A 96,309-nucleotide genomic window follows, 5' to 3' on the forward strand; every position below is an offset into this window, starting at 1 on the left:
CGTCGAGTGTGGAAAACGATGTGTCCTTGGCCGTCAGCAAAAAATCGCGCATGTACGGCGCGTCGAGCATGTCGGTGCGCACCGCCGCGTACAGCGTGGCGAACAGACCTTTCTCCCCCAGCCGCTTGGCCTTCACGTAGCCCCGCGAGCTGTATTCATGCAGCGCCCAGTGCGGCATGCCGCAGACGCCACGGCCGCTGGCCACCAGTTGCATCATCATCACCGTCAGCTCGGACGTGCGCACCTGGGCCGGTTCGATGTCGGCCGGTTCCAGGAAACGGGTGAAGATGTCCAGCCGGTCGCGCTCCACCGGGTAGGTGATCAGGGTTTCGCTGATCAGGTCCTCGGGCACGATGTAGGGCTTGCCCGTCAACCGATGCTGGTTGGCCACGGCGAGCATCGCTTCGTAGGTGAACAGCGGCACGTACGTGATGCCGGCCAGTTCCAGCGGGTCGGAGGTCACCACCAAATCGAGGTCGCCCCGGGCCAGGGCCGGCAAGGGGGCGAAGGCGAAACCCGAGGCCAGGTCCAGCTCGACTTCCGGCCAGGCATCGCGGAACTGGTCGATGGTCGGCATCAGCCACTGGAAGCAGCTGTGGCACTCGATGGCCATGTGCAGGCGCCCGGCGGTGCCGCCCGCCAAGCGGGCGATGTCCCGTTCAGCGCTGCGCAGTAACGGCAGGGCGGCATCGGCCAGTTGCAACAGGCGCAGGCCGGCGCTGGTGAAGCGTACGGGCTTGGTCTTGCGCACGAACAACTGCATGCCCAGGCGCTCTTCCAGTTCCTTGAACTGGTGGGAGAGGGCGGACTGGGTCAGGTGCAGGCGTTCGGCGGCTTCGACCAGGCTGTCGGCTTCACGCAGGGCGTGCAGGGTCTTGAGGTGACGGAGTTCAAGCACCGGAGTGGCTCCATGAGTAAAACTTGTGATCAACACGAAAAGGTTGAGTTTGTCTCATGTGGGTCGAGCTGTCGACAATGGCGCCATCTTTTACAGGAGGACGCACACCATGGCACTGGCCCACACCCTCGGTTTTCCCCGCATCGGCGCCGACCGCGAACTGAAGAAAGCCCTCGAAGCCTACTGGAAGGGCGACCTGGCCCCGGCTGCGTTGCAAGCCGTGGGTCGTGAACTGCGGGCCCGGCACTGGCAACTGCAAAAAGACGCCGGCATCGACCTGCTGCCCGTCGGCGACTTTGCCTGGTACGACCAGGTGCTCAGCCACACCTTGACCCTGGGCGCCGTCCCGCAACGTTTCCACGGCACCTTGAATGCCCAGGGTCGGCCGACCCTCGACACCCTGTTCGCCATGGCCCGTGGCGCTACGGCCAGTTGCTGCGGTGCCGAGCACGGCCAGGCGCAATACGCCCAGGAACTGACCAAGTGGTTCGACACCAACTACCACTACCTGGTCCCGGAGTTTTCCGCCGACCAGACCTTCGCCCTGAGCTGGGAACAGTTGTTCGACGAAGTGGACGAGGCCCATGCCTTGGGCCACCAGGTCAAACCGGTGATCATCGGCCCGTTGACCTACTTGTGGCTGGGCAAGGCCAAGGGCGAGGCGTTCGACAAGCTCGGCCTGCTGGAGCGCCTGCTGCCGGTCTACGGTGAAATCCTCAACCGCCTCAAGGCCCAGGGCGTGGAATGGGTGCAGATCGACGAGCCGATCCTCACCCTGGACCTGCCCCTGGCCTGGAGGAGCGCCTTTGAGCGGGCTTATCACATCCTCCAGTACTCGCCGTTGAAAAAACTCGTGGCCACCTATTTCAGTGGCCTGCAAGACAACCTCGGCCTGGCGGTGAGCCTGCCGGTGGACGGCTTGCACATCGACGCGGTACGTGACCCGGAACAACTGGGCCAGGTGCTGGACCGCCTGCCGACCTACAAGATTCTCTCGGTAGGCCTGGTCAACGGTCGCAACGTCTGGCGCTGCGAACTGGAGCAGGCGCTGGCGCAATTGCAAGCGGCCCAGGAGCGCTTTGGCGACAACCTTTGGGTCAGCACCTCATGCTCGTTGTTGCACAGCCCGGTGGACCTGGAACGTGAAGACCGGCTCGACCCCGAACTCAAGAGCTGGCTCGCCTTCGCCGTGCAGAAGTGCGGTGAAGTCGCGGTGCTGCGCGATGCGCTGAACGATCCACAGGCCCCCGCCGTGCTGCAGGCGTTGAGCGACAGCCGCGAGGTGCAGGCCCGTCGCGCCGGCTCGGCGCGCATTCACAAAGCCGAGGTCCAGGCGCGTCTGGCGGCGATCGGGCCGCAGGACAGCCAGCGGCATTCGCCGTTTGCCCAGCGCATCGAACGCCAGCGCGCACGTTTGGCGTTGCCGGCCTTTCCTACCACCACCATCGGCTCCTTCCCGCAGACCCCGGCCATACGCCTGGCCCGTCAGGCCTACAAGCAGGGCAAGTTGTCGGCCAACGATTATCAAGACGCCATGCACACCGAGATCCGCCATGCCGTGCAGATCCAGGAACGCCTGGGCCTGGACGTGTTGGTGCACGGTGAAGCCGAGCGCAACGACATGGTGGAATACTTTGCCGAGCAACTGGACGGCTACGCCTTCACCCGTTTCGGCTGGGTACAGAGTTACGGCTCGCGGTGCGTGAAGCCGGCGATCATCTACGGCGACATCAGCCGCCCGAAAGCCATGACCGTCGACTGGATCCGTTATGCGCAAAGCCTGACCGACAAGGTCATGAAAGGCATGCTCACCGGCCCCGTGACCATGCTGATGTGGTCGTTCCCCCGCGAAGACGTGTCGCGCCAGGTCCAGGCCCGACAACTGGCCCTGGCCCTGCGCGACGAGGTGCTGGACCTGGAAAAGGCCGGGATCAGAATCGTGCAGATCGACGAGGCGGCGTTCCGCGAAGGGCTGCCACTGCGTCGCGGGCAATGGCAGCACTACCTGGACTGGGCCGTGGAGGCGTTCCGCTTGTGCGCATCGGGCGTGGGTGATGACACCCAGATCCATACCCACATGTGCTACAGCGAGTTCAATGACGTGATCAAGGCCATCGCCGACATGGACGCCGATGTCATCACCATCGAGACCTCCCGTTCGGACATGGAGTTGCTGGAAGCGTTCGAGGCGTTCGACTACCCGAACGACATCGGCCCGGGCGTCTACGACATCCACTCGCCACGGGTGCCGGACACTGCAGAGATGGTTGCGCTGATGAGCAAGGCGGTGAAACGCATCGCCGCCGAGCGGCTGTGGATCAACCCCGACTGCGGGCTGAAGACCCGGGGCTGGCCAGAAACGGAAGCGGCACTGGTGAACATGGTGGCGGCGGCGCGGCAGTTGCGTAGCGAGTTGGCCTGAGGCCCGGATGTTGTGGGCGAGCCCCCTGGCTCTGGCAAGGGGAGCTTTTTTGTGGCGAGGGAGCTTGCTCCCGCTGGGCTGCGCAGCAGCCCCAAATGTCATGCCTTGATCATATTTTGAGGTCGAAGCCTTTTGGGACCGCTTCGCGGTCCAGCGGGAGCAAGCTCCCTCGCCACAGGGTGCCCACATGACTTCAGGTCACCACTCGACAATCTTCATCAAACTGTCACGCAACTGTGGCAGCGCGCTTGAACAAACTTCATCAGACTCGCGCTCTACTGGGGTTCTGCGTTTCGGTGTTTCTTCATGCGTGTACTTATTTTCCTGGCCGCGTTGTTTTTCGGCCTGCCGTCGATGGCGGCATCTCGTTGTGATGTCAATGTTGCGACCCAACGGGTCGATCTGGATCAGGTCAGCCTGGCCTACCAGAGCATTGGCCGTGCCTCGGATCCTGCATTGCTGTTGGTGATGGGCCTGGGTGGGCAGTTGATCCATTGGCCGGACGAAGTGGTGGTCGCCCTGTGCGAGCAGGGTTTCCGGGTGATTCGCTACGATAACCGCGATGTCGGCCTGAGCACTTGGCGCCAGGCGCCCGGCAGCGCCAACCTGACCTTTGAAGCCCTGCGCTACAAGCTCGGCTTGCCCGTGGCTGCGCCCTATACCCTCACCGATATGGCCGACGACGGGCTCGGACTGATGGACGCGTTGCATGTACAAAGCTTCCACGTACTGGGCGCGAGCATGGGCGGGATGATCGCCCAGCACATGGCGGCCATGGCGCCTGAGCGGGTTGAAAGCCTGACCCTGATCATGACCAGTTCCAGTGCTGCAGGCTTGCCCGCACCCAGCGAAAGACTGGTGCAACTGTTGTCCCGGCGCGGTGCTCCGAATCGCGAAATGGCCCTTGAACAGCAGGCCGACCTGCTGGCCGCGTTGGGCAGCCCGATGGTGGTGGATGATCGTCAGGCCTTGTTGCATCAGGCTGCACTGGCCTATGACCGGGCCTTCAACCCCGAAGGCGTGAAGCGCCAGATCATGGCGATCATGGCCGAGCCGAGTCGGGTAGCACTTCTCAATCAACTGCGGGTACCGACCCTGGTCGTCCACGGCACCGCCGACCCGTTGCTGCCGGTGATGCACGGCGTGCACCTGGCGGCGCACATCCAAGGCAGCCAACTGAAACTGATCCCGGGCCTGGCCCATCGCTTCCAGGACGCGTTCAAGGCGCCGTTGCTGGGGGCGGTGTTGCCGTACCTGCAGCAGCACCGCGAAGACACGTCCCATTGGGCGCAGATCGAGCCGGTGCAGGCGCCGAATCTGCTCTGATAACCCTGATGGCTGGCTTTTGTGGCAATGGGATGTGTGGGAGCAAAGCTTGCTCGCGAAACAGCCACCTCAATCTCTGAGGGACCGCGTCGCCTTCATCGCGGGCAAGCCTTGCTCCCACAGGGGGCTCGCTGTGACGTTGCTACCGCACCTGCGCCTGCGCCACCAACCAGTCCATCAACTCCAGCAACGGCCCCGAAGCCTGGGGTTTGCGCGGGTGCACCAGGTGATAGCCCAGCCCGGTCTTGACCTTCAACTCGAACGGCATCACCAGACGGCCGGCGCTCAGGTCGTCGCCGATCAGCGACCAGTCGCCAATCGCCACGCCGGTGCCCTGGGAGGCCATGGACATCGCCAGGTCCAGGGTTTCGAAATGCTGGCCCTTGCTGACGTGGTTCAAATGCACATCGGCCGCCGCCAGCCAGGCGTTCCAGTCGCGCTCGTCAAGGGCCGGGTGCAACAGCAAGTGGTGCTGCAGGTCGGCGGGTTCATGCAGTGGCACCGGTCCTTCCAGGATCGGGCGGGAGCAGACAGGCGTCAGCTGTTCATCGAACAGGTGCAGGCACGCCAGCGAGGCATCCGGTGGTGGGCCATAGACCACCGCGGCGTCGAAGGCTTCGCGCTGGAAGTCCACGCCGTGCCTGACCGTGGTGGTCAGTTCCACCGGCACGTCCGGTCGTTCCTTCTGCCACTGCAACAGGCGCGGCAGCAACCATCGCATCACACAGGTCGGGGCCTTGAGCTGTAGGGTCTGGCGTTTTTCGCCGATCTGCTGGACCGCATCGCCGATCAGGCTGAACACCTGCTGCACCCGTGGCAGCCACGCCTGGCCCTCGGCGGTCAGGCTCAGGCCGCGTGCCTGGCGCTGGAACAACGCATAACCCAAATGATCTTCCAGCCCGGCGATCTGCCGGCTCACCGCGCCCTGGGTGATGTGCAGTTGTTCGGCGGCCCGGGTGAAGTTGCAGCATTGGGCCGTGATCAGAAATGTGTGCAGCGCCGGCAACGGGGGGAGTCGTTTCATTTCGATCCAAGCCATGACGTGAGGACATGGCTAGTATGACTTTTTATCCATTGTTGTCGCCATGCCCCGCCCGTTCCAATAACGCCATTCCCAAGACAAAAGGGGCCCGCCGCATGCGCTGCGTGGCCCTTTACCCGACCAGAAAAAGGCAATGGCAATGGCGACGTGCGGCGAAGTATTGGTCAAGTTACTCGAAGGTTATGGCGTGGAGCAGGTGTTCGGCATTCCCGGCGTGCACACCGTCGAGCTGTACCGCGGGCTGGCCCGTTCCAGTATCCGCCATGTGACGCCGCGTCATGAACAGGGCGCAGGTTTCATGGCCGACGGTTACGCCCGGGTCAGCGGCAAGCCCGGCGTGTGTTTCATCATCACCGGTCCCGGCATGACCAACATCACCACCGCCATGGGCCAGGCCTACGCCGATTCGATCCCGATGCTGGTGATCTCCAGCGTGCAGTCGCGCAGTCAGTTGGGCGGTGGACGCGGCAAGCTGCATGAACTGCCGAACCAGTCTGCGTTGGTGGGCGGTGTCGCGGCGTTTTCCCACACGCTGATGTCCGCCGCCGAATTGCCCGGCGTGCTGGCCCGGGCGTTCGCGGTGTTCCAGGCCGGGCGCCCGCGGCCGGTGCACATTGAAATCCCGCTGGACGTTTTGGTCGAAGACGCCGATGCCTTGCTCGCCAGCGTGCCGGTGAACATCAGCCGCGCCGGTGCCGCACCGGGTGCGGTAAAACAAATGGCCGACCTGCTGGCGACGGCTCGGCGGCCTCTGATCCTGGTCGGTGGCGGGGCCATCGACGCGAGGGCCGAATTGACCGAACTGGCCGAACGTCTCGGCGCGCCAGTGGCGTTGACCATCAATGCCAAAGGCCTGCTGCCTGCGCGCCATCCGTTGCTGATCGGCTCCACCCAGAGCCTGGTGGCCACCCGTGCGTTGGTGGCCGAGGCGGACGTGGTGCTGGCCATCGGCACCGAACTGGCCGAGACCGATTACGACATTACCTTTGCCGGCGGCTTCGAGATTCCCGGCGCGCTGCTGCGCATCGACATCGACCCGGACCAGACCGTGCGCAACTACCCGCCGCACCTGGCGCTGGTGGCCGACGCCGGTGTCGCCGCCCGGGCCTTGCTCGACGAATTGGACCAGCGACCCTTGGCCGAACGCCAAGCCGATTGGGGACCGGCCCGTGCCGCCCGGTTGCGTGCGGAGCTTCAAGGCAGTTGGGACGCCGCGACCCGCGCCCAGACCGTGTTTCTCGACACGGTCTTGCAGACGCTACCGGAGGCGGTGTTCGTCGGCGATTCCACGCAACCGGTGTACACCGGCAACCTGACCTTCAACCCGGAGCAGCCGCGCCGCTGGTTCAATTCCTCCACCGGCTACGGCACCCTTGGCTACGCGTTGCCGGCGGCCATTGGCGCCTGGCTCGGCGGCAAGGACCTGGGCCACGGCCGCCCTGCGGTGGTGTGCCTGATCGGTGATGGCGGGTTGCAGTTCACCCTGCCGGAGCTGGCCAGCGCCGTGGAGGCGAGCACACCGGTGATCGTGCTGCTGTGGAATAACCAGGGCTACGAAGAGATCAAGAAATACATGCTCAACCGCGCCATCGAACCGGTGGGGGTGGACATCTACACCCCGGATTTCATCGGGGTCGCCAAGGCCTTGGGCTGCTTTGCCCAAGCCATCGACGATGTGCCGTCGCTGCGTGTGGCGTTGCTGGCGGCCCGTGAGCGGCAGGGGCCGACATTGATTGAGATTGACCAGGGGGTTTGGGCATCGAAGTGTTGAGGTGTTTTGACTGGCCTCATCGCGAGCAAGCTCGCTCCCACACGGGATCTTCAGTGAATACAGGTTCTCTGTTCACAACAGGCCCAATGTGGGAGCGAGCTTGCTCGCGATGAGGTCGGCCCAGCCAACACAAAACCCGGGTCAGACAGTCATCCGCAACCGCGCCAGATCCCGCAACGGCGGCGCGCCGAACAATCGGCTGTACTCGCGGCTGAACTGCGAAGGGCTTTCATAACCCACCCGATACCCCGCCGCCGAAGCTTCCAGCCCTTCGGCCAGCATCAGCCGGCGGGCTTCCTGCAAGCGCAGTTGCTTCTGGTATTGCAGTGGGCTCATGGCCGTCATGGCCTTGAAGCGGTGATGCAGGGTCGAGACGCTGAGGTTCACTTCCCGGGCCAGGTCATCGATGCGCAGCGGCTGTTCGAAATGGCCGTTGAGCCATTTGATCGCCTGGCTGATGCGATGACTCTGACTGTTGGCGATGGCGATTTCATACAGCCGATAGCCCTGTGGACTGCGCAGCAGGCGATAGAGGATTTCCCGGCGCACCAGGGGCGCGAGCATGGCGATGTCTTTCGGTGTGTCCAGCAGCCGTGCCAGGCGCAGCACAGCGTCGAGCATCGGCGTGTCCAGGCGTTCGACATACAGCCCGCGCCCGGCGGGGCGGGTCGGCACGCCCAAGGGGCCGGCATCGGCGATCAACGCAGTGATTTCCGCCGGGTCGATGTCCAGGCGCAGGGCCAGGATCGGCTGCTCGGGCGATACGTCAGCGACGCAACCGCTGAGCGGCATCGAGACCGAGACCACCAGGTAATGGAGCGGATCGTAGTTGAAGAACTCATCCGCCAGGCGCACCTGTTTGCTGCCCTGGGCCATGATGCACAGCGCCGGTTGCGCCAGCACCGGGGCGAATTTGTGCGGCTGGCTGTGCCGCGACAGGTTCAGCGAGCCGATGGCGGTGGCGTAGCTGCCGTCTTCGCCGGTGTTGCGGTCGATGATCGATGCCAGTTCGGCGCGCTGTTGTTCCAGGTACGTGTCCAGCGGGACGTGGGCGTGATCGAGTGGCGACATGCCGGGATCCTCAGGCGATAGGGAGCGATGAACAAAGCTTATGTTTGTGCAAGGCGCAGCGGTAGCAACATCCTGTTGAAAGCTTGCCTGATCCTGCACGGCGCAATGGTCCGTGACGGGGCAACGCTCGCGAAACTTGCTTGAAACCTTTTGTTTCAACTTCTTGGGTGGCAACTGGATCGACGACGAATTTTGTGCGGCCGATGCGCAGGATTGTGCAATGGGTCGGCAGGAATCGACTAACGAAGCTGGCGTCGTGACGCTTAACCTTTGATCCTGTCGCAGCCTGTCCCCGGCTGCACAACGGATTACCTGGGAGGGTTGAGCATGACTACACAGATCCCCGTCAGCCACATGGCTTTTGTCCGGGCCCGCAGTGGTTGCTCCAAGCAACTGGGTGCACGCCTGAGTACGCTGATCGCGCCCTCGCGCCAGGCGCCCGGTTGCCTGCACTTTGCCTTGCAGCAATCGCAATGCGACGCTGATTTGTGGCTGGTGTCCGGACTCTGGGTCAATCAGCCGTCGATGGACGCCTATTTCAATTCACCGGCCATGGCGATTTTCGCCGAGCTGGTGCAAGACCTGGTGGTGAGCAGCCTGGATTTCCACACCTTCAGGGAAGTCTCCGCCGCCCAGGCGACCGAAGGGTGCCGGGCGCAGGTACACAAACTGGCCGGTTGAAGGTTTAATGACCGTCATTTTCCACCGCCAGGATGCACAAGAGATGGCACGTAAAGCCTTTGAAACCTTTGAAGCTGTTTCCGCCGTTGTTCCCAAGGAGGGCGGCGGTTACCTCGCCGCCATTGCCACCAAGGCCATCGGCGGCTCAGGTGCGCCACGTTTCAACAAGGTGCTTGAAGACCAGAGCTTCAAGACCGCGACCGAAGCCGATGATGCCGCTGCCGTGCTGCTCACCCATCTTCAGGGTGTCAGTGAGGATGGCGGGCTGGTTTGGTAAAACCGCGTCACACTTGTTGGATGACCTACACCTGTGGCGAGGGGATTTATCCCCGCTGGGCTGCGCAGCAGCCCCCAATGTCTTCCTGACACTGAGTTGACTGGACTGTTTTAGGGCCGCTTCGCGCCCCAGCGGGGATAAATCCCCTCGCCACAGAGTGTGATGGGCAAGCTTCTATTTGGGGCGATGCATCTTGAACAACGCCTCAGGCCCCAGCTGGAAATAATCCGCCGGCCCACCCCCGCGCAAGATCGGCTCGGCGGCGGCGGTGTCGTACACCCCATCTTTCAACAGCCACTGGGCGATATGCACGGCGACCACTTCGCCGAGGATCAACCAGCTTGGCACCAGCCCTTTGTCCGCCCGCTGCAATTGAATGATCTGCGTGACCTTGCATTCGAAGGACACCGGGCTTTCGGCGACGCGCGGCACCTGGATCACCCGTGACGGGGCGGCCGTGAGGCCCGCCAGTTCGAACTCATTGACCTCTGGGCCGACCATCGCGCAGCTCTGGTTCATCTGCTCGGCGAGCGGGCGGGTGGCCAGGTTCCAGGCAAATTCACCGGTCTGTTCGATGTTGTTCAGGCTGTCTTTGCGCCCGACACTGGAGAACCCAATGATCGGTGGGATGTAATTGAAGGCGTTGAAGAAACTGTAGGGCGCCAGGTTCAGGCGGCCTTCGCCATCCTGGGACGAAATCCAGCCGATAGGGCGCGGGCCGACGATGGCGTTGAATGGATCGTGTGGCAGGCCGTGACCGTTGGCGGGTTCGTAGAAATGGGTGTCATCGGGCATTGGGTGCAGATCCTGGGGTGGATTTTGAAGAGTTCGACGATAGTGCAGGGGGCAGCTGTTTTTGTCAGCACCGAGAACCTTGTGGGAGTGGGCTTGCTCGCGAAGGCGCCGGAACATTCAATATTGCTGCAAGCTGGGCCATCGCTTTCGCAAAACCTGCGTCCGCTGTTCTTCTGCAACTCCCAAAAACAACTAAGCCCGGCCGAAGCCGGGCTGTGGGAGGGGCTCCGTGGCAATTAGCTGATGGCGGCAGCGTTAGTGCGATCGAAACCATCTTCTGCGACGGTGGCGCCGTTAGTGCGGTCGAAGCCATCTTCAGCAACGGTGGCGCCGTTAGTGCGGTCGAAGCCATCTTCAGCAACGGTGGCGCCGTTAGTGCGGTCGAAGCCATCTTCAGCAACGGTAGCGCCGTTAGTGCGGTCGAAGCCATCTTCAGCAACGGTAGCGCCGTTAGTGCGGTCGAAGCCGTCAGCAGCAAGGGTGGCAGCGCCAGTGCGGTCGTAGCCATCAGCGGCGATGGCCGAGCTGGTGCGGTCGAAACCATCGGCAGCAAAAGTATTGGTGGCCAGTACGGAAAGGGTCAGGGCGATGATCAGTTTGGTTTTCATGGTTGTGCTCCAGAATATTTGGCGTTAGGCGCCTTGGGTGTGGAGTTCATATTACGCTCGCTAATTAGATTAAAAAGCGCAAATAAATGCTAAAAACAATCGATTAAATCGATTTGTTGGGGATTGCCGCAGAACGGTCAATGAGGCCCATTACCGGCGTATCGAACGGCGTTCTGTTGAGGATGAGGATGGAGGTCAGGCATTAACCAGAGATTAATGTCGGATAAATCTTTAGACATGGAACAAAAAAAAAGGGGCGACCCCGTCAGGTTCGCCCCTTTTTTGATCCAGTCCTGAAACAGGTGTAAACCTTAGCCAGGACTAGACATGCGACTCGGAGATCAGTCGGTCACGATCCGCGAATGCTTGCGGGTGTCTTTCATGGTGATGTACACCAGCAGCGACACGGCGATGCAGGCCGTCACGTACCAGTAGTAGCCGGTTTCCATACCGATGCTCTTGAACCACAGGGCGATGTATTCGGCGGTGCCGCCGAAGATCGACACGGTCAGTGCGTAGGGCAGGCCGACGCCCAGGGCGCGGATTTCGGTGGGGAACAGCTCGGCCTTCACCACGGCGTTGATCGAGGTGTAGCCGCTGACGATGATCAGCGCGGCCATGATCAGGAAGAATGCGCCCCACCAGGTCTGGATGGTGTGCAGGGTGGTGAGGATCGGCACAGTGAACAGGGTGCCGAGGATGCCGAAGGCGATCAGGATCGGCCGGCGACCGATCTTGTCCGACAGCCCGCCGATCACCGGTTGCAGGCACATGAACAGGAACAGTGTGGCGGCGGAAATGGTGGTGGAGTCGGAGATGCTCATGCCGACGGTGTTCACCAGGTATTTCTGCATGTAGGTGGTGTAGGTGTAGAACGCCAGGGTACCGCCCATGGTCAGGCCGACCACGGTCATCAGTTCCTTGGGGTGGCGCAGCAAGGTGCGCATCGCGCTTTCCTTGGACTTCTCTTTCTTGGTGAACGACTCGGTTTCTTCCATGCCGCGCCGCAGGTACAGCGCCACGACCGCACACAGTGCGCCGATGGCGAACGGGATGCGCCAGCCCCAGGCGTACAGCTGTTCGGTGGTGAGGAACTGTTGCAGCACGATCAATACACCCAAGGCGATGAGCTGGCCGGAAATCAGGGTCACGTACTGGAAGCTGGAGAAGAAGCCGCGACGTTCCTTGGTCGCCATCTCGCTCAGGTAGGTTGCCGAGGTGCCGTACTCGCCACCCACCGACAGGCCTTGGAGCAGGCGGGCGAACACCAGCAGGATCGGCGCGCCGACGCCGATGGTTTCGTAGCTTGGGCTCAAGGCGATGATCAGCGAGCCGAAGCACATCAGGTACACCGAGGCCATCAACGCACGTTTGCGCCCGGCGCGGTCAGCGTACAGGCCCATCAACCAGCCGCCGATCGGGCGCATCAGGAACCCCACGGCGAAGATCGCGGCGGTGTTGAGCAATTGGGCGGTGGTGTCGCCCTTGGGGAAGAAGACTTTGGCGAAGTACAACGAGAACGCGGCGTAGACGTACCAGTCATACCACTCGACCATGTTGCCGACCGAGCCGCTGAAGATCGATTTGATCCGACTGGCGGTGGTTCTTTCACGGGCGGGCACGGCAGCCGACCCAATGGGCAGGGCGTTGGAGTTGTCCATTGAAGGATCCTTCATTTAATTGTTTTTGTGGAGCGCGCGGGAACGCAGCCTGACAGGGCTATAGCAGGAGCTGTGCCAGGCGCTGGAGGGCCGGTCTAGAGGGGTTTGCGGTGTTGGGTGAGCGGAAATCCGCTTGTTTTTGATGGGTGGTGAGCGGAAATTCGCTTATCCGAGGGGGAGATGTTCTGTCTGGGCTGGCCTCATCGCGAGCAAGCTCAGCTCCCACATTTTGACCTGCATACACATGACCCTGTGGGAGCACACATATGACCTGTGGGAGCCGAGCTTGCTCGCGATGAGGCCGGGGCAGACACAGAAAATTCAGTGAATCTACAAAAACATCTCCCGGCTCAACCCATGCCGCTGCATCTTTTCATTGAAGGTGCGGCGTGGCAGTTGCAGTTCTTCGAGCACGGCTTTCACATCACCTTTGTGTCGCGCCAGGGCGGCGCGCAGGCATTGGGCTTCGAAGGCTTCCTGCTGGGCCGCGAGGGACTGGCCCGGCTCCGTCTCCAGGGTAGGCAGTTGATCCAGCCCCAACACCTGGCGCTCGGCGACGTTGGCCAGTTCCCGCACATTGCCCGGCCAGTCGTGGCTGAGCAGATGGCTCAACTGCGGGCCGCTCAGGGGCACGGTGGGGCGGCCCAGGCGTTCGGCGGCGTTGTGGGTGAAGTGTTCGAACAGCAGGGGAATGTCCTCGCGCCGTTCTCGGAGCGGCGGCAGGCGCAGCTCGGCGATGTTCAAGCGATAGGCCAGGTCTTCGCGAAAGCGCCCGGCCCGGGCTTCGTCCAACAGGTCGGGCTTGGTGGCGGCGATGATGCGCAGGTCCACGGCGATGCTCTGGTTGGAGCCCAGGCGTTCGAGCTTCTGTTCCTGCAACACCCGCAGCAATTTGACCTGCTGGGCCAGGGGCATGCTTTCGATTTCATCGAGAAACAGCGTGCCGCCGTCGGCGTATTCGAGCTTGCCGATGCGCTTGCCCTGGGCGCCGGTGAAGGCGCCGCTTTCATGGCCGAACAACTCCGCCTCGAACAGCGCCTCGGGAATGGCTGCGCAGTTCAACGCGACGAAGGGCTTGCTCGCCCTCGGGCCGAAATCGTGCAGGCAGCGAGCGACCAATTCCTTGCCGCTACCGGTTTCGCCGCGGATCAATACGTTGACCGGCAGTGCCGCCAGGTCCAGCACTTGGCGCCGCAGGTTTTGCAGCGCACGGGAAACCCCTAGCAGCGTGCCATCCAGACGGGCGCGGGCGTCGGCCTGTTCATGCAGGCGGCGGTTTTCCAGGACCAGGGTGCGCTTGTCCAGGGCCCGGCGCAGGCTGCCCAGCAGGGCTTCGGGGCTGAAGGGTTTTTCCAGGAAGTCGTAGGCACCGTCACGCATGGCCTCCACGGCCATGGGCACGTCACCGTGGCCGGTCAACAGAATCACCGGCAGGTCCGGGTCGCGGCGGCGGACTTCGGCCAGTAGCTCCAGGCCGCTGAGGCCGGGCATGCGCACGTCGCTGAGGATCACCCCGGGGAAATGCTCCGGCAACCGCGCCAGGCATTCGTCGGCGCGACTGAACAGCTGCACCTGGAACCCCGACAGGCTCAACCATTGTTCGACGGCACTGCGGATGCTGCCTTCGTCATCCACGACCATGACTGAATCAAGCATGCAGTTGCGCCTCCTGATCGATGGGCAAGGTCACGCAGAATACCGCGCCGTTCTCGTGGTTGTCCGCGATCAGGCGCCCGCCGGACTCATGGATGATTGCAAACGAAACCGCCAGCCCCAGGCCCAGGCCATCGCCCACGGGCTTGGTGGTGAAGAACGGATCGAACACCTGGCCCAGGTGTTCCTCGGCGATGCCGGTGCCGCTGTCGCTGACGGTCAGGCGCCACAATTGATCATCGGCCTCCAGGCGCACTTCCAGGCGCTTGAGAGGTTGGCCGGCCATGGCGTCGAGCGCGTTGCGCAGCAGGTTGATCAACACTTGTTCGAGGCGGATCGCATCGCCGCGCACCCACGCTGGACGGGTCAAGTGCAACACGGTGCTGACCTGCTCGTCCCGCAGGCGCGTGTCCAGCAGTTGCAACGCCTGGTCCACCACCGCCGCCAGGTCCAGGCGTTCGCGCAGGCCGCTGGGGCTTTTGCGGGCGAACGTCTTCAAGTGGCCGGTGAGGGCGGCCATGCGGGTCAGCATGTCGTCCACCGGCTTGAGGGCCTTGTAGGCGTCATCGACCCGACCGTGATCCAGCAGCAAGCGCAGGGTTGCCAATTGCATGCGCTGAGCGGTCAAGGGTTGGTTGATTTCATGAGCCAGGGCCGCCGACATCTGCCCCAGCGCCGCCAGCTTGGCCGATTGCACCAGCCCGTCCTGGGCGGTGCGCAGGTCCCGGGTCCGCTCCTCCACCAGCCGTTCCAGCTCTTCGCGGCTGCGCTGGCGCAACTTTGCCAGGCGCCAGCGCTGGTTGAGAAACAGCAACAGGAACACCAGCGCCAGCCACAACCCGGCGGCGGCGAGCCCGGCGTTGCGCAGGTCCTCGAAGGCGATCTGCGGACGGCGCAGCAAGTGCAGGGTCCAGCCTTCGGCGCTCAACGGCAAGGATTCCCACAGGTAATCCGCCGAGCCATCGGGGGCCTCCACCCGGGCCAGGTGGCTGTTGTCGTCGAAGCGTCGCAGCGGTTCATGGGCCAGGGCTTGCAACGGTTGTTTGTCGTATTGGCGGGTGGCCTTGAGCTCGGCGCGGTCGCTGTCGGTCAGCGGCTGCAAGTGGCGATAACGCCAGCCCGGGCGATTGGCAATGAAGATGATGCCCCGGGCATCGCTGACCAGCAGGGTGTCGCTGCCCTGGCGCCATTCGCGCTCCAGCTCCGGAAACTCCAGCTTGACCACCATCGCGCCGAGGAACTCGCCGTTGTCGCCGGTCACGGCGCTGGAGAGGAAGTACCCCGGGATGCCGCTGGTCACGCCCACCGCATAAAACCGCCCGGTGCCCTGGGTGCGGGTCTGGATGAAGTAGGGGCGAAAGCCATAGTTGTGCCCGACATAGCTGCTGGGCAGGCGCCAGTTACTGGCCGCGACGGCCAGGCCGCTGTGGTCGAGCAGTTCCAGGGTGGATGACTGGGCGGCGCCATTGATCTGTTCGAGCTTGCGATTCAACGCAGCCTGCTGCGCCGCGCTGACCGGTCCCTTGAGGGCCGAGCGCAACTCCGGATCCAGCGCCAGCACGGCGGGCAGGGCGCGGTAGCGTTCGATCAGGGTGTGCAACGAATTGGCGTACAGCGCCAACTGCTGGCTGGCGCGGCTGGCATCTTCCTTCAAAGCTTCGCGTTCGGCGTGGCGCACGGCGAGGGTGGCGGCAACCGCCGCGCCGGCGAGGATCAGCAAGGTGTACAACGACAGGCGCAAGGTACGGGTGGTCGGCAGCATGCTGGCGTAAACCAGTGGAAAGTCGGGCGGGCACGATAGCATGGTGGTTGCTCTGTGGGAGCTGAGCTTGCTCGCGATGACGGTGAGTCATCCAGAGATGATATTGGCTGACAGGCCGCTATCGCGAGCAAGCTCGGCTCCCACAGTAGATGGGTGCCGTGCACAAGATTTGTGTCCGATGATAGCCACAGTGGGAGCGAGCCTGCTCGCGATGGCAGTGAGTCATCCAGAGATGATGTTGGCTGACAGGCCGTTATCGCGAGCAAGCTCGGCTCCCACAGGATTACTACAGGTACCTGTAGTGAGCATCACTGACATGGACATAAAAAAGGCCGGTGGGCTTGTCGCTCACCGGCCTTGTTCATGGCACTGAAGTGTTACTGCACTTCGACCGCCAGGCTGTCGCTGATCTTCTTCTGCCAGATGGCAGGACCGGTGATGTGCACCGACTCGCCTTGGCTATCGACCGCAACGGTCACCGGCATGTCCTTGACCTCGAACTCGTAGATCGCTTCCATGCCCAGTTCGGCGAACGCCAGGACCTTGGATTTGCGGATCGCCTGGGCCACCAGGTAAGCGGCGCCGCCGACGGCCATCAGGTAGACGGCCTTGTTGTCCTTGATCGCTTCGATAGCGGTCGGGCCGCGCTCGGATTTGCCGATCATGCCCAACAAGCCTGTCTGCTCGAGGATCTGGCGGGTGAACTTGTCCATCCGCGTGGCGGTGGTCGGGCCGGCTGGGCCGACGACTTCATCGCCTACCGGGTCGACCGGGCCGACGTAATAGATGAAGCGACCCTTGAGGTCCACCGGCAAGGTTTCACCCTTGTTCAGCATCTCGACCATGCGCTTGTGCGCCGCGTCGCGGCCGGTGAGCATCTTGCCGTTGAGCAGTACGGTTTCGCCCGGCTTCCAGCTTTGCACATCTTCTGGCGTCAGGGTGTCGAGGTTGACGCGACGAGCCGACGGGCCGGCTTCCCAGACGATTTCCGGGTAGGCGTCCAACGGTGGCGCTTCCAGCGACGCCGGGCCCGTGCCGTCCAGCACGAAGTGGGCGTGGCGGGTGGCGGCGCAGTTGGGGATCATGCACACCGGCAGGGAGGCGGCGTGGGTCGGGTAGTCCATGATCTTCACGTCGAGCACGGTGGTCAGGCCACCCAGGCCCTGGGCGCCGATGCCCAGTTGGTTGACCTTCTCGAACAGCTCCAGGCGCATCTCTTCGATACGGTTCTGCGGACCGCGGGCCTTGAGCTCGTGGATGTCGATGGACTCCATCAAGACTTCCTTGGCCATGACCGCGGCTTTCTCGGCGGTGCCACCGATGCCGATGCCGAGCATGCCCGGTGGGCACCAGCCGGCGCCCATGGTCGGAACGGTTTTCAGCACCCAGTCGACGATGGAGTCGGACGGGTTGAGCATGGCCATCTTCGACTTGTTCTCGGAGCCGCCGCCCTTGGCCGCCACGTCCACTTCCACGGTGTTGCCCGGGACGATGGAGTAGTGGATGACCGCCGGGGTGTTGTCCTTGGTGTTTTTACGCGCGCCGGCCGGGTCGGCCAGGATGGAAGCGCGCAGGACGTTTTCCGGCAGGTTGTAGGCGCGACGCACGCCCTCGTTGATCATGTCGTCCAGGCTCATGGTCGCGCCATCCCAACGCACGTCCATGCCCACGCGCACGAACACGGTCACGATACCGGTGTCCTGGCAGATCGGCCGATGGCCGGTGGCGCACATGCGCGAGTTGATCAGGATCTGCGCCATGGAGTCACGGGCCGCCGGCGATTCTTCGCGCAGGTAGGCCTCGTGCATCGCCTGGATGAAATCCACGGGGTGGTAGTAGGAAATGAACTGCAGGGCGTCGGCAACGCTCTGTATCAGGTCATCTTGCTTGATCACGGTCATGAGTCGCGCTCCTCTCTAAAGACGGGAACATTCAATAAGGTACCGGCCGCTTGGGTGCATCGGTCGACGGACGGCACCTCTATAAGGCACGCCGGGCATGCTGGCGCGACGCTAAAAAGGCGCGGCAGTATATCGCGCCTGGCTGGAAAGGATCAGCTTTTGTATTTGGCGGGCGCAAAGCGTGTGGGAGCAAAGCTTGCTCGCGATGCAGGCGCCTCGGTTCCCCAAGGACCGCGTCAGCTTTATCGCGGGCAAGCCTTGCTCCCACAGGATCTCCTACAAACTCTCTCCATGTCCGGGCCGTAAACAATGCGTCAATTGGGCCATTGCTTTGACGCCATTTTTCTGCTCCAGAATTGAATGGTCATTTGCCCTACACGCCACTAAAGTGGCGTCTGGCCTGTAGCGTAGGACGCCTCCTGTCAGTTTCCTTTCCCATGGTGAGTCAACGATTGACCCATAACGCCATTCAACGTCTTTTGCTGAAACGCTTCGCTTTGGCGGCCGCGACGTACGCGCTGGCACTGGTTTTGTTGTGGCTGGCATTTTTCAGTGGGCATTACTTGGACTCGTTGCGCGGTGTCATCATCGGCAGCGTGTTGGTGGTGCTGTGCCAGGCCGGACTGTTCGCGCTGTTTATCACCGACCGCAACCTGCGCTTCGCCGACCCCAGCCTCACCGAAGTGCAGGTGTTGATCGGCCTGGGCTGGCAGACCTGGATGATGGCGCACCTGGACCAGGCCCGGGGCGTGTTCCTGGTGTTTTATGTGCTGATCCTGCTGTTCGGGTTGTTCCACCTGTCGCGCCGGGCCTTTGTGCGCTGCGCGTCGCTGGTGTTCATCAGCTTCACCGCGATTACCCTCTGGGACGGTTACTTCTTCAGGCTTCCCGATCCCACCCTGGCCGGGTTGCAGGTGGCCGTGCTGTTTCTCGTGCTGGTGTGGCTGGTGTTTTACGCCCGCTATGTCCAGACCTCACGCCAGCGCATGCGCCAGCGGCGGTTTGCCTTGCAGGCGCACCAGGACACCTTGCGCGGGATGATGCGCCAGCTCGAAGACCTGGTGGCCACCGATGAACTGACCGGGCTGTTCAATCGCCGGCACTTCCTGCGCCTGGCCTCCCGCGAACTCAACACCCTCAGGCCTGGCGTCGCCCATGGCCTGGCCCTGATCGACCTCGACCATTTCAAGCGCATCAACGACCTGCATGGCCATGCCGCGGGCGACCAGGTGCTGCAGGCGTTTGCCGCGGTCGCCACGGCGTGCCTGCGCGAGGGCGATGTACTGGCCCGTTACGGCGGCGAGGAATTCGTCATGCTGCTGCCCGCTTGCGACCCCCATCGCCTGACGGCCTGTTGCGAGCGGCTGCGGCTGGCGTTCACTGAAGTCGAGCTGATCGGCCTGCAGGTCGGCGCCCTCAGCCTGTCGGCGGGCATGACCATGCTGGAAATGGGCGATGACCTGGACAACGCGTTGCAGCGTGCCGACCAGGCCCTGTACCGTGCCAAGCGAGACGGCCGCAATCGTTGCGCCGCCGCCTGGGAGAACGTCGATGCCTGAACTGACAGTCGCCGGCCGGCAATGGACGGTGGCGGCAGGCAGTAACCTGCTGGACGCCTTGAACGGCGCTGGCGTGGCGGTGCCCTACAGTTGCCGCGCCGGGAGCTGCCACGCCTGCCTGGTGCAGTGCGTGGGGGGCGATGTGCGCGACAGCCGCCCCGACGCCTTGAGCCCGACGCAGCGCGACCAGGGTTGGCGGCTGGCCTGCCAATGCCAGGTGGTCGAGGATGTGCGGATCCACACCTTCGACCCGCAACGCGACGGCCAGGCGGCCCAGGTGATGGCGGTGGATTGGCTGGGCGGCGAGGTGCTGCGTCTGCGTGTCACCCCCGAGCGGCCGCTGCGGTATCGGGCCGGGCAGCACCTGGTGCTGTGGGCCGGCGAGGTGGCCCGGCCGTATTCCCTGGCGAGCCTGCCCGAAGAAGACCGCTTCCTGGAGTTCCACCTCGATTGTCGCGAGCCCGGCCTGTTCATCGACGCGGCCCGGCAGATGAAGGCCGGCGACCCGATCCGCCTGGGCGAACTGCGTGGCGGCGCCTTGCACTATGACCCCGACTGGCACGCCAGACCCCTGTGGCTGCTTGCCGCCGGCACGGGTCTGGCACCGTTGTTCGGCCTCCTGCGCGAAGCCTTGCGCCAGCATCACCAAGGCGCGATTCGCCTTATTCACGTGGCCCATGATACGGCCGGGCATTACCTGGCCAAACCCCTGGCGGCGCTGGCGGCCAAGCATGAAAACCTCTCGGTGGAGCTGCTGACCGCGGCCGAGGCGCCGTCCGCCTTGGCGCAACTGCGGCTTGTTTCCCGGCAAACCCAGGCCTTACTCTGCGGCCATCCCGACCGGGTCGAGGCCTTTGCCAAGCGTTTGTACCTGGCTGGCTTGCCGCGCAATCAACTGCTGGCCGACGTCTTCCTGCCCCGTGGTTGAGCGCTGATTTCCAGACGCGAGACCGATCATGACCGAAACCCTGTTGCTCGACCGTCAACGTGGCCTGCTGACCGTGCGCTTGAACCGCCCGGACAAGAAAAACGCCCTGACCCGGGCCATGTACGGTCAATTGGCCCAAGCCCTGGCGATGGCGGACAGCGACCCGCAGATTCGCGCGGTGCTGCTCAGCGGTTCCAGTGACTGCTTCACTGCCGGCAACGACATCGTCGACATCCTCGAACAGCCACCGAACGACCTCGATAACCCGGTATTCCAGTTCATGCTCAGCCTGCTCGATTGCCGCAAACCGGTGATCGCCGCCGTGGCCGGACCGGCGGTGGGCATCGGCACCACGTTGCTGCTGCATTGCGACCTGGTCTACGTCAGCCGAGACGCGCGGCTGCGCATGCCATTCGTCAACCTGGGGCTGTGCCCGGAATTCGGTTCCAGCCTGATCCTGCCGCGGCTGCTGGGCCAGGCCAGGGCGGCGCAATTGTTGCTGTTGGGGGAGGGCTTCAGTGGCGAACAAGCGGTTGCGTGGGGCATTGCCACCGAGGCGCTGGACAGCGGCGAAGCGGCATTGGCCAAGGCGCGGGAGGTGGCGCTGCGCTTCGAATCGCTGCCGCCTGACGCGGTGCGCATCAGCAAGCAACTGATGAGGGCGCCGGACCGGGAACTGTTGCGCAAGGTGATTGAAGAAGAGGGCAAGCTGTTCACCCAACGCTTGCGCTCGCCGGAAGCGGTGGCGGCGTTGTCGGGGTTTATCAACAGGCATTGAATTCTGGAGCGCCTGGGCTGGCCCCATCGCGAGCAAGCTCGCTCCCACAGGGGGGGCATGAACACTCTGTGGGAGCGAGCTTGCTCGCGATGGGGCCAGCCCAGCCAGCACAGGCTTCAAGGCAAAAACCAAAAAGCCCCGCCATTCACATGGCGGGGCTTTTGTTTTTCAGCGCTCGGTCACTCAGACCATCGGGTCGCCAACATGCAGGATTTTCATCCCGTTGGTGCCGCCGATGGTGTGGTAGCTGTCGCCCTTGGTCAGGATGACCCAGTCACCGGTCTGCACGACGCCGCGCTTGACCAGCTCATCCACCGCCGCCTGGCTGACTTCGCCCGGTTGCAGGGCGGCCGGGTCGAACGGCACGGTGTAGACGCCACGGAACATGGCGGCGCGGGCCTGGGTTTCGCGGTGCGGGGAGAACGCGTAGATCGGCACCGAGGAGCGGATGCGCGACATGATCAGCGGCGTGTAGCCACTTTCGGTCAGGGCGATGATCGCCTTCACGCCCGGGAAGTGGTTGGCGGTGTACATCGTCGCCAGGGCGATGCTTTCGTCGCAGCGCTCGAAGGTCTTGCCGATGCGGTGGCTGGAGGTCTTGCTGGTCGGGTGCTTTTCAGCGCCGATGCAGATACGCGCCATGGCTTGCACCGCTTCGAGCGGGTAGAGGCCGGCGGCGCTTTCGGCCGAGAGCATCACGGCGTCGGTGTAGTCGAGCACGGCGTTGGCTACGTCGGACACTTCGGCGCGGGTCGGCATCGGGTTCTGGATCATCGACTCCATCATCTGGGTCGCGACGATCACGGCCTTGTTGTGGCGGCGTGCGTGCAGAATGATTTTTTTCTGGATGCCCACCAGCTCGGCGTCGCCGATTTCCACACCCAGGTCACCACGGGCCACCATCACGGCGTCGGACGCCTTGATCAGGCCATCGAGGGTTTCGTCGTCGGCCACGGCTTCGGCGCGTTCGATCTTGGCCACCAGCCAGGCAGTACCGCCGGCTTCGTCGCGCAGTTGACGGGCGTATTCCATATCGGCGGCGTCACGGGGGAAGGACACGGCGAGGTAGTCGACTTCCATTTCCGCGGCCAGCTTGATGTCGGCCTTGTCTTTTTCGGTCAAGGCCGGCGCCGTCAGGCCACCGCCGCGACGGTTGATGCCTTTGTGGTCCGACAGCGGGCCGCCGATGGTCACGATGCAGTTCAGTTCGGTGGCGGTGGCGGTTTCGACGCGCATCACCACACGGCCGTCGTCGAGCAGCAGCTCGTCGCCCACGCCGCAATCCTTGACCAGGTCCGGATAGTCGATGCCGACCACCTGCTGGTTGCCTTCGGTCAGCGGATGGCTGGTGGAGAAGGTGAATTTGTCACCAATCTTCAGCTCGATGCGCTTGTTGGCGAATTTGGCGATACGGATCTTCGGGCCTTGCAGGTCACCCAGCAGGGCGACGAAGCGGCCGTGCTTGGCGGCGAGGTCGCGCACCAGCTTGGCACGCGCCTTGTGTTCTTCGGGGGTGCCGTGGGAGAAATTCAGACGGGCAACGTCCAGGCCAGCCAGAATCAGCTGTTCGAGAACTTCCGGCGAATTACTGGCCGGGCCAAGGGTAGCGACGATTTTGGTGCGACGGACGGACATGCAAGACTCCTCAAGTTCAAGCGCCAGCGAAGGCTACTATGCTCTTTGGGTGTAGTCATTGTTCATGTGCACTACTTTTTCGTTTGTTTTTCGAAATGAACATTCTTGAAAATTTTCACGCCTTGGATGAACTGCGGTGGAATGACCTGTGGGAGCACAGCTTGCTCGCGATGGCGATCTCGAGTACGCCATCGCGGGCAAGCCTTGCTCCCACAGGCCTTCATTCCCATCCTATAGCTCATCATTCTTCTTGCCAGAGGGACAGCGTCCGGTTCATTTTCAGGCTGAAGATTTTCCCAGCCAGGTCGATACAGGGCTCAAGACAGGAGAACCTCCCATGCGATTCGTGCTTTTTGTTGCCCTGGCCCTGAGCGTCACGGGCTGCACCCGTTGGTCGATGAACCACCACATGAACCTGGCCTACAAGGCCTATGACCGTGGCAATTGCGAGCAGGTCATGCTCGAGTTGTCCCAGGTCGACCGCGCCAGCCGTGCCCGCCGCTACATGCAGCCGGAAGTGTCGATGCTGCGCGGCCAGTGCCTGGAGCGGCAGAAGCTGTTTATCGATGCGGCGCAGACCTACCAGTTCATCATCACCCAATACCCTAACAGCGAATACGCGTTCCGCGCCCGCGCGCGTCTGGAAACCCTGCAGAGCCTGGGCCACTACCCGACCCGCAGCGCCTCGGCCATCCGTCCAGCTTCTTGACCCTTCCTCCTGTGGCCAGGCGCAATCCTGGCCACCCTCCCTCTGCCCGCCGTGTTTATTAAAATTAATACATGGGGCTGGTTGTCACCCCACCTTGGGCTATATTTGTACAAGTCGTAGTTAGAGCTAGATCTCTACTTTTAGAAGCACCTGAGACCGGCAGAAGTAGGCCCAAGGCGATTGGTAGCGTCTGGCACCGGGATTGGGGAGAGCGGGCTCGCTTGGGTTCGTTCCGAAGTGATCGGTAGGCCCGGTATGTGGCCGCTAAGAAAGCGATACAAAACATGTACAAGGAACGCCGAATCGAACGGCATCAGTTGCCGTATTTCCTCAAAGTGTTTAACGGTATCAACGACAGGCCTATCGGTTTTTTGGGCAATGTTTCTGAAAATGGGCTGATGCTGATCAGCCAGCTTCCGCTGATGGTCGGTGCGGATTTTGACCTGCACCTGAAAATCCCCGCGGATGAAGGGCCACAGCAAAACATCAAGTTGAAAGCCAGGTGCCTGTGGTGCCAGGAAGACGTGACGCCGATGCATTTCGACGCCGGCTTCAGCCTGACGTGGGCGCCGCCGGAGTACGGGCAACTGGTCAATGCGTTGCGGCAATATTTCAGTTTCTATCCGTTGCCGGAATCGGCTTGAGCGTTACGGGCTACCGACTTTGTAGGAGCGAGCTTTCTCGCGATGACGGCGGTACATCCAACATGGCTGCAAGCTGATCCACCGCTATCGCGAGCAAGCTCGCTCCCACAGGGCTTCCTGTTTCCTACAGATCATTCGGCCTTCAGCGCTGAACCTTCGCTTCGTTATCCAGCAGCGTCTACAGCAACATCCCCGCCCCCGCCGCTTGTCGACACTGTCAGGTCCTACAGGTGTGAACCGAGAGCCCTGCCGCTTACTGTAATCAAGAAATCTGTCAACCGGAACGCTCCTTTAAGCGTGGAGGTAATCAATCATGGGTAACACCGTCGTAATACGCGCAACCCACCCAGAATATGGTTGCTGGGCGGATCTCGAAGTGCAGTACAGCTGGTCTGCTAATGGCGATCGATTGTCTGTGGATACAAAACGGTACCGCGCATACAAGAATAATCGAAACTCCGGCAACCTTAAGGTGGGGCTCGCTTCGCTTCCACAAGGAAATACCGGATGGGACGAATTAACGGGTAGTGGCATACAAGATGGTGAGTGGCACGCCTTCGCAGAGACCCGTTCTGTGGCGGCGAATGGACGCTCCGGCACGATATATTTCAATTGGATATACGACAGGCCTAAGGAACATGATGTCAATATGACCGGTGAGGTCAATGTGAACTTCGTTCGCCCTACGTGAGAAAGGTCTGAGATAGTCGACAGCGCCTGTGGGGCGGGGTTGCTTCAATCAGCCTTGTGCCCGCTGATCCATCGCCTTCGCGAGCAAGCCCGCTCCCACAGGTCCGTTATCATTCTCTGGTTCTGTCAGTCAGCGCTGAACCTTCGCTTCGTTATCCAGCATCCGCTCTAGCAACAACACCCCCATCTCGCCCATCTGGTGAATCGCCAGGGCCAGGTTGCGCGGGGCGCCTTCCAGGTCTTCGGATAAATCCAGGATCAGCGTGCTCACCGAGCAGAAGGTTTCGTAGGTGTGGGCGAGCATGCCTTCGGGGTCGGCGTCGGGGGCGACGATGAAGTAGTCCAGGTGTTTGGCGGTTTTCTGGTCGGGCTGGCCGTTGTTGGGCTTGAGGTAGTAGTCCAGGGCTCTTTGAGCCGCTTCGTCGAGCTTTCCGGGGTCGAGGGTTTCGTGGGGGGGCTGCGAGCCGGTATGAGGTGGATTCGGAGTTGGTTTAATCATGATTCGTTATCCATTAATTGGGCTGCCACCTACTCGCGACTAAACGAGGGTGGCGGCTGGACGCAGGTTAGTCGACCGGGAGGATAACGAAAGAACCGGCGCGCCCGAGGGCGCCCTGCGCACAGCCACCATTAAGTACGGGGATAGGGGAACCCGATTGGATGACACTGATGCACTTCGTTATACCTCCCGGGCGACTAAACCCGATCGCTGGATATCAGCGACGCGAATCAAGTTACGGGGCAAGGCCAAGGTGCACAAGCCGGCGGATTCTGGCGGATCTGTAGTCCGTTGCGCAAGGCGCTGTAGTCAGCTGGAGCTTCGCAGGCTCGCTGTAGGACCTAGGCGGTCCCGGCCTTTTTCCAGGCCAGGTATTGGGTCACCAGCTCCGCCCCCAACTCACTAGGGCGTGAATCCAGGGTGGGTACGCCATGGGCGGCCAGCTGCTTATGCAGCTCGGCCCGGGCGTTCAAATAATCCACCGTCCCGCAATAAGCCAAGGCTTCAGGCAGGCTTTGCACCGGCGCCTGGCGCAAGCGGTCGAGGGCTTCTTCCCGCAGGCTGGCCACCAGCACCCGATGTTGTTGCCCCAGCCGTTTCACGGCGGCGAGCAGTTGCGCATCGTCTTCATCCCGCAGGTTGGTCACCAGCACCACCAGGGCCCGGCGTTTTTGCCGGGCCAGCAGTTCGGTGACGGCGGCCTGGTAGTCGGCGGGGCGTTGGCTGCTGTCGAGGTCGTACACGGTGTTGAGCAGGACGTTGAGCTGGCCGGTGCCTTTGACCGGGGCCAGGTAGCGGCTTTGTTCGCTGGCGAACGTGCTCAGGCCCACGGCATCGCCCTGGCGCAGGGCGGTGTAGCTGAGCAACAGGCACGCGTTGAGGGCGTGGTCGAAGTGCGCCAGCTCGCCGTCCTGGCTGCGCATGCGCCGGCCGCAGTCGAGCATGAAGATGATCTGCTGGTCGCGCTCGTCTTCGTATTCCCGGGCAATCGGTGTGCGGTGGCGGGCAGTGGCTTTCCAGTCGATCTGGCGCAGGCTGTCGCCTTCGCGAAACTCCCGCAGTTGATGGAATTCCTGCCCTTGGCCACGGCGTTGACGCTGGCGGATGCCGAGTTGGCTGAGCCAATTGTCCACCGCCAGCAGTTGACCGTCGTAGAGCCTGGCGAAGTCTGGGTAGACACGGGTGTGGTCGACGGCCTCCAGCAGGCGTTTGTCGGTCCACAGGCCCAGCGGGCTTGGCAGGTTGGTTTCGCACTGGACGAAGGTGAAGTGACCGCGTTTGAGCGGGCGCAGGCGGTAGCCGACCTGGCTGCGTTGGCCGGGTTGCAGCTCGACGGACAGGGGCAGGTTTTCGAAGTCCAGGCCGTCGGGTACATGATCGAAAAGCTGCACGTGCAGTGGTTGGACAAAGTCATGGCTGATGTCCAACCGCACGTCACCCCAGCGACCCAGGGCCAGGCTCCCGGGCATTTGCCGTTGCAGCCGGGGCGAGGGCAGGCGCCGGACGCGCACTGCGTCGAACAGTGCAAGGGCCAGCACGGCCAGCAGCAAACCCCAGTTGATCGACAGCAGCGTCGCTGGCACCGTCACGCCGAGTGCCCGCAGCGCACCCAGCACAATGCCGAGGGCCAGCAGCACCGCGAGCCAGATCAAGAGCAGGCGCGAGGGTTTCATCGACACATGCCCTTTGGGAGAAATGCAAAGCGAGCTTTTGTGGCGATGGGATTTATGTGGGAGCAAAGCTTGCTCGCGAAACAGGCGCCTCGATTTCTGCGAGGACGCGTCGCCTCCATCGCGGGCAAGCCTTGCTCCCACATAAATCCCCTCGCCACAATGAGTCTCTCCATCACGAAATGCGCATTCACAACCGCGGCGCCGGCACTTGATCGAGCAGTTGCCCCAGCACCTGGTCCACCGACAGCCCTTCGATGTCCAGTTCCGGCGCCAGCCGTACCCGATGGCGCAGTACGGCCAGGGCGCAGCCCTTGATGTCGTCCGGCACCACGAACTCGCCGCCGCGCAACAATGCCCGGGCCCGGGCGCAACGGACCAGCGCAATTGAAGCACGGGGCCCGGCGCCGAGGGTCAGGCCCGGCCAACTGCGGGTGGTGCGGGCCAGGCGCACGGCGTAGTCGAGCACCTGGTCGTCCATCGGCAGGTCGCTGGCGATGCGTTGCAACGCTTGCACGTCCTTGGCTTGCAGCACCATGCGCAGCGGCTGCACGTCAAGCATGTCGGCACGGGTCGAGCGGCTGACCTGGCGCACCATGTCCAGCTCCTGGTCGGCGTCCGGGTAGTCCATGCGCACCTTGAGCATGAAGCGGTCGAGCTCGGCTTCCGGCAGCGGGTAGGTGCCTTCCTGTTCGATGGGGTTCTGGGTGGCGAGTACCATGAATGGCTGGCTGATGGGCAGGGCGCGGCCTTCGAGGGTGACCTGGCGTTCCTGCATGGCTTCGAGCAGCGCGGCCTGGGTCTTGGCCGGTGCGCGGTTGATCTCGTCGGCCAGCAACAGGTTGGTGAACACCGGGCCCTTGCGCAGCTTGAACTGCTCGGTCTGCAAGTCATACACCGCGTGCCCGGTGACGTCGCTGGGCATCAGGTCGGGGGTGAACTGGATGCGCGCGAACTCGCCGTTGAAACAGCGAGCCAAGGCGCGCACCAGCAACGTCTTGCCCAGCCCGGGAACGCCTTCGAGCAGCACGTGGCCGCCGGCGATCAGCGCCGTGAGCACATCGTCGATCACGCTGGCCTGACCAACCACCGCCTTGCGCAGCTCGGTGCGGATCGCCTGGGCCAACTGAATGGCGCGCTGGCGCTGTTGGGCGGCGTGGGCCTGGCTGTCGATAGGTTCGTTCTGTTCAGTCATAAGGCATTCCTGAGGGTTTGCAAATGGGCGACCTGGCGGCAGAACTCTGCGCTGGACATACGCTGTTTCGGTCGTGGGCTCAAGGCCTGGCTGATGGCCCGCGTGGGTTGCCGGGTCAGGCGGGCGAGGACCTGCCATTGTTCGGCGACGGCCAGTTGTTCGAAGCCTGGGTGAAGATGGCGGGCCCGGCGCAGCACGTCTTGTTGCAAGGCGTGCAACAGGTGCTGCTGGCCGTTGTGGCGCAGGTGGAAACCGGCGCTGGCCTGTACGTGTTCTTCCAGTTGGCGCCGGGCCTGGGAGGCCGGTGGTTGCAGCGGGCCGTGGCGCACCGCCGAACGCCAGAACCACAGGGCAACCAAGGCCAGCAGTGCCACCAGCGCCTGGGGGAAGTAGCGCAGCAACAGGGTCAGCAAGGTGTCGTGGTCGGTGTTGAACAGCAGGGTGACGTCCGTGTCGGCGCTCAAATACCAGAGCAGCCAGGCGTTATCGTACTGGTCGATGGCGTCGTTCTTCCACAGCTCGGCGTCGGTGATCACGGTGATCGAGCCGAGGCCGAGCTTCAATTGCATCATGTGGGTCGACAACGCGCTGTTGGCCCAGGCCTGGGCCAGGTTGTGCGGGTCTTCGAGGTGGAAGTCGGTGTCGAAACCGGCATACGCTGGCGCTTCTTCGTCTTCAAGGTAGAGCTTGGTCAGTTCCGGGTAACGGTCCTTGATCAGTTCGGGCGCGGGCTCCTTGAGGTCTTCGCTCAGGAGTTGGCGCAGGCGCACGCGGTCGAGCAGCAGGTCGCCGCTGCTGCCGGTGCTCTTGTCCCACAAGGCTTCGGCCACAAAGACCAGGCGTCCGCCGGCCCGGGTCCAGTTCATCAACTGTTCGACTTCCCGTGGCGTCATGTGGGTGCGCTCGCCCAGCAACAGCAGGCTGTGCTGGCGTGGCTCCAGGGTGGGCAGCACCTCCAGGCTGTTGGCGTGCTCGACGTTGATCCCCCGCTGGCGCAGGAACAGTTCGGCGGCCAGGTAAGGGTTGGCCTGTACTTCTGGAGAGGGACCGTGCTCGACGACCTCTTCATAGGGCACGGCCTGGGTGTAGAGATAGAAACCGAATGCGCACACCACGGCGGCCAGCACGGCGCCGATCAGCCACCCCGCGTGCCGGCTCATCGAGACGCTCCCGGCCCGAACAACCCGCGCCAGCCGTCACACAGTTCCTGTTGCAGGTGGAGCGGCGGCGGGCGATGCCCATAGGCAATGTTCTGCCAATGCAGGGTCAGGCTTTTGCTGAAGCCCAGCAGGTTGTCCTGCTCGAGCTGTTCGACGCGTTGCAGCACCTGGCCTTCGGTGTCGGACGGTTTCAAGGGGATCTTGAAGTCATGGTGCAATCGGCTGAGCAATGCCCGGTACAGCAGGCCCAAGGCTTCACGGGGTTGCGTGGCCCACAGCTGTTCGACGCTGGCGGCGACGTCGGTCGGCAGGCTTTCTTCACGAATATCCAGGCCGAACATGTGTGCCGGTGCCGCTCGCTCCACGGGCAGGCGTTGCGTCGGTCGCCGATTGACCAGGGCTTTGAGGCGTTCCCGGTAGTGCCAGGCAAGCCAGACGATCGCACCCACCAGGCAGGCCCACAGCGCGACCTGGATCAGCGCGGCGGCGATGTCGAAGCGTTGGCCGCCGAGCCATTTGAACAGGGCCTTGAGCCAGCTCGGTTTGGCCTCGGTCTCGTCGCTGGGTTCGGCGGTTTCTTCGCCGAAACGATAACGGGTGACGGTCTGCGGGTTCTTGAACGGCGGGGCGTCGAGGATCGCCTTGATGCCGTCCCGGGAGGCTTCGCTGGTGAGGGGCTGGTTGAGCAGCCGCGGGCTGTCGGGGGCGTTGGGCTCCTCGTCGGCCCACGCTGGGGGGGCCAGCGGCAGCATCATCAGGGCCAGCAGCAACAATGCCGGGGCCACGCCGCTCAGGCGCTGGCGCAGGCGCCGGAACACCAGTTCGATGTCCCACGCTTCGAGGATCGTGCGCCGGTTCAGGTAAAGGCTGAAGCCGCAGGCGACGTACACCGGCTCCCACAAGATCAGCAGCAGCGGGTAGAGGAAGTTGACCAGGTGTTCGAACCACAACCAGTTTTGGTCGGCCGCTGATACCAGCATTTCCCAGTCCCATTGCAGTTCGACTTGTTGCGGCACGAACAGATAGAACAGGGCCATCAGGCCGAACCACAGGGCGGTTTCCAGGTGCATGCCGATGATGGTCAACCATTGCGCCGCGCCGCGGTTGCGTTGCAGCAATACCCGTTTGCGTTGCTCCCGTGCTTCACCGGTTAGCCCTTCGAGTTGCACCACCGGCAGCAGGAAGCTGCGGCTCAGGCTCAGTCGGCGCCAGGTCAGGCTGGCCAGCAACTGGGGCTTGAGCAGCGCCGGCCATTGGCGCAAGGCCTGTTTCAAGGTGGGGGTTTCGCCAAACAGCGCCTTGGACAGGATGTACAGCGGCAGACGGTCAAAGGCCGGTTTCAACCACCAGAACAGCATCACCACCAGGGACGGTGAGTCCCACAGCAGCAAGGTCAGCAACAGGTACACCGGCAGCGTGATGATCGCCCAACTGGTCATCAGCAAGCGTCGATGCTGCTGGCTCATCAATACGCCAAGGTCCATGGCTTCCCAGGTGGTGCGCGGGCGGATGACGACGGTGGCATCACTCAGGCGCATGGCGGGCCCGTCCGGCAAGCGACAGATAGCTGATGACCAACAGCCACAACAAGGCGCCCACGGTGTATTTGGTGGCGGGCGTTACCGCGCTGGAAGACCAGTAGGCCTCGATGAACGCGGCGATGAGCAGGAATAGCATCACGCCGCCGATCATCAGCACGCTTTTACCCGCCGCAAGCCGCAAGGCCTCGCCACGGGTCAGGCGTCCCGGGGCGATCAACGCCCAGCCCAGTTGCAGGCCCGCGGCTCCGGCCAGGGCGATGGCGGTGAGTTCGAAAGCGCCGTGGCCGATCACGAACGACCAGAACGTTGTGCCCGAGCCGATCTGCGTCAGGTGCCCGGCCACCGCGCCTATGGTCAGGCCATTGAAAAACAGGAAGAACGCACTCCCCAGCCCAAACATCAAGCCACTGGCGAACGTCTGAAAGGCAATGCCGATGTTGTGCATGATGTAGTAACCGAACATGACCCAGTCTTCGCTGGCGGCCCGTTCGACCGAGCGCCCCAGGTGCCCGGAGGCCGGGTCATACATGCTGCGGATCTGGCTGATTTCGTCGGCGCCCAGCACGCTGTAGACCAGTTCCGGGAACAGATAGACCAGCAGCCCGATGCCGACCAGACTGCCCAGGAACATCAGGCTGGCGGCCAGCACGAAGCGCCATTGTTCACGCACCAGTCGAGGGAAACCGACCAGGATAAAGGCCGAAAGGCTGGCCGATGGTCGGCTGCGATCCCGGTAGAGTTGCTGGTGACCGCGCAGCGCCAGTTGTTGCAGGGTGTCGACCAGCAAGCTGCTGTAGCCCCGGGCCTGGGCCAATGCCAGGTGATGGCAAAGCCGTCGGTAGGCGGCAGGGAAGTCACCGCTCTGGGGCACGTTGCGGCTGCGCTCCAATTGATCGAGTTGCTGGGCCAGTTGCTCCCATTCTCCTTGGTGGCGGCTTTCGAACAGGCTTTGCTTCATGTCGGCCCCAGCAGGCCGCGGGCGATGCCATTGAGTTCGGCGGTGGCGTTCGGCACCTGGACGTTCAGTGGCGTGGCCAGGATCGCGGCCAGTTCGTTGACCCGCGCCTGGGACAGTTCTGCCTGGCGTTCGGCGAAGCCCAGCACGGCGCGTTGCTCATGCAGGTTCAGGGTGAAAGGCGCGCGTATCGGCGGGGCCATGGGCAATGCGGGGCGTTTGACCGGTTGTTCGCGATAGACCACCAGCGTACCGGCCGCGAGATCGCCCAGGCGCTTGAACGCCGGATGCTGCAGGCAGCAGATGGCCCCAAAGGTGTAGCCGAAGGGCAGCATGTCGACGAAACGCAGCAGGTTACGGATCAACGACGCCGACCAGCCGATGGGCCGGCCATCGTCCTGCACCACGCGCAGCCCCATGATCTGCTTGCCGGGAGAACGCCCCTGGTTGAGTACCTCGAACAGCACCATGTACCACCAACTGACGACAAACAGCAGGATGGACCCCAGGCCGAGCCCCAGCTCGCCGAAAAACGCCAGGACCAGGAAAAAAATACCCAGGACCAAGCCGCGTATGCCCAAGTCGATGGCGAAGGCGATTGCACGGGGCATCAGCCCCGCCGGGCGCAGTGGCAGGTCGATGCCCTCCGGCGTTTCCACCTGATAACGCGTGTCCAGGGGCGCGGGCAGCGTCGCGTTCCTTTGCAGTGCTGGTGTCTCGAGCATGGGCAACCTGAGTGGTGGGGCCGGTTCGAAGGGTCTATGGGCTGCGATGCTAGCAGCCTTTGTGTAGGCAAACGATATGGCCGTGCAGGTCATTTGATGGATCAGCCATGTTCATGGATTTGTGTGCTCACCCAAATCCCTGTGGGAGCCGAGCTTGCTCGCGATTGCGGTGGGTCTGGTTGCATCGATGTTGAACGTGCCGCCGTCATCGCGAGCAAGCTCGGCTCCCACATAAGGTCTGTGGTGTACATGGATTTTGTGAAGAAATTCAAAAGTTACACCACCGCTGGCCCAGGGCGGGTTCGAGCGCCTAGACTTCGCCAGTCTTCAGTTCAGGAACAGCCCGTGACTTCCATCTTCTGGTACGACTACGAAACCACCGGCATCAACCCGCGTTGCGACCGGCCCTTGCAGGTGGCGGGTATCCGTACCGATTTCGAGCTCAATGAAATCGACGAACCGGTGAATCTGTATTGCCGGCCCAGCGATGACATCCTGCCGCATCCGGCGGCCTGTGCGATTACCGGCATCACCCCGACATGCCTGGCCGAAAAAGGCTTGAGCGAAGCCGATTTCATGACCCGTGTCCACGGGCACCTGGCCGCGCCCGGTACCTGTGGCGCCGGCTACAACACCCTGCGTTTCGACGATGAAATGACCCGCTACAGCCTCTATCGGAATTTCTTCGACCCGTACGCACGGGAGTGGCAGGGCGGCAACAGCCGCTGGGACTTGATCGACCTGGTGCGCGCGGCCTATGCGCTGCGCCCGCAAGGCATTGTCTGGCCGCAGGAGGACGGTCGCGTCAGCCTCAAGCTCGAACGCCTGACCGCCGCCAATGGCATCGATCATGGCCAGGCCCACGATGCGTTGTCGGACGTACGCGCGACCATCGCCCTGGCTCGCCTGGTCCGTCAGCAGCAGCCGCGGCTCTACGACTGGCTGTTCCAGTTGCGCAGCAAGCAGAAGGTGATGGACCAGATCCGCCTGCTGCAGCCGATGGTGCATATTTCCGGTCGCTTCTCGGCGGCGCGCAACTACATCGGCGTGGTATTGCCGTTGGCCTGGCACCCGAAAAACCGCAACGCCCTGATCGTCTGCGACCTGCACCTGGACCCCCAGGGCCTGTTGGACCATGATGCCGAAACCCTGCGCCAGCGTTTGTATACCCGCCGTGAAGAACTGCTCGAAGGTGAGTTGCCGGTGCCGCTCAAGCTTATCCATATCAACAAATGCCCGGTGGTCGCGCCGTTGTCGGTGCTGCGCGTCGAGGACCAGCAGCGGCTGGAGCTGGACATGGAGAGCTATCAACAGCGCGCATTGCGGCTAACTGACGCGCAGAAAGTTTGGCAGGATAAACTTCAGGCTATTTATGGCCGCGAGGATTTCACCGCCAGCGAGGATCCCGAGCAACAGTTATACGCGGGCTTCTTGGGCGATCGCGATCGGCGTTTATGTGAACAAGTGCGCATGGCGGACCCGGCGCAATTGGCGCAAGCGCAATGGCCTTTCGATGATGAGCGTCTGCCGGAACTATTGTTCCGATATCGGGCACGCAACTTTCCAGACACCTTGAATCCCGAAGAGCAAGGGCGCTGGAGAGTTTTCTGTCAACAACGTCTGTCCGCCCCGGAATGGGGCGCGCCTAATACCTTGCAAAGTTTTGATGAGGCGATGGGAGAGTGGCTGGCCCAGTCTACGTCGATGCAGCGAGAAGTACTCGTGGAGTGGCAGGGCTACAGCCAGCAATTGCGCAAACGTTTAAGCCTTGAATCGCAATGAAATGAAAAGATAACAGGCATAAAAAACGCCAGTAATCACTGGCGTTTTTTGTTCGCAAAGAAGCTTGCGCCGCGGTGAGGCTTAGCCCAGCAGGGTTGCCCAGCCTTCTACCACGTCACCGCCCCACTTGGCTTTCCACTCTTTCAGAGTCTTGTGGTTGCCACCTTTGGTTTCGATGACTTCGCCGTTGTGCGGGTTCTTGTATTGCTTAACTTTGCGAGCGCGCTTGGTGCCGGTAGTTTTCACGGCGCCACGTGGAGCTTTGCTCGACTTGGCTTCTGGATCCAGCAGGGCAATGATGTCGCGCAGCGACTTGGAGTACTCGCCCATCAGCGTGCGCAGTTTGCCTTCGAATTCAAGCTCGGTTTGCAGTTTGTCGTCTTGCGACAGGTTTTTCAGGCGAGCTTGCAGTTCTTTGATGGCTTCTTCTGTGGCGCGGTATTCATTGATCAAGGACATGTGGACTACCTTATGTAGGACGCGGGTGACAAGGAGACAGTGCGACAATAGTAATCAGACAGTTTCATCAAGTAAACATTTAACCGGTGTTTTATTTAATTAATTAGTGCTGCGCCACAAAAACGCCTGTTGCAGTTAAATGCCGCGACAGTGTCTTCACATCTGTTCACATATAATCTGCTTTCCCGAGCCGTGCCGGCCATGGCTTGGGGCTGTCGTCCAGGATGCGGCGTGTCATCGATACTGCAGTTTTGCTGCGCAATGGCTAGAATGGCCGCCTTTGCGAAGTTCTGGAGTTCCCCTAATGCGCACTTTTCGTCTGGTGATTGCTTGCCCGGACCGCGTCGGCATCGTTGCTAAAGTCAGTAACTTTCTGGCGTCCCATAACGGCTGGATCACCGAAGCGAGCCATCACTCGGACAATCAAAGCGGTTGGTTTTTCATGCGTCACGAGATTCGTGCCGACTCTCTGCCCTTCGGCATTGAAGCCTTTCGTGAAGCGTTCGCCCCCATTGCCGAAGAGTTCTCGATGGACTGGCGTATCACCGACACCGCGCAGAAAAAACGCGTGGTGCTGATGGCCAGCCGCGAGTCTCATTGCCTGGCTGACCTGCTGCACCGCTGGCACAGCGATGAACTCGATTGCGACATCGCCTGTGTGATTTCCAACCATGATGACTTGCGCAGCATGGTGGAATGGCACGGCATCCCGTACTACCACGTGCCGGTCGACCCGCAAGACAAGCATCCGGCGTTCGCCGAGGTCTCGCGACTGGTCAAGCAGCACGACGCCGAGGTGGTGGTATTGGCCCGCTACATGCAGATCCTGCCGCCGGCCTTGTGCAGCGAGTACGCCCACAAGGTCATCAACATCCACCACAGTTTCCTGCCGTCGTTCGTCGGGGCCAAGCCGTACCACCAGGCGTCGATGCGCGGTGTGAAGCTGATTGGCGCCACCTGTCACTACGTGACCGAAGAGCTGGATGCCGGCCCGATCATCGAGCAGGACGTGGTGCGTGTCAGCCACAGCGACAGCATCGAAGACATGGTGCGTTTCGGCCGTGACGTAGAGAAGATGGTATTGGCCCGGGGCCTGCGTTATCACCTGGAAGACCGGGTGCTGGTGCACGGCAACAAGACCGTGGTCTTCTGACTACACTGCCAAGGGCCTGGACGAGCGATCGCCAGGCCTTTTTTCATGAGGTTCGTCATGACCGATCCATTGGACAAAGCCACCTCCAAGGCGCCAGCCACCCTGGGCGAGGGCTGCCTCAGCCGCTATGACCCCGACGCGTTGAGCCCGGAGGATGGCACCGAGTTTCCCGATGCCGCGCAACTGTGGGAGCAATTGCATCCCCAGGACGAGCCCGAACAGACGCCGTGACCGGTCAGGCTTGCCTGAGCCTGATCAGCTTCTTGATCAACGGCCGCCCGACCATCAGGAAGAACACCGGCCCACCGGCCACCAAATAAAAGTAGTAGGTCACCGCCCGCCAGATCAGGATCGCCGCCGCTGCGGTGGACTTGCCCACCATGGGGGCCAACAGCGCCGCCGAAGTCAGCTCGGCCGCCCCGGCACCGCCCGGCAGCAGGCTGAACTGTCCCGCGCTCAAGGACAGCATCTGGATCAGGAAACTCCAGGCCCACTGCAGGTCCGCACCCAGCCCCTTCAATGCCAGGTACAACACGCTGTAGCGCAGCGCCCAATGCAGGCAGGTCAGGCCGAAGACCTGGAACAGCGTCTGTCGTGGCAATTTCAAGGTGTCGGTGAAGGCCGCGAGGAAGTTCAGGATCTTGCGGCCCCAGCGTCGGCGGGTGGCGGTCTTTACCCGCAAGTGCCGCAGCACACGAGCGCCCAGCAGAATCAGCCGACGGTGATATCGGGCCACCAGCACGCAGCCGAACAGCCCGCCAAACAACGAAATCGCGCTCAACGCCAGCATCCATTCCAGGCGCTGGCTGAGGTTCTGGAACAGCGCGTAGAACAGAATGCCCACCAAGGCGCAGAGGAAGAACAGCAAGTCGCTCAGTTGATCCATGGCGAACACCGCGCTGCCATGGGCCGGGCGTACACCGTTGCGCGCCAGCAGGGCCATCAGCGTCAGTGGGCCGCCACTGCCTCCGGGCGTCGCGCACATGGCGAACTCGGTGGACATCACCACGCCCATGCTTTTCCACCCGCCGATGCGCCCACGGTATTCACCCAGCAGCAGGCGCAGGCGCACGGAATTCAAGCCCCAGCACAGCACGATCATGCCGAGCATGGTCAGCAGCAGGGACAGGGGAAAGCGCTGCAGCCGCGACCACATTTCCCCGCCGCCGACCAGCAGCGGCACCAACAGCGCGGTGAGCAGGGCGGCACCCAGCCAGATCAGCCGTTTCATGCGGCGCTGCGGGCCTGCAGCCCCTGGGTTGCCAGCCAGCCGACCTTGGTCATCGGCACGCGACCGTCGTTGAGCAGGCGTTCGAGGGTGCGCAGCCAATAGTCCCGGGAAAACCCGTGGCGCATGTCCACCGGGTGCAGGCCCAGGCGAATCACCGGGGCCTGGCGCCAGCGCTGTTCACGCTGGTCGCTGATAACCTTCGACAGGCCACGGCGCCAGGCACTGCGGGCACTCCAGACCAGGCCCGGCGCGTCGATGGTGCTGAAGTCGGGCAGGCGATAGAGGTGTTGGGTGTCACTGGTGTAGCTCAGCGGTAACTGGCGCAAGGCCTGGCGCGTGCCTTCGCTCATCAGCCAGGCCGGGGCGACGAAACCTTCCAGGGGCCAATGGTAGCGCTCAAAGGTGTCGATCCCGGCGCGCAGGCGGGCGAGGGCGGCGGCCTCGGACAGGTTGTAGAACTCCCCCTCATGGGTATAGACCCGGCGCATAAACCACTCCTTGGGGTGGCGGGCGACAGGGCCGTCGTCGCAATGGTAGTAGCCATGCAGCACCAACTCGTCGCCGCGCTCGACCCGGCGGTCGAGCAGGCGGCGAAAGTCGGGGTGAGCTTCCAAGGCATTGGTACGGTGAAAGTCCGGCACCACCAGCCAGGTCATCGGCACCTGGCCGAGGGCATCCACGGCTTCGACGAAGGGCTGGTAGTCAGGCCAGGTTTGCGGTGCCACGTCGTGCAACACCAAGAGCACGCTGGGCGAAGAACTCATCGACACGGTCCTCGCCTCAACCATTGGCCAGCAACGGCATTTGTTCGCCGAGCACGGCGTAATAGTGCCCCAGCAAACTGTTGACCACGGTGTCCCAGGCGTAATGACGCTCCACATGCCGGCGCGCCAGCAGGCCACGGCGTTGGCAGCCTTCGCTGAACAGTTGCCGCACGGCATTGGCCATGGCCTGCGGATTGTTGGGCGTGCACAGCAGGCCGCAGTCCTCGTGGACGATTTCGGTGAAAGCCCCGGCCGCCACCGCCACCACGGGAATGCCGCTGGCCATGGCTTCGAGGATCACCAGGCCGAAGGTCTCCTGGTCGCCGGCGTGCACCAGGGCATCGGCGCTGGCCATGAGCCGGGCGACTTGCGGCGCCGGGCAGAATTCGTCGACCACCGTGACGTTGTCCGGCACCACGGCGGGCATCGATGAGCCCACCAACAGCAGGTGATAGCGCTCGCCCAGGCGTTTCATGCACTTGAGCAGCACCGGCAGGTTTTTTTCCTTGGAGCCGCGACCGGCGAAAATCAGCAGGCGCGTGTCTTCGGCGATACCCAGCTCGGCCCGCAGTCCCGGGTCGCGGGCGGCGGGGGTGAAGGTTTGCAGGTCAACGCCCAAGGGTTGCACATAGACGTTCTTGACCCCCAGGCCGGTCAGCTTGTCGGCCATGACCTGGCTTGGCGCCAGGACCCGGTCGAAATTGCCGTACAACTTGCTGACATAGGCTTCGATATTGGGGGTGAACCAGTTGCCCATGCGGTTGCTCACCAGCAGCGGCAGGTCGGAGTGATAGAAACCGATGACGGGTACGTCGAGCTGACGGCGGGCATCCAATGCGGCCCAGGCGGTGAGGTACGGATCGCCGACCTCGATCAGATCCGGTTGCAGATCGCGCAGGACATTGCGCCAGGGCGCCAGGCGAAGGGGGAAGCGATAGCCCTTGCCGAACGGCAGCGCAGGGGCTGGCACCTTGTAGATTCCGTCGTGCTCGCTCAAATGCGCGCCGGGGATCAACAGGCTGTGGCGAATACCGGGCCGATCGCCCAGGCGCCGGTGCTTGGCATCCAGATAAGTGCGCACGCCTCCGCTGGCGGGGGCGTAGAACATGGTTATGTCCGCTATATGCACGATGAACGTCCCTCCGGTCTGTGTTCTCCTGTGTTGACCTTTATGAAGAATAGATGTTCGGTTGGGGTTGTGGGGCGGGTGCGCTGCCAGTGGAGTATTGCGGGGTTTGACAGGGCCTCATCGCGAGCAAGCTCGCTCCCACAGAGATTTGGGGCGGGGCACAGATCCCATGTGGGAGCGAGCTTGCTCGCGATAGGGCCTGCCCAGGTTCGCAGCTATTATTCCTGCTGCCAGGGCCTCAATGCGCCAGGCATGCTTTTATATAAGCGTGCAAAATGGCGTCATATCGCAAACACACGGGTGACCACATGCCTGACTCATCGCAACTCGTTATCGGTGCCGACCTCAGCGGCCAGCCCATCGCCCAGGCCATGCGCCTGGCGAACCGTCATGGCCTGGTGGCGGGCGCCACCGGGACCGGCAAGACCGTCACCTTGCAGCGCCTGGCCGAAATGTTCAGCGATGCCGGCGTGGCGGTGTTCGCGGCGGATATCAAGGGTGACCTGTGCGGCCTGGGTGCTGCCGGCAACCCCCAGGGCAAGATCGCCGAGCGCATCGCCGGCATGCCCTGGCTCAACCACAAGCCCCAGGCTTATCCGGTGACCTTGTGGGATATCCACGGCCAGTCCGGGCATCCACTGCGCACCACCCTGAGTGAAATGGGCCCGTTGTTGATCGGCAGCCTGCTGGAACTCACGGACAGCCAGCAGTCGGCGCTCTACGCCGCGTTCAAGGTGGCCGACCGTGAAGGCCTGTTGCTGCTGGACCTCAAGGACCTGAAGGCGCTGCTCAATCATCTCAAGGACAACCCCGAGCTGCTGGGGGACGACGCGGCGCTGATGACCACTGGCTCCAGTCAGGCGCTGCTGCGGCGCCTGTCCACTTTGGAGCAGCAGGGCGCGGACGCGTTGTTCGGCGAACCGGCGTTGCAGCTCGAAGACATCCTGCAACCGGCCAGCGATGGCCGTGGCCGCATCCACTTGCTCGACGCCAGCCGCCTGGTCCACGAAGCGCCGAAGGTCTACGCGACGTTCCTGCTGTGGCTGCTGGCCGAGCTGTTCGAACAGTTGCCCGAGCGCGGCGATGCGGACAAGCCGCTGCTGGCGCTGTTCTTCGATGAGGCGCACTTGCTCTTTGCCGGTACGCCCAAGGCTTTGCAGGAGCGCCTGGAGCAAGTGGTGCGGCTGATCCGTTCCAAGGGCGTGGGGGTGTATTTCGTGACCCAGTCGCCGGGTGACTTGCCGGACGATGTGCTCGCTCAGTTAGGGTTGCGTATCCAGCACGGCTTGCGGGCCTTCACGGCCAAGGAACAGAAATCCCTGCGGGCGGTGGCCGACGGTTTCCGGCCCAACCCGCAGTTCGATGCCCTGGCGGTGCTGACCGAGCTGGGCATCGGTGAAGCCCTGGTGGGCACCTTGCAGGAAAAAGGCACGCCGGAAATGGTCCAGCGCGTGCTGGTGGCGCCCCCGCAATCGCGCATCGGGCCGCTGAGCGAGGCCGAGCGTGCCGGGTTGATCGCCAGTTCGTCGTTGCAGGGGCGCTACGACAAGCCCATTGATCGCGAATCGGCCTACGAAGTGCTGATGGGACGCAAGGGGCTGGAGCCCCAGGCCGACGCGGTGCCGGGCAAGTCCGCGGACGAAGAACCCAGCTTCACCGAAAAGGCCGGCGAGTTCCTCGGCACGGCAGCCGGCCAGGCGCTCAAATCGGCGATGCGCCAGGCGGCCAATCAACTGGGCCGGCAATTGGTGCGCGGGTTGATGGGGTCGTTGCTGGGGGGCAGCAAGCGGCGCCGGTAGTCGAGACCGAGTTGCCCCTTCGCGAGCAAGCTCGCTCCCACAAGGGATTGGTGTCGTACGCGAAATAGGTGGCCGCTGCAGATCCACTGTGGGAGCGAGCTTGCTCGCGAAGGCGGTTTGGCAGGCGAAAAGTGTACCGGCTGACCTGCCGCAATCGCGAGCAAGCTCGCTCCCACAAGGGATGGTGTCGTACACGAAAGAGGTGGGCGCTGCAGGTCCACTGTGGGAGCGAGCTTGCTCGCGATTGCTATCTAGCCGGCGCCGAAAATCTCAATCCTTGGGCCGCGCATGTGCCGCCAAGCGCTCCAGCGCCGCCCGCAGGTTGGGATCGGTGATGCCGTCGGCGGTGGCCTGGATGGTTGCCGCGGCGTCGGTGGACAGATCCAGCGTGTGGCCCTTGGCGCCGACCTGGACGGTGGGTGGCTGCACCTTGAACAGGATCCGCGTCAGGTTGGCGAATTCTTCGAACGCCTGGAGTTGGCGCAGCAGGCGTTTTTGCTGGTAGCGCAGGCGCGTGGCCCAGTGGCCGTCGGTGACGATCAACAGCAGGCTGCCTTCGCGCCAGGACGCCACGTGGCAATGCTCGCGCGCGGCCGGTTGCAACTGGCTGTCCAGCAGGCGCTGCAAGTGGCCCAGGCGTTTGGCGTGGCCGAAGATGGCTTTCAGCGGCTTGGCTTCGCGCAGCAGAACGGCGGGCGCCTTGGCTGGAAGAGGGCGGAAGGCCATGAATGAATACCGCAAGTGACAGAGGCGCCATGGTAGCAGAAAGCGCCGGACGCGCCTCGACCCTCTCGCCCAGCGGCTTTTGGCTACACAATCAGTGAGTAACTTCTGCGCTTTGTGGGTTGAAGTTCGCGCAAAAGCCCTTATTTTAGGGTGGCCCCGTCACAGCGCTGTGCCAGCATCGTGGAATAACGCCACTTTCCTCTCCATCGTTTCCGGGTAGAATGCTCGTTCGCATGCGGCCATGAGGGCTGCACGGGCGACTCATGGGGCCGCCCTCCATCCCTTTAGTGTGGAAGATCCTGCCGATATGTTTGCGCCTTTGTTAAAGAAACTTTTTGGAAGCAAGAACGAGCGTGAAGTCAAGCGCATGCTCAAGACGGTACAGACTGTCAATGCCTTCGAAGAGCAAATGGTGGCCCTTTCGGACGATCAGTTACGCGCCAAGACTGCCGAATTCAAGGACCGCATCGCCAAGGGGGAAACCCTTGATCAGCTCCTGCCCGAAGCCTTTGCGGTCGCCCGTGAAGCCGGCAAGCGGATCATGGGCATGCGCCACTTCGACGTTCAGTTGATCGGCGGCATGACCTTGCACGAAGGCAAGATCGCCGAAATGCGTACCGGTGAGGGCAAGACCCTCGTGGCGACCCTGGGCGTGTACCTCAACGCATTGTCCGGCAAGGGCGTGCACGTGGTGACGGTCAACGACTACCTGGCCCGCCGCGACGCCAACTGGATGCGCCCGCTCTACGAATTCCTCGGCCTGACCGTCGGCGTCGTCACGCCGTTCCAGCCGCCGGAAGAGAAGCGCGCCGCCTATGCCGCCGACATCACCTACGGCACCAACAACGAATTCGGGTTCGACTACCTGCGCGACAACATGGCGTTCAGCATGGAAGAAAAATTCCAGCGTGAACTCAACTTTGCCGTGATCGACGAAGTCGACTCCATCCTCATCGACGAAGCCCGTACCCCGCTGATCATTTCCGGTCAGGCCGAGGACAGCTCCAAGCTGTACATCGAGATCAACAAGCTGATCCCGCAGCTCAAGCTGCACGTCGAGGAAGTCGAAGGCGAAGTGACCCAGCCCGGGCACTACACCATCGACGAGAAGACCCGCCAGGTCGAACTCAACGAAGCCGGCCACCAGTTCATCGAGGAAATGCTCACCCGCGTCGGCTTGCTGGCCGAAGGCGAGAGCCTCTACTCGGCCCATAACCTGGGCCTGCTGACCCACGTCTATGCCGGCCTGCGTGCCCACAAGCTGTTCCATCGCAACGTCGAGTACATCGTCCAGGATGGCCAGGTCGTGCTGGTGGACGAGCACACCGGCCGTACCATGCCGGGTCGTCGCCTGTCCGAAGGCCTGCACCAGGCCATCGAAGCCAAGGAAGGCCTGAACATCCAGGCCGAGAGCCAGACCCTGGCCTCGACCACCTTCCAGAACTACTTCCGCCTGTACAACAAGCTGTCCGGCATGACCGGTACCGCCGACACCGAGGCGTTCGAATTCCACCAGATCTACGGCCTGCAAGTGGTGGTGATCCCGCCGAACAAGCCACTGGCCCGCAAGGACTACAACGACCTGGTGTTCCTGACCGCCGAAGAGAAGTACGCGGCGATCATCAACGACATCAAGGAAGGCATGGCCCAGGGCCGTCCGATCCTGGTCGGTACCGCCACCATCGAGACCTCCGAGCACATGTCCGCCTTGCTCAACAAGGAAGGCATCGAGCACAAGGTCCTCAACGCCAAGTTCCACGAGAAGGAAGCCGAGATCATCGCCCAGGCCGGTCGCCCGGGTGCGCTGACCATCGCCACCAACATGGCCGGTCGTGGTACCGACATCCTGCTGGGCGGCAACTGGGAAGTGGAAGTCGCCAGCCTGGAAGGCCCGACCCCCGAGCAGATCGCGCAGATCAAGGCCGACTGGCAGAAGCGTCACCAGCAGGTGCTCGAGTCCGGCGGTTTGCAGGTGATCGCTTCCGAGCGTCACGAATCCCGTCGTATCGACAACCAGCTGCGTGGCCGTGCCGGTCGCCAGGGCGATGCCGGCTCCAGCCGTTTCTACCTGTCCCTGGAAGACAGCCTGATGCGCATCTTCGCCTCTGACCGGGTGAAGAACTTCATGAAGGCCCTGGGCATGCAGCCCGGCGAGGCGATCGAGCACCGTATGGTGACCAACGCCATCGAGAAGGCCCAGCGCAAGGTCGAAGGCCGCAACTTCGATATCCGCAAGCAATTGCTCGAGTTCGACGACGTCAACAACGAACAGCGTAAAGTGATCTATCACATGCGTAACAGTTTGTTGGCCGCCGACAACATTGGCGAAACCATCGCCGATTTCCGCCAGGACGTGCTCAACGCCACCGTCAGCGCCCACATCCCGCCGCAGTCGCTGCCGGAACAGTGGGACGTCGCCGGCCTGGAAGCCGCCTTGCAGAGCGATTTCGGCGTGGCATTGCCGATCCAGCAATGGCTCGACGAAGACGATCACCTGTACGAAGAAACCCTGCGTGAAAAACTGCTGGCCGAACTGATCGCTGCCTACAACGAGAAGGAAGACCAGGCGGGCGCCGAGGCACTGCGCTCCTTCGAGAAGCAGATTGTGCTGCGGGTACTGGACGATTTGTGGAAAGACCACCTGTCGACCATGGACCACCTGCGCCACGGTATCCATTTGCGTGGTTACGCCCAGAAGAACCCGAAGCAGGAGTACAAGCGCGAGTCCTACACGCTGTTCTCCGAGCTGCTCGATTCGATCAAGCGCGACTCGATCCGTGTGTTGTCCCACGTACAGGTTCGCCGCGAAGACCCGGCCGAGGAAGAAGCCCGCCTGCGTCAGGAGGCCGAAGCCCTGGCTGCGCGCATGCAGTTCGAACACGCCGAAGCCCCTGGCCTGGAAGTGGTCGCCGAAGAGGGCGTCGATGTGGATGTCGCCCTGGCGACCGCACCGGTGCGCAACGAGCAGAAGCTGGGCCGCAACGAACTGTGCTATTGCGGTTCGGGCAAGAAATACAAGCATTGCCACGGGCAGATCCAATAAACCCGTCTCAACGCTGAACCACCCGCGCCGCGACCGGATGCTATCCGTCGCGGCGTTTTGCCATTTTGATTCGCCGTCCCAATGAGGACGGCGTCGATATACATCTGAATTAGGAGCGCATTCATGGCTGTTGGTCTTGGTCCGTTGCCCACGTTGCACCCGGTTGCCGGTTTTGAACTCGGTATTGCCTCGGCGGGCATCAAGCGCCCCGGGCGCAAGGACGTCGTGGTCATGCGTTGCGCCGAAGGCTCGACGGTGGCGGGTGTGTTCACCCTCAACGCCTTTTGCGCCGCGCCGGTCATCCTGGCCAAGCAACGCGTGCAGGGGCCGGTGCGTTACCTGTTGACCAACACCGGTAACGCCAACGCCGGCACCGGCGCGCCAGGCCTGGCCGCCGCCGAGCGCACCTGCGCCAAGCTGGCGGAATTGACCGGCGTCGACGCCAGCCAGGTGCTGCCATATTCCACCGGCGTAATCGGCGAACCGCTGCCGGTCGAGAAGATCGAAGGCGCACTGCAAGCCGCCCTCGACGACCTGTCGGAAAACAACTGGGCCGCCGCCGCCACCGGCATCATGACCACCGACACCCTGCCCAAGGGCGCGAGCCGTCAGTTCCAGCATGACGGCGTGACCATCACCGTCACCGGCATCAGCAAAGGCGCTGGCATGATCCGGCCGAACATGGCGACCATGCTCGGCTACATCGCCACCGACGCCAAGGTCTCGCGCCAGGTGCTGCAAGACCTGATGCTCGACGGGGCCAACAAGTCGTTCAACCGCATCACCATCGACGGCGACACCTCCACCAACGACTGCTGCATGCTGATCGCCACCGGCCAGGCCAACCTGCCGCAGATCACCGAGGCCAGCGGCCCGCTGTTCGAGGCCCTGAAGCAGGCCGTGTTCGACGTATGCATGGAAGTGGCCCAGGCCATCGTCCGGGACGGCGAAGGCGCGACCAAGTTCGTGACCGTGCAGGTCAATGGCGGGGGCAATCACCAGGAATGCCTGGATGTGGGCTATACCGTGGCTCACTCGCCGCTGATCAAGACCGCACTGTTCGCCTCCGACCCGAACTGGGGCCGCATCCTCGCCGCCGTGGGCCGGGCCGGCGTGCCTGAGCTGGACGTGAGCAAGATCGACGTGTTCCTCGGCGAAGTCTGCATCGCCAGCCAAGGCGCTCGTGCTGCCACTTACACTGAAGCCCAGGGCGCGGCGGTGATGCAGCAGGAAGAAATCACCATCCGTATCGAGTTGGGACGGGGTGACTGCAGCGAAACCATCTGGACCACCGACCTGTCCCACGAGTACGTCAAGATCAACGCTGAGTACCGGACTTAACCGGTTCGGGACCGAGTTGCTGCCATCGCGAGCAAGCTCGCTCCCACAGGGTATTGCCCGCAAATCCCTGTGGGAGCGAGCTTGCTCGCGATGGCGCCAGTACAGCCCCTACAAAATCACAAGAAAGGAATCCAGACATGAGCCTGCACCTGATCATTGGCGACCAACGCATTTCTTCCTGGTCCCTGCGCGGCGCGCTGGCCCTGGCGCTGACCGGCGCGAAGTACACCGAAGAGCTGGTCAGGCTCGACCAGCCCGACACCCGCGAAAAGCTGCTCAAGTATTCGGCCACGGCCAAGGTCCCCTTGCTCAAGACTGAATTCGGCGTGATCGCTGATTCCCTGGCGATTGCCGAGTACCTGGCCGAACAGTTCCCGCAGGCCGGTCTCTGGCCCAAGGATGTGGCCGCCCGGGCCCAGGCACGCTCGGCCTGTGCGCAAATGCACAGCGGGTTTTTCGCCATCCGCAGCCACATGCCGTTCGACCTGCTGCGCGATGCACCGCTGTCGCCCATGCCGGCCGATGTCCAAGTGGAAATCGAGCGGATGCTGGCGCTGTGGGCCGAATGCCGTGCCGCGGCGACCGAGGCCGGTCCCTACCTGTTTGGCCGTGTCAGCCTGGCCGACGCGTTTTTTGCCCCTGTTGCCGTGCGCTTGCGCACTTATCAGGTGAAACTGTCCGAGGTCGATGAGGCCTACGTCGAAACCCTATATCAATGGCCAGCGTTCAAGGCGTGGCAACAGGCTGGCCTGGAGGACACTGCGCGGTGAAACGAGTCCATGTGGCGGCAGCGGTCATCCGCGATGCCGCCGGCAAAATCCTGATCGCCCGACGGGCCGACACCCAGCACCAGGGCGGTCTGTGGGAGTTTCCTGGCGGCAAGGTCGAGGCCGGGGAATCCGTCGAAACCGCCCTGGCCCGTGAACTTCACGAAGAACTGGGCGTTGTCGTCGACGCCGCCCGGCCGTTGATCAAGGTGCGTCACGATTACCCGGACAAGCAGGTGTTGCTGGATGTCTGGGAAGTCTCGGCGTTCACCGGCGAGCCCCATGGCGCCGAAGGGCAGCCGTTGGCCTGGGTGACGGCCCGCGACCTGACGAACCATGAGTTCCCGGCGGCCAATCAGCCCATCGTCGCGGCGGCCCGTTTGCCGGGTGAATACCTGATCACCCCGGAAGGCCTTGAGACGCCGGCCTTGCTGCGCGGCATGCAGAAGGCGATTGCCGGCGGAATCAAGTTGGTCCAGCTACGCGCGCCCAACGGCTACGATCCGCAATACCGCGACCTGGCGGTGGATGCGGCGGGGTTGTGTGCCGGCAAGGCCCAACTGATGCTCAAGGGGCCGTTCGAATGGCTGGGGGATTTTCCTTCCGCTGGCTGGCACATTACCGCCGCGCAACTGCGCAAGCATGCCGCGGCCGGTCGACCGTTCGGCAAGGACCGCTGGCTGGCGGCTTCCTGCCATAACGCCGAGGAGCTGTCCCTGGCACAGCGAATGGACGTGGACTTCGTCACGCTTTCGCCGGTGCAGCCGACCCAGACCCATCCCGATGCACAGCCGTTGGGCTGGGAAGAGGCGGCGCGGTTGATCGAAGGCTTCAACCGGCCGGTCTATCTGTTGGGCGGGGTCGGGCCTGGCGAGCGGCAAAAAGCCTGGGAAGCTGGGGCCCAGGGTGTGGCGGGGATTCGGGCGTTTTGGCCTGAGGCATGATTCTGCCGTGTGGCTGCTGATGCTATCGCGAGCAAGCTCGCTCCCACAGGGAGATCCCGTGTGGGAGCGAGCTTGCTCGCGATGGCGGCCTCAAGAACGATTCAGCCCCAGGCTTGGCCGCCGCTTCCCAAAGCACCTCCGCCACTCCCTGCCGCCGGGCAATGACCCGCGCCGCCACGAACAACAAGTCCGACAACCGATTGATGTAGGCTAACCCCGGCCCCGCCAGCGGCTCCACCGCGTTCAATTGCTGGCAACGCCGCTCGGCGCTGCGGGCCAGGCTGCGACAGACGTGGGCCTGGGCGATCAGTGTCGAGCCACCGGGCAGGATGAAGTTTTCCAGTGGCCCCAGTTCCTCATTCCACACATCGATCGCCGCTTCCAGCCGCTCGATTTCCGCCACGTTCAAGGCTTGGTAGGCCGGCATCGCCAGCTCACCGCCCAGGTCGAACAATCGATGCTGACAAGGCTCCAGCACGTCGCTGACTTCCTTCAGCGCCGGGTACCGGGCCGTTTCGGCGGCGAGCCCGGCCAGCAACAAGCCCAACTGGCTGTTCAGCGTGTCCACTTCGCCGATGGCCTCGACCCGTGGGTGGTCCTTTGCCACGCGGCGGCCATCGCCCAACCCGGTTTCACCTTTGTCGCCGGTGCGGGTGTAAATCTTCGACAGGCGAAAGCCCATGTTCAACGCTCCAGTGGTTTGTTTTCCTGCGCCACCATCGAGGGGCCCGTCAGGGGCAGGCGCAAGGTGAAGCAGGTGCCTTGGCCTGGCGCCGACTGCACTTCCATCTGGCCCTTGTGGTTGTTGGTGATGATGAAATACGAGACCGACAGCCCAAGGCCTGTGCCCTGGCCGATCTCCTTGGTGGTGAAGAAGGGTTCGAAGGTGCGCTTGCGCACGTTCTCGCTCATGCCGATGCCATTGTCCTCGACCTGGATTTCCGCCCACGGCGGATTCAACCGCGTACGCAGGATAATGCGCCCGGGTTCGCTGTCGTCCTGGCGTTGGTGGATCGCCTGGGCGGCGTTTTTCAGCAGGTTGAGCAGCACCTGTTCCAGTTCGTTGGCCGTGCCGGGCACCGGGCCCAGGTTCGGGTCGAACTGACGGATGATCGCCTGGCCCTTGAAGTCGAAGCCGATCGCCAGGTCGAAGTCATTACCGGCGATTTCCACCGCCTGGTCGATCAGCGCCGGCAGGTCGCAGGGCGCCATCTGCCGCGTGCTGCGTCGGCTGAAGCTGAGCATGTGGGTGACGATTTTCGCCGCCCGGGCGCCCGCCTGCTGGATGCCGTCGAGCAATTGTGGGATTTCCCGGCCCTGGAGGTAACGATTGACCTCCTGCAACTCGATACCCAATTGTTCGGCCTGTTCAAGGTTCTTGGGCAGTTCCGGTGACAGGCGACGGCGGATGTTCTGCACGTTGTGCAGGATCGCCCCAAGCGGGTTGTTGATCTCATGGGCCATGCCCGCCGCGAGGCCGCCGACCGAGAGCATTTTTTCCGATTGCACCATCATTTCCTCCAGCGACAGGCGCTGGGTGATGTCGTCGATGCGGATCACCACGCCCCGCCCGGCGCCGCCCATCAGCGGATAGAACGTCAGGGCGTAATGCCGGGCCTCGTCGTCCTTGGTCCAGGTGACGCGTTCGATCTTGGCCACCGTATGTTGCTCGACGGTCTGCTTGAGCTGGGGCAGGTACGGCTTGAGCGGTTCGAAGGCGAGGAAGATCGGTTGGTTCAGGGCCTCGTCCAGTCGTGTGCCGGAGAGGGCGCTGGCTTCCTGGTTCCATTGGGTGACGTAGAGTTGCTCGTCGAGGGCGATCAGGGCCGACGGCATGGAGTCGATGATGCTGTTGAGGTAATTCTGGAAGCCCGTGAGTTTTTTCTCGATCTTGCTGCGCACCTGGACTTCCAGCTCCAGCTTGCGATTGGTATGCCGGGTTTCTTCCGCCAGGCCCTGGGCCTGGTCATAGGCGGCCTGGGAGTCGTCCCGCGCGCGCTTGAGTTGCTGCTCCCGGGCTTCGATTCGCGAGAGCATGGTATTGAATGCTTCGGCCAGGCTGCCGATCTCATCGTGGTTGCCCCGTGCGGCGCGCAGGGCATAGTTCTCCTCGCGGGTGACCTGGCGCGACAGTTCTTCGAGTTGATGAATTGGCTGGGTGATCAGGCGTTTGATCTGTTGGGCAATGATCAGCCACAGCAACACGCTGAAAATCAGGATGCCGAGGCTGGCGGTCAGGGTGCCGGTGTAGAACGCGGTCGGCAATTCGCTGCTGGCCACCAGCAACAGATGGCCAGGCGTCGTGCCGGGGCGGGGCAGGGTAATGACCTGGTTGCTGCGGAACTCGCTCGCTTGCCAGGCCTGTATGTTGCGGAAATGGTCCGGCAGCTTGAGCTTTTCGCCCTGTTGCAGCTGTGCCAGGCGATCGCCCTGGCCGTCGTACAGCGCCGCCGCCCGCAGCGGTGCATAGCTGTTGAGCTCGTCGAGCAGGCGCTGGGCACTTTGTGGCGATTGCAGGGCGTCAGAGATCAGGCTCGGGTTGGCGATCAGTCGGCCAATGGTCTGCAGGGCCTGGGGCGCCATGCTTTCCTGGGAGATGTAGTAGGCGGCGCTGATAAAGGTCAGGTTGGCCACCAGCAGGACAGTGGTCAACAACACCAGCAGGGCGGCCAACAGTTTCTGGCCGACCGGGAGGTTTTCAAGGCGCTGGCGCAATGGCATCAGACTCGTCGCTAAGAAGGAACACGAGGGCCAGCGTAGCCGCTGCTCAGTCGCTGGGCAATCCGAGGTTGTCCAAGTGGGCAATCAGTCGCTGGCGCAGTTGTTCCAGGTGCGGCACGGTCAGCTCATGGCGCTGGGCAACCTTGCAGGCGTAACCGAGCAAATAGCTGATTTCGGTACGACGCCGATTGGCCACATCCTGGTACATCGAGGAGTAATTGGCGGCCGTGGCCTGGATCACCCGTTCGACCTCCGGCTGCAGATCCTCGGCCGCCGCGGGCTGGCCGCACCGTTCGAGCACATCCGTGAGCTCCGCGCACAGGGTCGCCACTTCGCAGTGGTGTTCCAGCAGGCCGCCGTTCTTGCAGTGATGCAGCACGGTCAGTGGATTGATTGCACAGTTGAGTGCCAGCTTGCGCCAGAGGCGGGTGAGGATGTCGGCGCTCCATTCGTGGGGGATGCCGGCGGCGGCCAGGTCGTCCAACCAGAACGGTGCCACCGGGTGAGCCGGGTCGCCCAACCAGGTGTAGCCGTGGCCGGCGTACACGACGCGCCAGTCACCGTCGCGGAACGCGCCTTCGGTGCTGGAGGCGCTGATGCAACGAGCCTGGGGCACACAATTGGCCACTGCGTCCTGGCTGCCGAGGCCGTTCTGCAACAGGATCAGTTCCGATTCTGCGTCCAGGCGGTGGGCCACCGAGGTCACCGCCGCTTGCGCGTCGTAGGCCTTGCAAGCCAGCAGCAGGCGCCTGATCGGCTCCGGGCTGTCCGCCGTTTCGCCCGGCACCGGGTAGCATTGCGCCTGGCCTTGTTCCACCAGTGTCAGGCCTGCGACGCTGCGGTAGGCCTGCAAGCGCGCTTCGTTGCGCAGCACCAGCCGCACCGGTAACCCGGCCCGGGCCAGGCGCGTGGCCCACAACGTGCCGAGACTGCCGGCCCCGAGGACATGCCAGGTGGTCGACATCAGTTTTTTACTCGGATTGGCGCAGGCATCTGAGGGCTCGCAGTGTCGGCAGGAAAAGAGCCGTTATAATGAGCCCGATTTTAACCACAAGCCAAGCGCGCGCCGTTGATACTGGCGCGCCTTTTTATTTGGAGAACACTACATGCCGTCATTCGACGTGGTATCCGAACTGGACAAACACGAAGTCACCAACGCGGTTGAAAACGCCGTCAAGGAACTCGACCGTCGTTATGACCTCAAGGGCAAGGGCAGTTTCGAGTTCAAGGAAAAAGACCTGACCGTGAACCTGACCGCCGAGGCCGAGTTCCAGCTCGAGGCGATGATCGAGATCCTCAAGCTGGCACTGGTCAAGCGCAAGATCGATGTGCAGTGCCTCGAGGTCAAGGACGCCTATGCCTCGGGCAAGCTGATGAAGCAGGAGGCGGTGCTCAAGGAAGGCATCGACAAGGAGCTGGCGAAGAAGATCGTCGCTCATATCAAGGACGCCAAGCTCAAGGTGCAAGCCGCCATCCAGGGCGAGCAGGTGCGGGTCACCGGCAAGAAACGTGACGACTTGCAGGAAGCCATTGCGGCCTTGCGCGGCAAAGAATTCGGCATGCCCCTGCAATTCAATAACTTCCGCGACTGATACTTCAGTTGTATTAAGACCCTGTGGCGAGGGAGCTTGCTCCCGCTTGGGTGCGAAGCGCCCACCTATAAGGGGCTGCTGCGCAGCCAGCGGGAGCAAGCGCCCTCGCCACAATGCCGCGTGCAACAGGAATAAGGAGAGAGAGATGGACTTGAATGCTGAAGTGGACAACCTGGTCAAGGCTTCCCAGACCTGGATCCCCATGATCATGGAGTACGGCAGCCGCGTGCTGCTGGCGGTCATCACCCTGGCCATCGGCTGGTGGTTGATCAACAAAGTGACGCAGAAACTGGGTGCGCTGCTGGCCCTGCGTAATGCCGACCTGGCGCTGCAAGGGTTCATCAGTACCCTGGCCAACATCATTCTGAAGATATTGTTGATCGTCAGCGTCGCTTCGATGATCGGCGTGGAAACCACTTCGTTCGTCGCCGCCATTGGTGCCGCCGGCCTGGCGATTGGCCTGGCCTTGCAAGGCAGCCTGGCGAACTTCGCCGGTGGCGTGTTGATCCTGCTGTTCCGCCCGTTCCGCATCGGTGACTGGATCGAAGCCCAAGGTGTGGCCGGTACGGTCGATAGCATCCAGATCTTCCACACCGTGTTGCGCACCGGTGACAACAAGACCGTCATTGTGCCCAACGGCAATCTCTCGAACGGCATCATCACCAACACCAACCGCCAGCCGACCCGCAAGGTCGTGTTTGATGTCGGCGTGGATTACCAGGCTGACCTGCAAAAGGCCCGGGAGGTGTTGCTGGAGCTGGCCAAGGATGAGCGTGTGCTGGCGGATCCGGCACCTGAAGCGGTGATTTCCACCTTGGGCGACAGTTCCATCACGGTGTCGCTGCGTATCTGGGTGAAGACCGCGGATTATTGGAGCGTGATGTTCATGCTCAATGAACAAGCCCGGGATCGCTTGAAAGAGGCGGGTATTGATATTCCGTTTCCACAACGAGTGATTCGGGTCGTTCAGGAAGGGCCAGCGCAATAACGAGTCGACTATATAACTTGGCGCTGAAGTCAGATTATGTTTAGTTAGCTTGCTATTTAATAAGTTGCATTAAAGCTGACAGTCAGTCAATGGACATAAAAAAACCGCTCACCTGATCCAGGTGAGCGGTTTTTTGTTTGTTGCGGGTACGGCTATCGAACTAGCACTGAATTACAAGATGCTCAGTGGGTATTCGATGATCAGACGGGTGTCATTGTTGTCGTTGCCGTTGATGGCGTTATAGTCGCTGTTGGCGCGGTAGAACGCAGCACGTACGCGGAAAGACAGGTCCTTGGCTGGACCGCTTTGCATAACGTACTTGGTTTCGAAGTCCCACTCGTGCTCTTTACCTTCGGAGCCGCCAGTCTCGATGTTGTCACCGGTAACGTAGCGAGTCATGAAGCTCAGGCCAGGTACGCCATAAGTCTTCATGTTCAGGTCGTAGCGAGCCTGCCAGGAGCGCTCGTCCTGACCGTTGAAGTCGGAGTATTGGATGGAGTTGGCGAGGAAGATAGTGCCGCCGCCGTCAACGCCATACACATAGCCGGTGTCACCGGAGGAGCGCTGGTGAGCCAGGGTGAACTTGTGGGCACCGATGGCATAGGCTGCTGCGAGGGACCAGATACGGTTGTCAACGTCGCCGCTGAGTTTCTGGCCCTGATCCTGGCTGTCATAACCGTTGAAGTCGAAGTTCAGGGACTGATCTTCGTTGATCGGCAGGGTGTAGTTCAGGTTGATGTATTTCTTTTTGTAGTGATCTTCAACGTCGGAAGCCGCTACGCCTGCTACGAAATTGTCGGTGAACTGGTAGGTTGCGCCAACGATGTCAGCAGATTTCAGGCCAAGACCGTCATCTCCCATGCCAGTTTGCGAGCTGATGGCGTTGAAATGACCTGCGCTCAACTCCAAGCCTTTGATTTCTTTGCTGGTGATCAGCGTACCGGTGGCAACTTCTGGCAGCAGACGGCTGTCGTCAGTCGAGAAAACCGGGCTGGTGGTGAACTGGTTACCGTATTTCAGAACGGTGTCGGACAGACGGAATTTAACCGCGCCGCCAACCTTCGATTGTGTGTCTTCCAGGTTGCCGTCGCTGTCACGAGCGAACAGACCGTTACCGGCACGACCGCTACCGCCATCGATGCGAACGGTGCCGAATGCGAAGCCGTCAACGCCTACACCAACGGTACCTTGAGTGAAGCCCGACTCGTAAATGGCACGAGCGGCAACACCAGACTCTTCACGATAACTTTGTGAAGTGCTTGGGTTGTTCTTGAAATCACGGTTCATGTACAGCGCACGGGTCAGAACAGTCAAGCTCTGATCTTCAATAAAACCCTTGGATTCCTCTTGGGAGGACGCCACTGCGAACTGCGAAACGCTGGCCGATACAGCCAGTGCGATCATGCTCCACTTCATCACGCGCATCGTGATTTGCTCCTTTGGTTTTTAGAAGAGTACTGCCGTCCCACCTGTTTTTTTATCTGGGCGGCTCTTTCTTTTTGTGTCGGCGCAAACTTATATCACGTCGACATTCTTTGGCGATACTTGCCCATTCAACCTTTCAGCTTCTTTACGACCATGTCGCCAATGGCTCGATCCATGTCGCATTTCAGCTGTTCCGACGCAACCGTACTCACAACTTTGATGTTGTTTTTTCTTTCCGGCATCGGTGTAAAGAGTCCGTCATTACCGCGCTTGAAGCTCCTGTGGGCAGCCTTGCCACTTTAATTTGTATGTCGGCAGGTCCCCGCTTCCGGCGAGCCCTTTGGACAGTGCGGGTATGAATGCAACAAGCATGCTCAAACCCGAATTTCGTTTACATTTTTTTCACATTTCAGCGGTTGACGCGGTGAAACCTCATGAAACCGGGCTCCAAAGGCCTTGTTTTAAATAGGGTTGACTCGTGTGGGCTCCCGTGTTTGGTGTCGATAAAATCGGCGAGACAACCAAAAACGTTACCGGTTCACCCTACCCAGTGAGTAAATCACGGATGCTTTGTGCACTGAGCGTAGACGTACTGTGCTGTTTTGGTGCAAAAAATTTTCAGGTTGTACGAAAATCTTACAGCGTCGAGGCTTTGCCTGGGCCCTGGCACGGATCTCTCGGGACTGTGCCGTGCCGCTGCGCTGTGTTGGTGCGTCAGCTTGCACAGGTTGATACTCCGGTGTTGAAAAAAAACATTCGAAGGAACGGACAGCAGGACGGTACGCCGTGATCGATCCGGCGTTCGCGGGTATGCTGCGCATCTGTGCCCGATGCAGGCCCGCGGGTCGCTGAGCCGGGCAAAATCGATAACGAGGAGTACGCGCGGTGTTTGCCTTAGATCCACGACTGCAACAAGACACATTGCCCATCGGCGATTTCCCGTTGTGCCGTTTGCTCTTGTCCAACGACGCCCATTACCCGTGGTTCATCCTCGTGCCGCGGCGAGAAAATATCAGCGAATTGTTTCAGTTGGATGACACAGATCAACTACAGCTGTGGAAAGAAACCACGGCGCTGGCCGAAACCCTCAAGGATTCGTTCGATGCCGACAAGATGAACGTTGCAACCTTAGGTAACGTCGTCAGTCAATTGCACATGCATGTCATCGTGCGCAAGCGTGATGATGCCGCCTGGCCTGCGCCGGTCTGGGGCAAGCACCCCGCCCAGCCTTATAATGCAGAGCAGGTCTCGGCCATTCGCGAACGGTTGCGAGTGGCCCTGGCCGATGATTTCAAGTTTCTGGAGGGCTGAACCATGAACCTTGAAGAACGCGTAACCGATCTGGAAAGCCGCCTGGCGTTTCAGGATGACACCATCCAGGCATTGAATGATGTGCTGGTGGCGCAGCAGCGGGTTGTCGAGCGTCTGCAGCTGCAGATGGCGGCGTTGCTCAAGCGCCAGGAAGAAATGGCGGGTCAATTCGAATCGTTCGAAGAAGAGGCGCCGCCCCCTCACTACTGATGCGGCCCGATTGCCGTTTGACGGGCAATAAAAAACCGCGAGCAGCCAGGCTGCATCGCGGTTTTTTACGCTTGGATCAGCGGCGCGGTAGCGCAGCGATCACGTCTTCGGCCTGCAGGCCCTTGTCGCGGTTCATCACGGAGAATTCCACGCGCTGGCCTTCCACCAGGACGCGATGACCTTCGCCACGAATGGCCCGGAAATGCACGAAAATGTCATCGCCGGAGTCGCGGGAAATGAAGCCGAACCCTTTGGACGTGTTGAACCACTTCACCGTGCCGGTATCGCGGTTGGACATGTCGTAGTTCTGTGCGGCGGCGGCCGGCGACGACTTCTTGTAGAAGCTGACGGCCAGGTGCAGTGCCACGGCGAGCAGTGCCGCGCCCAGGCTGAACAGAATGGCCGGTTGACCGCCAATTTCCGGCATGGGCGCCAGCAGGGCCAGGGTTTGCAGGGCAACGGCCAGCACCAGCAAGGCGCTGACAAGGTTTTGCAGTTGGTGACGTGGACCTTTGTTCCAGTAAGGGATGACGGGGGCAAGGGTCAGGTTGAGCAGGCCGAAAAAGGCCAGGTACAGTGCATCGGGGTGCTGCAGGTAAGGTGTGGCTTCGGAACCCAGGCTAGGGATGAAGGACAGCAGCAGGGCAGCTGCGCCCATTAGCAAGTGGACGATTTTCAACATTTTGATTGGCTCACGGTTAAGACAGATCACAAGGAAGAGCGGGTCGGGCACGGTTCGCTTCGAAACAATGAGAGGCGTTGGACACGTACCCGAATCAGCCTATGCGCTACGCCCGGGAAAATTAAGCGTAGCGACACACTGCCTATTTAACAGCAAAGCTCGGGCCTTCTCAAACCCGTTACGGGCGCGCACCGCGCTGTTCGTCGGCCAGAAAAGCCCCGCGGCTGCTTGAATGCGCCAGGCAAGCGGCGTTGAATTTCCCAGGTGTCGGAACCGTCGGCTGCCTTGGCTTGTCGGTTCTGCAGGGCTGGCAATCTGTCGCAGGCCGTAGGCGGCCAGAACCACTAGAGTGGTTAGGGCCGTTGTCGAATTCATCACCCTAAGGAGATCAACCCCCATGGCAATTGATATCGGTATCAGTGAAGAAGACCGCAAGTCCATCGTCGACGGGCTTTCGCGCCTGCTGTCGGATACCTACGTGCTGTATCTCAAGACCCACAATTTCCACTGGAACGTCACCGGGCCGATGTTTCGGACCCTGCACCTGATGTTCGAGGAGCAATACAACGAACTGGCCCTGGCGGTGGACCTGATTGCCGAGCGAATCCGCGCCCTTGGCTTCCCGGCCCCGGGTGCCTACTCGGTGTATGCACGCCTGTCCTCTATTAAGGAAGAGGAAGGCGTGCCGGCTGCCGAAGACATGATCCGGCAACTGGTCGAGGGCCAGGAAGCGGTGACGCGTACGGCCCGTGGCATCTTTCCTTTATTGGACAAGGTCAGCGACGAGCCCACGGCCGACCTGCTGACCCAGCGCATGCAGGTTCACGAAAAGACCGCGTGGATGCTGCGGGCGCTGTTGGAAAACTAATAGCGCGCGCGTTGTATGTTGTGGCGAGGGAGCAAGCGCCCTCGCCACAAGGGCGATATCGCCTGCGCACCGGGTGTAGGACGGCGTAATTCGTCGCAGGCCTGCTGTTGGCTTGTCCTACGTCCATGGTCATAAAGTCGTCTGGAACTGGCGATGCCGTTGAGCTTCCATAGAGCCACAGATGGGTTGTTCCAACCCAGAGGCTCGTATGGCAAAGGAGTGTCAACGGTATGATTCAAGGAAAAGAACCCGGGGAAGGGCGGCTGGGGCGTTTTCAGCCCATCAGCGTCGACCCGTTCATCCGGGGGTTCGATATGCAACTGGCCCGGCCCTTGGCCCGATCCATTCGCCTGAACGGGTTCGCCACCTGTCTGCGGCTGGAACAGGTCTATTGGGATATCCTCGGTGACATGGCCGAGCTCAACCGCTGCTCCATCAGCACGTTGCTGTCCCATGTGGACAGGGAAGTGCACCTGCGCCATGGCGGGGTGCGCAATTTCAGCGGGCTGGTGCGCGTGGTCTGCGTGGTGCACAGTTTGAAGGAAACCGGGATGGATCATGGTGCGGCGTAGGCGCTGCCGAAGGCTGCGATCTCTTGATCTTGATCTTCTGCTTGGCAATGACTGTGCGGTCTTACGGCTGCACAGGCCGCATTTAATGGATATAATCCCGCTCTTTGCCGCAAAGCCCCGCCTTTGCGCGTGTAACCTGATCGCCGAGACAACCCCATGCCGATGTACGACTATCAATGTGCTTCCTGTGGTCATCAGATGGAAGCCATTCAAAAGATCAGCGCGGCACCGCTGGTCGACTGCCCTGCCTGCCAGGCGCCGGAACTGAAAAAGATGCTCTCCATGCCTGGTTTCCGCCTCGGCGGCACGGGCTGGTATGAAACCGACTTCAAGACCGGCGCCAAGAAGAACCTGGCCGGTGGCGACAAAGCTGATTGAGTTGAATACGCGCGAGTTCTTGCACGGGCAGGGCCTCCAACCGAATGTCGAATTACGAGAAGTGAAACCACTACCATGATGCGCAGCCATTATTGCGGCCAACTGAACGAAAGCCTGGAAGGTCAGGAAGTTACTCTTTGCGGATGGGTCCATCGTCGCCGTGACCATGGCGGGGTGATTTTCCTCGATATCCGTGATCGTGAAGGCCTGGCCCAGGTGGTGTTCGATCCGGACCGCGCTGAAACCTTCGCCACCGCCGACCGCGTGCGCAGCGAATACGTCGTCAAGATCACCGGCAAGGTGCGCCTGCGCCCGGCCGGCGCCGGCAACGCCAACATGGCGTCGGGCATGATCGAAGTGTTGGGCTACGAGCTGGAAGTGCTCAACGAGTCGGAAACCCCGCCGTTCCCACTCAACGAATACTCCGACGTGGGCGAGGAAACCCGCCTGCGCTACCGCTTCATCGACCTGCGTCGCCCGGAAATGGCCGAGAAGCTGCGCCTGCGTTCGCGCATGACCACCAGCATCCGTCGTTACCTGGACGAAAACGGCTTCCTCGACGTCGAGACGCCGATCCTGACCCGCGCCACGCCGGAAGGCGCCCGCGACTACCTGGTGCCGAGCCGTACCCACCCCGGCAGCTTCTTTGCCCTGCCGCAGTCGCCACAGCTGTTCAAGCAACTGCTGATGGTGGCCGGGTTCGATCGCTACTACCAGATCGCCAAGTGCTTCCGCGACGAAGACCTGCGTGCCGACCGTCAGCCTGAGTTCACTCAGATCGACATCGAGACCAGCTTCCTCGACGAAAAAGACATCATGGGCCTGACCGAGGGCATGATCCGCAACCTGTTCAAGGAAGTGTTGGGTCTGGAATTCGGCGAGTTCCCGCACATGACCTTCGAAGAGGCCATGCGCCGCTACGGTTCCGACAAGCCGGACCTGCGCAACCCGCTGGAACTGGTGGACGTGGCCGATCAGCTCAAGGACGTCGAGTTCAAGGTGTTCAGCGGCCCGGCCAACGATCCGAAATGCCGTATCGCGGCCCTGCGTGTTCCAGGCGGCGCCAGCATGCCGCGCAAGCAGATCGACGATTACACCAAGTTCGTCGGTATCTACGGTGCCAAGGGCCTGGCGTACATCAAGGTCAACGAGCGCGCCGCCGGTGTCGACGGCCTGCAATCGCCCATCGTGAAAAACATCCCGGAAGCCAACCTCAATGTGATCCTCGATCGCGTGGGTGCGGTTGACGGCGACATCGTGTTCTTCGGCGCCGACAAGGCCAAGATCGTCAGCGAAGCCCTGGGCGCGCTGCGCATCAAGCTGGGCCACGACCTGAATCTGCTGACCTGCGAGTGGGCACCGATGTGGGTCGTTGACTTCCCGATGTTCGAAGAAAACGATGACGGCAGCTTCTCCGCGCTGCACCACCCGTTCACCGCGCCGAAGTGCTCGCCGCAAGAGCTGGAGGCCAACCCGGCCACCGCCCTGTCGCGCGCCTACGACATGGTCCTGAACGGTACCGAACTGGGTGGCGGTTCGATCCGTATCCATCGCAAGGAAATGCAACAGGCGGTGTTCCGCCTGCTGGGCATCAACGAAGCCGAGCAGGAAGAGAAGTTCGGCTTCCTGCTGGATGCGCTGAAATACGGTGCACCGCCCCATGGTGGCCTGGCCTTCGGCCTGGACCGCCTGGTGATGCTGATGACCGGCGCCCAGTCGATCCGTGAAGTGATCGCGTTCCCGAAAACCCAGAGCGCGGCCGATGTCATGACCCAGGCCCCGGGCGTGGTGGACGCCAAGGCGTTGCGCGAGTTGCACATCCGTCTGCGTGAACAGCCAAAGGCTGAGTAAGGCTGGCACCTGAGAGGGCGCATCTTCGGATGCGCCTTTTCATTGGGGTCGATATTTCTGATTGCCGGCCACTGCCCACGCGCAGGGCGGGCAATGTTCCAAAGAGAAACGGAGCGAGTTATGGCAGGTCATTCCAAGTGGGCGAACATCAAGCACCGCAAAGAACGTCAGGATGCCAAGAGAGGCAAGATCTTCACCAAGTGGATCCGTGAGCTGACGGTCGCGGCCCGCCAGGGTGGCGGCGATCCGGGTTCCAACCCGCGTCTGCGCCTGGCCCTGGACAAGGCCTTGGGTGCCAACATGAGCCGCGACATCATCGACCGGGCCATCGCCCGTGGCGCGGGTGCGACCGAGGCCGACAACGTTGAAGAACTGACCTACGAAGGGTATGGCCCGGGCGGCGTGGCGGTGATGGTCGAATGCATGACCGACAACCGCAACCGTACCGCTGCCGCCGTGCGTCACGCGTTCAGCAAATGTGGTGGCAACCTGGGCACCGACGGCTCGGTGGCCTATCTGTTCGAGCGCAAGGGGCAAATCAGCTTCGCCCCGGGCCTCGATGAAGATGCCCTGACGGAAGCGGCCCTGGAGGCCGACGCCGATGATGTGGTCAGCCATGAAGACGGCTCGTTCGACGTGTTCACGTCGTTCGCCAGCTTCTATGCCGTGCGCAATGCCCTGGAGGCGGCCGGTTTCAAGCCCGCCGACGCGGAAATCGTCATGCAGCCGACCACCAGTGCCGAACTGGACCTGGAAGGCGCCGAGAAGGTGCTCAAGCTGATCGACATGCTGGAAGACCTGGATGACGTGCAGAACGTTTATTCCAATGCCGATATTCCGGAGTCTGTCGCTGAACAACTCGGCTGATGGCTTCTATTTAACTGCACGAATGCCAATGTGGGAGCGAGCTTGCTCGCGATAGCGATATTCCAGTCAGCACTGTGCTTGCCGACCCGATGCCATCGCGAGCAAGCTCGCTCCCACAGGTCTGGTCAAATCCTCTTCAAACCGCAGGCGCTATGACTTTAATCCTTGGTATCGACCCAGGTTCGCGCATCACCGGCTACGGTGTGGTTCGCGATACCGGGCGCGGCTGCGTGTACGTCGCCTCTGGTTGCATCCGCACCGGTGCGGGTGAACTGCATGAGCGCTTGCAGATCGTTTATCGCGGCGTGCGCGAAGTCATCCAGACCTACGGCCCGGTGACCATGGGCATCGAACGGGTCTTCATGGCGCGCAACGCCGATTCGGCCCTGAAGCTGGGGCAGGCCCGGGGCGCGGCCATCGTGGCTGGCGCCGAGGAAAACCTGGAGATCGCCGAGTACACCGCGACCCAGGTCAAGCAGGCGGTCGTCGGCACAGGGGCGGCGAACAAGGAGCAGGTGCAAATGATGGTGATGCACCTGTTGAAACTGGTCAGCAAGCCGCAAATCGACGCCTCCGACGCCCTGGCCATCGCCATTTGCCATGCCCATACCCGTTCCAGTCTGTTGCCCCATGGCCTGGGGACTGCACGCAGTCGTGGCGGGCGCCTGCGTCTCTGATAGCATCAGCGCAATCTTCGTGAGCCCGAGCATCTTGCGCCTGTGTCGTCGGCCTTCCTGCCCGGGCTGTTACTCGCCAGCCCGCGGGCTGGCCAACACCCAAGGATCTGAAACGTGATTGGACGCTTGCGCGGCACCCTGGCTGAAAAACAGCCGCCGCACCTGATTCTGGATGTAAATGGCCTGGGTTATGAGCTGGAAGTGCCCATGACCACGCTGTATCGCTTGCCGTCGGTCGGCGAGCCGCTGACCCTGCACACCCATTTGGTCGTGCGCGAGGATGCGCAGTTACTCTATGGTTTCGTCGGCAAGCGCGAGCGGGATTTCTTCCGCGAGTTGATCCGTCTCAATGGCGTCGGCCCGAAACTGGCACTGGCCTTGATGTCGAGCCTGGAAGTCGACGAGCTGGTGCGCTGCGTGCAGTCCCAGGACACCTCGGCGCTGACCAAGGTGCCGGGGGTGGGCAAGAAAACCGCCGAGCGCCTGCTGGTCGAACTCAAGGACCGCTTCAAGGCCTGGGAGGCGGTGCCGGCGATGTTCGCCTTGGTGCCGAACCAGCCGGACGCGCCGGTGCCGGCGGTCAGCGCCGAAAACGATGCGGTCACTGCGCTGATCTCCCTGGGCTACAAGCCGCAGGAGGCCAGCAAGGCGATTTCCGCCATCAAGGAAAAAGGCCTGAGCACCGAAGACATGATTCGCCGTGCCCTGAAGGGAATGATTTAAGTGATTGAAGCTGACCGTCTGATCGCCGCCACGGGTGCCCCCCGTGACCGCGAGGAAATCCAGGACCGCGCGATTCGTCCTGTCAGCCTGGCCGACTACATCGGCCAACCGACCGTGCGCGAGCAGATGGAGCTGTTCATCCAGGCTGCCCGTGGGCGCAGCGAGTCGCTGGACCACACCTTGATCTTCGGCCCGCCGGGCCTGGGCAAGACCACCCTGGCCAACATCATTGCCCAGGAAATGGGTGTCTCGATCAAGAGCACGTCGGGGCCGGTGCTTGAACGGCCGGGCGACCTGGCGGCGTTGCTGACCAACCTTGAGCCCCATGACGTACTCTTCATCGACGAAATCCATCGGTTGTCGCCGATCGTCGAGGAAGTGCTGTACCCGGCCATGGAAGATTTCCAGCTCGACATCATGATTGGCGAAGGGCCGGCGGCGCGTTCCATCAAGCTGGACCTGCCGCCCTTCACCCTGGTGGGTGCCACCACTCGTGCCGGCATGCTGACCAACCCGCTGCGGGACCGTTTCGGTATCGTCCAGCGCCTGGAGTTCTACAACAACGCCGACCTGGCGACGATTGTCAGCCGTTCGGCGGGCATCCTCGGGTTACCGCTGGACCCGGACGGTGCTTATGAGATCGCCCGGCGTGCCCGGGGGACGCCGCGGATCGCCAACCGCTTGCTGCGCCGGGTCCGGGATTTTGCCGAAGTCCGGGCCAAGGGCCACATCACCAAGCCGATTGCCGACCTGGCGCTGAACCTGCTGGACATCGACGAGCGTGGCTTCGACCACCAGGACCGGCGCCTGCTGCTGACCATGATCGAGAAGTTCGACGGTGGCCCGGTGGGCGTGGACAGCCTGGCGGCGGCCATCAGCGAAGAGCGCCACACCATTGAAGATGTGCTGGAACCGTACCTGATCCAACAGGGCTATATCATGCGCACGCCTCGTGGGCGCGTGGTGACCCGCCATGCTTATCTGCACTTTGGCTTAAACATCCCGACACGAATGGGCGAGATGCCGGTGGTAGACGAATTCCTCGATGCCGTGGACGATTGAACGAGCTCTGTACGCCGACTTTTTTCGGGTTCGTGCTGTCCCAGACGAAGCCCGGAGCGTCAATGCGTTCGAGAATGAAAAAACAGTTGCCTGGCCGATTGGCAACCTGAGGAGTAAGCACTAGAGTATGCGCGCGCAAAACGGGCTGGAGTCGTTCGCACATCGCTGTCGCGTTTATTACGAGGACACCGATGCCGGCGGCATCGTCTACTACGTCAATTACCTCAAGTTTATGGAACGGGCTCGAACCGAACGGCTGCGGGAACTGGGTTTTGCCCAATCCGCGCTGGCAGGGGAGGACCTGTTATTCGTCGTGCATTCCAGCGAAGCGCGTTACCACGCGCCGGCGCGACTGGACGACGAACTGGTGGTAAGTGCCGATGTCATCGAATTGAACCGTGTCAGCCTGCGCTTCAAGCAGCAGGTCAGGCGGGCTACGGATAACGTGCTGCTCTGCGAAGGGCAGTTTTTGGTGGCCTGTGTGCGCACCCATAGTTTGAAACCCCGGGCCATTCCCGAAGCTCTACGTGCGGCCTTTGCCGGCGTGAGCGGCGCGGGTACACACTCAGAGCAGGAGATAAAGCGTGGAAGCTAACGTCGTCGACCATTCCTCCATGTGGAGCCTGGTCAGCAATGCCAGCGTCGTGGTGCAACTGGTAATGCTGACCCTGGTAGCCGCATCGGTGACCTCATGGATCATGATCTTTCAGCGCAGCAACATGCTGCGCGCCGGTCGTCGTGCCCTGGAGAGCTTCGAAGAGCGCTTCTGGTCCGGCATCGACCTGTCCAAGCTCTATCGCCAGGCCGGCAGCAACCCGGACCCGGACTCGGGCGTCGAGCAGATCTTCCGTGCCGGCTTCAAGGAGTTCTCTCGCCTGCGCCAGCAGCCGGGCGTCGACCCTGAGGCGGTGATGGAAGGTGTGGCCCGTGCCATGCGCGTCGCCATTTCCCGCGAGGAAGAAAAGCTCGAACAGGGCCTGTCGTTCCTGGCCACCGTTGGTTCGGTCAGCCCGTACATCGGTCTGTTCGGCACCGTGTGGGGGATCATGAACTCCTTCCGTGGCCTGGCTTCCGCCCAGCAAGCGACCCTCGCCACCGTGGCCCCGGGCATCGCCGAGGCACTGATCGCCACCGCCATCGGTCTGTTCGCGGCCATTCCAGCCGTTATCGCCTACAACCGCTTCGCTGCCCGCAGCGAGATGCTGACTGGCCGTTACTACACCTTCGCCGATGAATTCCAGGCGATCCTGCACCGTAAAGTGCACACCAGCGAAGAATAAGCAGGTATTTCCCAATGGCTTTAATCGCTCGAGCCCGAAAAAAGCGCAAGCCGGTCGCCGAGATGAACGTGGTGCCCTACATCGACGTGATGTTGGTGCTGCTGGTCATCTTCATGGTGACTGCGCCCATGCTCAATCAGGGCGTGAAGGTCGATCTGCCCAAGGTTTCCAGCGAAGCCTTGCCGCAGGACAACAACACCCAGGTACTGACCATTTCGATCAAGGCTGACAAGACCTACTACTGGAACCTTGGCAGTGAAGTGGATACCGAGAAGCAGCAGGACCGGGCCATGACCTTGCCGCAGATGACCGATGCGGTGACCAAGATCATTCGTGTCGGCAACGATGCCGGCAAGCGCACGCAAGTCTTCATTCGCGGCGACAAGACCGTCGACTACGGTGCCGTGATGGGCGCCATGGGCGGCCTGCAGAAAGCCGGGGTCGGTAATGTTGGCTTGATCACCGAGGCCCCCTGATGCAGCAACAGCGAGAGCCGTCCGCCTCGGAAAGCTACTTCTGGCCCAGTGTCCTGGCCATCGGCCTGCATGTGCTGGTGTTCGGCATGCTGTTCGTCAGTTTTGCCATGACCCCGGAGTTGCCGCCGGCCAAGCCGATCGTGCAGGCGACGTTGTACCAGCTCAAGTCGAAAAGCCAGGCTACGACCCAGACGAACCAGAAGCTTGCCGGTGAGGCGAAGAAGTCCGCCGCGCGCCAGACTGAAGTCGAGCAGATGGAACAGAAGAAGGTCGAGCAGGAAGCGATAAAGGCCGCGGAACAAAAGAAAGAGGAAGCGGCTCAAAAGGCCGAGGAAGCCAAGAAGGCCGATGAGGCGAAAAAAGCGGACGAGGCGAAAAAGGCTGATGAAGCCAAGAAAGCCGACGAAGCGAAGAAAACCGCCGAGGCCAAAAAGGCAGAAGAGAAACAATTGGCTGATATAGCCAAGAAGAAAGCCGAAGAAGAAGCCAAGAAAGCCGCTGAAGAAGAGGCCAAGAAAGCGGCCGCTGAAGAAGCGAAGAAAAAGATCGTCGAGGACGCCAAGAAGAAAGCGGCCGAAGACGCCAAGAAAAAAGCTGAAGCTGAAGAGGCGAAAAAGAAAGTCGCCGAAGACGCGAAGAAGAAAGCCGCCGCCGACGCCGCCAAGAAAAAGGCCCAGGACGCAGCGCGTAAGTCCGCCGAAGACAAAAAGGCCCAGGCCTTGGCAGATTTGCTTTCCGACACGCCGGAGCGCCAGCAGGCCTTGGCCGATGAGCAGGGTGATGAAGTTGCCGGCAGCTACGATGATCTGATTCGCGCCCGGGCGGCAGAAGGCTGGGCTCGTCCACCTTCGGCGCGCAAAGGCATGACGGTAGTATTGCAAATCGGCATGTTGCCCGACGGTACGGTTACCTCGGTCAGCGTCGCCAAGTCCAGTGGTGACGGTCCGTTCGACGCTTCGGCGGTCGCAGCGGTCAAGAACATTGGGCGTTTGACGGAAATGCAAGGAATGAAACCGAGCGACTTTGCTCCCTATCGTTCATTCAAGATGACATTCACACCTGAGGATCTAGCCTTGTGAGAAACCTTCTTCGAGGAATGCTTGTCGTTATCTGCTGCCTGGCAGGGATAGCGGTAGCAGAGGAAAAGAACATTCTGGTCACCAGCGGCAGCGACCGGGCGACCCCGATCGCCGTCGTACCGTTCGGCTGGCAGGGCGGTAACGTCCTGCCGGACGACATGGCGGAAATCATCGGCAACGACCTGCGCAACTCGGGTTACTACGCGCCGATTCCGAAACAGAACATGATCAGCCTGCCAACCCAGGCCAGCGAAGTCATCTACCGTGACTGGAAGGCCCTGGGCGCCCAGTACATCATGGTCGGCAGCATCGTTCCGGCCGGTGGTCGCCTGCAGGTGCAGTACGCCCTGTTCAACGTCGCCACCGAGCAGCAAGTGCTGACCGGCAGCGTGTCGGGCAGCGTCGATCAACTGCGCGACATGGCGCACTACATCGCCGACCAGTCGTTCGAGAAACTCACCGGCATCAAGGGCGCGTTCTCCACTCGCATGCTCTACGTGACGGCCGAGCGCTTCTCCGAGAACAACACCCGCTACACCCTGCAGCGTTCCGACTATGACGGCGCCCGTGCGGTGACCTTGCTGCAATCGCGCGAGCCGATCCTGTCGCCGCGCTTCGCCCCCGATGGCAAGCGCATCGCCTATGTCTCGTTCGAGCAGAAGCGTCCGCGTATTTTCGTGCAGCACATCGACACCGGTCGTCGCGAGCAGATCACCAACTTCGAAGGCCTGAACGGCGCACCCGCCTGGTCGCCGGACGGCTCGCGCCTGGCATTCGTGCTGTCCAAGGACGGTAACCCGGACATCTATGTGATGAACCTGGCCTCGCGCTCGATCTCCCGCGTCACCAACGGCCCGGGCATCAACACCGAACCGTTCTGGGGCAAGGATGGCTCGACCATCTACTTCACCTCCGACCGCGGTGGCAAGCCACAGATCTACAAGACCAGTGCCGGTGGTGGCGGTGCCGAGCGCGTGACCTTCGTCGGTAACTACAATGCCAACCCTAAACTGTCGGCGGACGAAAAGACCCTGGTGATGATCCATCGCCAGGACGGTTTCACCAATTTCAAGGTGGCGGCCCAGGATTTGCAGCGCGGTAGCGTAAAAATCCTCACTGATAGCACTCTGGACGAGTCACCTACTGTTGCGCCCAACGGCACCATGGTAATCTACGCCACCCGCCAGCAGGGCCGGGGAGTCTTGATGCTCGTGTCCATTAATGGACGCGTGAGGCTCCCGCTTCCTACCGCTCAAGGCGAAGTCAGAGAACCGTCCTGGTCCCCTTACCTGAACTGACGCGGCGCAATACGTTTTACTTAACACACTGGGGTTCATTAGGAGTTTCACGATGGAAATGCTGAAGTTTGGTAAATTTGCTGCGCTGGCTCTGGCCATGGCTGTAGCTGTAGGTTGCTCGTCCAAAGGCGGCGACAATGCCGGTGAAGGCGCTGTTGATCCAAACGCTGGTTACGGCGCTAACACTGGTGCAGTTGACGGCTCCCTGAGCGAAGAAGCTGCTCTGCGCGCAATCACCACCTTCTACTTCGAATACGACAGCTCGGACCTGAAGCCAGAAGCCATGCGCGCTCTGGACGTTCACGCCAAAGACCTGAAGTCGAACGGCGCTCGCGTTGTTCTGGAAGGCAACACCGACGAACGTGGTACTCGTGAGTACAACATGGCACTGGGCGAGCGTCGTGCGAAAGCCGTTCAACGCTACCTGGTACTGCAAGGTGTTTCCCCAGCTCAGCTGGAACTGGTTTCCTACGGCGAAGAGCGTCCAGTTGCCACCGGCAACGACGAGCAGTCCTGGGCTCAAAACCGTCGCGTCGAACTGCGTAAGTAATTCGTCATGCGAACGTGCCGTCGTGCTGTAACTGTTCTGGCTCTCAGCCTCGCGCCGCTTGCGGCGTGGGCTGCGGTTCCTGTGGTCGATAACGATGCCGGCTATAACAATAGCGGGAGCAGCTATCCGCCTGCAGGTTACGGTACGAACGGCGCCTATGCCGGGGGAGGGGTTTCGGCCCCTGTCTCGGCACAGGGCCAGCTGTTCAACCAACTGCAGCAAATGCAGGATCAGATCTCGCGCCAACAGGGTGTGATCGAAGAACTGCAAAATGATATTTCGCGCATGAAGCAGGAAAGCCTGGAGCGATACCAGGATCTTGATCGGCGCATAGGATCCGGCGTTGCACCTGCCGCGACTCCTGAGAATTCTCCAGCCGGTGGCGACTTGAACGCCCCCGGTGCAGCCGCAGGCGCGGGGGCGGCTGCTCCAGCAGCACCTGCCGCCGGTGGCGAGCCGGCTGATCCGGCGAAGGAAAAGCTCTATTACGATGCTGCCTTCGACCTGATCAAGGCCAAGGATTTCGACAAGGCCAGCCAGGCTTTTGCCGCTTTCCTGCGCAAGTACCCAAACAGCCAGTACGCGGGCAATGCCCAATACTGGCTGGGCGAAGTGAACCTGGCCAAGGGCGACCTGCAAGGTGCCGGCCAGGCGTTCGCCAAGGTTTCGCAGCTGTATCCCAAGCACGCCAAGGTGCCGGATTCGCTGTACAAGCTGGCTGACGTCGAACGCCGTCTCGGTCACGCTGACAAGGTGAAAGGTATTCTGCAGCAGGTGGTGGCCCAATATCCGGGGACATCCGCCGCTCAGTTGGCCCAGCGTGATCTACAACGCATGTAAGCCGGTTTGACCTGTTTTGAAGAAACCCGCGCCTGTCGCGGGTTTTTTCGTTAGAATTCACGCCCTTTTTATGAAACACGCTTTTTGGGATCTGCGCGTTGGCGGGGTTCCTTGAAGTGCCTGACGGAGGCGGACAGCCTGTTTAGCTGTTACGCCCGTGGCGACTATGCAAGACACATTGAGAATCACCGAAGTTTTTTACTCGTTGCAGGGTGAAACGCGAACGGCTGGGCTGCCCACGGTATTCGTGCGCCTCACCGGTTGTCCGTTGCGTTGCCAATACTGTGACAGCGCCTACGCCTTCAGTGGCGGCACCGTGCGAACCCTCGACGATATCCTGGAGCAAGTGGCCAGTTATCGTCCGCGTTATGTCTGTGTCACGGGCGGCGAGCCCTTGGCGCAACCCAACGCCATCCCCTTGCTCAAGCAGTTGTGTGATGCCGGTTACGAGGTTTCGCTGGAAACCAGCGGCGCCCTGGATATCTCGGCCGTCGACCCGCGCGTCAGCCGCGTCGTGGACTTGAAAACCCCAGGCTCGAAGGAAGCGCACCGCAACCGCTATGAGAATATCGAACTGCTGACGCCCAACGATCAGGTCAAGTTCGTGATCTGTTCGCGGGAGGATTACGACTGGGCCGTGTCCAAGTTGATCCAGTACGGGCTCGACCAGCGGGCCGGCGAAGTGCTGTTGTCTCCGAGTCATCACGATTTGAGCGCCCGGGATCTGGCGGATTGGGTGGTGGCGGATAACTTGCCGGTGCGCCTGCAACTGCAGCTGCATAAATATCTTTGGAACGACGAGCCGGGGCGCTGAGATGACTGAACATTCGAACATGGCTGAAAAACGTGCGGTCATCCTGTTGTCCGGTGGCCTGGATTCGGCCACGGTCGTGGCCATGGCCCGTGCCGAAGGCTACCGCTGCTACACCATGAGTTTCGACTATGGCCAGCGCCACCGCGCTGAGTTGCACGCCGCGCAACGGGTTGCCCGGGACTTGGGCGTGGTGGAACACAAAGTGATCGGCCTGAACCTCAACGGCATCGGTGGCTCGGCCCTGACCGACAGCTCTATCGACGTGCCCGAGGCGCCTAGCGAGGGCATTCCGGTGACCTATGTGCCTGCGCGTAATACGGTGTTCCTGTCCCTGGCGTTGGGGTGGGCTGAAGTGCTGGGCGCCCGTGACATTTTCATTGGCGTCAATGCCGTGGATTATTCCGGCTACCCGGATTGCCGTCCTGAGTTCGTCGAAGCGTTCGAGCGCATGGCCAATCTGGCGACCAAGGCCGGCGTGGAAGGGCAGGGTTTCCGCATCCAGGCGCCGTTGCAGAATCTCAGCAAGGCCGACATCGTCAAGGCGGGCGTGAAGCTTGGCGTGGACTACGGGCTCACCGTTTCCTGCTATCAGGCCGACGATCAGGGCCGCGCTTGCGGCAAATGCGACAGCTGCCGCCTGCGTGCAGAAGGCTTCACTGCGGCGGGTGTGAGCGATCCAACCCGTTATTTTTGATTTATTTCAAATTAAGTGTTGAATAGTCCTTAGAAATCAGTATTATACGCGCCACCACACAGCGGGTCGTTAGCTCAGTTGGTAGAGCAGTTGGCTTTTAACCAATTGGTCGTAGGTTCGAATCCCACACGACCCACCATTTTTAGCTGTTTTAAAAGTCTGGAAGGCCCACGAAAGTGCGGATTTCCGGATTTTTTTTTGCCTGATGAAAAGTCAGAGCCTGAACCGCTCGACGACTCGAGCGGTTCTCGGCGGATTTAAAGCAGGCCGTCCTCGGCACAAACCTTGATGATCTGTTCGCGAAACCAGCTGTTGGCGCTGTCCTGGCTCGGTTTTTCGCTCCACATCATGTCCAGCGTGAAGTTCGGTAGACCTGCCGGTGGGCGACGGTGGCCGAACGTGTTCTCGTCGCAGGTCAGCGCTTGGATGCGTCGAGGCAAGGTCAGGATGAAGTCGGTACCGGCGATCATGTTCAATGCCGCTACGTAGCTGTTGGCTCGAGCGACAATTTGGCGGTTATAGCCTTGCCGGGCGAGCCATCCATCGATCATGTTGGTGTCGGATGTCCAGGGTGTCGGAAAAACATGCTGGCAGGCGACGAACGTTTCCAGGCTGAACGCCTCTTCCGACAATGTGAAGTTCTTATCGACTACACAAACCAGTTCATCTTCCAGTAGTACTTGCGAACGCAGTCCCTTGACGCCGCGATGGAAGTTCGGGCCGAAACAAATAACCAGATCGAAGCGACCCTCCATCAACTCATCGGCTGGAATGTCCCTGTGAAACTTGGTGATATTAATGATGACCGGGAAGCGGCTGCCAATAAAGCGCTTGACCAGTTTAGGCAGGATGAGGAGTTCAAAGTATTCCGGTGCGCAGACATTGAAGGTTATCTCTTTCTGGGTCGGATCGAATGCCGGAATACCAGAGTGGCATGTGTTTATTATCTTGAGGATACTAAGTATGTGAGGGTACATGGCCGTGGCTTTGCTTGTCGGCAACATGCCACTACGGGTATTAACAAAAAGTTCATCTTCGAAGCTCGTACGCAGCTTCTTCAGGCAATAGCTTACGGTTGACTGGCTGACACACAGGGCTTCGGATACCTCGGTGACGCTGCTTTGCTCATACACCGCGACAAACACCATCAAGTCCTGCATATCCAGCTTTCTAAGCATATTACTATTGAGCATAAGATCCTTCTTTGGCGCATTCCGTTGGCTAGCATCCCCGGTTTTTATGACAGGAACGTTTATTTATATATTAGCGGAAGCATTTTATTTTTTAAATGGCCTGTAGGAAATTTCCCCAATATGCTCGCCTCGCTTTTTGTAGAAATCCTGTACATGGACGGAGGAGGACGATATGCAAATACGTGTCGCGGAAACTAAGACACCGTTATGGGTGCAAGCCACAGAAGTTGTAAGGGATAAATTTCGCAGTTCTTATTCGGCCTCGGTTGAACCGAATCCGCAGTACTTTGCGGTTACTCAGGATCCGGCGGATCGTATTCTTGCCTGCGCCGGTATTACTTTCGCCGATCACCGGATACTGTTTTCCGAGCAATACCTGACGCAACCCATCGACGAGATTTTGTCTCAGCGTTTCGAGAAAACCATCGAGCGCTCGAACATTGTCGAAATCGGCAACCTGGTCTCCCATCACCTGACGGCCGGAATGATTCTGGTCAACATGATTCCGTTGTTGGCCTGGTGCATGGGCGGGCATTACCTGTTGTGCACCGTGACACCTCGCGTCCGGCAAATGATGGAAAGTTGCCAGATCGATTTCGAGCCCCTGCTGACCGCAGACCCAACGCGCCTGGCCGACGACGGCGGCAAGAATTGGGGAAGCTATTACGCCAAGTTGCCCGTCACCGGTTTCATCCGGGTCGACCCGCAACGTTCACGGTTTGCCGCCATGACGCTCAATACTTCATTCACTCAACTGCCCGGCGACGTCATGGCGAGGGCGCAGCCATGAGCGGCGGGTTTATCACTCAGCTACAACGGGCGTTGCAAGACAATCGCCAGGCCGTCTGTGCGGTGGACTGGTTGGATTCAGGCACGGAGTCGGTGACGCTGACCTACGGCGAACTGGAGCACCGGGCCCTTAACCTGGCAGCCGAACTGCAGCGACGCTTCCCGGAGCCGGCCTATGGCGATCGTGTGGTGTTGGGGATTGCGACGCGCAACAGCAGCGACTGGCTGGTCGCCGACCTGGCCTGTCTGTTCGCCGGGATCACCGCGTTGCCGCTGCCGCTGGCGTTCAGCCAATCCCAGGCCGAACACCTGGCATCACGCTGCGATGGATTTCTGGTGGATGCGGCAGGGCAGCGAACGCTGGCGCAGCGCTGGAAGCTGAATTTTGCCGACAGTCGCCTGCGCCGCCTCAACGAGCCGGTGATCGAACAGCCTTTGCTGCGGCTGCCGGACGGCGAGGGTGACTGGATCTGCAAGATCATTCACACCTCGGGCACCACCAGTCGGCCAAAGGGGGTGCGCCTGAGCAGCCAGGCAGTCGGCACGGTGCTCGCCTCGTTGCGCCAGAGCATGCCGGTCGGTGCTCATCGCCGTTACCTGTCGCTGGTGCCCCTGAGTCTGCTGCTTGAGCAAGTCACCGCCGCCTACCTGCCACTGTTGGCGGGCGGCACCGTGCACTTCCTGCCGGCGGACGAACCGTTGCTCGGCGAGCCAGGGGCGTCGGCACAGCGCCTGGTCGACTGGATCCTGCGAGTCCAGCCAACGGCCCTGACGGTGCCGCCGGTCATGATCAATCGTTTCCTGGAACAATTGAACGAAGGGGGCGAGCAGGGCGAGCGGCTGGCGCGTTACCTGCAATCGGGCGCGCATATCACCTGCGGCGGCGCGGCGGTGAGTATCGATGCCCTGCGCGGCCTGGCTGAGCAAGGCATTGAGGTATACCAGGGCTATGGGCTTTCGGAGAACGCGTCGGTGGTCAGTGTGAACACCTTCGAACAGCAACGTCTCGGCAGCGTTGGCAAGCCGTTGCCCCATGTCCAGGTGCGCATCGGCGCCGACCAGACCATCGAGGTCAAGAGCAGCTCGCTGTTCAGCGGTTACTCAGGTACGGACCCGAGTGCCTGTTCCATGTCGGACGACGGCTGGATGGACACCGGTGACCTGGGCGCGCTGGATGCCGATGGCTACCTCTATGTGCACGGGCGCAAGAAGAACGTGATCTGCCTGCCCAATGGCCGCAACGTCAGCCCCGAGCAGGTTGAACTGGAGTATCGCAAATACCCCGGCGTGAGCGACGCCGCGGTGTTTTTCGATGAGCAGCACGGTCTGGTGGCGTTGCTGTGTGTCGAGTCGACACCGGCGCGCGATGAACTGCTCGCCTGGTCGGCGGGGCGCTTCTCTGATATCGAGCGCCCGAACCGGCTCTGGTTGTTGACCCAGGACGACCCGTTGCTCGAGCAACTCTACACCGTTACGGGGCGGCCGAAACGCGCCGATATCGCTACGACTTTTTCCACGCTGCAAAGGAATGCATCCAATGAGCACACCTGCCTTTCACTTTGAGAACCCGGACGTCTCCATCGTCGAGTCGCGCCACTTCGCCAGCCTGGGCAAGGCTGAGTTGTATGAGTTGCTGGGGCATTACGGCGTCGTACTGTTTCGCAACTGTATTCACAACGCCGAGGATTTCAGTGCCTACGTGAAGCAAAACAGTTCGCGGTTGAGCCTGGACCCAGCCCGGGTCATGGTCGGCGGCGCGGCGCAATTGGTGGACGCCGGGCGCCAGGCGGTTGGCCTGCACTGCGAAAATGGCAACTCACCGTTCTGGCCGGACATGACCTGGTTCTATTGCCAGGAAGCACCGCGCAAGGGTTCGCAAACCACCCTGTGCGATGGCGAACGGGTGCTGGAGAAACTGTCCCCAGGCTGCCGCACGTTCTTTGAAGAAAATCCGATTCGCTACAGCCGCACCGTGGCGGGGGAGAAATGGCGCCGGCTGGTCTGTCATTACTCGCCAACGTTGTCGGATCCGGCAGCCGTCGTGATCGAGGATCTGTTGCAGATCATCGGTGAGGACCCGCAAACCCTGATTTCCTTCAACCCGGCCGATGACTCGATCCATTACGCCTTCAGCACGTCGGCGATCCTGACGTCCCCCTTCAGCCAGCGTCCGGCCTTTGCCAACAGCATTCTGGGGCCTTCCTTCAATTACGAGGCGCCGGTCATCGACACGGTGTCCGGGCAGCCGATCCCAGCCGGGTTCCTGGCTGAAATCGCTGAGGTTTCCGCCCAATACACCTACCCGGTTGGCTGGCGTGACCACGACATGGTGATGATCGATAACCGTCGGGTCATGCACGGTCGGGAAACCATCGTCGATGAGCGTCGACGCATTTTCAACGCCTTGAGCTATCGCTGAGAGAGTCTATGAAAAACAACAAACAGATTATCGGCGGGCAGTACGAGACCTACCTCGACGGCGAGGGTCGGCAGATCATTGACCTGACCGGCGGGTTTGGCTTCCAGGTGCCGCCCGTGATCGAGGCGGTCACTCGCCAGGCAGAGATCATGGGCCTGTCCAATCGGGTGCTGATGTCCGAACCGCTGATTGCCTTGTGCCGACGCCTGGCCGAGCTGCTGCCCGCCCCGCTGGCCAGCTCTTATGTGTGCAGCTCCGGCGACGAAGCGTTCGAGGGCGCCTTGAAGTTGTGCAAAGGGCTCAAGCCCAAGGGCAACACCATCGTGTTCATCCAGGGCGGCGACTACGGTTCGCTGACTTACGGACGCTGCCTCAATGCCGCGCAAGGTGACCTGGGTGTCCAGACGTTCCTGGGGTTCAAGCGGGTGGCGATCCGTCACTTGGCTGACCTGGACACGGTGGACTGGAATGATTGCTTCGCGGTGTGCCACAGCAATACCCGCACGGATGCAAACGGCCGGTTGCAATTGCTCGATGCCGATTTGATCGAGCAATTGCATGCTCGCGCGGCAAAAGCGTCGGCACCGGTCATCGCGGTCGATACCCACAGTTGCCTTGGCAGCCTGGGTTCGCTGTTCGGCTTCCAGCGTTATCGTCCTATTCCGGACATCGTTGTACTCGGCGGCCCCCTGGGCGGCAGTGCAATTCCCATCGGCACCTATACCTGCAGCGAACACATGGCCTGGCAGGTCTATGGGCGCAGCAGCCCGGCCAAACACGGCAGCACCACTGCCGGTAATCCCATGGCCTGTGTGGCAGCCCTGGCCGCGCTGGATTACGTGCAAGCCCACGACTCGCCCCGGCACTGTCAGGAAAACGGCCAGTACCTGGCACAAGCCCTGGCGTCATTGGGGGCTGTGGCTGTCGGTGCCTGGGTCAGCTTGCCGCTGGCCGACGACCTGCAACCGGCCGTGCTGTGCGAGGCGCTTTACCAGCAGGGGGTCTATGTCAGTACGCCCCGTGGCCGCGAAGTGATTTTGCGCTGCCCGATCACTGCACGCCCCGAGCAGATCCAACGTGCCGCACTCATCATCAAGGAGACGTTAAGCCATGTCCTTACTCAGGCCGCATGAACAATTGCTGGACGATTGCCAGCGCCACTGGAGTGCGTCGGCGGCCAAGTTGTATCGCCTTGGCAAGACCACTGTCGAACAGCAGACCGATGGCATCCACGTCACTGACCACACCGGCAAGCGCTTCATCGACTGCGCGTGCAGCTACGGGGTGTTTATCGTCGGGCATCGCAACCCGATGGTGCGTGAGCGGGTGCAGGCGCAACTGAATCAACTGGCCTGGGTGCCGGAAGGCCGGCGCCATCCGCTGCAGGACACCTTGTCCGAGCGACTGTGCCAGTTGGTGCCGGGGGAGTGGGGCGACGTGCAATTCATGGTCTCGGGCGCCGAGGCCGTCGAGCAGAGCCTGCGCTATGTGCTGCGGATCCAGCCTAAACGGCGTGGCATCGTGGTGATGAGCGGCTCCTACCATGGCAAGACCCTGGCGGCGATGAGCATCCTGGGCCAGCAGCAGAACCATGGCAGCTATGGTATCGATCCTCCCGACGTGACCTGTGTGCCCTACGGTGATTTCGCCGCGTTGCAGAAGGCCGTGGGCGAAGGCGTGTGTGCGGTGTACGTCGAGCCGATTCTGGGCGGGGCTCATTTGCAGGTGCCGCCGGTGGGCTACATGGCCAACATCCGGGCCCTGTGCGACGCCACCGGCACCCTGTTGGTGGCCGATGAAATCCAGACCGGTTTCGGTCGCTGCGGCAAATGGTTCGCCGTGCAATACGATGACGTGGTGCCCGACATCATGATCCTTTCCAAGGGCTTGACCGGCGGCTATACCTCGTTTGCCTGTGCCATGTACAGCCAGCGCCTGGCCACCCAGTACCCCCTCAGTGATATCGAGCCGGATACGCGCACCAACGGCGGGCACCCGGTCGCATGCGCGTCGGCGCTCGCGGCCATCGATTACATCGAACAGAACAACCTGGTGGAGCTGTCCCGGGTCAACGGCGGCGTGTTGCGCCACGGCCTGCAACGGTTGGCCCTGCGCTATCCGCACATTGTCGAAGACGTCCCGGGCGTCGGCTTGATGACAGGCCTGCGTTTGCGTGGCTCAGTCTATGAAGCCTTGGTGAGCATGGAATTGGGTAAGCGTGGCGTGCATGCCGGGCATTCGATGAATGAGAAGGCCGAACGCCCGGTGCTGCGCTTCTATCCGCCGTTGAATATCGAACCCGAAGCGTTGCGGCATGTGCTGGCGATGATCGAAGAGGCCCTGGAGGCCATCGACCAACGTCCGGCCCTGGCGGTGAAGGCGTTTTCCCTGGTGGTGCGCAATATGTATCAGTTGCCCAACAAGTGGTTGCGCAGCAAGGAGGCGTCGTGAGTATGTTCAACCCCGACACGCTGACGTTGCGGGAAATGGCCGGCCTGTTGCGCCGTGGTGTGCTGACCAGCGTGACGTTGCTGGAGTTCTACTTGCAGCGCATCGCCGAGCGTAACCGGCAGATCAATGCATTGATCCAACTGGCGCCGGTCGAGGAACTGCGGCGCCAGGCCCGTGAGGCGGACGAGATGGCGCGTATTGGCCAGATCAGCGGTCCGCTGCATGGCATTCCCATCACGGTCAAAGACGTCCTCCATGTTCGCGGATTCAAGATGTCCCGCGGCGTGGGGGAGCTGATGGGGGATGTCAGCCAGGAGGACGCGACGGCGGTCGCCCGACTTCGGCAGGCCGGCGCGATCATTCTGGGCATCAGCAATGTGCCGGAACTGTGCATGGCTTTCGAGACCGAGAACCTGATCTACGGGCGCACCCTCAACCCCCACGATCTGCTTCGCTCGGCGGGCGGCAGCAGTGGCGGTGAAGCGGCCGCCATCGCCGCCGGGTGTTCACCCGCGGGGCTGGCGTCCGATGCCTGCGGCAGTGTGCGGATCCCGGCGCACTTCAATGGCATCTGCGGCCTGAAACTGACCCAGGGACGGGTGCCGTTGACCGGCCAGTTTCCCAATGACCGTTCCGGGCTGTTTCACCTGACCTCGGCCTTTGGCGTGATGGGGCGCTATGTCGATGACCTGGCGCTGCTCGGGCCGCTGATCAGCGGTGCCGACGGCCATGACCCAGACACCGTCGATGTGCCGTTCGCCGCCAGCGAGCCCCTGGCCGACCTGCGTATCGCGCTGTTCTCGGCGTCGAGCCGAACCCCCGTCAGCGCGGCGGTGAGCCAGGTGTTGCAGCAGGTCGAACGGTGCTTGAGCCCCGTGGTGACGCAGGTGAGCGAGGTCGCGCCGCCGATGCTCGACGAAGCCTGCGATGTCCTGTGGCGGGTGTTCATTACGGGCGCCGACGCCGGACGCGGCTGGCGGCGTTTGTTCGAGTCCATGAACAAGCGCAGCTTTACCCCGGCGATCGCTCAGTTGCTGGACATGAGCGAGGCCGTGGAATTGAGCGTGGATGAAGTCAAGCGCGACTGGATCATGATCGATACCTTCCGCTATCAGTTGGCGAAGTTCTTCAAGCAGCACGATCTGTTCATCTGTCCGGTCTTCCCGGATGTCGCGTTCCGCCATGGGGCGTCTCTGGAGGACCGCGATCAGTATGCCTTCGTGTTCCCGTTCAGTCTCAGCGGCTCACCCGCGGTGGTGATCCGCGCCGGCGTCGACCCGTCCACCGGGATGCCCATCGGCATCCAGATTGTCGGGCCTCACTGGCAAGAGGAACGGTTGTTGGCGGTGGCCGCTTTCCTTGAACGGGAACTGGAGCGCTGGAGCCCGGTTGCGCCTCGCCCGGTATCGACGTACTGAGGGGGCTCAAGCCGTAACGGTTCTGGCGTTACGGCTGCTGACCACCAGTGCCAGCATGCCGCCTCCCACCAGCGCAGCGCCGATGATCTCGATCATCATCGGTTGCTGCCTGAGCCAGAACCAATTCAGCAGGGTGACGAACAGGGTGTTGAGGTAAACGTAGGAAATCACCGTGGAGGGCGAGATCACCCCGATTGCCCGGTGCAGCAGCCAGAACGTGGCGAGGGTGCCGAACAAGGCCAGGTACACCAGCCAGCCGATGTCCAGCGTCGACAACTGCAGGCCGCTGCGCCATCCGCCACTGATCAGGCAGAACACCAGCAGGAACAGCGAACCGAACAGCATGTTCCAGAACGTCATCGCCACCGGATCGCGGCCCTGCAAGGCTGTTGCCTTGAAGCGTTGGCTCAGCGGCGAATACAACGCCATCGCCAGGCAACCGGCACCGAACACCAGCACCGGATAGAGCGCCGGCATTTGCCCCGGGGCCGAGCCCTTGAGCGTCAGCAACACGGCGCCGACTGCCGCCACCAACATGGGCAGCAGACGGGTCTTGAGGCTGGGACTGGGCAGCAGGAATACCTCGAAAAACAAGGTCATCAAGGGCACCAGCGTGTACAGCGTCGCGGTGTTGACCGCCGAGGTGTAGCGCAGCGCTTCGAACAACGAACCAAAGTAAGTCGCCAACAGCAGGCCGAGCACGGCGTGGGCCAGCAGACCCCTGATGGAAATGGGCGAGGTGTTTTTCAGGAGCAGCAGCGGCAGGAACATCAGTGCGGAAAACAGCAACCGCAGTCCCGTGAGCAGGATCGGGTCGATCGTCTGGCTGACCTGGGCCGCGGCAAAGAACGACGAGGCGATCAGCATTGCCCAAATGAGCATGCCCCAGTGAGCGGCGGCAAAACCGACGTTTTTCATCAAGGTCTTATTCCTGTGTTGCGGATCGGAACGTCATGATGGACAAAACGGTCTGCCGTCATGGGTGAACTGTCAAAACCGGGGCTGCATCGAATGCAGCCCCGGGCGCGAGCGGCCTGTCTTCGTCGACTAGCTGATATGCCGCGCGTATTGCTTGGGATTGAAGCGCAGGACCATCAGGAGCATCAACGCCATGACGGCAGTGAGCGACCACCAGGCCCATTCGAAGCTGCCCAACTGATCGCGGATCATCCCGGCAATCAATGGCGAGAGCCCGGCGATCAGGTAGCCGATGCCTTGCACGAACGCGGTCAGGCCACCGGCCCGTCGCGGGTTGTCCAAGTGGTCGAGGGACACGATCAAACTCATTGGGAACAGGCCACCGATGCCCAGGCCCAGCAGGCAAGGCCACAACAGGCTGAAGCGTTCCGGGCTGAGGATCAGGCCGCAGAAGCCGCCCATGATCAGCACCAGCAACACGGCGAGGACCACGCGTTTATCCTGGCTGCGGTTGGCAATCGCCGGGGTGACGAGGCCGGACAGCACTTCCATGGCCGTGAGGAACCCCAGCAGCAGGCCCGCGTGTTGTTCACTCCAACCCTTTTCCACGTAGTACGGGGCCAGCCAGGCCAGTACGCAGGTGTAGGAGGCGGTGCCCAGGCCGAAGAAAATCGCCAGCAACCAAGCCCGGGAATTGCTGAAGAATGACTCTTGCTGCCGGACAGGGGCTTCGGGCAACGGTGTCACGGCTGAGCGCTGGGCATACCAGCAACCCAGGGCGACCAACGCCAACAGCGCCCAGATCGCCAGGCCGATGCGCCAGCTGCCGGTCTGCGCCAGGACAAACGGCGAAAACGACGCGGCAAGCGCCGCGCCGCCCATGATCGACGTGACATACAGGCCCATGAACAGCGAGACGTTGTCGGCGTAGCGCGACTTGATCAGCGCTGGCATCACCGCCTGGATCAGCGCGATGCCGAGTCCGGCCAGCACCGCGCTGATGATCAGCTCGGCGGCGCTGTCCAGGTACAAGCGCGATGCGGTGGCGATACCGATGATCAGCAGCGACAGGACAATGGTGCGGTGCTCACCGATGCGCAGGGCGATGCGCATGCCCAGGAACATCGCCAGGCCCATGGCCATGACCGGCAACATGGTCAGCAGCGAGGCCGTGCTGAAGCTCAGGGGGACCTCGCCGCGAATGGCTGACAGCAACGGCCCGACCGCGGCCATCGAGGGCCGCAGGTTCAGCGCCACCAACACGATGCTGACCATCAGCCAGACGGCGTGGGTGCTTGATGTTCGAACGTTTTCCATAACAGAGCCTTGGTTAACAAAGCGTCATTTAGGCTGGGGTGGCCTGGTATGGGCAAACTGAAAACTGGCGGGGGGTATTGAAAAATTAAATGCGGCGCGCAATCAGTCAAGATCCAGGGCTTTTGTGGCGAGGGAGCTTGCTCCCGCTGGGGCGCGTAGCGGCCCCTTGCGGTGTGTCAGGCAAAACCAGGGGGCTGCTTCGCAACCCAGCGGGAGCAAGCTCCCTCGCCACACTGTAGTTCACAGCCTCTTATTCCATCGCCGGGCTCAGCGTGCCCAACCACGCCACCAACCCTAGGATGACCACCGCCACGGCGAACTCCAGGGCCATGCTGCGCCGCAGGGCCTTCACCGCAACCCCGTGCTCGCCGCTCTGGCGGGCTTGTTCCAGCAGCGGGCTCAGGTGAAAACGGTTCAACGCGGCGAACACCAGCATGCCCGCGAACAAGATGAGTTTGAGCGCCAGCAACTGACCATAGGTGCTGTCCAGCAGCCCTTCGACACTCGGGCCGACGATGAACAGATAATTGACCACCCCTGTCACGCTGATAACCACCACGATCACCGCCCCGGCGGTTTCGAACCCGGTCAATGTCCGGGCCAGCACCGCCAACGCAGGTTCGGCCTGGCGAAGCAGCAGGGCAAACGCGGCCAAGGCACCGACCCAGCCACCTGCCGCCCACAGGTGCAGGAAGTCGGTGATGAAGTGCCAGTTGCGACGGCTGCCTTCGTCCATGGCGCCGTGACCTGCCCAAGCCAGTGTCGCCAGCGCTACGGCCCCGGCCAGTGTGACCAGGCCGAGGCTGGCGCTCGGCCAACGGTGATTGAGCGTCACGGCGAAACCGGCCAGCAGCAGCGCCGCCATGCGCACTGTCCAACTCAAGCCGACATCGGTTTGCACGACCATCATTTCAATGTGGGGCCACAGTTCGGCCCACGCCGAAACACCGCTCATGGCCCAGGCCATGCACGCCATGGCCGCCAGGGAGAGCAAGCCCCCCAGCAGCGCCGTGGTCAGCAGCAGCGGTGCGAAAGGCAACTGCACCCCCGAGACCCGCTCCTGGCCTCGCAGGCTATAAAGGCCAAACGCAGCCAGGCCAAACAGCAACATCAGATCCAGGTACAACGCAAAGCGCAGCGCGATGTTGATCGAGTCGCTCATCAACTCACTTCACCTTGAACGTGACATTGCCGGTGATCGGGTGAGTGTCGGACGACACCGCGCGCCACTGGACTTGGTAAGTGCCGGTGGCAAGCGGGGCATTCGGCGTGATGACCATGGTTTTCGGATCATCGCTGCCGGACACCTTGGCCGGCATGGGCATTGGCGAATGCGCCGCCATGCCCGGCATCGCGGTCATCATCAGCTTGGCGCCGGAAAACTGGGTCATCAGGTTTTCGGAAAAATGCAGCTCGATCTTCGCCGGCGCCGCCCCTTCGGCGCCTTCGGCCGGTGAGGAGGACAGCAGTTTCGGATGGGCCTGGGCCAGGCCACTGAGCAACAGGCCGGCGGACAAGGCGACGGCGGTTTTGATGAATGACATGCAAGGACTCCTAGCTCGATTTTTAGTTTTAGTGAAACAGGTCAGAACCACAGGCGCAGGCCCAGCACCAGGCGCGCTTCGCTGCGGTCTTCGCCTTCTTCCCGGGCGTAGTCGGCGGTGTTGCCGTAGACCCGATTCCAGGTGACGCCAATGTAGGGCGCGAATTCGCGGCGTATTTCATAGCGCAGCCGCAGGCCGAGCTCGGTGTCCGACAGCCCCGAGCCGACGCCACGGGCGGGATCGTTCTTGCCATAGAAGTTGGCTTCGGCGGTGGGCTGCAGGATCAGGCGGTTGGTCAGCAAGATGTCATAGTCGCCCTCCAGGCGCGCCGCGCTCTGGCCACCTTCGCCGATGAACGCGGTGGCCTCGGCTTCGAAGTTGTAGAGCGCCATGCCTTGCACACCGAAGGCGGCCCAGGTTTGCGGATCGCCTGGCTTGAAGTCCTGGCGCACGCCGGCCACCAGGTCCCACCAGGGGCTGACGGCGTGGCCCCACAGGGCCTGCAATTCGGCTTCTTCGGTCTTGCCGTTGAGGCGTTCACCTTCGGAGCGCAGCCACAAACGGTCGATGTCGCCGCCGATCCAGCCCGATGCATCCCAGCTCAGGGCGCTGCCGTCATCGGCGTCCTGCCATTCCAGTTGGTCGATGAGGAAAAACGAATGGATGGCGCTGTCATGCACCGCGTGCCCGCCATGATCTTCGTAGACAGCGGCGCGGTCGGCGGCGGTCAGTGCCGGGATCGGTGTGCGGCTGCTGGTCGGCGCTGATTGCATGGGTTCCATGCCCTGCATTGAGTCCATGCCTTGCATCTGGCTGTGATCCATGCCGGGCATGTCGTTGCTGGCCGCCCAGGTCGAGGTGGTGGCGCCGAGGGCCAGGCTGGCAATGAGTGCCATGGAGTAGTGAAAAACAGTGGTCATGGTCGGCTCCTCATTCCTGCACCCGAACTTCACGGAACATGCCCATCTCCATGTGAAACAGCAGATGGCAGTGATACGCCCAGCGCCCGAGGGCATCGGCGGTGACCCGGTAGCTGCGCCTGGCGCCCGGTGGCACGTCGATGGTGTGCTTGCGGACCATGAATTGGTTGTTCTCATCCTCCAGGTCGCTCCACATGCCGTGCAGGTGGATGGGGTGGGTCATCATGGTGTCGTTGATCAGCACGATGCGCAGTCGCTCGCCGTACTTGAGCAGCAGCGGCGCGGCGTCGGCGAACTTCACGCCGTTGAACGACCAGACGAATTTCTCCATGTGCCCGGTCAGGTGCAGCTCGATCGTGCGGCTCGGCTCGCGGCCGTCGGGGTCGGGAAAGGTGCTGCGCAGGTCGGAGTAGGTCAGCACTTTGCGGCCGTTGTCCCGCAGCCCCATGCCCGGGTCATCGAGCTTGGGCTTGACGCTCATGGCCTGCATGTCCACCAGGGGATTGTCTTTCTCGGTGTCGGGGTGCGCGAGCATGCTGTCCATGCCCTGCATGGCACCGTGATCCATGCCGGCCATGTCGCCCATGCCCTGCATCTGGCTGTGATCCATGCCTTGCATCGAGCTGTCGTCCATTCCCGCCATGCCCTGCATCGAGCCGTGGTCCATGCCGTTCATTTGCCCCATGCCGCCGTGGTCCATGCCACCCATGCCCATGTCGTCCATGGTCACCAAGGGCCGAGGGTCCAGGGGCGGTACCGGTGCCGACAATCCGGCCCTGGTCGCGAGGGTGCCGCGGGCATACCCGGTGCGGTCCATGGACTGGGCGAACAGGGTGTAGGCCTCTTGGGTCGGTTCGACGATGACGTCATAGGTTTCGGCCACGGCGATCCGGAACTCATCGACGCTCACCGGTTTGACGTATTGGCCGTCGGACGCCACCACTGTCATCTTCAAGCCGGGAATGCGCACGTCGAAATAGCTCATGGACGAACCGTTGATAAAGCGCAGGCGAAGGCGCTCGCCAGGCTTGAACAGGCCGGTCCAGTTCATGTCCGGTGCCTGGCCGTTCATGAGGTAGGTGTAGGTGGCGCCACTGACGTCGGCCAGGTCTGTGGGGTTCATCTTCATCTCGGCCCACATCTTGCGGTCGGCCACGGTGCTGGCCCAGCCGTTCTTGCCCACGTCGTCGATGAAGTCGCCGACGGTGCGTTTGTTGTAGTTGTAGTAGTCCGATTGCTTCTTGAGCTTGCGCAGGATGTTGGCGGGGTCTTCATCGGTCCAGTCGGTGAGCATCACCACATAGTCCCGTTCGTACTGGAAGGGCTCGGGCTCCCTGGCGTCAATCACCAGCGGGCCGTAGACCCCGGATTGCTCCTGGAAACCGGAATGGCTGTGGTACCAGTAGGTGCCGTTCTGCCGGACCTTGAATTGATACACGTACAGGCCGCCGGGCTCGATGCCTTTGAAACTCAACCCCGGAACACCGTCCATGTTGGCCGGCAGCAGGATGCCGTGCCAGTGGATGGAGGTGGTGTCCTGCAAGCGATTGCGCACCCGCAGGGTCACGGTGTCGCCTTCACGCCAGCGCAGCAGCGGGCCGGGGATGCCGCCGTTGATGGTCTGGGCGGTGCGGGGGTTGCCGGTGAAATTGACCGGGCTTTCGCCAATGAACAGGTCGAATTCGGTGCCGCTCAGCACGTTGGGCTGGCCCGGGCCGGTGACTGCCCAGACGGGCGCGCGCCACAAACCCAGGCCGCCGAGGATGCCGCCGGCAGTCAGGCCCTTTACGAAGGTTCGCCGGGAAGTTTTTGTTTGCATGCGATGAGAGTCCGTCAGTCGATTCGCTGCGTGCATGGGAGGTGATCGCCCTGTGCAGGTTTGAGCGAAAGATGACACAGGCGGACGAGGCGAGTGATTACATTTCAGTCAGCTTGGCCGGGCGCGAAGTCGCCTGGCGGGGCACAGGTCAGAATGATCTTTTGCATCGGCGGGATATTCTGTAGCCTTGCCGGCTTCACGCTGTCCCGTGCCTGATTGATACCCACTTTCCCGGCGGTACCCGAGTGGTCCGGAGCCGGGTGTATACTCGACTTTCGCGCTAAACGCGCTTGCAGGTCTTGCGAACATGACGCAAATTTCCGAACGCCTTCTGGTCCAGGCCCACCTCGACGCCAAGCAGCCCAAGCCGCTGACCGCCGAGCAGGAAGCCTGGTACCGCGCCGCCATCGCCGCCGAGCTCAAGGCTCAGGACGCGGTGCTGGTCGCGCACTTCTACTGTGACCCGATCATCCAGGCCCTGGCCGAAGAGACCGGTGGCTGCGTGTCCGACTCCTTGGAAATGGCCCGCTTCGGCAATGCCCACCCGGCCAAGACCGTGGTGGTGGCCGGGGTCAAGTTCATGGGCGAGACCGCCAAGATTCTCAACCCCGAGAAACGCGTGCTGATGCCCACCCTTGAGGCCACCTGCTCCCTGGACCTGGGCTGCCCGGTGGACGAGTTCTCGGCGTTCTGCGACCAGCATCCGGAGCGCACCGTGGTGGTTTATGCCAACACCTCGGCGGCGGTCAAGGCCCGGGCCGACTGGGTGGTGACGTCCAGTTGCGCGTTGGAAATCGTCGAGAGCCTGATGGACAACGGCGAGACGATCATCTGGGGGCCGGACAAGCACCTGGGCACTTACATCCAGCGCAAGACCGGCGCCGACATGTTGCTCTGGGACGGTGCCTGCATCGTCCACGAAGAGTTCAAGTCCAAGCAGTTGGAGGACATGAAGGCGCTGTACCCGGACGCTGCGATCCTGGTGCACCCGGAGTCGCCGACGTCGGTGATCGAGCTGGCGGACGCCGTGGGCTCCACCAGCCAGTTGATCGCCGCGGCCCAGACCCTGCCGAACAAGACGCTGATCGTCGCCACCGACCGGGGTATTTTCTACAAGATGCAGCAGCTGTGCCCGGACAAGGTCTTCATCGAAGCCCCTACCGCCGGTAACGGCGCGGCGTGCCGCAGTTGCGCGCACTGCCCATGGATGGCCATGAACACCCTGGAGCGCACGCTCAAGAGCTTGCAGGAAGGTGCCAACGAGATCTTCGTCGACCCGGCGCTGATCCCCCAGGCGATTCGCCCGCTCAAGCGCATGCTGGACTTCACCCAGGCGGCGCGGATGAAGCTGGCGGGCAATGCCTGATCGTTGGGAGGCTGATGGTCTTTGAACGTTAGGGGCTTGAGGCCTTAAAGCTTTTTGTGGCGAGGGAGCTTGCTCCCGCGGGACTGCGGTGTAGGAGCTGTCGAGTGCAACGAGGCTGCGATCTTGTCCCAGACACTTGAGTCTCAAGCGAAAGATCAAAAGATCGCAGCCTTCGGCAGCTCCTACACCAGCCGAGCGGGAGCAAGCTCCCTCGCCACAAGGCTGTCTTGCAGTCGGGAATTACTTGGTCTTCTTGGGAATTCGCACCAGCTGCGTTTCCGAGTAGATGTCATGCCAACTGCGCTGGCGCTTGTCGAACAGCGCCCAGATGAACCCCAACCCCACCAGCAGCAGTGATGCAATCGACACCACGAACCGCAACAGCGCCTGCCACAGGCTGATGGCCGTGCCATCGGCGTTCTGTACGCGGATGCACCACACTTGCATGCCCAGGGTCTGGCCGTTGTGGGTCCAGAATTTGGCGAAGAAGCCGAACAGCACGAACAGCAGCACGGTGGACAGCAGCGGGTCGCCGTCCAGCGCACCGGCTTCGGTCAGGGCGCGCATTTTTTCTTCGCCGATGATCGCCATCTGGATCATCTTGTAGGCACCGCTGGTGACGATCAGCAGCGCTGTGCACAGCAAAAAGTCATAAAACATCGCCGCCAGGCGACGGCCCAGGCCGGCGGGGGGAAAGTCGCCCTGGGGCGTGAGCAGGTGTTTCGGCATGACGGCCTCGGCTGAAAAAAGAAGCCATTTTACGGAATTACGCCCATAAAAAAGCCCCTGATATCAATCAGGGGCTTTTTAGTGTGCGAAAGCCTCAGGCTTCGGCTTGAACCTCGTCAGCCTGCATGCCTTTCTGGCCTTGCACGGCAACGAAAGTGACTTTCTGGCCTTCTTTCAGGCTCTTGAAGCCGTTGCCTTGGATGGCGCGGAAATGCACGAACAGGTCCGGACCGCTTTCAGGCGTGATAAAACCAAAACCCTTTTCGTCGTTGAACCACTTTACGGTACCGCTCTGACGTTGAGACATTTTCTTATTTCCTTTGACGCTAAAATTGATGACAGCCTCTTTCACATGAAAGAGTACTGGGCTGGGTTGCAGGAAAGTAAGAGACGTCGAACGGGATGTAGCGAACTTCATAAGCTACTGCCCAGGTCACGATTCCAAGCGACCCATGCAAACACAGTGACCAAACTCTACGCCAACTTCGAATAAAAAAACAACCCCCTCGGAAGGCCCCGTATTTGCTCAGCTTGCCCGCATTTACGCCGCTTGCGGAGCAGGGCTTATTCGATAGGCTAGTTCAATTGTTTACGATCGTTATAAGGTCGGTTGAATGTCTAAAGATATGCACCTTTTTATGGCGGTTGCGTGACACATTAGTGCACGTATAACGCAACCGCGTTACTTATAGAAACAACCAATCAGCCGCGGTAGTAGCGCTGTGGAACGAATGGCATTTTGCTTACAAGCAAAGGCACCCTTTTCCCACGCACGATGGCCCAGACCGGCGTATCCAGTGCCACATAGGCGCTGTCCAGGTAACCCATCGCCAGCGGAGCGCCCAGGGTCGGGCCGAAACCGCCGCTGCACACAGAACCGATGATCTCGCCGGCTTCGTTGACGATCTCCGCGCCTTCACGCACGGGTGTGCGTTCCTGGGGCAGCAGGCCGACGCGTTTGCGCTTCACGCCGCCCTGTTGTTGGGCGAACACGCTCTCGGCGCCGGGGAAACCACCGGCGCGGGCACCATCGGCACGGCGTACTTTGGAAATGGCCCACAGCAGGCTGGCTTCGATCGGCGTCGTCTCGGTGTTCATGTCGTGGCCATACAGGCACAGGCCGGCTTCCAGGCGCAGGGAGTCACGGGCACCGAGGCCGATGGCCGCGACTTCCGGCTCGGCCAGCAAGGCGCGGGCGAGTTTTTCCGCGTCGGCGGCGGGTACGGAAATTTCGAAACCGTCTTCACCGGTGTAGCCCGAACGGCTGACAAAGCAATCCACGCCCAACAGCGTGACGCGCTGGAACTGCATGAAGGTCATCTTTGCCACGTCCGGCGCCAGGCGGGCGAGCACGGTGACGGCGGCCGGACCTTGCAGGGCAAGCAGGGCGCGGGCCTCGAACAGCGGCTCGATGTTGCACTGATCGCCAATGTGCGCACGCAGGTGGTCCAGGTCCTGATCCTTGCAGGCGGCGTTGACCACCAGGAACAGTTCGTCATTGCCCAGGTTGGCGACCATCAGGTCGTCAAGGATGCCGCCGTTGTCGTTGGTGAACATGGCGTAGCGCTGCATGCCCACCGGCAGGTCGATGATGTCCACTGGTACCAGGGTTTCCAGGGTCTTGGCGGCGCCTGCGCCGCTCAGGCGGATCTGGCCCATGTGGGACACGTCGAACAGCCCGGCCTGATCGCGGGTGTGCTGGTGTTCCTTCATCACGCCCAGTGGGTACTGCACCGGCATGTCGTAGCCGGCGAACGGCACCATGCGGGCGCCGAGTTCGAGGTGCAGGGCGTGCAGCGGGGTTTTCAACAGTTGTTCGGTGGACATATCAGCTCCTGGAAAATGAGAATGGCGCGCGTCAGCATTCGATGATGTTGACCGCCAGACCGCCGCGGGCGGTCTCCTTGTATTTGCTTTTCATGTCGGCGCCGGTCTGGCGCATGGTGCGGATGACTTTGTCGAGGGAGACAAAGTGATGTCCATCGCCGCGCATGGCCATGCGCACCGCGTTGATGGCTTTCACCGAGCCCATGGCGTTGCGTTCGATGCATGGCACCTGCACCAGCCCGCCGATCGGGTCGCAGGTCAGGCCGAGGTTGTGTTCCATGCCGATCTCGGCGGCGTTTTCCACTTGCTGCACGGTGCCGCCGAGCACTTCGCACAAGGCCCCGGCAGCCATGGAACAGGCCACGCCGACTTCACCCTGGCAACCGACTTCGGCGCCGGAGATGGAGGCGTTTTCCTTGTACAGGATGCCGATGGCGGCGGCGGTCAGCAGGAACCGCACCACGCCATCCTCGCTGGCCCCTGGGATGAAGCGCATGTAGTAATGCAGCACGGCCGGGACGATGCCCGCCGCCCCGTTGGTCGGGGCGGTGACGACGCGCCCGCCGTAGGCGTTTTCTTCGTTGACGGCCAAGGCGTACAGGTTGACCCAATCGAGCACCGACAGCGGGTCGCGCAGGGCGGCTTCGGGGTTCTTGCACAACTGGCGATGCAACGCCGCCGCCCGGCGCTTGACCTTCAGCCCGCCCGGCAGAATCCCTTCGTTGCGGCAGCCGGCCGCCACGCAATCCTGCATCACCTGCCAGATCTTCAGCAGGCCGGCGCGGGTCTCGGCTTCGGGGCGCCAGGCGCTTTCGTTGGTCAGCATCACCTGGCTGATGGACAGGCCATAGGTGGTGCAATGGCCCAGCAGGTCCTTGGCGCTCTTGAACGGGAAGGTCAGGGGCGTGGCGTCTTCGACGATGCGGTCGGCGCCGGCGGCGTCTTCATCCACGACAAAGCCGCCACCGACCGAGTAGTACTCGCGGCTGCGCACTTGCAGCCCGGCGGCATCGAAGGCGCGGAAGATCATGCCGTTGGGGTGAAAGGCCAGCGGCTTGCGGATCATCGCCAAGTGCAGCTTTTCGTTGAATTCGATGGCGTGTGCGCCGAGCAGGTTCAGGCGGCCGTTGCTGCGGATCTCCTGGAGCCGGGCGTTCACCGTTTCGGTGTCCACGGTGTCGGGATGCTCGCCCTCCAGGCCCAGCAGCACGGCCTTGTCACTGCCGTGGCCCTTGCCGGTGGCACCGAGCGAGCCGTAGAGCTCGACCTTGACGCTGGTAATGCTTTCAAGCAGGTCGTCACGGCGCAGCCCCTCGGCGAAACGGGCAGCGGCACGCATCGGGCCGACGGTATGGGAGCTGGAAGGACCGATACCGATCTTGAACAGGTCGAACACGCTTAACGACATGGTGTTTCTCCGGTTTCTTTTTATGAGGATCGACGGTTATGAAATGGGGCACAGGCTCCTTTGTGGGAGCGAGCTTGCTCGCGATAGCGGAGTGTCAGTCAACATTTCTGTCAGCTGTCACACCGCTATCGCGAGCAAGCTCGCTCCCACAGGGAGATGTGGTTTCCTTGAGAAGGTGACCTTCCACAAGGTTCGCGGTGTTGTTGAGAGGTGGCGAGCAAGCCCGCCCCTCCATAGGTCAAGCGTAGCTTTCGATCGACGGGCAGGCGCAGACCAGGTTGCGGTCGCCGAACACGTTGTCGACCCGGCCCACCGGCGGCCAGTACTTGCCATCGATCAACGACGCCACCGGGTACACCGCCTGTTCGCGGCTGTAGGGGTGGGTCCACTCGCCGACGAGCTCCGCCGCGGTGTGCGGGGCGTTCTTCAGTGGGTTGTCGTCTTTGTCCAGGCTGCCGTTTTCCACCGCGCGGATTTCTTCGCGGATGCAGATCATGGCGTCGCAGAAACGGTCCAGTTCTTCCTTGGATTCGCTTTCGGTCGGTTCGATCATCAACGTGCCGGCTACCGGGAACGACATGGTCGGCGCGTGGAAACCGAAGTCGATCAGGCGCTTGGCCACGTCATCGACACTGATGCCACTGCTGTCCTTGAGCGGACGCAAATCGAGAATGCACTCGTGGGCCACCAGGCCGTTGCTGCCGGAGTAGAGCACTGGGTAGTGTTCTTCCAGGCGACGGGCGATGTAGTTGGCGTTGAGGATCGCCAGTTGCGACGCGCGCTTGAGGCCCGCACCGCCCATCATGCGGATGTACATCCAGGTGATCGGCAGGATGCTCGCGCTGCCGAACGGCGCCGCGCACACTGCGCCTTCCTTGCGCGCCATGTTGGCGTGGCCCGGCAGGAACGGTGCCAGGTGCGACTTGACGCCAATCGGGCCGACGCCCGGGCCGCCACCGCCGTGAGGAATGCAGAAGGTCTTGTGCAGGTTCAGGTGCGACACGTCGCCGCCGAACTTGCCCGGGGCGCAGAGGCCGACCATGGCGTTCATGTTGGCGCCGTCGATGTACACCTGGCCGCCATTGTCATGAATGATGCCGCAGATTTCGCGGATGCCTTCTTCGAATACGCCGTGGGTGGACGGGTAGGTGATCATCAGCGCGGCGAGGTGTTCGCGGTGCTCGATGGCCTTGGCCCGCAGGTCTTCGATGTCGACGTTGCCACGGGCATCGCAGGCGGTCACGACCACGCGCATGCCGGCCATGTTGGCGGTGGCCGGGTTGGTGCCGTGGGCCGAGGACGGGATCAGGCAGATGTCGCGACGGTCTTCGCCACGGCTCTGGTGATAGGCGCGGATCGCCAGCAGGCCGGCGTATTCGCCCTGGGAACCGGCGTTGGGTTGCAGCGACACCGCGTCATAGCCGGTGGCGGCGCAGAGCATGGCTTCCAGTTCGTCGGTCAGTTGCTGGTAGCCAGCGCTTTGCTCGGCCGGGGCGAACGGGTGCAGGGCGCCGAACTCGGCCCAGGTCACCGGGATCATTTCGCTGGCGGCGTTGAGTTTCATGGTGCAGGAACCCAGCGGGATCATGGTGCGATCCAGGGCCAGGTCCTTGTCGGCGAGCTTGCGCAGGTAGCGCATCAGCTCGGTTTCGGAGTGGTAGCGGTTGAACACCGGGTGGCTGAGGATCGCCGATTGGCGCACCAGCTCGGCCGGGATGCGGCTTTGCACGGTGGCGGCCAGTGCCGCGAAGTCCGGCAGGGCCTTGCCGTCGGCCAACAGGCTCCACAGTGCTTCGACGTCAGCTTGGCTGGTGGTCTCGTCCAGGGACAGGCCCAGGCGTTGCGTGTCCACCACACGCAGGTTGATGCGTTGGGCGCGGGCCTTGTCGTGCAGGGCGGCGGTTTGCGCGCCGGTGCGCAGGGTCAGGGTGTCGAAGAAGCTCTCTTGCTCGACGCTCAGGCCCAGCGCGCCCAGGCCCTTGGCGAGGATCGCGGTCAGCTGATGGATGCGATTGGCAATTTGCACCAGGCCCTTGGGGCCGTGGTACACGGCGTACATGCTGGCGATGTTGGCCAGCAGCACCTGGGCGGTGCAGATGTTGCTCGTGGCTTTCTCGCGGCGGATGTGTTGCTCGCGGGTCTGCATCGCCAGGCGCAGGGCCGGCTTGCCGAAACGGTCCACGGAAACACCGACCAGGCGGCCGGGCATGTCGCGCTTGAACGCGTCCTTGGTGGAGAAGTACGCCGCGTGTGGGCCGCCGAAGCCCAGCGGCACGCCGAAGCGCTGGGCGCTGCCGATGGCCACGTCGGCACCGAATTCACCCGGTGGGGTCAGCAAGGTCAGGGCCAGCAGGTCCGCGGCAACGGCCACCAGGGCGTTGGCGGCGTGGAAGCGTTCGGTCAGTTCGCGGTAGTCGAACAGGTCGCCGTTGCTGGCCGGGTATTGCAGCAGCGCGCCGAAGAAGCCGCTGACGTCGCTCAGTTCGCGCTCATCGCCCACCACCACGTCGATGCCCAGGGGCTCGGCACGGGTGCGCAGCACGTCGAGGGTTTGCGGGTGGCTGTGCACGGAGGCGAAGAAGGCGTTGCTGCCCTTGTTCTTGCTCAGGCGCTTGCAGAAGGTCATGGCTTCGGCGGCGGCGGTGGCTTCGTCGAGCAACGAGGCGTTAGCGATCGGCAGGCCGGTGAGGTCGCTGATCAGGGTCTGGAAGTTCAACAGCGCTTCGAGACGGCCCTGGGAGATTTCAGGCTGATACGGGGTGTAGGCGGTGTACCAGGCCGGGTTTTCCAGCAGGTTGCGCAGGATCGGTGCCGGCGTGTGGCAGTTGTAGTAGCCCTGGCCGATGTAGGTCTTGAACAGTTGGTTCTTGCTGGCGATGGCCTTGATCGAGGCCAGTGCGTCGGCTTCGCTCTGGCCATCGCCCATGTCCAGCACGCTGGTGCCCTTGATGCTTTCCGGGATGACGCTGGCGCTCAACGCTTCCAGGGAGTCGTAACCCAGGCGCTCGAGCATGGCTTGCTCGTCGCTGGAACGCGGGCCGATGTGGCGGGCGATGAATTCGTTGGCGGTGCCGAGATTAACGGTCATGGTGCGCTCCTCAGGCTTCGGCGTTGGCTTTGATCAGGCGATCGTAGGCGTCTTGATCCAACAGCTTAGCCACTGCGTCGGCGTCGGTCGGTTTAAAGCGGAAGAACCAGCCTTCGCCCAGCGGATCTTCGTTGACCAGTTCCGGGCTGGCGTCGAGCTTGTCGTTCACTTCGAGCACTTCACCGTCCAGGGGCATGTACACACCGCTGGCAGCCTTGACCGACTCCACGGTAGAGGCCTCGGCGCCTTTGTCATAGGCCTGCAATTCAGGCAGTTGCACAAAAACCACGTCGCCCAATGCGTTCTGCGCGAAAGCGGTAATGCCTACGGTGACGCTGCCGTCGGCTTCGGTGCGCAGCCATTCGTGATCTTCAGTGAAACGCAACTCGCTCATGGAAACTCCTGGGGCCAGATTCGTCTGGTGGACGCGAAGAAAGGCGCGGGGCTTGGCCCGGCCGAATGGTTATATCCATAGCAAGAATGCGGCCAATGTTATTAATGCCTTATGTATCAATGGCTTGAATGGTTTCATCAAGTCTTGGATTGACTTGGCTGTAGCGAAATCGCTACAGCTGGACGCCTGGAAAAAATCGTTGTGGGATCAAAGCCTTGCACAGTGCAGGTTAGCGCAAGGTGTAGCGATATCGTTCCACTGTAGCGCTTTCAGTACAGGTGGAGGTCGTTTTTGGCTTCGATTCTGAAGGCACGCCGGCCCATGGAAAACCCAAAAAGTCAGATGGGTGTCCACCTTTTTGGGGTCAGTCACCTTGTGGGAGCGAGCTTGCTCGCGATAGCGGTGGTTCAGTTTGCATTGAGGTGACAGGCAGTCCCCCATCGCGAGCAAGCTCGCTCCCACAGGGGCCTACGGCTTCCCGGAAATTCCGTATTTGCGCAACCGATGGGCAATCGCGGTATGGGAGGTTTGCAGGCGGCTGGCCAACTGGCGGGTGGAGGGGTAGTTGGCGTAGAGGCTTTCGAGCAGGTGCTTCTCGAAGGTTTCCACGGCCTGTTCCAGGCTTTCGACTTCCACATCGCCCTGGCGCGCCACGGAGGTGCCGGCGATGTCCAGGTCGCCGATGTCCACCAGGCTGCTTTCGCAGATGGCGGCGGCGCGGAAGATCACGTTCTGCAATTGCCGCACGTTGCCCGGCCAGCGGTTGCCCAGCAGCGCCGGGTAAGTACCGGGAGCCAGGCGGCAGACCGGGCGCTGGATCTGCGCGCAGGCCTGCTGCATGAAGTAGCGCGCCAGCAGCAGGATGTCCTGGCCGCGTTCGCGCAGCGGCGGGACTTCGACGTTGAGCACGTTCAGGCGATAGAACAGGTCCTCGCGGAACGAGCCTTCGCTGACCATTTTCTCCAGGTTGCGGTGGGTGGCGCTGAGGATCCGCACGTTGACCTTGACTTCCCGGTCGCCGCCCACCCGGCGGAAGCTGCCATCGTTCAAGAAACGCAGGAGCTTGGCTTGCAGGTACGGCGACATCTCGCCGATTTCATCGAGGAATACCGTGCCCTGGTTCGCCAACTCCATCAGCCCTGGCTTGCCGCCCCGTTGCGCCCCGGTGAAGGCGCCGGGGGCGTAGCCGAACAGCTCGCTTTCCGCCAGGTTCTCCGGCAGCGCGGCGCAGTTCAGGGCCAGGAACGGCGCGCTGTGACGGGCGCTGATGGCGTGACAGGCCCGGGCCACCAGTTCCTTGCCGGTGCCGGTTTCGCCCTGGATCAGCAGCGGTGCATCCAGGGCCGCGACGCGCTGGGCCCGGGCCTTGAGGGTGCGGATCGCCGGGGATTCGCCCAACAGTGCGTCGAAACCTTCGGCGTGGTCGTGGTGCAGGGCTGACAGACGCTCGCCGATGCGATTGGGCTGATAGAGCGTCAGCAGCGCGCCGGCGTCGGTGATGGGGGTGGCGTCCAGCAGCAAGGTCTGGCCATTGAGGGTGACCTCCCGCAAGGGCAGGCGGAAGCCATTTTCCAGCAAGGCGCCGAGCAATGCCTCGTCACTGAACAGCTCGGCCACGCTTTCCCCGGCCGGTTCACGACCATACAGGGCGATCAGCGCCGGGTTGGCCAGCAACACCTTGCCGACGCTGTCCAAGGCCAGCACGGGGTCGGTCATGGCGGCGAGCAAGGCATCGAGCTGCAGGTGCCGACGCTGGCCCGGCAAGATGTCCACCACGGTGACCGCCTGCACGCCGCGCACGCTGAACAGGGCCTCGCGCAACTCGTCGAGCACTTGCGGGCTGAGGGTCGGGGCATCGATGTAGACGTTGGGCGGCACCATCTCCACCGCATCCAGGTTGAGATTGCGCCCACCGAGCAAGGCCAGGACTTCCTGGGTGATGCCGACGCGGTCGATGAAACTGACGTGGATACGCATGGGGCGGTTTTGGGTTCTGGGATGCGGAGGGTGGCCAGTATGCCTTGGGGCGGGCTGTTGGTGAAATCCTGGGACGGTAC

The 96,309-nt window shown here is 62.0% G+C and carries 87 protein-coding genes, 1 tRNA gene and 1 pseudogene; 48 read left to right on the top strand and 41 right to left on the bottom strand.

Going from position 1 to position 96,309, the window contains the following annotated elements:
- Positions 1 to 898, bottom strand: an 898-nt coding sequence (gene metR / locus J4E53_RS01800) for a transcriptional regulator MetR (protein WP_207268099.1), incomplete at its 3' end; no start/stop codon positions are given.
- Between the two features lie 109 nt (positions 899 to 1,007).
- Between metR and metE the strand changes: the two genes are divergently transcribed.
- Positions 1,008 to 3,320: a 5-methyltetrahydropteroyltriglutamate--homocysteine S-methyltransferase gene (gene metE, locus J4E53_RS01805; RefSeq protein WP_060740855.1), complete on the top strand. Its 2,313-nt coding sequence runs from the start codon at positions 1,008 to 1,010 to the stop codon at positions 3,318 to 3,320.
- A gap of 306 nt (positions 3,321 to 3,626) precedes the next feature.
- On the top strand, positions 3,627 to 4,646 hold the full coding sequence (locus J4E53_RS01810; RefSeq protein ID WP_060740856.1) for an alpha/beta fold hydrolase: 1,020 nt from the start codon (positions 3,627 to 3,629) through the stop codon (positions 4,644 to 4,646).
- A gap of 142 nt (positions 4,647 to 4,788) precedes the next feature.
- Here J4E53_RS01810 and J4E53_RS01815 read toward each other — a convergent pair whose 3' ends face one another.
- Positions 4,789 to 5,670: a LysR substrate-binding domain-containing protein gene (locus J4E53_RS01815; RefSeq protein ID WP_103308460.1), complete on the bottom strand. Its 882-nt coding sequence runs from the start codon at positions 5,668 to 5,670 to the stop codon at positions 4,789 to 4,791.
- A gap of 157 nt (positions 5,671 to 5,827) precedes the next feature.
- Between J4E53_RS01815 and J4E53_RS01820 the strand changes: the two genes are divergently transcribed.
- Complete coding sequence (locus tag J4E53_RS01820) at positions 5,828 to 7,459, top strand: 5-guanidino-2-oxopentanoate decarboxylase (protein ID WP_103308440.1); 1,632 nt, start codon at positions 5,828 to 5,830, stop codon at positions 7,457 to 7,459.
- Between the two features lie 141 nt (positions 7,460 to 7,600).
- On the opposite strand, the gene J4E53_RS01825 is transcribed toward J4E53_RS01820, so the two are convergent.
- Positions 7,601 to 8,530 (bottom strand): AraC family transcriptional regulator, encoded by a 930-nt coding sequence (locus tag J4E53_RS01825; protein ID WP_060740858.1) that lies wholly within the window; start codon positions 8,528 to 8,530, stop codon positions 7,601 to 7,603.
- Positions 8,531 to 8,857: 327 nt separating this feature from the next.
- Here J4E53_RS01825 and J4E53_RS01830 point away from each other — a divergent pair, with 327 nt between their 5' ends.
- Together J4E53_RS01830 and J4E53_RS01835 are read left to right on the top strand one after the other, a co-directional pair.
- The gene (locus J4E53_RS01830; protein ID WP_060740859.1) at positions 8,858 to 9,211 is read left to right on the top strand and encodes a putative quinol monooxygenase; all 354 of its coding nucleotides are present in this window, start codon (positions 8,858 to 8,860) and stop codon (positions 9,209 to 9,211) included.
- Between the two features lie 43 nt (positions 9,212 to 9,254).
- Positions 9,255 to 9,488: a hypothetical protein gene (locus J4E53_RS01835; RefSeq protein WP_060743140.1), complete on the top strand. Its 234-nt coding sequence runs from the start codon at positions 9,255 to 9,257 to the stop codon at positions 9,486 to 9,488.
- Positions 9,489 to 9,662: 174 nt separating this feature from the next.
- On the opposite strand, the gene J4E53_RS01840 is transcribed toward J4E53_RS01835, so the two are convergent.
- The 6 genes from J4E53_RS01840 to J4E53_RS01865 form a co-directional block, all read right to left on the bottom strand.
- Positions 9,663 to 10,283: a flavin reductase family protein gene (locus J4E53_RS01840; protein ID WP_103308439.1), complete on the bottom strand. Its 621-nt coding sequence runs from the start codon at positions 10,281 to 10,283 to the stop codon at positions 9,663 to 9,665.
- Positions 10,284 to 10,519: 236 nt separating this feature from the next.
- On the bottom strand, positions 10,520 to 10,891 hold the full coding sequence (locus J4E53_RS01845) for a heme utilization protein (RefSeq protein WP_207268100.1): 372 nt from the start codon (positions 10,889 to 10,891) through the stop codon (positions 10,520 to 10,522).
- 341 nt (positions 10,892 to 11,232) lie between these two features.
- Positions 11,233 to 12,552, bottom strand: a complete 1,320-nt coding sequence (locus J4E53_RS01850) for an MFS transporter (protein ID WP_060740863.1) — start codon at positions 12,550 to 12,552, stop codon at positions 11,233 to 11,235.
- Positions 12,553 to 12,882: 330 nt separating this feature from the next.
- Positions 12,883 to 14,208 (bottom strand): sigma-54 dependent transcriptional regulator, encoded by a 1,326-nt coding sequence (locus J4E53_RS01855; protein ID WP_060740865.1) that lies wholly within the window; start codon positions 14,206 to 14,208, stop codon positions 12,883 to 12,885.
- Positions 14,201 to 15,967, bottom strand: coding sequence for an ATP-binding protein (locus tag J4E53_RS01860; RefSeq protein ID WP_103308435.1), 1,767 nt, complete (start codon positions 15,965 to 15,967; stop codon positions 14,201 to 14,203). The genes J4E53_RS01855 and J4E53_RS01860 overlap by 8 nt, the downstream gene beginning before the upstream one ends.
- 377 nt (positions 15,968 to 16,344) lie before the next feature.
- A complete protein-coding gene (locus J4E53_RS01865) occupies positions 16,345 to 17,868 on the bottom strand; it encodes a fumarate hydratase (protein WP_060740866.1) in 1,524 nt (507 codons plus the stop codon).
- 452 nt (positions 17,869 to 18,320) lie between these two features.
- On the opposite strand from J4E53_RS01865, the gene J4E53_RS01870 reads away from it, so the two are divergent.
- Genes J4E53_RS01870 through J4E53_RS01880 form a run of 3 tightly spaced genes read left to right on the top strand, consistent with a single transcriptional unit; the run spans position 18,321 to position 21,133 of the window.
- Positions 18,321 to 19,427 carry a diguanylate cyclase gene (locus tag J4E53_RS01870; RefSeq protein WP_060743142.1) on the top strand — a complete coding sequence of 369 codons (1,107 nt, stop codon included), beginning with the start codon at positions 18,321 to 18,323 and terminating at the stop codon, positions 19,425 to 19,427.
- Complete coding sequence (locus J4E53_RS01875; protein ID WP_060740867.1) at positions 19,420 to 20,355, top strand: iron-sulfur-binding ferredoxin reductase; 936 nt, start codon at positions 19,420 to 19,422, stop codon at positions 20,353 to 20,355. Before J4E53_RS01870 ends, J4E53_RS01875 begins: the two co-directional genes overlap by 8 nt.
- 28 nt (positions 20,356 to 20,383) lie before the next feature.
- Complete coding sequence (locus J4E53_RS01880; protein WP_103311175.1) at positions 20,384 to 21,133, top strand: enoyl-CoA hydratase-related protein; 750 nt, start codon at positions 20,384 to 20,386, stop codon at positions 21,131 to 21,133.
- Positions 21,134 to 21,316: 183 nt separating this feature from the next.
- Here J4E53_RS01880 and pyk read toward each other — a convergent pair whose 3' ends face one another.
- The gene (gene pyk / locus J4E53_RS01885) at positions 21,317 to 22,768 is read right to left on the bottom strand and encodes a pyruvate kinase (RefSeq protein WP_060740869.1); all 1,452 of its coding nucleotides are present in this window, start codon (positions 22,766 to 22,768) and stop codon (positions 21,317 to 21,319) included.
- Between the two features lie 337 nt (positions 22,769 to 23,105).
- On the opposite strand from pyk, the gene J4E53_RS01890 reads away from it, so the two are divergent.
- The 3 genes from J4E53_RS01890 to J4E53_RS01900 all read left to right on the top strand — a co-directional run bounded on the left by J4E53_RS01890 (position 23,106) and on the right by J4E53_RS01900 (position 24,812).
- Positions 23,106 to 23,477: a tol-pal system YbgF family protein gene (locus tag J4E53_RS01890; protein ID WP_060740870.1), complete on the top strand. Its 372-nt coding sequence runs from the start codon at positions 23,106 to 23,108 to the stop codon at positions 23,475 to 23,477.
- A gap of 284 nt (positions 23,478 to 23,761) precedes the next feature.
- Positions 23,762 to 24,121, top strand: a complete 360-nt coding sequence (locus J4E53_RS01895) for a PilZ domain-containing protein (protein ID WP_060740871.1) — start codon at positions 23,762 to 23,764, stop codon at positions 24,119 to 24,121.
- A 313-nt stretch (positions 24,122 to 24,434) separates the two neighbouring features.
- Entirely contained in the window at positions 24,435 to 24,812 is a 378-nt protein-coding gene (locus tag J4E53_RS01900) for a hypothetical protein (RefSeq protein ID WP_146042680.1), read from the top strand.
- A 129-nt stretch (positions 24,813 to 24,941) separates the two neighbouring features.
- On the opposite strand, the gene J4E53_RS01905 is transcribed toward J4E53_RS01900, so the two are convergent.
- The 7 genes from J4E53_RS01905 to J4E53_RS01935 form a co-directional block, all read right to left on the bottom strand.
- On the bottom strand, positions 24,942 to 25,310 hold the full coding sequence (locus J4E53_RS01905) for a DUF6124 family protein (protein ID WP_060740872.1): 369 nt from the start codon (positions 25,308 to 25,310) through the stop codon (positions 24,942 to 24,944).
- A 341-nt stretch (positions 25,311 to 25,651) separates the two neighbouring features.
- Positions 25,652 to 26,983: a DUF58 domain-containing protein gene (locus J4E53_RS01910; protein ID WP_060740873.1), complete on the bottom strand. Its 1,332-nt coding sequence runs from the start codon at positions 26,981 to 26,983 to the stop codon at positions 25,652 to 25,654.
- Positions 26,984 to 27,170: 187 nt separating this feature from the next.
- The gene (locus J4E53_RS01915; protein ID WP_092201425.1) at positions 27,171 to 28,175 is read right to left on the bottom strand and encodes a MoxR family ATPase; all 1,005 of its coding nucleotides are present in this window, start codon (positions 28,173 to 28,175) and stop codon (positions 27,171 to 27,173) included.
- The gene (locus tag J4E53_RS01920; RefSeq protein WP_103311127.1) at positions 28,172 to 29,335 is read right to left on the bottom strand and encodes a DUF4350 domain-containing protein; all 1,164 of its coding nucleotides are present in this window, start codon (positions 29,333 to 29,335) and stop codon (positions 28,172 to 28,174) included. The genes J4E53_RS01915 and J4E53_RS01920 overlap by 4 nt, the downstream gene beginning before the upstream one ends.
- Positions 29,332 to 30,873, bottom strand: coding sequence for a DUF4129 domain-containing protein (locus J4E53_RS01925; protein ID WP_103311125.1), 1,542 nt, complete (start codon positions 30,871 to 30,873; stop codon positions 29,332 to 29,334). The genes J4E53_RS01920 and J4E53_RS01925 overlap by 4 nt, the downstream gene beginning before the upstream one ends.
- Complete coding sequence (locus tag J4E53_RS01930; RefSeq protein WP_103311124.1) at positions 30,860 to 31,834, bottom strand: stage II sporulation protein M; 975 nt, start codon at positions 31,832 to 31,834, stop codon at positions 30,860 to 30,862. The genes J4E53_RS01925 and J4E53_RS01930 overlap by 14 nt, the downstream gene beginning before the upstream one ends.
- A complete protein-coding gene (locus tag J4E53_RS01935; protein WP_060740878.1) occupies positions 31,831 to 32,556 on the bottom strand; it encodes an RDD family protein in 726 nt (241 codons plus the stop codon). Before J4E53_RS01935 ends, J4E53_RS01930 begins: the two co-directional genes overlap by 4 nt.
- 345 nt (positions 32,557 to 32,901) lie before the next feature.
- On the opposite strand from J4E53_RS01935, the gene sbcB reads away from it, so the two are divergent.
- Positions 32,902 to 34,338 carry an exodeoxyribonuclease I gene (sbcB, locus tag J4E53_RS01940; protein ID WP_103311264.1) on the top strand — a complete coding sequence of 479 codons (1,437 nt, stop codon included), beginning with the start codon at positions 32,902 to 32,904 and terminating at the stop codon, positions 34,336 to 34,338.
- Positions 34,339 to 34,419: 81 nt separating this feature from the next.
- Here sbcB and mvaT read toward each other — a convergent pair whose 3' ends face one another.
- Complete coding sequence (gene mvaT, locus J4E53_RS01945) at positions 34,420 to 34,797, bottom strand: histone-like nucleoid-structuring protein MvaT (RefSeq protein ID WP_003205091.1); 378 nt, start codon at positions 34,795 to 34,797, stop codon at positions 34,420 to 34,422.
- Positions 34,798 to 35,101: 304 nt separating this feature from the next.
- On the opposite strand from mvaT, the gene purU reads away from it, so the two are divergent.
- Together purU and J4E53_RS01955 are read left to right on the top strand one after the other, a co-directional pair.
- The gene (gene purU, locus J4E53_RS01950) at positions 35,102 to 35,950 is read left to right on the top strand and encodes a formyltetrahydrofolate deformylase (protein ID WP_060740880.1); all 849 of its coding nucleotides are present in this window, start codon (positions 35,102 to 35,104) and stop codon (positions 35,948 to 35,950) included.
- A 57-nt stretch (positions 35,951 to 36,007) separates the two neighbouring features.
- Positions 36,008 to 36,181, top strand: a complete 174-nt coding sequence (locus tag J4E53_RS01955) for a hypothetical protein (protein ID WP_170842278.1) — start codon at positions 36,008 to 36,010, stop codon at positions 36,179 to 36,181.
- 4 nt (positions 36,182 to 36,185) lie between these two features.
- On the opposite strand, the gene J4E53_RS01960 is transcribed toward J4E53_RS01955, so the two are convergent.
- Genes J4E53_RS01960 through J4E53_RS01970 form a run of 3 tightly spaced genes read right to left on the bottom strand, consistent with a single transcriptional unit; the run spans position 36,186 to position 39,053 of the window.
- Positions 36,186 to 37,181 (bottom strand): lysylphosphatidylglycerol synthase transmembrane domain-containing protein, encoded by a 996-nt coding sequence (locus J4E53_RS01960; RefSeq protein WP_060740881.1) that lies wholly within the window; start codon positions 37,179 to 37,181, stop codon positions 36,186 to 36,188.
- Entirely contained in the window at positions 37,178 to 37,945 is a 768-nt protein-coding gene (locus J4E53_RS01965; RefSeq protein ID WP_103311263.1) for a DUF2334 domain-containing protein, read from the bottom strand. Before J4E53_RS01965 ends, J4E53_RS01960 begins: the two co-directional genes overlap by 4 nt.
- 16 nt (positions 37,946 to 37,961) lie before the next feature.
- Entirely contained in the window at positions 37,962 to 39,053 is a 1,092-nt protein-coding gene (locus tag J4E53_RS01970; RefSeq protein ID WP_092166390.1) for a glycosyltransferase family 1 protein, read from the bottom strand.
- Between the two features lie 329 nt (positions 39,054 to 39,382).
- Between J4E53_RS01970 and J4E53_RS01975 the strand changes: the two genes are divergently transcribed.
- Entirely contained in the window at positions 39,383 to 40,873 is a 1,491-nt protein-coding gene (locus tag J4E53_RS01975) for a helicase HerA-like domain-containing protein (protein WP_060740884.1), read from the top strand.
- Between the two features lie 270 nt (positions 40,874 to 41,143).
- Here the strand turns inward: J4E53_RS01975 and J4E53_RS01980 are convergent, their stop codons facing one another.
- On the bottom strand, positions 41,144 to 41,599 hold the full coding sequence (locus J4E53_RS01980) for a DUF721 domain-containing protein (protein ID WP_003205074.1): 456 nt from the start codon (positions 41,597 to 41,599) through the stop codon (positions 41,144 to 41,146).
- A 307-nt stretch (positions 41,600 to 41,906) separates the two neighbouring features.
- Between J4E53_RS01980 and secA the strand changes: the two genes are divergently transcribed.
- The 4 genes from secA to J4E53_RS02000 all read left to right on the top strand — a co-directional run bounded on the left by secA (position 41,907) and on the right by J4E53_RS02000 (position 47,694).
- Positions 41,907 to 44,642 (top strand): preprotein translocase subunit SecA, encoded by a 2,736-nt coding sequence (gene secA / locus J4E53_RS01985; protein WP_060740885.1) that lies wholly within the window; start codon positions 41,907 to 41,909, stop codon positions 44,640 to 44,642.
- A gap of 123 nt (positions 44,643 to 44,765) precedes the next feature.
- Entirely contained in the window at positions 44,766 to 45,983 is a 1,218-nt protein-coding gene (gene argJ / locus J4E53_RS01990) for a bifunctional glutamate N-acetyltransferase/amino-acid acetyltransferase ArgJ (protein WP_060740886.1), read from the top strand.
- 137 nt (positions 45,984 to 46,120) lie between these two features.
- Positions 46,121 to 46,753 (top strand): glutathione S-transferase family protein, encoded by a 633-nt coding sequence (locus tag J4E53_RS01995; protein ID WP_092166394.1) that lies wholly within the window; start codon positions 46,121 to 46,123, stop codon positions 46,751 to 46,753.
- Positions 46,750 to 47,694 (top strand): Nudix family hydrolase, encoded by a 945-nt coding sequence (locus J4E53_RS02000; RefSeq protein WP_103308637.1) that lies wholly within the window; start codon positions 46,750 to 46,752, stop codon positions 47,692 to 47,694. Before J4E53_RS01995 ends, J4E53_RS02000 begins: the two co-directional genes overlap by 4 nt.
- A gap of 109 nt (positions 47,695 to 47,803) precedes the next feature.
- Here the strand turns inward: J4E53_RS02000 and J4E53_RS02005 are convergent.
- From J4E53_RS02005 to J4E53_RS02015, 3 genes and pseudogenes are all read right to left on the bottom strand, one after another.
- Positions 47,804 to 48,376 (bottom strand): annotated as a pseudogene (locus J4E53_RS02005) (cob(I)yrinic acid a,c-diamide adenosyltransferase); the annotation flags it as partial.
- Between the two features lie 2 nt (positions 48,377 to 48,378).
- Positions 48,379 to 50,415, bottom strand: coding sequence for a HAMP domain-containing sensor histidine kinase (locus J4E53_RS02010; RefSeq protein ID WP_103308636.1), 2,037 nt, complete (start codon positions 50,413 to 50,415; stop codon positions 48,379 to 48,381).
- Between the two features lie 46 nt (positions 50,416 to 50,461).
- On the bottom strand, positions 50,462 to 51,379 hold the full coding sequence (locus tag J4E53_RS02015) for a putative 2-dehydropantoate 2-reductase (protein WP_060740891.1): 918 nt from the start codon (positions 51,377 to 51,379) through the stop codon (positions 50,462 to 50,464).
- Positions 51,380 to 51,521: 142 nt separating this feature from the next.
- Here J4E53_RS02015 and J4E53_RS02020 point away from each other — a divergent pair, with 142 nt between their 5' ends.
- Both J4E53_RS02020 and J4E53_RS02025 read left to right on the top strand, forming a co-directional pair.
- Complete coding sequence (locus tag J4E53_RS02020; protein ID WP_060740892.1) at positions 51,522 to 52,007, top strand: YajQ family cyclic di-GMP-binding protein; 486 nt, start codon at positions 51,522 to 51,524, stop codon at positions 52,005 to 52,007.
- Between the two features lie 145 nt (positions 52,008 to 52,152).
- Complete coding sequence (locus tag J4E53_RS02025; RefSeq protein WP_060740893.1) at positions 52,153 to 52,995, top strand: mechanosensitive ion channel family protein; 843 nt, start codon at positions 52,153 to 52,155, stop codon at positions 52,993 to 52,995.
- Positions 52,996 to 53,166: 171 nt separating this feature from the next.
- Here the strand turns inward: J4E53_RS02025 and J4E53_RS02030 are convergent, their stop codons facing one another.
- Complete coding sequence (locus tag J4E53_RS02030) at positions 53,167 to 54,420, bottom strand: OprD family porin (protein WP_060740894.1); 1,254 nt, start codon at positions 54,418 to 54,420, stop codon at positions 53,167 to 53,169.
- 885 nt (positions 54,421 to 55,305) lie between these two features.
- Here J4E53_RS02030 and J4E53_RS02035 point away from each other — a divergent pair.
- Together J4E53_RS02035 and J4E53_RS02040 are read left to right on the top strand one after the other, a co-directional pair.
- A complete protein-coding gene (locus tag J4E53_RS02035; protein ID WP_103308635.1) occupies positions 55,306 to 55,731 on the top strand; it encodes an HIT domain-containing protein in 426 nt (141 codons plus the stop codon).
- A 3-nt stretch (positions 55,732 to 55,734) separates the two neighbouring features.
- Positions 55,735 to 55,941, top strand: coding sequence for a SlyX family protein (locus tag J4E53_RS02040; protein WP_060740896.1), 207 nt, complete (start codon positions 55,735 to 55,737; stop codon positions 55,939 to 55,941).
- Between the two features lie 76 nt (positions 55,942 to 56,017).
- Here the strand turns inward: J4E53_RS02040 and J4E53_RS30880 are convergent, their stop codons facing one another.
- On the bottom strand, positions 56,018 to 56,623 hold the full coding sequence (locus J4E53_RS30880; protein WP_003205048.1) for a cold-shock protein: 606 nt from the start codon (positions 56,621 to 56,623) through the stop codon (positions 56,018 to 56,020).
- A 397-nt stretch (positions 56,624 to 57,020) separates the two neighbouring features.
- Here J4E53_RS30880 and J4E53_RS02050 point away from each other — a divergent pair, with 397 nt between their 5' ends.
- The 18 genes from J4E53_RS02050 (at position 57,021) to J4E53_RS02135 (ending at position 70,791) form a co-directional block, all read left to right on the top strand.
- The gene (locus J4E53_RS02050) at positions 57,021 to 57,491 is read left to right on the top strand and encodes a Dps family protein (protein ID WP_060740897.1); all 471 of its coding nucleotides are present in this window, start codon (positions 57,021 to 57,023) and stop codon (positions 57,489 to 57,491) included.
- Between the two features lie 230 nt (positions 57,492 to 57,721).
- Positions 57,722 to 58,063: a ribbon-helix-helix domain-containing protein gene (locus J4E53_RS02055; RefSeq protein ID WP_060740898.1), complete on the top strand. Its 342-nt coding sequence runs from the start codon at positions 57,722 to 57,724 to the stop codon at positions 58,061 to 58,063.
- Between the two features lie 156 nt (positions 58,064 to 58,219).
- Positions 58,220 to 58,441: an FmdB family zinc ribbon protein gene (locus tag J4E53_RS02060; RefSeq protein WP_003178589.1), complete on the top strand. Its 222-nt coding sequence runs from the start codon at positions 58,220 to 58,222 to the stop codon at positions 58,439 to 58,441.
- 75 nt (positions 58,442 to 58,516) lie between these two features.
- Positions 58,517 to 60,292 carry an aspartate--tRNA ligase gene (gene aspS, locus J4E53_RS02065; protein WP_060740899.1) on the top strand — a complete coding sequence of 592 codons (1,776 nt, stop codon included), beginning with the start codon at positions 58,517 to 58,519 and terminating at the stop codon, positions 60,290 to 60,292.
- 120 nt (positions 60,293 to 60,412) lie between these two features.
- Complete coding sequence (locus J4E53_RS02070) at positions 60,413 to 61,159, top strand: YebC/PmpR family DNA-binding transcriptional regulator (RefSeq protein ID WP_018614256.1); 747 nt, start codon at positions 60,413 to 60,415, stop codon at positions 61,157 to 61,159.
- Between the two features lie 152 nt (positions 61,160 to 61,311).
- Positions 61,312 to 61,836: a crossover junction endodeoxyribonuclease RuvC gene (ruvC, locus tag J4E53_RS02075; RefSeq protein WP_014339919.1), complete on the top strand. Its 525-nt coding sequence runs from the start codon at positions 61,312 to 61,314 to the stop codon at positions 61,834 to 61,836.
- Between the two features lie 114 nt (positions 61,837 to 61,950).
- On the top strand, positions 61,951 to 62,559 hold the full coding sequence (ruvA, locus tag J4E53_RS02080; protein ID WP_053124616.1) for a Holliday junction branch migration protein RuvA: 609 nt from the start codon (positions 61,951 to 61,953) through the stop codon (positions 62,557 to 62,559).
- Positions 62,560 to 63,621 carry a Holliday junction branch migration DNA helicase RuvB gene (gene ruvB, locus J4E53_RS02085; RefSeq protein WP_003178599.1) on the top strand — a complete coding sequence of 354 codons (1,062 nt, stop codon included), beginning with the start codon at positions 62,560 to 62,562 and terminating at the stop codon, positions 63,619 to 63,621.
- 127 nt (positions 63,622 to 63,748) lie between these two features.
- A complete protein-coding gene (gene ybgC, locus J4E53_RS02090) occupies positions 63,749 to 64,216 on the top strand; it encodes a tol-pal system-associated acyl-CoA thioesterase (RefSeq protein WP_003205037.1) in 468 nt (155 codons plus the stop codon).
- Positions 64,206 to 64,901 carry a protein TolQ gene (gene tolQ / locus J4E53_RS02095; RefSeq protein WP_014339916.1) on the top strand — a complete coding sequence of 232 codons (696 nt, stop codon included), beginning with the start codon at positions 64,206 to 64,208 and terminating at the stop codon, positions 64,899 to 64,901. Before ybgC ends, tolQ begins: the two co-directional genes overlap by 11 nt.
- A gap of 23 nt (positions 64,902 to 64,924) precedes the next feature.
- Positions 64,925 to 65,377 (top strand): protein TolR, encoded by a 453-nt coding sequence (gene tolR / locus J4E53_RS02100; RefSeq protein WP_161798348.1) that lies wholly within the window; start codon positions 64,925 to 64,927, stop codon positions 65,375 to 65,377.
- A complete protein-coding gene (gene tolA, locus J4E53_RS02105; RefSeq protein ID WP_003205033.1) occupies positions 65,377 to 66,456 on the top strand; it encodes a cell envelope integrity protein TolA in 1,080 nt (359 codons plus the stop codon). Before tolR ends, tolA begins: the two co-directional genes overlap by 1 nt.
- Positions 66,453 to 67,754 (top strand): Tol-Pal system beta propeller repeat protein TolB, encoded by a 1,302-nt coding sequence (gene tolB / locus J4E53_RS02110; protein ID WP_060740900.1) that lies wholly within the window; start codon positions 66,453 to 66,455, stop codon positions 67,752 to 67,754. Before tolA ends, tolB begins: the two co-directional genes overlap by 4 nt.
- Positions 67,755 to 67,806: 52 nt before the next feature.
- Positions 67,807 to 68,304, top strand: a complete 498-nt coding sequence (gene pal / locus J4E53_RS02115) for a peptidoglycan-associated lipoprotein Pal (protein ID WP_003205029.1) — start codon at positions 67,807 to 67,809, stop codon at positions 68,302 to 68,304.
- Positions 68,305 to 68,310: 6 nt separating this feature from the next.
- Positions 68,311 to 69,144 carry a tol-pal system protein YbgF gene (ybgF, locus tag J4E53_RS02120; protein ID WP_060740901.1) on the top strand — a complete coding sequence of 278 codons (834 nt, stop codon included), beginning with the start codon at positions 68,311 to 68,313 and terminating at the stop codon, positions 69,142 to 69,144.
- Between the two features lie 166 nt (positions 69,145 to 69,310).
- The gene (queE, locus tag J4E53_RS02125; protein WP_103308634.1) at positions 69,311 to 69,958 is read left to right on the top strand and encodes a 7-carboxy-7-deazaguanine synthase QueE; all 648 of its coding nucleotides are present in this window, start codon (positions 69,311 to 69,313) and stop codon (positions 69,956 to 69,958) included.
- A 19-nt stretch (positions 69,959 to 69,977) separates the two neighbouring features.
- Complete coding sequence (gene queC / locus J4E53_RS02130; protein ID WP_162491257.1) at positions 69,978 to 70,652, top strand: 7-cyano-7-deazaguanine synthase QueC; 675 nt, start codon at positions 69,978 to 69,980, stop codon at positions 70,650 to 70,652.
- A 63-nt stretch (positions 70,653 to 70,715) separates the two neighbouring features.
- Positions 70,716 to 70,791, top strand: a tRNA-Lys gene (locus J4E53_RS02135).
- A gap of 118 nt (positions 70,792 to 70,909) precedes the next feature.
- Here the strand turns inward: J4E53_RS02135 and J4E53_RS02140 are convergent.
- A complete protein-coding gene (locus J4E53_RS02140; protein WP_103308633.1) occupies positions 70,910 to 71,845 on the bottom strand; it encodes a LysR family transcriptional regulator in 936 nt (311 codons plus the stop codon).
- A gap of 172 nt (positions 71,846 to 72,017) precedes the next feature.
- On the opposite strand from J4E53_RS02140, the gene J4E53_RS02145 reads away from it, so the two are divergent.
- Genes J4E53_RS02145 through J4E53_RS02170 form a run of 6 tightly spaced genes read left to right on the top strand, consistent with a single transcriptional unit; the run spans position 72,018 to position 78,922 of the window.
- Positions 72,018 to 72,635, top strand: a complete 618-nt coding sequence (locus tag J4E53_RS02145; RefSeq protein WP_060740904.1) for a thermostable hemolysin — start codon at positions 72,018 to 72,020, stop codon at positions 72,633 to 72,635.
- Positions 72,632 to 74,197: an AMP-binding protein gene (locus J4E53_RS02150; protein WP_103308632.1), complete on the top strand. Its 1,566-nt coding sequence runs from the start codon at positions 72,632 to 72,634 to the stop codon at positions 74,195 to 74,197. Before J4E53_RS02145 ends, J4E53_RS02150 begins: the two co-directional genes overlap by 4 nt.
- Positions 74,172 to 75,053 carry a TauD/TfdA family dioxygenase gene (locus J4E53_RS02155; protein WP_103308631.1) on the top strand — a complete coding sequence of 294 codons (882 nt, stop codon included), beginning with the start codon at positions 74,172 to 74,174 and terminating at the stop codon, positions 75,051 to 75,053. The genes J4E53_RS02150 and J4E53_RS02155 overlap by 26 nt, the downstream gene beginning before the upstream one ends.
- 8 nt (positions 75,054 to 75,061) lie before the next feature.
- The gene (locus tag J4E53_RS02160; protein WP_103308630.1) at positions 75,062 to 76,186 is read left to right on the top strand and encodes an aminotransferase class III-fold pyridoxal phosphate-dependent enzyme; all 1,125 of its coding nucleotides are present in this window, start codon (positions 75,062 to 75,064) and stop codon (positions 76,184 to 76,186) included.
- Positions 76,164 to 77,504, top strand: a complete 1,341-nt coding sequence (locus J4E53_RS02165) for an aspartate aminotransferase family protein (protein ID WP_103308629.1) — start codon at positions 76,164 to 76,166, stop codon at positions 77,502 to 77,504. Before J4E53_RS02160 ends, J4E53_RS02165 begins: the two co-directional genes overlap by 23 nt.
- Before the next feature lie 2 nt (positions 77,505 to 77,506).
- Complete coding sequence (locus J4E53_RS02170) at positions 77,507 to 78,922, top strand: amidase (RefSeq protein WP_103308628.1); 1,416 nt, start codon at positions 77,507 to 77,509, stop codon at positions 78,920 to 78,922.
- A gap of 6 nt (positions 78,923 to 78,928) precedes the next feature.
- Here J4E53_RS02170 and J4E53_RS02175 read toward each other — a convergent pair whose 3' ends face one another.
- The 6 genes from J4E53_RS02175 to J4E53_RS02200 all read right to left on the bottom strand — a co-directional run bounded on the left by J4E53_RS02175 (position 78,929) and on the right by J4E53_RS02200 (position 85,440).
- Positions 78,929 to 79,840, bottom strand: a complete 912-nt coding sequence (locus tag J4E53_RS02175) for a DMT family transporter (protein WP_060740910.1) — start codon at positions 79,838 to 79,840, stop codon at positions 78,929 to 78,931.
- A gap of 129 nt (positions 79,841 to 79,969) precedes the next feature.
- The gene (locus tag J4E53_RS02180) at positions 79,970 to 81,157 is read right to left on the bottom strand and encodes a cyanate transporter (protein ID WP_103308627.1); all 1,188 of its coding nucleotides are present in this window, start codon (positions 81,155 to 81,157) and stop codon (positions 79,970 to 79,972) included.
- A 250-nt stretch (positions 81,158 to 81,407) separates the two neighbouring features.
- Positions 81,408 to 82,319 (bottom strand): copper homeostasis membrane protein CopD, encoded by a 912-nt coding sequence (gene copD / locus J4E53_RS02185; protein WP_103308626.1) that lies wholly within the window; start codon positions 82,317 to 82,319, stop codon positions 81,408 to 81,410.
- A gap of 4 nt (positions 82,320 to 82,323) precedes the next feature.
- Positions 82,324 to 82,701 carry a copper homeostasis periplasmic binding protein CopC gene (gene copC, locus J4E53_RS02190; RefSeq protein ID WP_060740913.1) on the bottom strand — a complete coding sequence of 126 codons (378 nt, stop codon included), beginning with the start codon at positions 82,699 to 82,701 and terminating at the stop codon, positions 82,324 to 82,326.
- A 41-nt stretch (positions 82,702 to 82,742) separates the two neighbouring features.
- Positions 82,743 to 83,621, bottom strand: a complete 879-nt coding sequence (locus J4E53_RS02195; protein WP_103308625.1) for a copper resistance protein B — start codon at positions 83,619 to 83,621, stop codon at positions 82,743 to 82,745.
- A 10-nt stretch (positions 83,622 to 83,631) separates the two neighbouring features.
- On the bottom strand, positions 83,632 to 85,440 hold the full coding sequence (locus J4E53_RS02200) for a copper resistance system multicopper oxidase (protein ID WP_103308624.1): 1,809 nt from the start codon (positions 85,438 to 85,440) through the stop codon (positions 83,632 to 83,634).
- Positions 85,441 to 85,747: 307 nt separating this feature from the next.
- On the opposite strand from J4E53_RS02200, the gene nadA reads away from it, so the two are divergent.
- Positions 85,748 to 86,806 (top strand): quinolinate synthase NadA, encoded by a 1,059-nt coding sequence (nadA, locus tag J4E53_RS02205; RefSeq protein ID WP_003205010.1) that lies wholly within the window; start codon positions 85,748 to 85,750, stop codon positions 86,804 to 86,806.
- A gap of 240 nt (positions 86,807 to 87,046) precedes the next feature.
- On the opposite strand, the gene J4E53_RS02210 is transcribed toward nadA, so the two are convergent.
- The 7 genes from J4E53_RS02210 to J4E53_RS02240 form a co-directional block, all read right to left on the bottom strand.
- Positions 87,047 to 87,535, bottom strand: a complete 489-nt coding sequence (locus tag J4E53_RS02210; RefSeq protein ID WP_060740916.1) for an RDD family protein — start codon at positions 87,533 to 87,535, stop codon at positions 87,047 to 87,049.
- Positions 87,536 to 87,629: 94 nt separating this feature from the next.
- Entirely contained in the window at positions 87,630 to 87,842 is a 213-nt protein-coding gene (locus J4E53_RS02215) for a cold-shock protein (protein WP_003175786.1), read from the bottom strand.
- A 395-nt stretch (positions 87,843 to 88,237) separates the two neighbouring features.
- Positions 88,238 to 89,362, bottom strand: coding sequence for a glycine cleavage system aminomethyltransferase GcvT (gene gcvT, locus J4E53_RS02220; RefSeq protein WP_103308623.1), 1,125 nt, complete (start codon positions 89,360 to 89,362; stop codon positions 88,238 to 88,240).
- 31 nt (positions 89,363 to 89,393) lie between these two features.
- Complete coding sequence (locus J4E53_RS02225; RefSeq protein WP_103308622.1) at positions 89,394 to 90,770, bottom strand: L-serine ammonia-lyase; 1,377 nt, start codon at positions 90,768 to 90,770, stop codon at positions 89,394 to 89,396.
- Between the two features lie 238 nt (positions 90,771 to 91,008).
- Positions 91,009 to 93,858 (bottom strand): aminomethyl-transferring glycine dehydrogenase, encoded by a 2,850-nt coding sequence (gene gcvP, locus J4E53_RS02230; RefSeq protein ID WP_103308621.1) that lies wholly within the window; start codon positions 93,856 to 93,858, stop codon positions 91,009 to 91,011.
- 10 nt (positions 93,859 to 93,868) lie between these two features.
- Positions 93,869 to 94,252 carry a glycine cleavage system protein GcvH gene (gene gcvH / locus J4E53_RS02235; RefSeq protein ID WP_060740920.1) on the bottom strand — a complete coding sequence of 128 codons (384 nt, stop codon included), beginning with the start codon at positions 94,250 to 94,252 and terminating at the stop codon, positions 93,869 to 93,871.
- Positions 94,253 to 94,720: 468 nt separating this feature from the next.
- Entirely contained in the window at positions 94,721 to 96,229 is a 1,509-nt protein-coding gene (locus tag J4E53_RS02240) for a sigma-54-dependent transcriptional regulator (protein ID WP_092332056.1), read from the bottom strand.
- Between the last annotated feature and the right edge of the window lie 80 nt (positions 96,230 to 96,309).

The sequence above is a fragment of the Pseudomonas sp. FW305-28 genome (assembly GCF_017351395.1).
Lineage (GTDB): Bacteria > Pseudomonadota > Gammaproteobacteria > Pseudomonadales > Pseudomonadaceae > Aquipseudomonas > Aquipseudomonas fluorescens_AA.

Excerpts from the sequence above, each read along its gene's own strand:
- metE (WP_060740855.1), top strand. The coding sequence starts at position 1,008 with ATGGCACTGGCCCACACCCTCGGTTTTCCCCGCATCGGCGCCGACCGC.
- J4E53_RS01810 (WP_060740856.1), top strand. The coding sequence starts at position 3,627 with ATGCGTGTACTTATTTTCCTGGCCGCGTTGTTTTTCGGCCTGCCGTCG.
- J4E53_RS01815 (WP_103308460.1), bottom strand. The coding sequence starts at position 5,670 with ATGAAACGACTCCCCCCGTTGCCGGCGCTGCACACATTTCTGATCACG.
- J4E53_RS01820 (WP_103308440.1), top strand. The coding sequence starts at position 5,828 with ATGGCGACGTGCGGCGAAGTATTGGTCAAGTTACTCGAAGGTTATGGC.
- J4E53_RS01825 (WP_060740858.1), bottom strand. The coding sequence starts at position 8,530 with ATGTCGCCACTCGATCACGCCCACGTCCCGCTGGACACGTACCTGGAA.
- J4E53_RS01830 (WP_060740859.1), top strand. The coding sequence starts at position 8,858 with ATGACTACACAGATCCCCGTCAGCCACATGGCTTTTGTCCGGGCCCGC.
- J4E53_RS01835 (WP_060743140.1), top strand. The coding sequence starts at position 9,255 with ATGGCACGTAAAGCCTTTGAAACCTTTGAAGCTGTTTCCGCCGTTGTT.
- J4E53_RS01840 (WP_103308439.1), bottom strand. The coding sequence starts at position 10,283 with ATGCCCGATGACACCCATTTCTACGAACCCGCCAACGGTCACGGCCTG.
- J4E53_RS01845 (WP_207268100.1), bottom strand. The coding sequence starts at position 10,891 with ATGAAAACCAAACTGATCATCGCCCTGACCCTTTCCGTACTGGCCACC.
- J4E53_RS01850 (WP_060740863.1), bottom strand. The coding sequence starts at position 12,552 with ATGGACAACTCCAACGCCCTGCCCATTGGGTCGGCTGCCGTGCCCGCC.
- J4E53_RS01855 (WP_060740865.1), bottom strand. The coding sequence starts at position 14,208 with ATGCTTGATTCAGTCATGGTCGTGGATGACGAAGGCAGCATCCGCAGT.
- J4E53_RS01860 (WP_103308435.1), bottom strand. The coding sequence starts at position 15,967 with ATGCTGCCGACCACCCGTACCTTGCGCCTGTCGTTGTACACCTTGCTG.
- J4E53_RS01865 (WP_060740866.1), bottom strand. The coding sequence starts at position 17,868 with ATGACCGTGATCAAGCAAGATGACCTGATACAGAGCGTTGCCGACGCC.
- J4E53_RS01875 (WP_060740867.1), top strand. The coding sequence starts at position 19,420 with ATGCCTGAACTGACAGTCGCCGGCCGGCAATGGACGGTGGCGGCAGGC.
- J4E53_RS01880 (WP_103311175.1), top strand. The coding sequence starts at position 20,384 with ATGACCGAAACCCTGTTGCTCGACCGTCAACGTGGCCTGCTGACCGTG.
- pyk (WP_060740869.1), bottom strand. The coding sequence starts at position 22,768 with ATGTCCGTCCGTCGCACCAAAATCGTCGCTACCCTTGGCCCGGCCAGT.
- J4E53_RS01890 (WP_060740870.1), top strand. The coding sequence starts at position 23,106 with ATGCGATTCGTGCTTTTTGTTGCCCTGGCCCTGAGCGTCACGGGCTGC.
- J4E53_RS01895 (WP_060740871.1), top strand. The coding sequence starts at position 23,762 with ATGTACAAGGAACGCCGAATCGAACGGCATCAGTTGCCGTATTTCCTC.
- J4E53_RS01900 (WP_146042680.1), top strand. The coding sequence starts at position 24,435 with ATGGGTAACACCGTCGTAATACGCGCAACCCACCCAGAATATGGTTGC.
- J4E53_RS01905 (WP_060740872.1), bottom strand. The coding sequence starts at position 25,310 with ATGATTAAACCAACTCCGAATCCACCTCATACCGGCTCGCAGCCCCCC.
- J4E53_RS01910 (WP_060740873.1), bottom strand. The coding sequence starts at position 26,983 with ATGAAACCCTCGCGCCTGCTCTTGATCTGGCTCGCGGTGCTGCTGGCC.
- J4E53_RS01915 (WP_092201425.1), bottom strand. The coding sequence starts at position 28,175 with ATGACTGAACAGAACGAACCTATCGACAGCCAGGCCCACGCCGCCCAA.
- J4E53_RS01920 (WP_103311127.1), bottom strand. The coding sequence starts at position 29,335 with ATGAGCCGGCACGCGGGGTGGCTGATCGGCGCCGTGCTGGCCGCCGTG.
- J4E53_RS01925 (WP_103311125.1), bottom strand. The coding sequence starts at position 30,873 with ATGCGCCTGAGTGATGCCACCGTCGTCATCCGCCCGCGCACCACCTGG.
- J4E53_RS01930 (WP_103311124.1), bottom strand. The coding sequence starts at position 31,834 with ATGAAGCAAAGCCTGTTCGAAAGCCGCCACCAAGGAGAATGGGAGCAA.
- J4E53_RS01935 (WP_060740878.1), bottom strand. The coding sequence starts at position 32,556 with ATGCTCGAGACACCAGCACTGCAAAGGAACGCGACGCTGCCCGCGCCC.
- mvaT (WP_003205091.1), bottom strand. The coding sequence starts at position 34,797 with ATGTCCTTGATCAATGAATACCGCGCCACAGAAGAAGCCATCAAAGAA.
- purU (WP_060740880.1), top strand. The coding sequence starts at position 35,102 with ATGCGCACTTTTCGTCTGGTGATTGCTTGCCCGGACCGCGTCGGCATC.
- J4E53_RS01955 (WP_170842278.1), top strand. The coding sequence starts at position 36,008 with ATGACCGATCCATTGGACAAAGCCACCTCCAAGGCGCCAGCCACCCTG.
- J4E53_RS01960 (WP_060740881.1), bottom strand. The coding sequence starts at position 37,181 with ATGAAACGGCTGATCTGGCTGGGTGCCGCCCTGCTCACCGCGCTGTTG.
- J4E53_RS01965 (WP_103311263.1), bottom strand. The coding sequence starts at position 37,945 with ATGAGTTCTTCGCCCAGCGTGCTCTTGGTGTTGCACGACGTGGCACCG.
- J4E53_RS01970 (WP_092166390.1), bottom strand. The coding sequence starts at position 39,053 with ATGTTCTACGCCCCCGCCAGCGGAGGCGTGCGCACTTATCTGGATGCC.
- J4E53_RS01975 (WP_060740884.1), top strand. The coding sequence starts at position 39,383 with ATGCCTGACTCATCGCAACTCGTTATCGGTGCCGACCTCAGCGGCCAG.
- J4E53_RS01980 (WP_003205074.1), bottom strand. The coding sequence starts at position 41,599 with ATGGCCTTCCGCCCTCTTCCAGCCAAGGCGCCCGCCGTTCTGCTGCGC.
- secA (WP_060740885.1), top strand. The coding sequence starts at position 41,907 with ATGTTTGCGCCTTTGTTAAAGAAACTTTTTGGAAGCAAGAACGAGCGT.
- argJ (WP_060740886.1), top strand. The coding sequence starts at position 44,766 with ATGGCTGTTGGTCTTGGTCCGTTGCCCACGTTGCACCCGGTTGCCGGT.
- J4E53_RS01995 (WP_092166394.1), top strand. The coding sequence starts at position 46,121 with ATGAGCCTGCACCTGATCATTGGCGACCAACGCATTTCTTCCTGGTCC.
- J4E53_RS02010 (WP_103308636.1), bottom strand. The coding sequence starts at position 50,415 with ATGCCATTGCGCCAGCGCCTTGAAAACCTCCCGGTCGGCCAGAAACTG.
- J4E53_RS02015 (WP_060740891.1), bottom strand. The coding sequence starts at position 51,379 with ATGTCGACCACCTGGCATGTCCTCGGGGCCGGCAGTCTCGGCACGTTG.
- J4E53_RS02020 (WP_060740892.1), top strand. The coding sequence starts at position 51,522 with ATGCCGTCATTCGACGTGGTATCCGAACTGGACAAACACGAAGTCACC.
- J4E53_RS02025 (WP_060740893.1), top strand. The coding sequence starts at position 52,153 with ATGGACTTGAATGCTGAAGTGGACAACCTGGTCAAGGCTTCCCAGACC.
- J4E53_RS02030 (WP_060740894.1), bottom strand. The coding sequence starts at position 54,420 with ATGCGCGTGATGAAGTGGAGCATGATCGCACTGGCTGTATCGGCCAGC.
- J4E53_RS02040 (WP_060740896.1), top strand. The coding sequence starts at position 55,735 with ATGAACCTTGAAGAACGCGTAACCGATCTGGAAAGCCGCCTGGCGTTT.
- J4E53_RS30880 (WP_003205048.1), bottom strand. The coding sequence starts at position 56,623 with ATGTTGAAAATCGTCCACTTGCTAATGGGCGCAGCTGCCCTGCTGCTG.
- J4E53_RS02050 (WP_060740897.1), top strand. The coding sequence starts at position 57,021 with ATGGCAATTGATATCGGTATCAGTGAAGAAGACCGCAAGTCCATCGTC.
- J4E53_RS02055 (WP_060740898.1), top strand. The coding sequence starts at position 57,722 with ATGATTCAAGGAAAAGAACCCGGGGAAGGGCGGCTGGGGCGTTTTCAG.
- J4E53_RS02060 (WP_003178589.1), top strand. The coding sequence starts at position 58,220 with ATGCCGATGTACGACTATCAATGTGCTTCCTGTGGTCATCAGATGGAA.
- aspS (WP_060740899.1), top strand. The coding sequence starts at position 58,517 with ATGATGCGCAGCCATTATTGCGGCCAACTGAACGAAAGCCTGGAAGGT.
- J4E53_RS02070 (WP_018614256.1), top strand. The coding sequence starts at position 60,413 with ATGGCAGGTCATTCCAAGTGGGCGAACATCAAGCACCGCAAAGAACGT.
- ruvC (WP_014339919.1), top strand. The coding sequence starts at position 61,312 with ATGACTTTAATCCTTGGTATCGACCCAGGTTCGCGCATCACCGGCTAC.
- ybgC (WP_003205037.1), top strand. The coding sequence starts at position 63,749 with ATGCGCGCGCAAAACGGGCTGGAGTCGTTCGCACATCGCTGTCGCGTT.
- tolA (WP_003205033.1), top strand. The coding sequence starts at position 65,377 with ATGCAGCAACAGCGAGAGCCGTCCGCCTCGGAAAGCTACTTCTGGCCC.
- pal (WP_003205029.1), top strand. The coding sequence starts at position 67,807 with ATGGAAATGCTGAAGTTTGGTAAATTTGCTGCGCTGGCTCTGGCCATG.
- ybgF (WP_060740901.1), top strand. The coding sequence starts at position 68,311 with ATGCGAACGTGCCGTCGTGCTGTAACTGTTCTGGCTCTCAGCCTCGCG.
- queE (WP_103308634.1), top strand. The coding sequence starts at position 69,311 with ATGCAAGACACATTGAGAATCACCGAAGTTTTTTACTCGTTGCAGGGT.
- queC (WP_162491257.1), top strand. The coding sequence starts at position 69,978 with ATGGCTGAAAAACGTGCGGTCATCCTGTTGTCCGGTGGCCTGGATTCG.
- J4E53_RS02140 (WP_103308633.1), bottom strand. The coding sequence starts at position 71,845 with ATGCTCAATAGTAATATGCTTAGAAAGCTGGATATGCAGGACTTGATG.
- J4E53_RS02145 (WP_060740904.1), top strand. The coding sequence starts at position 72,018 with ATGCAAATACGTGTCGCGGAAACTAAGACACCGTTATGGGTGCAAGCC.
- J4E53_RS02150 (WP_103308632.1), top strand. The coding sequence starts at position 72,632 with ATGAGCGGCGGGTTTATCACTCAGCTACAACGGGCGTTGCAAGACAAT.
- J4E53_RS02155 (WP_103308631.1), top strand. The coding sequence starts at position 74,172 with ATGAGCACACCTGCCTTTCACTTTGAGAACCCGGACGTCTCCATCGTC.
- J4E53_RS02160 (WP_103308630.1), top strand. The coding sequence starts at position 75,062 with ATGAAAAACAACAAACAGATTATCGGCGGGCAGTACGAGACCTACCTC.
- J4E53_RS02165 (WP_103308629.1), top strand. The coding sequence starts at position 76,164 with ATGTCCTTACTCAGGCCGCATGAACAATTGCTGGACGATTGCCAGCGC.
- J4E53_RS02170 (WP_103308628.1), top strand. The coding sequence starts at position 77,507 with ATGTTCAACCCCGACACGCTGACGTTGCGGGAAATGGCCGGCCTGTTG.
- J4E53_RS02175 (WP_060740910.1), bottom strand. The coding sequence starts at position 79,840 with ATGAAAAACGTCGGTTTTGCCGCCGCTCACTGGGGCATGCTCATTTGG.
- J4E53_RS02180 (WP_103308627.1), bottom strand. The coding sequence starts at position 81,157 with ATGGAAAACGTTCGAACATCAAGCACCCACGCCGTCTGGCTGATGGTC.
- copD (WP_103308626.1), bottom strand. The coding sequence starts at position 82,319 with ATGAGCGACTCGATCAACATCGCGCTGCGCTTTGCGTTGTACCTGGAT.
- copC (WP_060740913.1), bottom strand. The coding sequence starts at position 82,701 with ATGTCATTCATCAAAACCGCCGTCGCCTTGTCCGCCGGCCTGTTGCTC.
- J4E53_RS02195 (WP_103308625.1), bottom strand. The coding sequence starts at position 83,621 with ATGACCACTGTTTTTCACTACTCCATGGCACTCATTGCCAGCCTGGCC.
- J4E53_RS02200 (WP_103308624.1), bottom strand. The coding sequence starts at position 85,440 with ATGCAAACAAAAACTTCCCGGCGAACCTTCGTAAAGGGCCTGACTGCC.
- nadA (WP_003205010.1), top strand. The coding sequence starts at position 85,748 with ATGACGCAAATTTCCGAACGCCTTCTGGTCCAGGCCCACCTCGACGCC.
- J4E53_RS02210 (WP_060740916.1), bottom strand. The coding sequence starts at position 87,535 with ATGCCGAAACACCTGCTCACGCCCCAGGGCGACTTTCCCCCCGCCGGC.
- J4E53_RS02215 (WP_003175786.1), bottom strand. The coding sequence starts at position 87,842 with ATGTCTCAACGTCAGAGCGGTACCGTAAAGTGGTTCAACGACGAAAAG.
- gcvT (WP_103308623.1), bottom strand. The coding sequence starts at position 89,362 with ATGTCCACCGAACAACTGTTGAAAACCCCGCTGCACGCCCTGCACCTC.
- J4E53_RS02225 (WP_103308622.1), bottom strand. The coding sequence starts at position 90,770 with ATGTCGTTAAGCGTGTTCGACCTGTTCAAGATCGGTATCGGTCCTTCC.
- gcvP (WP_103308621.1), bottom strand. The coding sequence starts at position 93,858 with ATGACCGTTAATCTCGGCACCGCCAACGAATTCATCGCCCGCCACATC.
- gcvH (WP_060740920.1), bottom strand. The coding sequence starts at position 94,252 with ATGAGCGAGTTGCGTTTCACTGAAGATCACGAATGGCTGCGCACCGAA.
- J4E53_RS02240 (WP_092332056.1), bottom strand. The coding sequence starts at position 96,229 with ATGCGTATCCACGTCAGTTTCATCGACCGCGTCGGCATCACCCAGGAA.